Consider the following 109,566-nt stretch of genomic DNA (forward strand, 5'->3'; position numbering starts at 1 on the left):
AGATCGCCAGATGACCGGCTACGTCTACATGACCGCAAGCCAGAAAGGCGGCACGATCTATATCGGCGTCACCAACGACCTTGCTCGTCGGATGCCCGAGCACAAGACCGGCCAAGGCTCCAGCTTCGCCAGCCGTTACGGTGTGCAGCGTTTGGTCTGGTACGAGGAGTATTTCGACATCACCGACGCCATCCAGCGAGAGACGTCATTGAAGCGCTGGCCACGGCAGTGGAAGATTGAATTGATCGAGAAGACCAATCCGGAGTGGTTCGAGTTGTTTCGCGGGATTGGCTGGTGAACGTTCTGAACCGTCGCGCCGCTCAGGCGTCACGGCATGGATTCTAGGGTCTGCGCGCGTCGCTTCGCTCCTTGCTTCGCCCTAGAATGACGACCGAGCCCTCTGGCGTTTCTTCGCGCCCCCTCTGCCAGGCCGGCGTTCCGGGAAATCTCGCCCGGCGAGGTAAGCCCGCAATCACCCCAACAGCTTGCTCAGCTTGGCGCATTGCACGCGGATATCGGGAACGGCGTCGATCTCGAAGAAGGTGCCGCGCGTCAGCGGGCCGACGGCGAGCAGCTTCGACGACACCGTGCCGTCGGCTGCGATCAGTTCGCATTTGGCGGTGACGTCGAGGCCGAGGCGCAGCGGGTCGGTGCGCGCAAGGCCGCGTTCGACCAACGAGCGCACGACGCCGTTCGACGTCCTCGAGATGTCGCGGGCGATGCCCATGCAATCATAGATGCGCGCGACGTCGAGGGTTTCGATAGCCTGCGTGCCGCGCGGCTGGATTTTTACCACGAAGCCATCGTTCGGCTCGACGTCCACGACCCTGCCGGCGATGAGGCGCAGGCGACCCGACCCGACCGCCTCGGTGACGCGCTGATAGACTTCCGGCGCCATGCGGTGGCGGTGGATATCCCACCAGGCCTTGGTGTGCTCGACGAAGCGGCGTTTGGCCGATGACGGCCAGTTCTGCCAGATCGTCTGGTTGAAGGGCCGCAGGCCGTCGACGACGTCGCGCCAGTCGCCGCCAGCCTTCTGGTTGTCGCGGATCAGGTTGCGGAACCAGCCGACGAAATAGGAAAGCTGGGTGCCGAGCGGAATGTCGGCGATGTCGAGCTTGATCGGATTGCCCTTGCGGTGCGGCGAAGGCAGCAGGCCGCGCCGCGATACCGCGACGATCGCGCCGATATGGCCGCGCTGCTCCAGCGACAGGAAGGCGTCGACCATGCTCAAGCCCGTGCCGAGGAGCAGGACCGAAGCTTGCGGATCAAGCGCGGTGTCGCCCTCCGAACCCATGCGAATGGCCTGGCCCTGGAAGGCGCCCGGTTGTTCGTCGTGGCCGGTGGCAAGCACCGCCAGATGGCTGACGACGCTGGTGCCGTTGGCCAAAACCACCTCGACGCCCGCGGGTGTCGGCGAGATCGACAGGCTCTCCTCGCGGATCAGCCGCAGACGGCCCGTCTCGCGCTCGCGTTCCTCGAGGCCGTCGAGCAATTCCTGCAGATAGCGGGCATAGAGGCTGCGCGGCGCGTAGAACGGCCCCTGGTCGGGCTTGGCGAGGCCGCGCTCCAGCACCCAGCGCGCGAAATGGGTGGGGTCGTCGGCATAGGCGCTCATGCCGGAGGCGTTGACGTTGAGCACATGCGCCGAAAGCAGCGTCGAATAGGCCATGCCCTGGCCGAAATGCGGCCGCTTCTCGATCAGCGTGACGCGCAGGTCCGGATTGGGCGATTTCAGCAGATGCGCTGCCAGCACGACGCCGCTGGCGCCGCCGCCGACAATGATGATGGAGTTGCCGCGTCCAACCATGGTTGCGAGCCGGAACTTGACGAGCGATCAGCGCACGGCGACTGCCGCCGGTGGCCTCGGCAGCAGGCCACGAACGATCGCCGGAACGGTCTTCAGAAAGTTGCGCATCGTTCTCTCACTCCCAATGTTGATAAGATTACTATACTAAGCACTCCGCGCACGAAACCAGGGTTCCAATTCGACCGCGACCTGAAGCATGGGTTTACCGAGGTGGACGCCAGAGGGGATTTTTTGTTCGCTGAGACTGGTCGTGGGAGAGCCGCATCCGCGTGGTCCAAGGCGGAGCGACGCAAAGCGTCGCGCAGACCCTCCATGCCGTTACTTCCATGATAGGTACTACGGTGGAGAACTAAAACCCCAGCGCAACACCGATGGTTCTGCACGGTTGCGTCGCCTCGATGTCACGGCATGGATTCCAGGGTCTGCGCGCGTCGCTCCGCTCCTTGCTCCGCCCTGGAATGACGACAGCACCCCGCGACCGTTCTTTTGACCTGGCGATACTTTTCGGGCGCCGTCCGTCCAGCGGACGCGGCGCCCCTGTCTTCCGGTAAGAATGCGGCCGGTCAGATGCGCGAGCGGTTCGCCCAGCGGAGCCCGACGACGCCGATCAGCATGGTGACGAGCCCGATATAGAGCCATTGCGTCTGGCCGGTCATGAAGCTGCCCTTGATGAGGCCGAGGCCTTGCAGCGACCACAGCGCACCGATGCCAAGCACAATCAGCGCCAGCACAAACCTGATCAGTCGCATCGCCAGATCCCTCTCCGAAAGTCGATCCTGAACGGCAATAGGGACGCAACAAAAGACGCCGAGGAACCGGAGCAGTTCCGTTTCCCTGTACTTGAAATCTTGAGGACCGATCTTGCCCGGAACATCCTGGATATCGGTCCGATATTCATTGAGAATACGCCTGACCGGCGCCAGAAATATCATGACAAACTGTTTCGCGGCGACTCCAAACGTGTGCCGTCGCCATGGAACCGCCAGATCAATGCCGCATTTCCCGCCTCATTCGGCACATATCGGCGGGGTCTATCTCTAACGGAGCCCTCCCCAAAGCATGAAGAAAACCAACCAGACCGCGCTAGTCGCGGCAACGATCGCGGCTGGCCTGATGGCTGGCGCTTCCTCCGCCTCCTCCGCCGCCACGCAATGCGGCCGCGCTTCCTGGTATGCGCTGCACTCCAGGACCGCCTCGGGGGAACGCATGAACCCCTCGGCATTGACTGCCGCCCATCGCACCTTGCCCTTCGGTACCAGGCTCAGGGTCACCAACAAGGACAACGGCCGCAGCGTCGTCGTGCGCATCAACGATCGCGGCCCGTTCGTGAAGGGACGCGTGCTCGATCTCTCGCGCGGCGCCGCAGGCCAGCTTGGATTCATCGGTTCGGGCCACACCGCCGTCTGCATGGCGCGCGTCTGATACACTGCACAGAGATTTTGACCGGTCGGCGCTGTTTGCATTGGCATGCCTTGGAGATTAGCCGAAACGCCCATCGCGATCGTTGCGGCGGCCTCGACCAAATCCCGGCGTTTGCGCTGATTTCACGGAAATGAATCTTGCGCCAAAGACAAACGGCAACCTTTCAAAATCCCTGTATCGGGGAACCAGCCGTGGCACCATGATCGATGCGAGCCCTCAAGGATCGTGGCCGGTGTGTCCGGCATGAGGGGCCGGACACATTTGTTTCACACTTCTGCACCGCACATTGAGCCGGCTCGGCCGCTCACGCCCGGTTTTCAACAGGTTGAACCAAAGAACCATTCGTCAGACAAAATGACGTATTGCATCGCAACAATATCTGGTTAACCTCGCCACGAGACATTCAAGGCTCGGCGCTGTTCGTCGTCCTTTTGGTCGTCGGACGGCAGCGGGGTTCTCGATGTTCTACCAGCTTTACGAATTGAACCATGCGGCGCTGCAGCCCGCCCGCCTCTACGCCGACGCGGTGCGGCTGTTCTACTCCAACCCGCTCAATCCGATCTCCCACACCCCCTTCGGCCGCTCGGTCGCGGCGACAGCCGAGCTCTTCGAGCGCACCACCCGCCGCTACGGCAAGCCGCAATTCGGCCTGGACAAGACCGTGGTCGACTGGAAGAGCGTCGGCGTCACCGAAAAGACGGTCTGGTCGAAGCCGTTCTGCAAACTCACCCGTTTCGAGCGCGCGCTGCCAGCCGGCCGCAAGCCCGATCCGAAGCTTTTGATCGTGGCGCCGATGTCGGGCCACTACGCGACGCTGCTGCGCGGCACGGTCGAGGCGATGCTGCCCTATGCCGACGTGCATATCACCGACTGGGTGGATGCCCGCGTGGTGCCGGCGGCGCAGGGCAGCTTCGATCTCGACGACTATATCGACTACGTCATCGAGATGTTCCACGCGCTCGGCCCCGACACGCATGTGATGGCGGTATGCCAGCCTTCGGTGCCGGTGCTGGCGGCGGTGGCGCTGATGGAGAAGCGCGGCGATCCCTTCGTGCCCTCCACCATGACGCTGATGGGCGGCCCGGTCGACACGCGCCGCAACCCGACCGCGGTCAATCTTCTGGCCAAGGAAAAGGGCATCGACTGGTTCCGCGACAATGTGATCATGCAGGCGCCGTGGCCGGTGCCGGGCTTCGGCCGCGCGGTCTATCCCGGCTTCCTGCAGCTTTCGGGCTTCATGAGCATGAACCTCGACCGCCACATCATCGCCCACAAGGACTTCTTCATGCACCTTGTGAAGCATGACGGCGACAGCGCCGAAAAGCACCGCGACTTCTATGACGAGTATCTGGCGGTGATGGACCTGACGGCGGAATTCTACCTGCAGACGGTCAACACGGTGTTCGTGCGCCACGCCTTGCCGAAGGGCGAGATGACGCATCGCGGCGAGCCGGTCGATCCGAAGGCGATCCGCAATGTCGCGCTGCTGACCATCGAGGGCGAGAACGACGACATTTCCGGCCTCGGCCAGACCCAGGCCGCCCATGACCTCTGCGTCAACATCCCGGCCGACAGGAAAGCCCATTACATGCAGCCGGCGGTCGGCCATTACGGCGTCTTCAACGGCTCGCGCTTCCGCTCGGAAATCGTGCCGCGCATCGCCGACTTCATTTCCAGCTATGGCCGCCAGCACCGTGTATCGGTGAAGCCGAAACTGGTCCGTTCCGCCAAAAACTGACCCCTTCTCGGATCGTTTGAGAGCGGCCTTTGGTTCGACCGCCATCCCGGCCGGCGGCCGGCCATGCTGCGCCCGTGCCCCTGTTGCGAAAGTGCCGCTATGGGATCGCGCGGGTAACCATGCCGTCAAACTAAGCCGTTGTCTCTAATTGACACGGACTGTAAATGGCCTTTAACGTTTCGTTAATAAAGAACAGGGCGGCGGGGGCAATGACTTCCTCAGCGATGACGCGGATTCTGCGTTTGTGTGCAGTCGCAGGACTGGCGATCTCTGCGCATTGGGCAGTGCCCGCCTGGGCGGCTGGCGCGATGGCCACGGGCGGCCTGACCTCGCAGCCGATCGGCCACTATGATTTCTGCAAATCGCAGCCGAGCGAATGCAACATCCGTCCGGTCAATCTCGAGCCGGCCAAGATGACGGACGGTCTGTGGCGCAGGCTGACCGGCGTGAGCGCCAAGGTCAACGCCGCCGTCAAGCCGTTGAGCGATCTCGACCACTACGGCAAGGACGAAGTCTGGGCCTATCCGGACGACGGCTATGGCGACTGCGAGGACTATGTGCTGGAGAAGCGCCGCGAGCTCTACCGGATGGGCATGTCGCTGGCCGATCTTTTGATCACCGTCGTGCGCAAGCCGGACGGCGAAGGCCATTCCGTGCTTACGGTGCGCACCGACAAGGGCGACTATGTCCTCGACAATCTGACCGACAAGATCAAAGCCTGGGACGCGACCGGCTACCGCTTCCTCAAGCGGCAGGCGATCGACAACACCGGACGCTGGGTCTCGATCCGCGACGGCCAGGCGGTGCTGGTCGGTTCGGTCCAGTAGGCAGAGCTGGGCGAACCTTAAAGCGCGTCGCGATGAAACGGATTCAGGCGACGCGCTTTAAGCCTTTGTTTTGATGCATGTCGTCGTCCCAAAACCGCTGCGCACTTTTGGGCGACATGCATTAGCTTCGTCATCCTATGGCGGAGCAAGGAGCGAAGCGACGCGCACAGACCATAGGATCTATGCCGTTACGTCAAAGCGCCCGCCCAACGGTGCAGAATTCTGCTCGGATGGATACTTCGCGAAGGTCACGGAATGGATCCTCGGGTCTGCGCGTCCGCTTCGCTCCCGCTCCGCCCGTGGATGACGAAGTGATGAGGCCCTCCGAAAATTTTCACGCACAACTCCATGAACCGTTTCCGTCCGGCCAGCGACACACAGCCGTGGACGACAAACCCAACCATGGAGACTTCAAATGACTGCTTTCCTGCGAAACACGCTGCTTGCCGCCGTCGCGATGTCGGCCCTGACCGGATCGGCCCTTGCGGACCAGACCGACACAAGCTGCGCCAAGACCAACCTTCACGATCTGTGGGCCGGTCGTTGCTGCAGCTATAGCTCCGCGAACTGCCTGGGCGGCGGTGGCCGCGACCATCAGGGCAATGGCGGCCGGGGCAGCACCAACGGCGCCGGCGCCGGCAAGTTCTGATTCTCAAGAGTAACAGATCGCGAGGGCTGCCTGCGGCGTGGTACGCGCGAGCCTCGGCCCTCGCGGCTTCGTCATCCTATGGCGGAGCAAGGAGCAAAGCGACGCAGCGCAGACCATAGGATCCATTCCGTGACCTATAAGCGTCACCGCGGTGCAGAACTCCCTCTGTTCTGCACCGCCTTTGCCCTTCGCGCGAGGTCACGGAATGGATCCTCGGGTCTACGCGTCCGCTTCGCTCCCGCTCCGCCCGTGGATGACGAAGGCACAGGGCGGTTTCGGCTAATGCATGTCGCCCAAAAGTGCGCAGCGGTGCGCGTCGCCTGAATCCGTTTCATCGCGACGCGCTTTAGCCGCACCCGTTTCATTCGGGCAAACTATCTCCTCAGTGCAGCCCGGACCGCCGCAGTGATCTTCTTTAGCTCCGCCTCATCGAGCCTTTCGATGCTTTCCGCCAAAAGGTTGGCCAGCTCGGTTGCCGCTGGCGACAGGCCCGACGTGTCGATCCTGACCCTTGGATGCGAGTTCTCGGCGAGGCGGGCGAGGTCCTCGGCATCGTCCCAGATGATGTTGAAATAGCCGATGATCTTCTGGATCAGCGTCCAGGTCGGCGCGCCGCGGCGGCCGTGCTCGAGCGCCGACAGATAGGCGGCGCTGACGCCGATGGCCTCAGCCATCGCCTTCTGGCTAACGCCGCGCTCGGCGCGCAGCGCCCTGAGCTTCTCGCCGAACGGGGTCACTGGTGCCTCCTCGCGGCTGGCTGGCTCATGACCGTATCCGCCTCAGCCGCACATAGAGCGCGCCCGAGCCGCCATGGTTGCGCGCGGCGTGATCGTGGCTCGAGACCAGATGCCGGAAGGCCGGCGTTGCCAGCCAGCCCGGCACGGCGCGGCGCAGGATGCCGTCGCCGCCCGAGGACGAGCCCTTGCCGGTGATGATCAGCACATAGCGGACGCCGCCGGCGTGTGCCCGATGCAGGAAGGTGAGCAGCAGCGAATAGGCCTCGTCCTGCGTCATGCCGTGCAGGTCGACGCGGCCTTCGAGCGGCAGCCGGCCTTTTTTCAGTTTGTGCAATGTCTGGTCGTCGAGCGTATGCGCGACATGCTGCGGCTTGGGTTTTGCGACAGCGGCCGGAACGCCGTTGACCGGGGCGGCGGCCGGCGTCGGCTTGGGTTCGATGACGTCGGGAATCTCGACGGCGGTCTTGCCCTTCAGGGGCCGGGCCGAACGCGCCACCAGGTTCCACAGAATGCGGTCGTCGTCGCTGAGATGATCGCCGCCGCGGCTCACCGGCGCTCTCCATCGATCAGCGCGCGCGGCACCAGCGCATAGAAGTCGGCGGCGTTGCGGACCACCCCGGCGATTTCGCCCGCGGCGTCGCCGGAGCCCGCGAAGAGATCTCCGCGGGCGGGGCCGGTGATGGCCGAGCCGGTGTCCTGCGCGATCATCAGCCGCCGGAACGGTTTTTCGTCGAAGGCGGTGAGCGTCGGCGCGTCGACATAGAAAGGCGTGCCGAAAGTATGCAGCAGACGGTCGACCGCAACCGAGCGTCCCGGCGTCAGCGGCACCTTGGCGGCGGCGATCGGACCGAGCGCAGCATCGTCGACCCCCGCTTCGCGAAAGAAGATGTAGGAGCGGTTCCGCCAGAGGATCTCATCGACGCGATCCGGGTGCGCCTTAAACCAGGCGCGGATCGACTGCATCGTCACCTTTTCCAGCGGGATTTCGCCGAGATCGCTCAGGGTTTTGCCGGGGCCGGTGAAACGCTGGCCCGACTTCGCGGCATAGGTGACGCGGATCAGCCTGCCGTCGGTCATCTTCAGCCGCGCCGCGCCCTGCACATGGATGAAGAAGGCATCAACCTTTTCAGCCAGCCAGGCGATTTCCAGGTTTCTGCCGGCGAGCGCGCCGCGCTCGATCGCGCCGCGGTCGAAATATTCGACGGGACCGTCATCCGTGCGGCGGGCAAAGGCCAGATAGGCGTCCATTCCCGCCGGCCGGTTGTCGTCGTCGATGTCGATCAGGTCGGCGGGGCGGGAAAGCAGCGGCACGACGAACCGCTCCGTCCTGACCGGCGAGGCTTCTACCTCCGGTTCGTAAAATCCGGTCACGAGACCGGAGCCATCTTCCGCCTTCACCAGCATGGGGACGAAATGCCGTTCGAAGAAGGATCGCGCCTCGGACCGATTCGGCGCCGAAACGGCCCGGGCCTCGGCATAGGCCCCGGCAAAAGCATTGAAATCGACGCCGAGCGAACCGGTGCGATAGGCTTTCACCGGTGCATGGAAGGCCGAGCGGCGGAAAGCCGTGAAGGCGTCGAGGTGGTGATCCTCACCCCAACCGGGCAAGTCGCCGAAGTTTTTTGCGCTGAATACGGAAGAAAGCGGCACGACAGGGCCCCGCCGCCTGACATCAATCTTCTTCTTCGGTGGCGACGAGCTTCCAGTTCGGATCGCGCGAGCGGGTGTCGCGGGCGAAGGTCCAGACATCCTTGACCTCTGCCACGGTTTCCGGATCGCCGTCGATGACGGCGCCGGCCTTGTCGCGGGTCGCCGAGATCAGCTCGGAGACGACGCGCAGCGTGATATGCGCCTCCGAGCCCTTCATTTCGGCGGCAACGATGTCGGCCTTGTCGATGCCGACGAAGGAGGACTGGATCTTTTCCGATTTCGCCTCGCGTTCACCGATCGCCGCGACGAAGCCGTCGTAGACTTCGCGCGAAAGCAGGTTCTTCAGCGCCTTACGGTCGCCGTCGGCATAGGCCATGACGATCATCTCGTAGGCCATCTTGGCGCCGTCGACGAAGCCTTTCGGCTCGAAGGACGCGTCATTGTCCTTGATCGTGCGCAAGCCCTTGTTGAGATCGGTGTCGGGCTTGGCGAAGGCGTCGATATCGGCATAGGCCTCGGGAGCGGTTTCACCCGGCGTGCGCTTGCGCGGCAGCGACACCACATTTTCGGTTTTCTGCGCCGCATCGGCCTCGCGCGTGCGGCTTGCCGAATAAGGATCGAAGGGCGGACGCTCGCTTCCGGTGCGACGTCCAAGCACGTTGCGCAGCTGGAAAAAGATCACAACCGCCGCAATCAAGAAGAAAATCGTGCCGAAGTCGAAGAAACCCATATTTTCCGCCAACCCGATCCCTGCCTTGCCGGACCGGCATAGCCTTACCAAGGCCGCGGTCGCATAGCGTTCAACACTCAAAGCATATAGAACGGCAGGCGCAATCATTCAAATCAAAGGCAGCCATACCTATCTAAAGGCCCCAAGGCCAGCGGCGATTGTCCGCGAGCGCCGCAAAAGAAGAAAGCGATCGGTCAAGAACTTGCGCATTTCGTTCATCCCGCTGTTCCTGCTCCTGCTGCCGCTTCTGGAGATCGCCGGCTTCGTCGTCGTCGGCCGCGAAATCGGGGCTTTGGCGACGGTCGGGCTGGTCATCCTTTCCAGCGTTGCCGGCAGCCTGCTTCTGCGGCATCAGGGATTTGGCGTCATGACGCGCGTGCGGGCGGAAATGGATGCCGGGCATGATCCCAGCCGCCAGCTCGCGCATGGCGCGATGATCGTTCTGGCGGCGATCCTGCTGATCATCCCGGGCTTCATCACCGATATCTTCGCCCTTCTTCTCTTGTTGCCGCCGGTGCGCGACTTCGCCTGGCGGCTGCTCAAGAGCCGCATCGTCATGGCGACCAGCTTCAGCAGCGGCTTTTCGGCCCGCCGGCGCGACAATGTCATCGACCTCGACGACAGCGACTTTTCGCGCGACGACTATCCGAACCGCCCGGACCACAACTCACCGTGGCGGCGGCTGAAAAACGACTAGGCCCGGACAGGGATTTTGACCGGTCGGCTCTGGCAGATGGCATGCCTTGGAGATTGGCCGAAACACCCACCCCATCGTCATTCTAAGGCGGAGCAGGAGCGAAGCTCCGTCGCGAAGACCCTAGAATCCATGCCGTTACCTTCGCCAAGGAGTGCAACGGAGCAGAATTCTGCACTGAGGCGGCGCTTCGAAGTCACGGCATGGATTCTATGGTCTGCGCCGCGTCGCTTCGCTCCTTGCTCCGCCATAGAATGACGAGGTTGGGGCGGCTTCGACCAATCCCCGGCGTTTGCGCCGACTTCACGGACACGAACGGAAAAACCTTACACCTAGACAAACGGCAACCAAAATCCCTGCGTCGGAAACCAGTCCCGGACCTGTTGCCCGACAGAGGCGGCAAAACTTGTTTTGTCCGGCCGACCATGGTAGCGAACCCGCGATTTCAATCCGGTCAGCAATGCTGCCCAGGCAAAAGGACCAAAGGCTCATGGCCAGCAACGATGACGCCGCGATCGGCGCCGCCAACGGCAACGGCACCCAGAACCAGCCCTCGCTCAATGTGCTTGCCCAGTATGTGAAGGACCTGTCCTTCGAAAGCCCCGGCGCGCCGAATTCGCTGCGCGGCCGCGACAAGGCCCCCGGCATCGCCATCAACGTCAACGTCAACGCCAACCCGCTTTCGGACAAGCAGTTCGACGTCAATCTGACCTTGAACGCCAAGGCTTCGTTCGACCAGGAAGTGCTGTTCAATGTCGAGCTGGTCTATGGCGGCGTGTTCGCCATCGGCGGCTTCCCGCAGGAGCACATGCTGCCGCTGCTGTTCATCGAATGCCCGCGGCTTTTGTTCCCGTTCGCGCGCCAGATCATCGCCGATGCCACCCGCAATGGCGGCTTCCCGCCGCTGATGCTCGACCCGATCGATTTCGCGCAGATGTTCCAGCAGCGCGTCGCCGAGGACCAGGCGGCGAGCAAGGTCCAGGTGAGCTGAGAGGCGCACCGTTTCGCATTCAAAGCCCGGCTTCGGCCGGGCTTTTTGTTGATCAGGCTCAGTGAGCAGTCGCCAACCTTCGTGATTGGCCGTGGCCATGTTCCCGGTCGTCATTCTAGGGCGGAGCAAGGAGCGAAGCGACGCGCGCAGACCCTAGAATCCATGCCGTGATGCTAAGGCGTTGCAACGGTTACAGAATTTTGCACCGTTGCACTCTGTGGCAGAAATACTCGGGTCAAGCCCGAGTATGACGACGTCACAGGGGTTTCGGCCAATCTCTAATGTCGGCGCTGGCAGCGCTCCGCTCAACCTGCAGCCGCCACCTTCAGCCATAGCGCCTTTTCGCCGAGCGTCGAGACAAGCCCGGCATGGGCCGCGCGATCCACTTCGGTCAGCCTTGGCGGCAGGGCGATCGGCCTGGCGCCGATCGAGATGTCGATATCGGCCACCTCGCCGGCGCCGTTCATCCGCACAGCCACGGCCTCCAGCACCAGCGCCGCCTGCTTGCCGCCGATGAGCTCGATATAGACCTCGGCCAGCAATTCGGAGTCGAGCAGCGCGCCGTGCTTGGTGCGGCGGGTGTTGTCGATGCCGTAGCGCCGGCAGAGCGCATCCAGCGAGTTCGGGCCCATCGGATGCTTGCGGCGCGCCAAAGCGAGCGTGTCGACGACGCGGCCCGGATCGATGGCCGCTTGTTCGAGCCGGCTGAATTCGAGGTTGAGGAAGCCGATGTCGAATGTGGCGTTGTGGGCGATCAGCCTGGCGCCGTCGGTAAAGGCCAGCCACTCCGCGGCGACTTCGGCGAAGGTCGGCTTGCCGACCAGGTCGGCGGCGCTGATGCCGTGCACGGCCTGCGCCTCGGCATGAATCGCGCGCCCTTGCGGATTGATGAATTTGTGGAAGGTGCGGCCGGTCGGGAAGCGGTTGATGAGCTCGACGCCGCCGAGCTCGATGATGCGGTCGTCGCGCAAATCGAGGCCGGTGGTTTCCGTATCGAAGATGATCTCACGCATGCGAATCAGTCCGCTCCAAGGAGCAGAATCACAAACCAGAACAAAATGGCAATGGGGACTGCTGACAGCGGGCGTCAGGAAGCGTCCCTGCCAGACTTATCCCCGTCAATTCTTATCCATCGTCAATTCGCTGACGATCGCTGAGACCGCCTGGCGCGCAGCGTCAAAACCCTGCCCGGTGTCGATGATGAAATCGGCCTGGCGGCGCTTTTCGGCATCGGGCACCTGCCTGGCGAGGATCGACAAAAACCTCTCCTCGCTCATGCCCGGCCTGGCGAGCACGCGCGCGCGCTGGATTTCGGGCGGCGCGGTGACGACCACCACCTTGTCGACGCGATTGCGGCCGCCGGTTTCGAACAAGAGCGGAATGTCGAGCACGGCGATCGGTGCCCCGGCGGCGCGATGCTTCCCCAGAAATGCGTCGGCATCGGCGCGCACCAGCGGATGCACGATCGCTTCCAGTTTCTTCAGCGCGGCGGGATCGGCGAGCACTTGGCCGGCGAGCTTCACCCGATCGACGACACCCGCCAGCGTCATGCCCGGAAAGGCCGCCTCGACCAGGGGTGCTGCCTTGCCGGCATAAAGGCGATGCACGGCTTCGTCGGAATCATGCACCGGCACGCCGGCCTCGGCGAACATTTTGGCCGTGGCGGATTTGCCCATGCCGATCGATCCGGTGAGGCCGAGCACGATCATGCCGTCAATGGCCCTCGATGTCGGCGACGATCATGCGCCGCAGTTCGGGCGTGACCTCCGGCTTTTTGCCGAACCAGCGTTCGAAGCCGGGCACCGCCTGATGCAGCAGCATGCCGAGCCCGTCGACCGTCTTCAAGCCGCGCGCCCTGGCGGCGGCAAGCAAAGGCGTTTCCAGCGGCACATAGACGATGTCGGTGACGATGGCGTGGTCCGGCAAGCCGCCCGGATCGGCAGCGAGCGTTGCATCGCCATGCATGCCGATGGAGGTGGTGTTGACGAGCAGGCCGGCATCGGCAAGCAGCTCGCCGACCGCGCCATGCGCCGAAACCCCGGCGCCGAAACGGTCGGCAAGTTCGCGCGCTCTCGGCAGTGTGCGGTTGACGATGCGGATATCCTTCACGCCGCGCTGCTTCAGCGCGTGGATGACGGCGCGGGAAGCGCCGCCCGCGCCCAGCACCACGGCCGGACCGTTCGCCGCCCAGCCCGGCGCATATTGGTCGAGATTACCGGCGAAGCCGATCCAATCCGAATTGCCGCCCCAAAGCACGCCGTCTTCCAGCCAGAGCGTGTTGACCGCGCCGATGATTTCGGCAGCCTCGTCGCGACGGTCGACCAGAGCGAAGGCCGTCTCCTTGTGCGGGATGGTGACGTTGCCGCCACGAAGGCCGCTTTTGTCGAGCGATCCCAGGAACGCGGCAAGGTCTTCCGGCCGCACGTCGATCGCCTGGTAGGTGCCGTCGATACCGTATTTCGCCAGCCAATGGCCGTGGATCTTCGGCGAGCGCGAATGCGCGATCGGATGTCCGGTGACAAAGGCCTTTTTCTCAGCCATCGATCGCTCCCAAAGCGCGCAGCTCCTTGAGCACCGGCAGCAGCGGCAGGCCGACAATGGTGAAATAGTCGCCCTCTATTCTGTCGAAGAGCTGGATGCCCTCGCCCTCGATCTGATAGGCGCCGACGCTGGACAGCGCCTTGGCGCCGACACGGGCCAGATGCCGGCCGATGAAGGCGGGGTCGAGCTTGCGCATGGTGAGACTGGCGATGCCGACATGGCGCCACAGGACCTCGCCATTGCGGCAAAGCACGGCGGCGCTGTTCAATTGATGCGTCTTGCCTGAGAGCGCGAGCAGGTGCTTCCGCGCGCCTTCCATGTCGGCGGGCTTGTGAAAAATCTCGTCGCCCAGCGACAGCGTCTGGTCGCAGCCGAGCACCAGGCCGCCGGGCTTGCGCTCGCTGACCTCTGTCGCCTTGGCCTCGGCCAGGATCGATGCGACATCCTCCGGCGAGACGCCCTTCAGCGGAGCCTCGAGCGAGCGCTCGTCGACATCGGCCGGCACCGCCTCGATGTCGAGGCCGGCATTGACGAGCATCGCCTTGCGGTACGGGCTGCCCGAAGCGATGATGATTTTCTCGGCCATGATGTTTCGCCATCGCGTCCCGGTTGATCGGGGCAACGGGTTATCTGTTCTTGCTGCGCAGGGCAACGATGGCGGCGGCCGTTTCCTCGATGGAGCGGCGGCTGACGTCGATCATCGGCCAGCCGTGCCTGGTGCAGAGCTGGCGCGCATAGGCGAGCTCCTCGTTGATCGCGGCACGGTCGACATAGTCGTTGGACGCAAAGGTGCTGGTGTTGCCGAGGATGCGGTTCTGCCGGACATGGGAGATGCGCTCGGCCGTGGCGATGAGGCCGACGACCAAAGGCGTCCTGGCGGCGATCAGGCTTTCCGGTAGCGGCACGCCAAGCACGATCGGGATGTTGGCGGTCTTGTGTCCTCGGTTGGCGAGATAGATGCTGGTCGGCGTTTTCGAGGTGCGCGAGATGCCGACCAGGACGATATCGGCATCGTCCATATTGGCCGGCAGCTGGCCGTCATCATGCTCCATGGTGAAGTTCAACGCATCGATGCGGCGGAAATATTCGGCATCGAGCACGTGCTGGGCGCCGACGCGGCGGCCGGCGGGCGTGCCGAGATAGGACTGGAAGACGGTCAGCACCGGCTCCAGCACCGAGACGCAAGGCAGGCCCATGGCGGCGCAGCGCTCATCGATGCTGCGCGCGAGCTTCTGGTCGACCACGGTGTAGAGAATGATGCCGGGCTCCTCGTCAATGTCCTCGAAGACCTTGGCGACCTGCTTTTCCGTCCGGATCAGCGGATAGATGTGCTCGATGGCGCGGGCATCCTTGTACTGGGCGGATGCCGCGCGGCCGGCCGCCAGCAGCGTCTCGCCGGTGGCGTCGGAGATCAGGTGCAGATGGAAGAAGCTCTGAGGTTTGTTCACAGGGGGTGGGTCCAGGCTGTGGGCAATTGTGGACAAGGCCGGACGGAAAGGCCTTGCTGAAGAAAGCGAGTGTATCAGATGGCTCCTTGTCCACAATTCGCGGCGCTGTAGGCTTTGTCGCGGCGCTGGGGACAAAACCGGGGATCAACTTTTCTTGGCCGATTTCATCCACAGCCCGAGACTTGGTACGAGAAGGCCAAGCTTTTGACTCAAAAGCCTGAATCCGGTTCTTCCCCAGATTGCTCCAAATTGCGAAAGCGAGCGCGCGACAATATGCTGACTGGCCTTTTCGAGCAGCAGGCTGGACAGGTCGCAACCACCACAACCAACAGACTCTTAGAATCAGAAGACTCTTTTAAAATAGATATTGATTTAAGAGACAGCGCATGACCCCGAACCGGAGGTTCGGAAAGGATCATGCGCCAGATGAGTGCTACAGCGTCCCTTGCGCGTCTGAGGACGCGCGGCGCTGTAGAGAGGGCGAGCGCGGGATGGCTGGGAAACGGATCATGCTGGACGTCCTCAAGGGCGAGACGGTTTCACCGCCGCCGCTCTGGATGATGCGTCAGGCAGGCCGCTATCTTCCCGAGTATCGGGAGACGCGGAGGCGGGCCGGATCCTTCCTCGATCTCTGCTACGATCCGGACCTTGCCGTCGAAGTGACGCTGCAGCCGATCGAACGCTTCGGCTTCGACGCTTCGATCCTGTTCTCCGACATTCTCGTCGTGCCCAATGCCTTGGGGCGCGATGTCCGTTTCGAAGAGGGTCGCGGGCCGATTCTGAAGCCGATCACGGCGTCTGAGATTGCGGCGCTGAACGGCGACATGTTTCACGTGAATCTCGAACCGGTCTACGAGACCGTGCGCCGGCTGCGCGCGAAACTGCCTGGCGAGACGACGCTGATCGGCTTCTGCGGCGCGCCCTGGACGGTGGCGACCTATATGATTGCCGGCCACGGCACCCCGGACCAGGGACCGGCGCGGCTTTTCGCCTATCGCGAGCCCCGGGCCTTCGCGAAGCTTTTGAAGATATTGGCCGATCATTCGGCCGCTCATCTCATTCGCCAGATCGAGGCGGGCGCCGATGTGGTGCAGATTTTCGATTCATGGTCGGGCGTGTTGGATGAACCTTCTTTCGAGGCCTTCTGCGTCGAGCCGGTGGCCGCGATCGTCCGGCAGGTGAAGGCGGTTCACCCCGATGTGCCGGTGATCGGTTTTCCGAAGGGTGCCGGCGAACGCTATCGCGATTACAGAAGAAAGACCGGCATTACCGGTCTCGGTCTCGACTGGACCGTGCCGCTGTCGATGGCCAAGGAGTTGCAGCGCGAAGGCGCGGTGCAAGGCAATCTCGATCCGCTGCGCCTGGTCGCCGGCGGCACGGCGCTAGCCGATGGCGTCGGTTCCATTCTAAGGACTTTGGGTGGTGGGCCGCTGATCTTCAATCTCGGCCACGGCATCACGCCGGAAACGCCGGTGGCGCATGTCGAGGCGATGGTGAAAATGGTGAGGAGCCACCGATGAACAAAGCAAGCAATGAGAACAGCACCGGCCAGGCGATGAAGCGCATGGCGGTCGGCATTGCCGTTCTCATCGCGGCGACCGCCTTGCTCTATTTTGCCGCGCCCGACAGCTTCTATCCCTGGGCCAAGGCCATCCATGTGATCGCGGTCATCTCGTGGATGGCCGGCATGCTCTATCTGCCGCGGCTTTTCGTCTATCACGTCGATGCCGAGAAGGGCTCGGTGCAGTCCGAGACCTTCAAGGTGATGGAGCGCCGGCTGCTGCGGGGTATCATCAATCCGGCGATGATCGTGACCTGGGTGTTCGGGCTTTGGCTGGCCTGGAAAGGTTTTGGATTCCAGGGCGGCTGGCTGCACGCCAAGATCGCGCTGGTGCTCATATTGTCGGGTCTGCATGGCTATCTCGCCGGCGCGGTGCGCAAATTCGCCGAGGACAAGAACGAAAAACCGGCGAGGCACTGGCGGATCGTCAATGAGATCCCCACATTGCTGATGATCGTCATCGTCATCCTGGTCGTCGTGAAGCCGTTCTAGGCTTCCTCCGATCCAGCCCAGAAGCCTAGCAAAAGGCGGCTTGCTCTTTCAGTCGAGCGACGATACAAGACGGGTCTTCCTTCCCGTCATGCGCCGCCCCTTTTACTCGCTTTCGGCCGCGCCCGGCATTTATCGCATCCAGCCGATTTTCCCCCCCAAAGCCTACCCAGAGTCTATCTAATGCAAGAAATGAAACTCACAGAGTTCAAGAACAAGAAGCCACCAGAGCTGATCGCTTATGCCGAATCGCTCGAGGTGGAGAACGCCAGCGTCATGCGCAAGCAGGAGCTGATGTTCGCAATCCTGAAGAAGCTCGCCGCCCAGGACATCGAGATCATCGGCGAGGGCGTCGTCGAGGTGCTGCAGGACGGTTTCGGCTTCCTGCGCTCGGCCAACGCCAACTACCTGCCCGGTCCTGACGATATCTATATTTCGCCGTCGCAAATCCGGCGCTTTTCGCTCAAGACCGGCGATACGGTCGAAGGACCGATCCGCAGCCCGAAAGAGGGCGAGCGCTATTTCGCGCTGCTCAAGGTCAACACCATCAATTTCGACGATCCGGAAAAGATCCGGCACAAGATCCACTTCGACAATCTGACGCCGCTTTATCCGACCAAGCGGCTGAAGATGGAGGTCGACAATCCGACCAGCAAAGACATCTCGCCGCGCGTGATCGACCTTGTGGCGCCGATCGGCAAGGGACAGCGCGCGTTGATCAACGCGCAGCCGCGTACCGGCAAGACGGTTCTCATGCAGAACATCGCCCACTCGATCACCGCCAACCATCCGGAATGCTATCTGATCGTGCTTCTGATCGACGAGCGGCCGGAGGAAGTGACCGATATGCAGCGCTCGGTGAAGGGCGAGGTGATCTCCTCGACCTTCGACGAGCCGGCCGTGCGCCACGTTCAGGTCGCCGAAATGGTGATCGAGAAGGCCAAGCGCCTGGTCGAACACGGCCGCGACGTGGTCATTCTTCTGGATTCGATCACCCGCCTCGGCCGCGCCTACAACACCGTCGTGCCGTCATCCGGCAAGGTGCTGACCGGCGGTGTCGACGCCAACGCGCTGCAGCGCCCGAAGCGCTTCTTCGGTGCCGCCCGCAACATCGAGGAAGGCGGCTCGCTCACCATCATCGCTACCGCGCTGATCGATACCGGCAGCCGCATGGACGAAGTGATCTTCGAGGAGTTCAAGGGTACCGGCAACTGCGAAATCCAGCTCGACCGCAAGGTGGCCGACAAGCGCATCTACCCGGCGATGGACATCCTCAAGTCCGGTACCCGCAAGGAAGACCTTCTGGTGCCGCGCGCGGACCTGCAGAAGATCTTCGTGCTGCGCCGCATCCTGGCGCCGATGGGCACGACCGATGCGATCGAGTTCCTCATCGACAAGCTCAAGCAGACCAAGAGCAACGCCGACTTCTTCGATTCGATGAATACGTGATTGGGCAGCGCTTCCCCTTCTCCCCTTGTGGGAGAAGGTGTCGCCGCAGGCGACGGATGGGGTGCTCCAGCGGAGTGAGACGTTCGCTTTCGCTGGAACACCCTCATCCGTCTCGACGCTGCGCGCCGATCCACCTTCTCCCACAAGGGAAGAAGGAAGAAAGGCGCTATCGCCGCAACAGCTTCTCCAACTCTCCGGCATCCGTCACCACCGGCAGGCACACCTGCCCGCTGCAGAACCAGGCGCCGGGCTTGTCCGTCGGCGGCAGCACGCCGCCCGGCAGAAGCGGGCGGTTCGCTTCCAAACCGATTGGCACGACGATGTCGACCCGGCGCGGATCGGGATTTCGATTCGCGACCGGAACGAGGCTTGAAGAATCTGGCTTATCTATAATGACGAGCTTCAGCGGCTCGAGCGCCAGCGCGCAGGCGTCGACGATGCCGGCTTGGCCATAGGCCTGCTGCGCGGCGCGGCCCATGGCATGCTCGGCGGTTGTCCAGGCTTTTTCCCAGAGATCGAGATCGCCGGTCAGCGACGACAGCCGCACCAGCGCCTCGACGATCTGGCTGGTGGCCGAGGGGATCGCCTCGTCGACATCGCCGCGGATGCGGATCGGAACGTCGCCGCTGTCCGATGCCGTCAGCCAGTAGCCGGTCTTTTCGCTGTCCAGGTGCCAACGGTCGAGCTCGCCGATGAACTGCCTGGCGTGATCGAAGTAGGCCGGATCGCCGGTCGCTTCGAACAGCGCGATCGCGGCGTTGGTCATGGCGGCATAGTCGCTCGACAGCGCCGGGAACAGCTTCTTCGCGCCAAGCATGGAGTGCGGCAGGCGCCCGTCCTGGCTGGCCTCGACAATATGGGCGAAGGCTGTTGCCGCGGCATCGACCCAGTCGCGCCGTCCAAGGGAACGGCCCGCTTCCGCGAGTGCCGCGATCATCAAGCCATTCCAGTCGGTAAGCGCCTTGCCGTCACGGCCGGGTCTGACGCGCCGTTCGCGGGCAGCCAGAAGTTTTGCTTTCAGCGGCGCGAGCCGGGCATGGTCGGCGACGCCTTGGCGTTGCTGCGCCTCGCTCTGGCGGATGATCGGCTTGCCTTCCCAGCCGTGCGGGGCGGCGAGATCGAAAAACCGGAAAAAGACTGCGGCATCGTCGCCAAGCGCGGTTTCGACCTCGTCTCGGCTCCACGTGTAAAAAAGCCCCTCCTCACCCTCGCTGTCGGCATCGAGGCTGGCGGCGAAGGCGCCGCCTTCGACCAGCATCTCGCGCAGCAGCCAATCGACGGTTTCTTCGATTCGTAGCCGGAACAACTCATTGCCCGTCGCCGCATAGGCCCAGTTGCACAGGCGGATCAGCTGGGCGTTGTCGTAGAGCATCTTCTCGAAATGCGGCACCAGCCATTCGGCGTCGGTGGAATAGCGGCTGAGGCCGCCGCCGACATGATCGTAGATGCCGCCGGCGAGCATTTTTTCCAGGCTGGTGAGCACGGCGTCGCGATGCGCGGTCTGGCCGTCGCGCAGCCAGGACAACCACAGGGCGTGCATGAAGGGCGCATTGGGAAATTTCGGCGCGCCGCTTAGGCCGCCGAGATCGCGGTCGATCATGCCGTCGATGCGTCCGGCAAGCTCGGCCAAACTGTCGCGGTCGAGCACCGCCTTGCCCTGTGCGCCGGCAAGCCTCTGCTCGACATGGGCGGTCAGCCCATCGGCGCTTTCGGCGAGGCTTTGCTGCTTCTCCCTCCAGGCCTTGTCGACCGCTTCAAGCACCTGGATGAAGCCGGGCCTTCCGTAACGCGCCTCGCGCGGGAAATAGGTGCCGCCCCAGAACGGCTTGCCGTCGGGCGTCAGGAACATGGTCAGCGGCCAGCCGCCCTGCTCGCCCATGGCATGGAGTGCCGCCATATAGATCTGGTCGATGTCCGGGCGCTCCTCGCGATCGACCTTGATATTCACGAAGAGCCGGTTCATGACGGCGGCAACGGCGTCGTTCTCGAAGCTCTCATGCGCCATGACATGGCACCAGTGACAGGCGGCGTAGCCGATGGAGAGCAGGATCGGCCGCTTGAGTTCCCTGGCTTCGGCAAGGGCCGCGGGCGACCAGCCCCGCCAGTGCACTGGATTGTCGCTATGCTGCTGCAGGTAGGGGCTGGCCTCTTCGGCAAGCAGGTTTTTCGCGGGCAAGGTCACGATGGGCGGCTCGGCATGTGCGGTTTGATACAGCAAAGGCTAGAGCATGATGCCGAAAAGTGTGAAGCGGTTTTCGGGCGACATCATGCTCTACTTTATTTGATTTAGGCGGTTCGGCAGGTCCGGCAAATGGTTTCCTCAATGACTTCGACGGATTCGATCGTGGCGCTGTCGAGCGGCAGGCTCCCTGCCGGCATTGCCGTCATCCGCATGTCCGGCCCCCAGACTCGATTCGTTGTCGAAACGATTGCCGGATCGGTTAAGGACCGGTTTACCACGTTGCGGACGCTCAAGGCTCCGGACGGGTCGACTATCGACCACGGTCTCGTCCTGCTCTTTCCCGGTCCCGGCAGTTTCACCGGCGAGGACGTTGCCGAGTTCCATGTCCACGGCAGCCGTGCCGTCGCGGCCAAGGTGTTGGAGACGATCACCGGTTTTGACGGCGTCAGGCATGCCGAGCCCGGCGAGTTCACCCGGCGCGCCTTTCTCAACGGCAAGCTCGACCTTGTCGAGACCGAGGCGCTGGCGGATCTCGTCAATGCCGAGACGGAAGCGCAGCGCCGCTTTGCCGTGCGCAATGCGGAGGGCGCGCAGAGCGAGCTCTATTCAAGTTGGCGGCGCCGGCTCATCCATGCGCGAGCCATGATCGAAGCGGAGATCGACTTCGCCGATGAGGACGATGTGCCAGGCTCCGTTTCGGATGCGGTTTGGTCCGACGTCGTTGCGATGATCGCCGAGATTGAGCGCCATCTCGAAGGGTTCAAGGCCGCCGAGATCATTCGCGACGGTTTTGAGGTGGTTATCCTCGGCGCACCGAATGCCGGCAAGTCCAGCCTGTTCAACGCATTGGCCAGACGCGAAGCGGCGATCGTCACCGACGAACCGGGCACGACGCGCGATCTGCTCGAGGTCGTCATGGATCTCGATGGGCTGAAGGTGCGGATGACCGATACCGCCGGGCTGCGTGAAGCCGAGGGCAAGGTCGAGTCTATCGGTATCGAGCGCGCGCGGGCCAAGGCAAGGGCGGCGGACCTGGTCCTGCTGCTGGAGGATATGATCGACCCGGTCCCTGTAGGTGATGCGCCGAGCGCGGCCCCGCGACTGAGGATCGGGACGAAATCGGATATCGCCGGCGCGGGTGCCGGCGATGGCTACGACCTGGTGGTCTCTTCCAAAGCGGGCACCGGGTTGGAGCGCCTCCTTGATGAGATTGCGGCTCGCGCCGCCGCGGTGATTGGGAGTGGGGGAGACGTCCTCCCGTCGAGGCTGCGCCACGTCGACCTCCTTAACGAGGCGGCCGATTTCCTGCGGGCTTCGCTGTCGGGACTGAGCCAGGAACTGCGCGCGGAGGAGCTGCGGCTGGCGGCGGATCGTCTCGGCCGGATCATTGGGGCAGTCGATGTCGAGGATTTGCTCGACGTCATCTTTTCGCAGTTCTGCATTGGTAAGTGATTCACGTGAAACAGGAAGCGGATTCCGGCCGGGCGAATGATTCACGTGAAACAATCCGTGAGGCGCTGCGAACCGTGTTTCACGTGAAACGAATCCTGCCTTCGTCCTTGACAGCACGGGGCAGCGGGGACATGTGTCGGTCAATCTCTGAAACCGGATCCTCGAAATGACCAATCACTATGATGTGGTGGTGGTGGGCGGCGGCCATGCCGGATGCGAGGCGGCAAGCGCCGCCGCGCGCGCCGGCGCCAGGACGGCGCTGGTGACGCTGCGCTTCGACACGATCGGCGTGATGTCCTGCAATCCTGCGATCGGCGGTCTCGGCAAGGGGCACCTCGTGCGCGAGATCGACGCCATGGACGGACTGATGGGCCGCATCGCCGATGCCGCAGGCATCCAGTTTCGTCTGCTCAACCGCCGCAAGGGTCCGGCCGTGCGCGGCCCGCGCACCCAGGCCGACCGCAAGCTCTATCGGCTTGCCATGCAGGCGGCGATCAGCGAGCAGGCTAATCTCGACGTGGTCGAGGGCGAGGTTCTGGATCTCGAAATCGAAGACGGGCGCGTGGCGGCGGTGCTGGTTTCGGGCGACCGGCGGCTGGCCTGCGGCGCCGTGGTGCTGACCACCGGCACTTTCCTGCGTGGGCTGATCCATATCGGTGAAAAGAAGATCGTCGCCGGCCGCATGAACGAGCAGGCAAGCCTTGGGCTGTCGGCGACCATGAGCCGTGCCGGCTTCAAGCTCGGGCGCCTGAAGACGGGCACCCCCCCTCGCCTCGATGGCCGGACTATCGACTGGGCGTCGCTGGAAAGCCAGGCAGCGGATGAAGATCCGGTGCCGTTCTCGCTGCTGACCGACCGCATCGACAATCCGCAAATCCATTGCGGCATCACGCGGACCATGCCGGCGACACATGATTTGATCCGCGCCAATCTCGGCCGCTCGGCCATGTATTCCGGTTCGATCGAAGGCGTGGGGCCGCGTTACTGTCCTTCGATCGAGGACAAGATCGTCAAGTTCGGCGACCGCGAGGGCCATCAGATCTTCCTCGAGCCGGAAGGCCTCGACGACGATACCGTCTATCCGAACGGCATCTCGACCTCGCTGCCCGAAGATGTCCAGCTCGATATGCTGAAGACCATTCCTGGACTGGAAAAGGCGACGATGCTGCAGCCGGGCTACGCCATCGAATACGACCACATCGATCCGCGCGAGCTCAAGACGACGCTGGAGACCAAGCGCGTCGCCGGGCTGTTCCTTGCCGGCCAGATCAACGGCACGACCGGTTACGAAGAGGCCGGCGCCCAAGGCCTTCTCGCCGGCATCAACGCGGCGCGCAGGGCTTCCGCCGGCGAGCCTGTCGTGCTCAGCCGCACCGAAGCCTATATCGGCGTGATGGTCGACGACCTGACCAGCCGGGGCATCGCCGAGCCCTATCGCATGTTTACGTCCCGCGCGGAGTTCCGGCTTTCGCTGCGCGCCGACAATGCCGATGAGCGCCTGACGCCGCTGGCCGCCAAGCTCGGCATCGCGTCTTCGGAGCGGTTGCAGCGCTTTGGCGAGATGGCGCGGAAACTCGACCATGCCCGCGCGCTGGCAAAATCGGTGACCTTGACGCCGAACGAAGCGGCCCGGCATGGGCTGGAGATCAACAAGGACGGCGTGCGCCGCTCGGCCTACGAGCTTTTGGCTCATCCGGGCGTCGACATGACCTGGCTGACCAGCGTCGAGCCACGCTTTGCCGAGCTAGACGCCAAGACAGCGGAGCGGCTTGAAACGGAGGCGAAATATTCCGTCTATCTCGATCGGCAGCAGGCCGACGTCGCTCAGATCAGGCATGAGGAATCGCGGCTCATTCCCGCGACCGTCGACTTCTCGGATGTCCCGGGACTGTCGAACGAGCTGAAGCAGAAGATGAGGACGCGCCAGCCGCGGTCGATCGCCGACGCCCAGCGCATGGAAGGCATGACGCCTGCGGCGCTTGCTATCATCATCGCGCATGTCCGCAACGCCGAACTTGCCGCGCGAAGGGACGTGGCGTGAGCGCCTGGGAAGATCTGCAGAAAGCGGCGGGTCCCGTTTCACGTGAAACATTCGAGCGGCTCCAAGCCTTCGAACAGCTGTTCCTGAAATGGAACCGCAGCATCAATCTGGCGGCGCCGTCTACGCTGGACGATGTCTGGCGCCGCCACATCCTGGATAGCGCCCAACTCGCCCGAATCGCGCCCAACGCAACGCGTTGGGTCGACCTCGGTTCGGGCGGCGGTTTTCCCGGATTGGTCCTCGGCTTCCTGCTTAGCGAGCGCCCGGGCGCGTCGATCGATCTGGTCGAAAGCAACCGCAAGAAAGCCTCGTTCCTGCAATCCGTCATCGGCCAGTTCGACCTGCCGGCGCGCGTCGTGGCCAAGCGCATCGACGACAGCTATGCGCTTGTTTCCGCACCGGAAATCGTTACAGCCAGGGCGCTCGCGGCGCTGCCTGATTTGCTCGATCTATCGGCGCCCTGGCTAGCGAAAGGCGCGCGCGCGCTTTTCCACAAAGGTCGGGATTACCGCACCGAAGTGGAAGAAAGCACTCTCTGCTGGGCCTTCGATCTGGTAGAACATCCCAGCATGACCGACGCCCACGGCGTCATCCTGGAAATCAGCGACTTGCGCCTGGCGAAACCGCAATGAATCACTGGCATAAACCCATGAAAACTGGACCGCGTATCATCACAGTTGCCAACCAGAAGGGCGGCGTCGGCAAGACGACCACGGCCATCAACCTTGCCACGGCGCTGGCCGCCATCGGCGAGCGCGTGCTGATCGTCGACCTCGACCCGCAGGGCAACGCCAGCACCGGCCTCGGCATCGACCGCAAGGATCGCACCACCTCGTCGTACGATGTTCTGACGGGCGAGTTGGAGTTGGAGGCCGCCGCGGTGCCGACCGCGGTGCCGGGCCTATCGATCATTCCCTCGACGCTCGACCTGCTCGGCATCGAGATGGAGATCGCTTCGGCGCCCGACCGGGTGCTGAAGTTGCGCAACGCGCTGCGCGCCGCCGCCGAGCGGGCGGCGCCGTTCGGCTATGTGTTGATCGACTGCCCGCCCTCGCTCAACCTTTTGACTTTGAATTCAATGGCGGCGGCCGATTCCGTTCTCGTGCCGCTGCAATGCGAGTTTTTCGCGCTGGAAGGCCTCAGCCAGTTGCTCGAAACCGTCGAGCAGGTGCGCCGGACGATCAATCCGGATCTCACCATCCAGGGTATCGTGCTGACCATGTATGACGGGCGCAACAACCTCGCCAACCAGGTGGTGCAGGATGTGCGCACCCATATGGGTGACAAGGTCTACGAGACGATCATTCCGCGCAATGTGCGGGTTTCCGAAGCGCCGTCCTACGGCAAGCCGGCAATCCTTTACGATCTCAAATGCTCCGGCAGCCAGGCCTATCTGCAGCTCGCCTCCGAAGTGATCCGCCGCGAGCGCAAGCTGCGCGCCGCCTGAGTCGCGGGCAATCCGCCAGCTTTGGTTAACTAGCCGATTCGATACCGAAACGATCTGGACAAACTAATGAGCGAAGACCAATCAAGAAAAAGACTGGGCCGCGGCCTCGCGGCGCTGATCGGTGAAATCGACCGTCCGGCGGCGCCCGAAAAGCCGAGCGCGGCGGTGGCGGCCGACGGCAAGGTGCCGATCGAGTTCGTCAGGCCTAACCCGAAGAACCCGCGCCGTCATTTCGGCGATGCCGAGCTCACCGACCTTGCCCAGTCGATCCGCGAGCATGGCGTGGTGCAGCCGGTGGTGGCGCGCCCCTCGCCTTCGCAGCCCGGCCGCTACGAGATCATCGCCGGCGAGCGGCGCTGGCGGGCGGCGCAGCGCGCTGGCCTGACCGAGATCCCGGTCATCGTGCGCGACGTCAACGACCGCACCGCGCTGGAACTGGCGATCATCGAAAACGTGCAGCGCGCCGACCTCAATCCGGTCGAGGAGGCGCAAGGCTACCAGCAGCTGATAGACGAGCACGGCTACACGCAGGCCGATCTCGGGCAGGTGATCGGCAAGAGCCGCAGCCACGTCGCCAACACGCTGCGGCTGCTGAAGCTGCCCCATGTTATCCACGACATGCTGGTCGACGGCGATCTGTCCGCCGGTCATGCCCGCACGCTGGTCACCGCCGAAGACCCGGCCGGGCTCGCCAAGCGCATCGTCAAGGAAGGGCTTTCGGTGCGCCAGGCCGAGGCGCTGGCGCAGATGCCCGCCGGCCCGACGCCAGCCAAGGCGAAGTCCGCGACGAGCGCGCCGGAGAAGGATCCGGATACGCTGGCGCTGGAAAAGCTGGTGACCGACACAATCGGCATGATCGTTAGCATCGAGCACAAGGGCAAAGGCGGCACCCTCAAGGTCAATTATCGCTCGCTGGAGCAGCTGGATGAACTGTGCCGGCGGCTGAAGGACGAGCGGTAGGCGGCTGGGATGTAACGGCGTTTAGCGGAACATAAGGTTCTGGTTTAAGGTTGGATACGCCTGATATATCGGTGATAAACATCAAAAGGGCTGGCGATGCGCCGGCCTTTTTGTTTGCGGTGGTGATTGGCGAAAGCCGAGGTGCCAGCTGATCTCCCCTCGTGTGCGGGGAAATGTCCGGCAGGACAGAGGGCGCGCTGTCCTATCCTTCGTCATTCTAGAGTCTGCGCGCTTCGCTTCGCTTCGCTTCTTGCTTCGCCCTAGTCGCAGCTTCACAGCGACAACCCTCTGTCCCCTTTGGCGACTTCTCCAGGGGCTCGCGCCGCCATACTCGATTGCCCTGACCAGCCGTGGCGCCGGCCTGTGCCACGGCACTATCCGCCGGCGTCGGAGCCTGCGGCTTGACAGTGCAGGGCAACGGCGTACCCTATATTAGGTATAACTTAAATTATGCCCTGGGCGTGCCGGTCAGTCGCGGTGAGGGCTATCTGCCGTTCCCACACTGTTCGCGAATGGCACCGCCTCGCCTAACGACATGCCGACGCGCCTGACGCAAATGGGAGGTGCAAGTGGCAGTCAGTTGGCAATTGTCTGGAAGTTACTTCGAAAACTGCAATTGCGATGTCGTGTGTCCTTGCCTGTTGTCCACCAACGCGCAACTGACATCGAGGCCGACGAGAGGCTTTTGCGACGTCGGCTTGGTCTTTCATATCGACAAGGGCAGTTACGGCGACGTTCCATTGGATGGGCTCAGCGTCGCAATGGTTGCGCACACACCGGGTCCGATGGCGGAAGGCAACTGGACGGCTGCCGCCTATATCGACGAACAGGCTGATGACAGGCAAACAGAGGCGCTGGGCGCGATCTTCACCGGCGCCGCGGGCGGTCCGATGGCTGCCTTCGCGCCGATGATCAGCACCAATCTCGGAGCCAGGAAGGTGCCGATCAAATACCAAATCAACGGCAAAAAGCGGTCGGCGGAGATTGCGGGCGTGATGCAGTTGGCGGTCGAACCGCTGCCGACAATGCGCGAGGATGGGCAGATGTGGGCGGCCACCGGCCATCCCGTCAATCCCGACTGGCTCGGTCTGGCGATGGGGGTAGAAGGCAGCACGTTCAACGACCATGGCATGAATTGGGATAATTCCCGCCGAAACGGCCACTACGCCCCGATCAACTGGTCCGGCCAGCACTAATGCATGTCGCCCGAAACTGCGCGGCGGTTTCGGGATAACGACATGCATTAAAGCAAAGATGTCGAATCGACCTGAAATCTGAATCCGGCTCTGAATCAAAGAGATAGAGCATGATGTCGTCCGAAAGCCGCTTCACACTTTTCGGCATCATGCTTTAGTCCTTGCCCCGCACAATCGGAACGGGCTCGCCGATGATGCTGACGTTGCAGCGAAACATTATCCTCGCGCTGCTGATCGCGGCCGCCGCGGTGGCGTGGATCCCGCTTGTCCGGCAGCAGACCGGCATAGGCGCGGATATGCGCATGGGCATGTACTCACCCACCATGGGTATGGGGGCGACGCTGTTTCTTGCCGTCTGGATGATCATGATGGTCGCCATGATGTTTCCGACAGCTGCGCCCATGATCCTGACTTTCACCAAGTCCAGAGCGGCAAAAGGGGCCGCGGCGAGACCTTTATCTCGACCTGGGTGTTCGTGTCCGGGTACATGCTGATCTGGGGGGTGACGGGCGTTCTCGCCTTTGCCGGCGCGGCAGGGGCGGAGATGCTTGCCGGGCGTGTGGGATTGTCCACGGCGACGGCCGCGCGCATCGGCGGCGCGCTGCTGATGGTTGGGGGCGCTTACCAACTCTCCCCGCTGAAAGATCTGTGCCTGGCCAAGTGCCGTACGCCGATCGGTTTCATCCTGACCTCATGGCGCGATGGTCATTGGGGCGCGGCCTGGATGGGCCTGCAGCATGGATCTCTTTGCCTGGGCTGCTGCTGGCTTTTGTTTCTCGCCCTTTTTCCTCTCGGGATCATGAACGTCGCCGCAATGGCGGTAGTCACCTTGCTGATCTTTGCTGAAAAGACTCTCCCGTCAGGAAAAGCGATAGCAAGGGCGTCGGGTGTCGCCCTGCTCCTTTATGGCGCGGCGGTGCTGGTCTTTCCACAGGCGCTACCGACCTTCCAGCCGGCGGACGGAATGATAATGAATTGACCAATAAAGCGCGTCGCGATGAAACGCTCTAGAAGGCAGCTACCGCTGCCCCAGCCTCGCGCTCTCAATCGCAATGCCGAGCAGCGCCTGTCTTGCCAGCGCCTCGGACAAGTCCGGCCGTTTACGTGTCTGCAGCACCGCTGCCTGCAGGCGGTTCAGCGCGCGACTGAGCGCCTCGACATTCCAGCGCTCGAGCGCCTTTTCCACCAGCTTGCGGCGCGAGAAGAAAACCGGCGGGCGGGCGCCGGCGACGACGGAGGCGGCGTTGCGGCCGCCGGTTTCCATCTGGCCGCGCATCACCTGCATCGCCTGCAATTGCCGCATTGCCGAGGACAGCACCAGAAACGGGTGGCCGCCGGACTGGCAGTGGCGGTTGAAGGCGAGGTCGAAGTCGCCGACCTTGCCGTCCAGCATGGCGTCGACCGCGGCGTCGAAGGAGGCCCCGGAGACATCGCCGGACAGCGCGTTGACATCGTCGACGCCGATCTCCTTGCGGCCGTGAGCATAAAGAACCAGCTTCTCGATCTCGCCGCGCGAGGCGAGCCGGTCGCCGCCGAGATTGCGGCGCAGCGCCTGCCTGGCGTCGAGCGCCATCGACATGCCGGCCTTGCGCAGCTCGTCGTCGATCACCGTATCGAGGTCGCGGGCCTCGTCGGCATAGCAGGGCAAGGCCATGGCATTGCCGGCCGCCTCGACGATGGCCCGCAAGCCGGTGCCCTTCCTCAGGTCGCCGGCTTCGATCAGGATAATCGCATCCTGCGCTGGTTCGGTCGTCAGCGCCTTGATGTCGTCGGCCAGCGCCTTCTGGCCGCTGGCATTGCGCACCCAAAGCAGCCGCCGGTCGGAAAACATCGGCACGGTGCGCGCCTCGTCGAGCAGCCGGCCCTGGTCGCGGTCGACCTCCGCGCCGTCCAGCTTGACGACCGAGAACGGGTCGTCGAGCGGCAGGCCGGTTTTCGTGGCGAAGGTCTTGGCCCGCTCGGCGACGAGGCCGCGATCGGGACCGTAAAGCAGGACGATTGCCGTGGCCGGATCCGGCCTCGCGAGCCACGAATCGACCTCGTATCCTTTCTTCTGTGCCATGCGGGTGAGTTAGCATGAGGCGGGGTGGGGGAACCAGCGTCCTCTCCTTCTCCCACAAGAGGAGAACGGAGAGGGGGCGGCGCCCGCTCTGTACAACCGGAGCCGCAAGAAGTACGAACGCCCAAATACCGTTTGGCTTGGCGCAGTGCCGGCCTTGTGCTCCACGACGAGCCAGAACCCCGAATTCCGAAAGAAGACGATGTCCAGTTTCGAAACGATTGTTCCTGCGCTGGCAGAGGCGCTGGAAAAGCGCGGTTATGCAGCGCTGACGCCGGTGCAGAAGGCGGTGCTGGGACCGGAGCTCGGCGAAGCCGACGCGCTGGTTTCGGCGCAGACCGGATCCGGCAAGACCGTCGCCTTCGGCCTTGCCGTGGCGCCGACCCTGCTTGGCGGCGCGGCGCGTTTTGCCGATGCCGGCGCCCCGCTGGGACTGGTCGTGGCGCCGACGCGCGAGCTGGCGCTGCAGGTGCGGCGCGAGCTGGAATGGCTCTACGAACTGACCGGCGCCCAGATAGCCTCCTGCGTCGGCGGCATGGACATGCGCAGCGAGCGGCGCGCGCTGGAACGCGGCGCCCATATCGTCGTCGGCACGCCCGGCCGGCTGCGCGACCACATCACGCGCGGCGCGCTCGACATGTCCGCGCTGAAAGCGGTAGTGCTCGACGAGGCCGACGAGATGCTCGATCTCGGCTTTCGCGAGGATCTCGAATTCATCCTCGACGCCGCCCCCGCCGGGCGCCGCACGCTGATGTTTTCCGCCACCGTGCCGCGCTCGATCGCCACGCTGGCCAAAAGCTACCAGCGCGACGCCGTGCGCATCTCGGCCGGCGGCGAGGAGAAGCAGCATCTCGACATCGAATACCGGGCGCTTTCCGTCGCCCAGGCCGATCGCGAGAATGCCATCATCAACGTGCTGCGCTACTACGAGGCGGGGAACGCACTGGTGTTCTGCAACACCCGCGCCGCCGTCAACCATCTGACCGCGCGCTTCAACAACCGCAATTTCTCCGTCGTCGCGCTGTCCGGCGAGCTTAGCCAGAATGAGCGCAGCCATGCGCTGCAGGCGATGCGCGACGGCCGCGCCAAAGTTTGCATCGCCACCGACGTGGCGGCGCGCGGCATCGACCTCCCCAATCTCGAGCTGGTCATCCATGCCGACCTGCCGACCAATCCGGAGACGCTGCTGCACCGCAGCGGCCGCACCGGCCGTGCCGGGCGCAAGGGCGTCAGCGCGCTCATCGTGCCCAACAATGCCCGTCGGCGCACCGAGCGGCTGCTGCACAATGCCGGCCTGGCCGCGACATGGGCGAGTCCGCCCTCGGCCGACGATGTTTTGCGCCGCGACGATGAGCGCATCCTTGCCGATCCGGCCTTCAGCGAACCGGTGAAGGACGAGGAGCGCGGCTTCGTCGGCACGCTGCTCGAGCAGCACGGCGCCGAACTGGTGGCGGCGGCTTTCGTGCGGCTGTGCCGCTTCAGCCGCTCGGCGCCCGAAGACCTGCTCGACGTCGCGCCCTTCGCCCCTTCAGGCGACAGGCCCGCCCGCCGTGACGAGGCGCCCGCCCGCCGCGACGAGTTCGGCGACAGCGTCTGGTTCTCGCTGTCGGTCGGCCGGCGGCAGAATGCCGAGCCGCGCTGGCTGATCCCGATGCTGTGCCGCACCGCCGGCATGTCCAAGCGCGAGATCGGCGCCATCAAGATGCAGCCGGAAGAGACCTTCGTGCAGATCGCCGCCGACTGGGCCGACCGGTTCCTCGCGGCGATCGGCCCCGACCGCAAGCTGCAGGGCAACATCGCGGTCAAGCGGATCGACGGCACGCCGGATCTGTCGCGAGCCGGCTACCAGCCACAGAGGCCGGACAAGAAGCCGCATCGCGGCAAGGGCGCTTTTGACCAGGGTGCGCCCGGATTCGAGAAGCGGGCGCCAGGCGAGCGTCCGCCTGCCGGGGCGCCGGAGTCAAAACCCTGGGCAAAAAAGCCCGGCAAAGCGAAATTCGACAAGCCAAAGTTCGACCGGCCGAAATCCGACCAGCCGGCAAAGCGCAAGATGCAGAAGAAGCGGCCAGCGTAGGATCGCGACGGAAGCCGACCCGTGGCGAAACGCCTGCATTCTCTTTCGGTGGCAAATCGCAACCTTGGAGATTGGCCGAAGCGCCCGAACTTCGTCATCCACGGGCGAAGCGGACGCGTAGACCCGAGGATCCATTCCGTGACCTCGCGCGAAGAGTAGAGGCGGTGCGGTACAAGGGCCGTTCTGGATCGCTGCAACGCTCATAGGTCACGGAATGGATTCTATGGTCTGCGCTGCGTCGCTTCGCTCCTTGCTCCGCCATAGAATGACGAAGGCGTTGGTGCTGCCGGCTCGAGCGCGTCGCGCTGACCGGCTGGCTTGCCTTGCTTTGCTACACCCCGGCTCCGGCGCAGATACCGGCCGACGTCAGGTTCTGGCGATCTTGTTCAGCGCCGCTTTCGGCAGCCGCAGAAAAAGCTTTTGGCCATGGCGCTCGGCGCCGAGCCGACTGTAGAAGCGCAGCGCCCCTTCGTTCCAGTCCTCAGTGGTGAAGTCGATGCGACCGATGCCCTTGCGAAGGCAATGATCGGCGAGAAAGCCGACCAATGCGCGGCCGACGCCCTTGTCACGGGCGCTGTCGCGCACGAACAGATCCTTCAAAAACATCAGCCTTTCGAGATCGATGCCTGGGTGCGCAATTGCCACCGAGGCGAGGCCGGCCACCTCGTCATCCACGAAGGCCAAAGCGAAATGCGGATGGGCCGGGCTCTCATCGCCGAGCCATTGCCGCGCGGTGGCCGCAGCGAGGCTGTGATCGAGCGGCGCCTGCCGGTAATGCGCCGCCATCTCGCAAAGCATCGTGGCGAGCGCTTCGGCGTCGTCGACCCTCGCCCAGCGAACGTCGACGGTCATACGATCAGCCAAGAAACTTCGCGATGATAGCGTCGCCCATTTCGGTGGTGCCGACTTCCTTCATACCCGCCGAGAAGATGTCCTTCGTGCGCAGGCCGTCGTCGAGCACGGCGGCGATTGCAGCTTCGAGCTTATCGGCTTCGGCCACCATGCCGAAGGAATAGCGCAGGCACATGGCGAAGGAGGCGATCATGGCGATCGGGTTGGCGATGCCCTTGCCGGCGATGTCGGGCGCCGAGCCGTGCACCGGCTCGTAGAGCGCCTTGCGCTTCTTGGTCTTGACGTCAGGCGCGCCGAGCGAGGCCGACGGCAGCATGCCGATCGAGCCCGTGAGCATGGCGGCGATATCGGACAGCATGTCGCCGAACAGATTGTCGGTGACGATGACGTCGAACTGCTTCGGCCAGCGCACCAGCTGCATGCCGCCGGCATCGGCCAGCATATGGTCGAGTTTGACGTCTGAGTAGCGCGCCTGGTGCGTCTGGCTGACCACCTCGTTCCACAGCACGCCCGACTTCATGACGTTGCGCTTTTCCATCGAGGTGACGTGGTTCTTGCGCGTCCGCGCCAGCTCGAAGGCGACGCCTGAAATGCGCTCGATCTCAAACGTGTCGTAGACCTGCGTGTCGATGCCGCGCTTCTGGCCGTTGCCGAGATCGATGATCTGCTTCGGCTCGCCGAAATAGACGCCGCCGGTGAGCTCGCGCACGATCAATATATCGAGGCCCTCGACCACGTCCTGCTTGAGCGACGAGGACGCGGCCAAAGCCGGATAACAGATCGCCGGACGCAGATTGGCGAACAGCTCCATGTCCTTGCGAAGACGCAGCAGGCCGGCCTCGGGGCGGACCTCGTAAGGCACCTTGTCCCATTTCGGCCCGCCGACGGCGCCGAACAGCACCGCATCGGCCATCATCGCCTTTGCCATGTCGGCATCGGAAATCGCCGCGCCATGCGCATCGTAGGCGCAGCCGCCGACCAGCCCCTCCTCGGCGGTAAAGCCGCTGCCGAGCTTATCGTTCATGGCCGCAATCAGTTTCTTCACCTCGGCCATGGCCTCGGGGCCGATGCCGTCGCCGGCGAGCAGGAAGAGATTTTTCGAAGCCATGGAGAACCGTCCGGAAAGAATGAGTTTCTATTTGCACAGCGTCCCTTGCGCGCCGAAGAGGCGCGCGGCGCTGTGCGGCCGGCGCCTTGCTAAACGCCAGACGCTTGCGGCGCAAGGGGATGAAGACTCCGCTCCGCCCCTTGACCCCTTGCCGGCCTTGCAGAACTTGGGTTCCTCGCCCCCGCCAGAGGCGGGGGAGAGGTGGCCGCGAAGCGGTCGGAGAGGGGGCTCTCATAGGGCGCTCCCCCTCTCCGTCTCGGCTACGCCGAGCCACCTCTCCCCCACTTCGTGGGGGCGAGGAACCCAAGCTGGAACAGCGCCGCGCTGCCCTTCCGCAAAGCGCATGACAAGCTCTCACCGATGCGACAGAATATTGACCAGCCTGCCGAACGGGTCGCGCACATAGAAGCGCCGCACGCCCCAGGGCTCGTCGGCCGGACCGTATTCGATGGCGAAGCCGGCGGCCTTCATGGCGTCGAGCGACGCGTCCACATCGTCGACCTCGATCGAAAGGTCCGGCACCGGCGTATCCGATCCGCCTTGCGCCATGAAGCTGATCTGGACTGCCATTGTCTGTTGCGAGCCGTAAGTGGCGATCCAGCCCATATCCATGAGGAGATCGAGACCGAGGACATCCTGATAGAAGCGCTTTGCCGCCGCAATGTCGCGCGTTTCGGTATTGGCGACGATGCGCAGGACTTTCACCAGGTGCCGCTCCTTGGCTATGCCTGCCGTTGTCTCAGCCGCTTCGCCCTTTGGGCGACAGGCATCAAGCCGTGCGCCGCAGTGCCGTCACTTCGATCTCGATCTTCATTTCCGGCTTGTTGAGCTGGCACACGATCATCGTCGCCGCCGGGCGGATGTCGCCGAACGCCTCGCCGAGGATCGGGAAGACCACGTCAACAAAAGCCTGGTCGGTGATGTAGTAATGCGCCCGCACCACATCGGCCATGTCGAAGCCGCTATCGCGCAATGCCTTGGCAATGGTGGCGAGGCAGTTGCGCGTCTGCGCCTCGACCATGTCGGGCATGGTCATGGTGGCATAGTCGTAGCCGGTCGTGCCGGAGACGAAGCACCAGCCGCCCTGCACCACCGCGCGCGAATAGCCGGCGGTCTTTTCGAACGGCGAACCGGTGGAGATGAGCTTGCGCATGGGGGCCTCGCGTTGGGTTTGTCGGCATTGCATCTAGCAGCCGAAGCGGCATCGGTCGTGGGCCAAGCGAAGCGGGCCATTGTCACGACGGCAGACGCAAGCCTCGGAGATTGGCCGCAGCCATCCCTCCCATCGTCATTCCAGGGCGGAGCAAGGAGCGAAGCGACGCGCGCAGACCCTGGAATCCATGCCGTTACGCCGAGGCGTTGCGGCGGCGCAGAATTCTGCGCTGTCCCACTCCACGGCAACGGTCACGGCATGGATCCTCGGGTCTGCGCTCCGCTACGCGTCGCTCCGCCCGTGGATGACGAAGCCGCGCGGGTCGCGAAGCCGTGCGCTAATTCCCCGACCCTTGCGCGTCGTCATATGCCTTCTTGATATCGGCCGGCCAATCCTTCACCGGGGGCCAGGCTTGCGGCTCGCCATTGTCGCCGCGGCGGGCGAAGTAGACCTTGTGCTTGGCCGGATCGACCGCCATGAAGCCGTCATTGCCGCCGCAATCATGCGGCACGCAGCCGGTGGCGTAGAAGGCGCCCGATGCCGTCTTTTCGGTGCCGCCGCCGACCAGGAGGCTGGTCGTCATGTCGGACATGTCCTTGCCGAGCAGCGCCTCGCCCGCCTTGTAGACGGCCTCGTTGTGGAAGGCGTCGATGATGTTATCGAATTTCGACGGATCGACATCCTTCCAGTCGGTGCCGGGTTCCGGTGTGTAGGTCAGGTTGCCGGACGTCGTCAGCCCTTCCGTGGGCGACCATTGCAGCGTCGGCCTCGTCTCTCCCGGCAGCAGATAGGGCACGAAATAGATGGCGCCGTCGGAGACGGCTGCCGGCGGCGCGCCACATTCGTCCTGCTCGACCGTGGTGGTCTGGATCTCGCCGTCCTTCGGCTTCCAGACGATGACCTTGGCCGGGCCGCATTGATTGCCGCCGTCACCGACATCGACCAGCGCGACGTTGACGTCGCCGATCTTGACGATCTTGTCGAAAAAGACGTCGTAGTTGCTGGCCAGCTGCTTGCCGTCATAGGACAGCACCTTCTCGCCGTCCTGCTCCGGCTGCGTAATGGTGAGCTGCCCGCCCTCGAACGGTATCGGCGCCTGCTTATCATCGTCCGACGCGGCCTGGTCGTTGCCTGATCCCTGGTCCGTCGCGCCTTGATCGGCGGCCGGCTGGTCGGACGCAGCGGGCGCCGGCTGCGCGGCCGGTGCGGTGGTCTGCGCATTGGCGCCGACCGCGACGAGAAGAATAGCCGCCGAGGCGCAGGCCAGAAGCGAGCGTGTCATGACTGTCCCTCCATTCAGCCGCGAGCACAGCCGGCAAGGGGCGGGCCTGTCGATTTGAAGCCGTACCGCTCAGTCTCTCAGGCCCAGGGGCGCAGCTCGGCGTTCTTCTTCTCGAAGGACGCGATGGCGCCGGCCTTCTCCATGGTCAGCCCGATATCGTCGAGGCCGTTGAGCAGGCAATGGCGCTTGAAGTCGTCGAGGTCGAACGCGACCACGCCGCCATCCGGCCCGCGGATTTCCTTGGCCTCGAGATCGATCGACAGCGTCGCGTTCGAACCGCGCGAGGCATCGTCCATCAGCTTGTCCAGATCTTCGGGGCTGACGGTGATCGGCAGGATGCCGTTCTTGAAGCAGTTGTTGTAGAAAATGTCGGCGAACGAGGTCGAGATCACGCAGCGTATGCCGAAATCGAGCAGCGCCCAGGGCGCGTGCTCGCGGCTCGAGCCGCAGCCGAAATTGTCGCCGGCGACCAGGATCTGCGCCTTGCGATAGGCCGGCTTGTTGAGCACGAAATCCGGATTCTCCGAACCGTCCTCGTTGTAGCGCATCTCTGCGAACAGGCCGCTGCCAAGCCCGGTGCGCTTGATCGTCTTCAGATAATCCTTCGGGATGATCATGTCGGTGTCGACATTGACGATCGGCATCGGCGCGGCGACGCCGGTGAGCTTGGTGAATTTGTCCATGGTCCTTGCCCGTCTTGATTGCTGGGGGCACGGTTTACACAAAGCGCCGGGCAAATGAAAGGCACGTGTTGGCGGTTCGGATTGGACCATCGACCACAACATCGACACCACCCGCTTTCAAAACGCCGGCCTATCTGGCACCTTGGCGGCATGGTCTCCAAGGTTCTCTACGCCAGCGAGCCCACACTCGAAGTCGCCGAATTCCGTCGCGTGCTGGTGGAATCCGGCCTTGGCGAGACGCGTCCCATCGATGACGAAGCCCGGCTCAAGACGATGCTCGGCAATGCCAATCTGGTACTGACGGCGCGGCTCGATATCGAGGGCAAGCCGCTGATCGGCATCGCGCGCGGCATCACCGACTTCTCGTGGGTCTGCTACATCTCCGAACTCGCCGTCGCGGCGTCCGCGCAAGGGCTGGGCGTCGGCAAGGGCCTGATGGAGGAAGCGCGGCGTCAGCTCGGGCCTTCGGTAGCCATCAGCCTGATCTCCGTGCCCGTTGCCGTCGGCTTCTACGAGCGCATCGGCATGGCGCGCATGACCGACGCCTTCTGGTTCTCCCGCAAGCGCTGACTTCCCCAGCCGGCTCATAGGCTGCAGGCGACAATTTCTTCTGGCTCGCCGCTTGACATGCAACCAAATGGTTGCATATTAGGCCATGAGCATGGATGCTGTCTTTCGCGCCTTGGCCGACCCGACCCGCCGGCTGCTGCTGGACAGTCTCCATGCCCGGAACGGGCAGACGCTGAACGCGCTGTGCGAACACATGGATATGACGCGGCAGGCGGTGACCAAGCACCTGGCGATCCTCGAGGAGGCGAACCTCGTCACCACCATGCGTCGCGGCCGGGAGAAGGAGCACTACCTCAACCCCGTTCCGATCAACGAAATCGCCGAGCGCTGGATCGGCAAGTTCGAGCGCCATCGGCTGACTGCATTGAGCGACCTGAAGCAACGTCTTGAAAGGGAAGAGCCGTGAGCGAGAACAGCTTCGTCTATGTCACCTATATCCGCACAACGCCCGAGAAGCTCTGGCAAGCGCTGACCGATCCGGAATTCAACCGGCAGTTCTTCCTCTGCTCGCATCAGGAGAGCGACTGGAAGGTCGGCTCCAGCTGGAAGCTGATTTTTCCTGATGGCCGTGTCGCGGACTCGGGCGAGATCCTGGAAATCGACCCACCCAAGCGCCTTGTCATCAAATGGCGCAATGAATGGATGCCCGAGGTGAAGGAGGACGGCTACACACGCTGCACCTTCGCCATCGAGCAGGACGGCGAGTTGACGAAACTCGCCGTCACTCACGAAGCGGACGGCCCGCACAAGCTGATCCCCAACGTCTCCAAGGGTTGGCCACTGGTGCTGGCGAGCCTCAAGAGCCTGCTCGAGACCGGCAAGGGTTTCGAGCGCCCGCCGTCGAAGGGTTGATGGTCGTTTCGGAGTCGAAACAATCTGGAGGAGGTCGCGATGATGCTCCGGCATTCCTGGCCGCATGCCATGGCGAATGGCGAGACTGCTATGGCCCTTGCCGAGGTCCCTGCCCGTCCAGAGCAGGTCTTCGCCGCACTGGTCACAAATGAAGTCGAACGCTGGTGGGGCTCGTCCGACACTTACCTTATGACCGATTGGGCGGCCGATCTTCGCGCCGGCGGCCGCTGGAATGTCCTTGTGAGAACGACGGATGGCCGCAGCCTGCCTGCGAGCGGGATCTTCCTCGAAATAGAGGCGCCGCGCCGGATCGTGCACACGCGAAGATACGACTGGGACCACCCGACGCTCGGCCGGCGTGAGACGACCGTCGCCTATCTCCTGGAATCAGTCGCCGGCGGCACAAGATTTACCATCTGCCATGGCGGTTTCGGCGGCCTTGCCGAAGCCGCGGCCGAACATGCCGACGGCTGGGCACGCGTGCTCGGCTGGTTGCAACGCTATTTCGGCGCGGGTAACCCGGTCTGGACTCAGCAGGAAACCAGGCGATCCTCGATCCCGCCGAGGTAGGTTTTCCATATGTGGTCCGACAGCTGGCGACGATAGTCCGGATTTGTCGCGAGCGAGCGGTAGGAGGCGCCGCCGACATGAAAAAGGGCTTCGTCGAGCATGTCAAAGTCGGCGATTTTCCCCTCGACGTTCACCGCGACGGATTTTGAGTGGGCCATCTCGAAGTCGGCTGCAGGGTGCTTCGAATACAATGCCGGCCAGTTGCCGCCGCCAGTATCCATTCCAATATCGAGCCGATTTCTGAAGTCAAGCTTCGCATACTCGACAGTAGGGAAATTGTAGAAGCAGAGGCCGGCCCAGTAATACCAGCCGGGCTCGTCTTCGACAGTCTGGTATAGATAGCTGGACTGGGCATGCAGCGACAACCCATAACCGATCTTGCGTCCGACGCGTTGCGCGATATCGATCGGTCTGACCGGGAAGCAATCGTGATCGATGAACCCGAACATGTCGGGTTTGAGGTGCTTGACGATGTTGTGGAAGACCCAGGTCTGGGAGATGCCGTGTGATCTGGAAGGATTCGTTTCGAAATTTCTGGGCAGCCGGAAATACGCGACCCCGCGCCGCGCGCAGACCGCTTCGATCGAAGCTTGCGCATCTTGCTTCGACGAATTGTCGATCACCACAAGCTTGGTCCCGGTTGGGAATATCTGCCAAGCCTTGGTGAGCACGTCTATGATCCAAGGGATATTGAATGCGATTGTGAAGCAATAATTCCGCTCGGGTTTCTCGCTTAGACCGCGGGCGAATGCATGGCCTTTTGACGCGGCGCTTCCCAGGAACTGGCGGTACAGGATCTCGTGGCGGAGTCCCAACAGCAGTTGGACTCCCCTTGTGCGCCGAAAAAATTCGACAGCCTTTCCAGACACTGTTTGCCCCACGCGCCCAACAGGGCCGACAGTTACATGACAAAGCCGGCATGAGGCAACGACATTCGTCGACAGAACCGGATATTGCCGGCCGGGCCGGGCTTTCCGCTCAAATGACGTTCAATTCCCTGAACGCCCTACCCTCCGCCACGCGCTCGTACCCGAACGCCGTGCAGTCGATCGTCCGGTAGCCGCCATGCACGATGAGCTCGGCGAGCGACTTGCCGACCGCGGGCGCCTGCTGCAGGCCGTGGCCGGAAAAGCCGTTGGCGAAGAGGAAGTTTTCCACCTCCGGATGCGGCCCGATCACCGCGTTCTGGTCGAGCGTGTTGTAGTCGTAATGCCCGACCCAGGCGCGGGTCGGCTTGATCGCCTCGAAGGCCGGGATGCGGGTGGCTAAAATCGGCCAGATCACCTCTTCGAACAGCGGCCACTCGACCTCGAAATCATTTGGATCGGGTGCATGATCGCCGCCCTCCGGCTCGGCGCCGCCGGTGATATAGACCGAGCCCTCCGGCCGTACATAGATGCCGGAAGGATCGACCAGCAGCGGCATGTCGGCATATTTTTCGCGCGCCTCGAAGACGAAGACGTTGCGCTTGCGCGGCTCGACCGGCAGCGCCAGGCCGGCAAAAGCCGCGACCTTGCCGGCGTTCGGCCCGGCGGCGTTGACGACGATGCCGGTAGCAAGCGTCTCGCCATTGTCGAGCGAGACGCTGGTGACACGGCCACCGTCGCGCGCGATGCCGGAGACCGACGCCGTGATGAAATCGATGTTCTTGTCGCGCAGCGCCTTGCGGAACAGCGTCAGCATGGCATGCGCGTCGAACCAGCCCTCGCCGCTGCGGCCAAAGGCGCCGGCGGAAATGCCTTCGGCCGACAGCCACGGGAAGCGCTTGGTGAGTTGGTCGGCGTCCTCCAGCACGATGTCAGCGCCCTCGGCGACCTGCGTCTCGTGATTGGCCTTGAGGATCGGCAGACCGGCCTCGCCGGCAAGGATCAGATAGCCGCCCTCGCGAAAGCCGATATCGGCGTCGGCGCCAAAGGTCTCCTTCAGCCGCCGGAACAGTTTCAGCGTGAACTGCGACAGACGGATGTTTTCAGGGATCGAGAATTGCTGGCGGATCGAGGCGCACGACAAGGTCGTCGCCGCGTGGGAAAATTGCGGATCGCGTTCGATCAGCGCGATGGAACCCGTAAAACCTTCCTCGCGCAAATAATAGGCGACGGAGGACCCGAGGATGGCTCCTCCGATGATGACGATGTCGTAGCGCATTTTTTCTCCGATCAGAGCAATTCCAGGAAAAGTGTGTAACGGTTGGGCTCGGCGCCGTCGCCTTCCGTCCGGAATTGCGTAGAAACAAATACTTAGAGCGGTTCAACTCTTCCGTGGCTGAACCGCTCCAGGCCGCCGCGCCTTCACGCAACCGGCAAGTCGATCTCGAAGCGCGTGCCGCGTTCGGAGTCAACCAGCCCGATCGTGCCATCATGCGCTTTCAGGAGGGCCAGCACGATGCCGAGCCCCATGCCGGTGCCGCCGGTCTCGCGCCGCGTGGTGAAGAACGGCTCGAAGATTTTGGTTCGATTTGCGGTTGAGATGCCGTCGCCGTCGTCGCCGACATGGACCAGTACGCGCCCGCCAGCAGTCGAAGCATCGATCGCCACCTGTCGAGCGCCGTGCCTTGCCGAATTGTCGATCAGGTTGGCGAGCACGATCGCCAGGTTCTCGGCCGAAATGCCGAGGCCGATATCGCCGCCGGCGTCGATACGCGCCTCAAGCCTGGTGTCGATCGGCAGAAGCGCCAATGCAGCGCCAAGCGTCGTGTTTTCGCCGCTGGGCGCCAGGTTTTCGGCGCGTGCCAGGTCGAGCAGCCGGCGCACCAGGAGATTGAGCCGCCCGGCATCGGTGACGATGTTGTTGGAGAAGCGTCGCCGCTCGGTCTCGTCCATCGCCCCGCCGGAATCCCGAAGCAACTCCGCCGCGCCCTGGATCGCCGTCAGTGGCGATTTCAGTTCATGCGAGACATGGGTGGCGAAGGTCTGGATGCTGTCGGAGCGCGCCTGCAACTTGGTCGCCATGTCGAGAAAGGCCGCCGACAGCGCCGCCATCTCGCGCGTGCCGTGATGGTCGAGCGGCCTGATCGCGTCGCGGTCGCCGGCGGCGATGCGTTTGGTGCGGTCGATCAGCGCATAGATCGGCCGGCTGACGGTGCGGATGAACACCAGCGCGATCAACAGCGTACCGCCGAGAATCGCGATCGCCGCCAACGTCACCTTGCCGCGCTCGCCATAGAGATGCTTGACGATGTTGTTGGGCGTTCGCGACAGATAGACGACGCCGGCGATCCGGCCGGCGACCTCGACCGGCATGGCGACGAAGACGCGCACCCTGGTGCCGCGGCTCACCGAATAAAGCGGTGGCGGCGGCTGGTCGGGGATCCTTAACCGGAGCTCGCTGGCATAGACGCCCGAAAGCGCGGTCCGCACCTCCTCGACCTGGCCAAGCGAAAGGCCCATCTCGTCGCCACCGGCAATCACCACGCCACGCGGATCGAGCAGGCGGAAGCCGGCAAGGGTCGTTTTCTGCGTCTCGTCCAGAATGCCGTCGAGCCGCGCGCCGATGGCCGCGAAGGCGGGATCGGCGGTGGCCGGAACCGCCGCCGGCCGCATCGGCATGACGTCATCCGAAGCGAGATCGAGGCGTGGCTCGATCGGCTCATAGGGATAATTATTGTCCCTCGCGGGATCGACCGAGATCGGCGAACCCAGCTTTTCCGGGGGAATGCCGGCGGCGCGCAGCTCCTGGGCATAGACGGCCGCGACGACCGCCCCTTGCGCGATGAGCTCGCCCTCGGTCTGGCGGATCAGCTGGTTCTCATAGAGCCGGAAGAAGAACAGCCCGACCAGCGGCAGCGCCATCACCACGATCAGGATGGCGAAGACGACGGTGGCGAGCCGCGGCCGCCACCTTTCCTTGCTCAACCACCGCATCGGCCGAGCCGGAAGCCGACGCCATGCACCGTCGCGATCGCGTCGGCGCAGCCGATCGCCGCCAGCTTGGCTCGCACGTTGCGGATATGGCTGTCGACCGTGCGTTCCGAGACATGGATGTTCGAGGCATAGGCATTGGCCATCACCGCGTCGCGGCCGAGCACATGCTGCGGGCGGGCCAGAAAACCTTTGAGGATCGCGAACTCGATCGCCGTCAGGGTGAGCGGCTTGCCGTCGAAGCTCGCCGCATGGCTTGCCGGGGCGAGCATAAGCTTGCCATGCGCGAACTGCCGGTCGTCGGCTTCTTCCTCCGCGGCTGCCGGACGCGCGCGGCGCAGGATGACGTTGACGCGGGCGACCAGCTCGCGCGGGCTGAACGGCTTTGTCACATAGTCGTCGCCCCCCATTTCAAGGCCCAGCACGCGGTCGATTTCCTCGTCGCGCGCCGACAGGAACAGCACCGGCACGTCGGAGCGCTGCCGGAGCCGGCGGCAGACCTCCAGCCCGTCCATTTCCGGCATGCCGATGTCGAGCACGATGAGGTCGGGCGCGCGGCGCTCGACCGCCTGCAGCGCGGCCGCGCCATCGGCCACGCCAAGCGTCTTCATGCCGGCCTTTTCCAGCGCGAAGCAGATGATCTCGCGGATATGCGGGTCGTCGTCGGCGACGAGGATGTTGTGCGGCATGGAATCAGCGGCCCGGCGCGTGAGGTTCGGTGACGGCAGGATTAGAGCAATTCCAGGAAAAGTGCGAAATGGTTTTCCGCCCGGCGCTGCATCAGGAGGCGCTGCATCAGGACAAGGAGATGAAGCGACGAACCGCTCGGGCCTGTGCCGAGCGCACGGCGAAGTTGACAAAGAGCGTCATCGCCGAGCCTTCCTCGGAGTGTTCGTCCCGACCATGTGGCGCGATCTTGGGGCGAAAGGCAGGACGTCTGCCTCACGGCACGGCCCTGGCGGCTCGACCAGCCACCAGCCGTCGTTGCATAGCCGACGTGGCAGAGACCAGCGGGGTTTGTGATCTGTTCGCATGCCGCCTCTTTCGCCGGCCGGCGCGGAAAGCGCGCGGCGGATTGGAGGAGGTTTTCCGCAATGATTTGCAGTTTTCGTGCAGGTTGCTCTTCCAGGGTCATGCGCTCCGAGGTCATTTCCGAACGCCGGCGCCGCCCCTCACCTGCCTGCCGGCATCCTTTCCCCGTATAGTGACGGGGAGAGGGGCGCCGTCGCCGGCGGTTTCGCCAATCGCCAGCATTGCAGGATGAGAGCCGAGGTCGCCGCCAGCCCTTTCTCCCCGTCACTATACGGGGAGAAATGCCCGGCAGGGCAATGAGGGGCAGCGCCAACCTTAAAGGTCAGCGGGCGTTACTTGCCTCGCCCGCCATCACCCGGCATAGATCGGCCATGACCGTTGAGACCTATCGCCCGCGCCGCTCGGTGCTCTACGTGCCCGCCTCGAACGACAAGGCGCTCGCCAAGATCGCCTCGCTTGCCTGCGACGCCGTCGTCATCGACCTCGAAGACGGCGTCCTGCCCGCCGACAAGGCAGCGGCGCGCGACAAGATTGCCGGCATCCTCGCCGGTCCCGAACGGCGCTGCGAGATGGTGGTGCGCATCAATCCTTTAGCCAGCGAATGGGGCGCCGACGATCTTCTGGCGGTAGCCAGGGCCGGGCCCGACGGTATTCTTCTGCCCAAGATCGGCACGCCGCGCGATATCCTCGAGGCGGGCGACCTGCTCGACGACAATTTCGCGCCGGACAGCGTGAAACTATGGGCAATGGTCGAGACGCCCAAGGCGCTGCTCAACATCGGCGCTATTGCCGAGCTCGGCCGCGATCCGGCTTCGCGCCTGGCTTGTTTCGTCGCCGGAACGAATGACCTGGTGAAGAGCACCGGTGTTCTGGCAACGCCCGACCGGCGCTATCTGATGCCCTGGCTGATGCAGCTGGTGCTCGCCGCCCGCGCCGGCGGCCTCGACGTCATCGACGGTGTCGCCAATGATTTTCGCGATCTCGATGCCCTGGCACGGGAGTGCGCCGAGGCCGCCGCCATGGGCTTTGACGGCAAGTCGCTGATCCACCCCAACCAGATCGAGCCGGCGAACCGCGCCTTTTCGCCGTCGCCCGAGAGGCTGGCCACGGCCCGCGCCATCAGGGATGCGTTCGCGCGGCCCGAAAATGCCGGCAAGGGCGTGATTGCGATGGACGGCCGGATGGTCGAGCGGCTGCATCTGGCCGAGGCGGAGAAACTTCTGGCGAAGGCCGCCGTTGTTCGCGCATGATGCGCAAGGCGGGATAGAAACGATTTTTCAGGACCGTGAGCGGCTTTCCGCCCAGTCACGACAGGATAGGCTCAATGAAACTCTACCGCTTCCTCACCGGCCCGGACGACGCCACCTTCTGCCACAAGGTGACGGCGGCGCTGAACAAAGGCTGGCACCTGTTCGGCTCGCCGACCTATGGCTTTGATCAGGAGGCGAAATCGATGCGCTGCGGCCAGGCCATGGTGAAGGACGTCGAGGGCCAGGAATACATGCCGGATACAAAGCTCAGCGACTGGTAGATACAGCGGATCTCCTCCGCAAAGGGCAGGGCAATCGCATAATAAAGGCGCGCGGCAGCGTTCCCTCCCCCTTGTGGGGAGGGTTAGGGTGGGGGTCCTTCTTCGCAAGACTCATATGCGATTGCCCTGCTCTTGTGGGGGGAGATGCCCGGTCCACCTTCCGTAGCTGCAGCTGGTGCGAAGGACAGGCAGGGTAGAGGGGCGTGAAGGAACGGGGCGTCCGCCTAGAGCGATGTGACGCTCAACCCGGCGCCACCTGCTCGGCGGCTTCCTCGATCCGCTCCATGTCGTCGTCCGACAGGCCGAAATGATGGCCGATCTCGTGGATCAGCACATGGGTGACGATGTCGCTCATCGTTTCTTCGTTCTCGGCCCAATAGTCGAGTATGGCGCGGCGGTAGAGCGTGATGCGGTTCGGGCCTTCGCCGGTCTGCGGATTCCAACGCTCGGCGATGCCGCGCCCCTCGAACAGGCCGAGCAGGTCGAACGGGGTCTCCAGCGACAGGTCGTCCATGATCTCGTCGGTCGGAAAATCGGCGATCTGGATGATGATCTCGCCGGTGAGCTTGCGAAACTCTTCCGGCAGATGGGCGTAGGTCTCCAGCGCCAGAAGCTCCAGCTCGTCGATCGACGGCGAGAGCTGGTCGTGCCAGGTGCGTGTCTTGTAGATACGGGCCATGGGGTTTCCTTTGATCCCGGCATATAGGCTTTCGCGCCGATTGAGGCAAATGAGCCGGCTGGTGTGCGCTTTCACGATAAAAGACGAAGGAATAAATTCCTTGTGACTCCGCTTGACTCTTTCGGGCGCCTCTGGAATCTATAGGAACATAACAGGAACAATTGCTGCCGGAAGTGAACGTCATGGCGATGAGCGCCGTGGCGCGGGACACTGTTTTTGCCCTGCGCCGCCAGATCGCGAAGATTGAAGGAACGCTGCCCGAGCGCCTGGAAGCCCCGGCGCCCGGCGCGCTTACCAATGCTGCCGGTTCGGATATGACGCTTGTCCGGCGCGGCCTCGCCGTGGCTTCGGCGGACGCCTTCCTGCACACCGGCATCGAGCGCCTCGACACCGCCCTTGGCGGCGGCCTGCCCAGGGCGGCGCTCAGCGAGATCCATGGCCTGGAGACCCGCGATGCCGGGGCTGTCGCCGGCTTCGCGCTGTCGCTTACGAGCCTGATCCTCAAGGAAAGCCAAGGCCTGCCGATCCTTTGGGTCGGCACCGCGGAAATTTTTCACGAAGCCGGCCTTCCTTATGCCAGGGGTCTTCATGCCCTGTTCGGCATCGAGCCGGAGCAATTGCTGTTTTCCGAGGCGCCGAAGCTGCTCGACGCGCTGTGGATCGCCGAGGAAGCCGCCCGCATGACGGCCTTCGCCGCGGTCATCCTCGAGGTCCGCGGCAGTCCGCAGCGGCTCGACCTCACCGCCACGCGCCGGCTGCATGCCCGTGCCCAGAATGCCGGCCGTCCGGTGCTTTTGCTGCGCCAGGCCGGCGCGGCCGACCCCACCGCAGCGCCCGTGCGCCTCATCGTTTCGGCCGCGCCCGCGGCGAGCCGCGAAACGGTCGCCGGGCCGCTCGCCGGCTCGATCGGCCGCCCCGCCTTCAAAGTCGATATCGGCAAGAGCCGCACGGCCCTGCCCGGACAATTCACACTGGAGTGGAATCCCGATGAGCACGCTTTTGCAGAAAAAACAGAGAATTCTGTCGCTGTGGTTCCCGCATCTGGCCGCCGAGCGGATCCTGCGCCAGCGTCTGGGGCGGTCCTGGCGTTCCCGTCCGTCGGCTCACCTGCCACTGGTGATCAGCCATCGCGACAACAACACCCAGCGCATCGCAGCCCTCGACGAGCGGGCTGAGGCGCTCAGGCTGAAGCGCGGCATGGGCATTGCCGACGCGCGCGCCATGCATCCTTCGATCGATGTGGTCGAGGCCGACGCGGAAGCCGACCGCCGCCTGCTCGAAGGCCTCGCCGACTGGTGCGACCGTTACACGCCGCTGGTGGCGATCGACGCCGAGGACGGGCTGTTCCTCGACGTCACCGGCTGCACGCATCTGTTCGGCGGCGAGCGCGCCATGCAGGACGAGATCCTCGCCCGCTTCTTCCAGCAGGGTTTCGATGTCCGTGCCGGCCTCGCCTCGACGCCGGGCGCCGCCTGGGCGGCGGCACGCTTCCATGGCGACCGTATCGTTGCCGGCGGCGAGGAGGAGGCGCTTCTGGCACCGCTTCCATTGTCGGCGCTGCGCATCGCCCCGGAGACCCGCGCCAGCCTGGAGAGCGTCGGCCTGCGCACCGCCGGCGCGGTGATGGCGGCACCGCGCGCGCCGCTCGCCCGCCGCTTCGGCGCCATTTTGCTTTTGCGCCTCGATCAGGCGCTCGGCCGCCTCGACGAGGCCGTGTCGCCGCGCCTTCCCGTCGCGCCGCTCTCGGTCGAGCGTCACCTTGCCGAGCCGGTCATGCTCACCGACGATATCGAGCGGCTGGTGAGCCGGCTTGCCGTCGCCTTGAAGACCGACCTCGAACGCCGCGGCGAGGGCGCAAGGACGCTGGCGCTGCTTCTCTTCCGCGTCGACGGCGCCATCAGCCGCATCGCGGTCGGCACCTCGCGCCCGATGCGCGAGCCGCGGCTGATCCAAAAACTGTTCCATGAGCGGCTCACCGCGTTGGAGCAGAACATCGATGCCGGCTTCGGCTTCGACCTCGTGCGGCTGTCCGTGCTGTCGGTCGCCGCCTTCGACTTGGCTCAGGGCGACCTCACCGGCGAGACGGACGATGATGACGCCGATATCGCTTTGTTCGCCGACCGCGTCCGCGCCCGCCTCGGCGAGGCCGCCGTGCTGAAGCCAGTGGTGGTCGAAAGCCATCTGCCGGAACGGGCCGTCAAAACTGTGCCTTTCGCCGAAGTGCCGCAAAGGCGCGCGCCGTCGAAACAATCCGACCGGACCGCTCCGCCGATGACCATCTATCCGCCGGAGCGGCCGGTGCGGCTGTTCCGCTCACCCGAGCCGATCGAGGTGCCGGCGACCGAAATCCCCGAGGGGCCGCCGATGAATTTCCGCTGGCGGCGCGCGCTTTACCGCGTCGCCCGCGCCGAAGGGCCGGAACGCATCGCCGCCGAATGGTGGCGCCAGCTGCCCGGCGCGGAAGAGGCGCCGACCCGCGACTATTACCGTATCGAGGACAGCGTGGGGCGCCGCTACTGGCTCTACCGCCAGGGCCTCTACAGCAGCGCCTCGCAGGCCGCGCCGCCGCGCTGGTTCATGCACGGGGTGTTCGCATGAACGCGCTGACCGCCATCCCCTATGCCGAGTTCGGCATCCGGTCGAACTTCTCCTTCCTGCGCGGCGCCTCGAAGCCCGAGGAGCTGGTGGTCACGGCGAAATTCTACGGCTTTGCCTCGATCGGCCTTGCCGACAGGAACACGGTCGCCGGCGTCGTGCGCGCCTGGCAACAGGCCAAGGTCGAAAAGATGGCCTACCATCCCGGCTGCCGCCTGGTTTTTGGCGACGGCACGCCGGACATTCTCGCCTACCCGCGCGACCGCCAGGGCTGGGGGCATCTCTGCCGCATGCTGACGCAGGCCAACCTGCGCGACGAGAACGAAAAAGGCGCGACGCTGCTCGAATGGAGCGACCTGCTCGAATGGGGCGATCTGATGTCGCTGGCGGTGCTGCCCGATCTGTCCGGTGGCGCTGAAGACAGCCTGTCGCTTATTAGCCGGCTTAAAGACCGCTTCGGCCCGGCACTCCGGCTGGCCGTGGCGCCGGATTATGGCGGCAACGATCGCTTCCGCATCGAGCAGGCGGCGGCGATGGCCGAGCATGCCCGCGTCCCGCTGATGGCGACCAACGACGTGCTCTATCATGCCGCCGAGCGCCGGCCGCTGCAGGACGTGCTGACCGCAATCCGCCTCAACACGCCGGTTTCCGAGGTCGGGCTGGAGCTGACGGCCAATGCCGAGCGCCATTTGAAACCGCCGCTGGAGATGGCGCGGCTTTTCCGCCGGCATCCCGAGGCGCTGGCCGAGACGCTGCGCTTTGCCGGCGAACTCACCTTCGCGCTCAGCGACCTCGAATACAATTATCCCGACGAGCCGACCGTATCCGGCCTTGGGCCGCAGGCCGAGCTGGAACGCCTGGCGCGCGAAGGCGCGGCCGTGCGCTATCCGGCCGGCGTCCCCGACCATGTCACGCAGCGGATCGACAGCGAGCTCGTTCTGATCGAGCGCCTGAACTATGCCCGCTATTTCCTGACCGTCCATGACATCGTCAAATTCGCCCGCAGCCAAGGCATCCTTTGCCAGGGCCGCGGTTCGGCCGCCAATTCGATCATCTGCTTCTGCATCGGCATCACCGAGGTCGGCCCCGAGCGCATCGACACCTTGTTCGAACGTTTCATTTCGGAGGAACGCAACGAGCCGCCCGACATCGACGTCGACTTCGAGCATGAGCGGCGCGACGAGGTCATCGCCTATATCTATGAGAAATACAGCGCCAAGCGCACCGCTCTGGCCGCCGCCGTCATCAGCTATCGCGGCCGCTCCGCCTTGCGCGAGGTGGCCAAGGCCATGGGCCTGTCGGAGGATGTCCGCAGCGCGCTGTCGAGCACCATCTGGGGCTGGTCGACCTCGGAACTCGGCGAAAGGGAAGCCAATGCCGGCGGCCTCGACCGCACCGATCCGCTGTCGCGGCAGGTGCTTGAGCGCGCCAACGAGATCATGGGCTTCCCCCGCCATCTTTCCCAGCATGTCGGCGGCTTCGTCATCACCCGCGACCGGCTCGACGAGGTCGTGCCCATCGTCAAGACGGCGATGGAGGAGCGCAAGATGGTCGAGTGGGACAAGGACGACCTCGACGCGGTGAAGATCCTCAAGGTGGACGTGCTGGCGCTCGGCATGCTGACCTGCCTGAAGCGCGCTTTCGATCTGCTCGAGACCCACTATCGCGCGAGGGACGATTATGGCCGGCCGCTAACGCTGGCGACGATCCGTGAAGCCGATACGCGCGTCTACGACATGATCTGCCGGGCCGACACGCTCGGCGTCTTCCAGATCGAGTCGCGCGCCCAGATGTCGATGCTGCCGCGCCTCAAGCCACGCACCTTCTACGATCTCGTCATCGAGGTGGCGATCGTGAGGCCCGGCCCGATCCAGGGCGACATGGTGCATCCCTATCTGCGTCGACGGCAAGGTAAGGAAAAGGCCGAATACCCCAAGCCTGAGTTGGAAGAGATTCTCGGCAAGACGCTCGGCGTGCCTTTGTTCCAGGAGCAGGCGATGAAGATCGCCATCGTCGCCGGCGGCTTCAAGCCTGGTGAAGCCGACGAGTTGCGCCGGGCCATGGCGACCTTCAAACGCACCGGCACGATCGGCAATTATGAAACGCGAATGGTCGAGGGGATGGTCAAGAAGGGCTATCCGAGAGAGTTCGCCGAGCGCTGCTTCAAGCAGATCGAAGGCTTTGGCGAATATGGCTTTCCCGAAAGCCATGCCGCGTCCTTCGCGTTGCTGGTCTATGCCTCCTGCTGGTTCAAGACCTTCTATCCCGACGTGTTTTGCGCCGCGATCCTCAACGCGCAGCCGATGGGTTTCTACCAGCCGGCTCAGCTCGTGCGCGACGCGCGCGACCACGGTGTCGAGGTGCGTGAGGTCGACATCAACCATTCCATCTGGGACTGCACGCTGGAAGGAACCGCCTTCGATCCGTCCCGCATCCTCGAACGCCACGCCTCGATGCGCGGCGTCATCGAGACGGCTCATGCCGTGCGGCTCGGCTTCCGCCAGATCAAGGGTCTGTCCGAAGAGCGCATGGATGCCGTCGTCGCCCGGCGCGGCGATGGTTATCGGTCGGTCAGGGATGTCTGGCTGCGTTCGGGCCTCGATGTCGGCGAGATCGAAAAGCTGGCGCAGGCCGACGCTTTCCGCTCGATCGGCCTCGACCGCCGCGCCGCGCTCTGGGAAGTGCGCGCGCTCGACGGCAAAAGCGCCGCCGAGAAACTGCCGCTGTTCGACCAGCCGTCACTGGGTGGTCTGCGCGAGCTGGAGCCGGAAACGAAGCTGCCGAAGATGCCGCTCGGCGAGCATGTCGTTCACGACTACCGTTCGCTCGGCCTGTCGCTGAAGGAGCATCCCGTCGCCTTCCTGCGTGAACGGCTCACCCGTGCCGGCATCACCCCCAATGCCCGCCTGCCGTCGGTGCGCGACGGCCTCCGCGTCTCCGTCGCCGGGCTGGTGCTGGTGCGTCAGCGGCCGGGCAAGGGCAATGCGATCTTCCTTACGCTGGAGGATGAGAAGTCGATCGCCAACGTCATCATCTGGCCGCGCGTCTTCGACCGCTTCCGCTCCATCGTCATGGGCGCGCGCTTCATCCGCGTCACCGGGAAATTGCAGCATGAATCGGACGTCATCCACATCGTCGCCGACAGGATCGAGGACCTGACCTCCTGGCTGAGCGTGCTGCTGCATGAAGCACCCGTCATCGAGCATCGTCCCGCTGAGCCTTCGGATTGGCCAGGGCCACCAAATGGTGGCCTGCCGGCCCGCCAGGACAGCACCGCGCTGTCGGAAACCGCACAGCAAGTCATGCCGAGGGGACGGAATTTTCAGTAGAACGACTGCGGGTGCCGCCACCCTGCCGAAACCTTGATGTCGGCGGGACAGCGCCCCCCTCTGGCCTACCGGCCATCTCCCCCACAAGGGGGAGATCAGACGTCACGGCGGCTTTCGCCAATCTCCAACATTGCAGCAATGTCGCAGCGACTGAAGATGTCCGGCTGGACAGAGGGGGGCGTGAAGGATCGCCAACAGACGACTTCATTCATACCGATAACTTGTCGATTCACGAAGGTCCGCTGAGCCGCGGCGGCGGTGCCGGCAAGACATCCTCGGCCGAAATCGTGCGCGCCTCCGACGGCAGCATGATCGGGATGCCGTCGCGCACCGGATAGGCGAGCTTGGCCACGCGCGAGACCAGCTCGCCGCGCTCGGGGTCCCAGGTCAGCGGCCCCTTGGTCAGCGGGCAGGCAAGCAGCTCCAGAAGCTTCGGATCAACGGCGGCTTTGCGCCCATCGCGTCCGTCCGCCATGTCAGTCTCCCTTACTCCGGTCGTCCTATTGCAGACTTGACCCAAACGCGTCGTCCTCGCGCGCCAGCGTCATTTCAGTAATCGCGATCAGCGTCTCGGCGCGCGTCTTCAGGTCCGGCGCTTCCAGCAGCGCCTGCTTCTCGGCCGGTCCGTAGGGCGCCATCATCGACAGCGCGTTGACCAGCATGCCGTTTTCGGCGCGGCTGACGCTCTCCCAGTCCGCCTCGAGGTCGTTGGCCTGCAGATAGGCGCGAAAAGCCTTGAGCAGCGCCGGCCGGTCGACCTCGGCGCCGGCCGGGTCTTCCTCGAGGTCGGCGAGAAACGGCGCGATCCTGCACTGCCGGAACGGCGCCTTTGCCGTGAGTTCCTGCCCTATGCGAAACCGGCACACGCCCTGCAGCGAGATCAGGTAACGGCCGTCGCCCGTTTCGGCGAGCGAGATGATGCGCCCGGCGCAGCCGACATTGCACAGCTCCGGCTCGCCATCGTCCCGCAATGCGCCGTCGAGGCTGGGCTGGATCATGCCGATCAGCCGCGAGCCGGCCATCGCCTGGTCGATCATCTGCAGGTAGCGCGGCTCGAAGATGTTGAGCGGCATGCGGCCGCCCGGCAGGAGCAGTGATCCGGCAAGCGGGAACACCGGGATCGCCGGGGGCAAATCCTTGGCAAGCCGATAGAGTGCGTTACCGACCCGCACCGCAACCCTCCCAAAGCAACGCCGGCAAGCGCATCAACCTGCAATCTCCTCTCGCACCGGCAAACTCCTCTTGAGCGGGCAGCGGACCGCCAGCTTGCCCTTATCTGGCGCTGGAGCCCCGCTGCTCAAGCCCGCCGGCCACGACAGCCGGCAAAAAAATTCAGAGCAATTCCAGGAAAAGTGCTTAGCGGTCAGGTTCGGCGACTTCGCCGTAGCCTTCCGTCCGGAACTGCGCAAAAACAAAACTCAGAGCGGTTCGGCGATTGTGTGAAACGCTGAACCGCTCTACGAGAACAGCAGCGACGAAAGCTTGCGCCGCGCGTCAAGCGTCGCCTCGTCGGTCATTCCCCAGGCCTCGAACAGCTTCAACAGCTGCGCCTTGGCGCCGTCGTCGTTCCAGGTCCGGTCGGCCTTGACGATGGCCAGCAGATTGTCGGCGGCAGCATTCCGCTCGCCGCGCGCATTCTGGATCATCGCCAGATCGAAGCGCGCCTGATGGTCGGCCGGATTGGCGGCGAGCCGGCGCTCGAACTCGGCCGGATTGCCCAGCCCCGCCGCTTCCGCCGCAAGCGCCATCTTGGCGCGCAGCGCGGCCAGCGCCGGCGCGTCCTTCTTGTCCTCGGGCGCCCGGGCCAGAACAGCCTCGGCGCCTTCGGCGTCCCCGGCATCGAACAGGATCTCGCCGAGGCCCGCGACCGCCTCGATCGTCTCCGGCGCCTGCTCCAGGATCGCGTCGTAGATGTCGGCCGCGGTCTGGACGTCGCCGGACGTGCGCGCCTCGGCCGCCGCGGCAAGCGCATCCGCGATCTGTGGCGCGCCGCCACCCTTGCCGCCGACCTTCTGGATGAACTGGGCGATCTGGCTTTCGGGAACAGCGCCCATGAAGCCGTCGACCGGCTGGCCGTCCTTGAAGGCGATGACCGCGGGAATCGACTGGATGCCGAGCTGGCCGGCGATCGAGGGATGGTCGTCGATGTTCATCTTGACCAGCTTGACTGTGCCGCCGGCGGCCTGCACCGCCTTTTCGAGCTGCGGCGTCAGCTGCTTGCACGGCCCGCACCATGGCGCCCAGAAGTCGACCAGCACCGGCTGGCGGCGCGATTCCTGGATGACGTCGGCGGCAAAGCTGGCGGTCGTGGTGTCCTTGATCAGGTCGGCGGCCGCGGGCGCGTCGCCAAGCGAAACCTTGGCGCGGTCGCCGCCGCCATATTGCACCGTCTGGGCGTACTGGCCGCCATTGCCGCCAAACGCGCCGCTATACGGATTGTTGTCGCTCATCGTATCGCCCTTTCGGTCGCGCCCTCGGGCGTCGGCGCCCGGCGCGTCGTTGTCGGATTCGGTTTCGCCTTCCATGTGGCGATCAAGCCGAGACTTTCAAGATAACAGGATCGTGGCCGGTTGCCTCGACGAATCTGATCAGATCGGGGGCGGCGATCGAGGTCGTCGCCTCATTGGTCAGCGGATGGCCGTTGATGACGTCGTGGCTCATCAACTCCTGGTCGAGCACCGCCTTGACCTTTCCTCCCGTGTCGTTGATCAGGCCGAAAACGGTGACCGCCCCGGGGATGACGCCGAGCAGTTCCATCAGCATCTCGGGCTTGCCGAAGGACACCCGGCTGGCGGCGCCGATCAGGTGGTGGATCTGCTTCAGGTCGACCACGGCCTCCTCGCCGACGGTGACGAGGAAATAATTGTCCTTCTTGTCCTTGAGGAACAGGTTCTTGGTGTGGCCGCCATGAATTTCGCCGCGCAGGGCCTGGGAATCGGCCACCGTGAACAGCGGCGCGTGGCGCACCGTCGAGACGGCAATGCCGAGATCGGCGAAAAAGGCGTTGAGCTCGGCTTCGGTCTTCGGCATCGGTCCTCACGTCGTCCAACAGGGCTGATGCCGTTTACGGCCAACGATGCCTCCAGGGCAAGGCCGCCTTGGGCCGGACAGCTTAATCCGGATACCGGAGAAAACGCTGGTCACACGCGGAGCCGGCTCCAAAAGACCGTCATTTCCCTGTTGCAATCGCCGCGCTCTTCGGCCATATAGGCCCGGCTTGCGGCCCAAGGCCGCGCGAGCGGGTGTAGCTCAGGGGTAGAGCACAACCTTGCCAAGGTTGGGGTCGAGCGTTCGAATCGCTTCACCCGCTCCAGTTCCCTCCAGGGATCAAGCGCTTGTGAAATGGGCCGGTTTATCCGGCCTTTTTCATGTGTTCGGCCAGCGCGTATCAGAGAACGCGATACGCCGTCTCAGTCCGGTTCGGCTTTCATTACAATTGCGAGCACCGGCGCCATTTCCAAATCCTTGTATTTGAAGTGTGCGGCACTGCCCTGTTGCTGCATCAATTCGACAGTTGATGGGGCTACTCAATGGGCTGCAGTGCCGGCGGGTCGAACGAGAAAGGGAAAAGGCCGGCTTTAAGGCTCGCCCTCGGGTCGGCGCGCGGCCTCGATCCAACGTCCGATCACATTGGGTAACATTTGCGTTCCACCTCCATTTCAATGCCGGGATGACCGCTATATCCCGCCTTGGGCCGAGAACCGCCGGCGATGAATTACACCGCGACACGACGCGACCTGACGGCCCGTTCCGGAAAAGCGATTCCATCGCTTCTCCATTCATTGCAAGGAGAGTCATCATGCGCTCTTTCACAGCAAAAACCATCGTTGCCGCTTCGATCCTCGCGGCCATACCGCTTTCGAGCGCCTATGCGGTGCACCGCCACCACAGGGCACCGGTCGACACCATGACCACGGGATCGGTGCCGGCGAACCCGGAAGCGAGAGCGGCGATGCAGCAGTTGCAGGGCGTAAAACAGGGTATCCGTGAAGCTAGGCAGGTCGGCAAGATCACGCAGGACCAGGCCCGTGACCTTATGCAGCAGGCGGATACCATCCAACGCACCGCGCTGACTTCCGGAGACCGTTCGGCGCTGGGCCAGATCAACAGGCTGGATCAGCGGCTTCAGAGAGCCACCGGCCAGGGAACCTATATCGGTAGCGGCGGCGACGGCGGCTACTATCCGAACGGCTGACGAATATTCGTTCTTCATAAAGCGGCCGCCGGTGCGATCAGACCTACCTGAGCCCCACCGGCGGCCGGAAATCATCCGGCCCCCATGCATGTCGCCCAAAAGTGCGCAGCGGTTTTGGGATAACGACATGCATCAAAACAAAGACTTAAAGCGCGTCGCCTGAATCCGTTTCATCGCGACGCGCCCTAGCGGCCAAGCCCGACCAGCCGGGCCGAGCGGGCAAGCCCTTCGAGGGCGCGCTTGGCCATGCCTCTTGCCGGTCCTTCCACCGGCGCTACGGCGAGGCTGCGCCGCTTTTCCTGCGCAAAGCCTTCGAGCTCGCTGAAGAAGCCGGCATCATGGAAGCGGAATGCTTCCACCGTGCGAAACGCTTTCACACCGGCCTTTGCCGTCCACTTTTCGCCTTCCTGCCTGGTGACGGCAACGTGGGTTTGGCCCTGTATGACCCGCGCCAGCCGCTCTTGATCCGGCTTCGTGCCCGGCGCGAAGAACCGCACGGCTGCGCCGAAGGCGCGGTGCGGATCCGTCACCAGATCCTCGTAGCCCACCAGGAGGCGCTCGAAACTGGCCGGATTGTCCACCCACTTGGCCATGAACGCAGCCCAGCCCTCGGCCCGGATGCGCGCGAACTGTTGGAAGCTTTCCTTCGTGTCTGCTCCGCCGTCCAGCAGATACAGCTCGAAGTCCGAGATCGTCGCCGGGGTGAGCGATCGGTACTGGATCAGATAGGGCACGTCCGGCAAGATCGGAACGGACAGGTCGAAGTCGTGGTTCTTTGTAAAGTTCATGCCCGGGCGCGTGCACGGCGCGCTGCCGCAGCAGGCTGGATCCTTCGGGTAGAACAGGCAGTATTTGAAGTCGCCGCCGAAATAGGCGAGCGCAAGACGATGCATCAGATGATGCCCACTCCGCGGCCAGCTCATGCCGGCGACGTATCTGACTTTCACGCGACTCGAGCCCCTGTTGTCACGCTTTTGTGATACACTTTCCATAGTCGGCGGAATGCCCGGGGTCCAGCGCCTGCGGGCCATCGCCCACAGCCTTGATGTGTCGTGGTCTTCACAGGACGGCGCGGAGGCTCCGCGAGATTTTATCGATCAGCTGGAACAATCGGCCCTCGGCGGAGATTTGGCTGCGCTGAACTGGAGCAATTCCAGGGAAAGTGCGAGCGGTTTCCCGTCCGGAATTGCGTTAAAACAAGGAGATGGAGCGGTCCGCCGGTTCCGTGAAACGGTGAACCGCTCAATGCATGTTGCCCAAAAGTGCGCAGCGGTTTTGGGATAACGACATGCATCAAAACAAAAACTTAAAGCGCGCCGCCTGAATCCGTTTCATCGCGACGTGCTTTTAGGAGCGCCGATGAGGTTCGCAGCGATGCAGGATCCATGTGACGACTGGCTCGTTTGTGATCTGGTTTACGATCTCCCGGCGGAGATAGGAGGATGGCTTCTGATCGGGCTGACGCGAGGCGAAGCCGAGCAACTCGCCGACCAGGCTAATGCAGGAATTATCGAGCAGGTTACCTCGTCAGCCCCATTCGCCAGCGTCGCCTGACGACGCGAACAATTCCAGGAAAAGTGCGCAGCGGTTGGGTTCGGCGACTTCGCCGTAGCCTTCCGTCCATAATTGGATCGCCTCACCCGCTCCAGTTTCCCTTTCGGGATCGATGTTCGAAAAAGCCGCGGTTCTCCGCGGCTTTTCGTGTTTCGGGCGGGAGGGGACCGCAGCCGACAAAAAAAGGTCGAGAGCCGCGTCGCATCCATGGGCCGATTTGCTCCGGCCTTCGGTTGAGGTCGTAGCGAACCTGTGACCCGGCGACGACCTGGTATGTGCAATCCCGCCGCTTAATGCCCGTCGCCTAGTGATTGTGGGACTGCTGGAAGCCGGCGACGTCATACTGCGATACGCTCTTCGGATTCTTCGAGTTCTGCGGCTGCTCGCCTGCGTAATGTGTTCCCGCGTTGCCATCCGGGTTGAACGCCGAACCCGGAGCAGAGGCGGCGTGGCCCGGCGTGGCGTCCCCTGTCTCGGGGGTCCCGATGGTTTGGCTCGGCTGACCTTTCGTGCCGGTTACGGAGTGGACATCGGTGGCCAGGGCCATGCCGGTGGAGGCTATGAACAAGCCGGCCACTATTGGCGTGAGGAGATGTTTCATCGTGTACTCCTAAAAGCATTGGGTTCAGGAGGGCGCTCGGGTCTTTGGAGCACCCGGCGAGTCGGACATCGTGCTGCTACAAACGCTTTTCGTCGGCCGATCGTCCTGAGCCTCACGAAGCTGTGATGTCACCGAGGCTGACCGGCCTGCCAGGCTGATTGTGCGACTACCCCAGCCGCGCCCTTGTCGTCCGCGGCGTCGCCAGCAGCAAGCTCGTCTCGCTGCCCGTTATCCCCGGGATCAGCCTTATTCGCCGCAGCACCGCGTCGAAGTCGGTGAGCGTGGCGGTGCCGAGCTCGACCACCAGGTCCCAGCGGCCGTTGGTGGTGTGGATGGTCGAGACCTCGGCGAGACCGCCGAGCGCTTTGACGACGCGGTCGGCGGCATGGCCCTCGATCTCGATCGTCATCACGCCGCGTATCTTCTGATCGACCGCGTCGGCGCGCAGCACCACCGTGTAGCCGATGATCTCGCCGGATTTCTCCAGCCGCTCCATGCGCGACCTTACCGTGGCGCGCGACACGCCGAGGTCGATGGCGAGATCGGATACGCTGCGCCGCGCATTATGCCTCAACAGCGTCACCAGCTTCTCGTCAAGAGTGTCCATTCCTGTCCATTTCGATCAAATCATCTGCCCATTATGATAGATCAGCCTTCTCGAAATGCCAATTTTCGCTGTTCAAACCGCCAGCTGCCGATGAGCCAATCCCTCGATATTCACTAGGGCCAAAGAATCATGCGCTGCAGGATCGTCGGCGCGCCGGTACAGGACGGCGCGGGCAGGATGGGATGTGAAATGGGGCCGAGCGCGCTGCGCACGGCGGGGCTGGTCTCGGTGCTGGCCGAGCTCGGCCACGAGGTCGAGGACTGGGGCGCGGTCGAGAAGGCCGTGGCGCGCCCGGTGGCCCATGGCAACCTCGCGCTAAAGGCGCTGCCGGAGATTTCCGCCTGGACCGCCGTGATCGCCGAGACCGCCTATGCGGCTTCGCGCGACGCCATGCCGATCTTCCTTGGCGGCGACCACTCGATCTCCGCCGGAACCGTCTCCGGCGTGGCGCGCCGCGCCGCCGAGCGCGGCCGGCCGCTTTTCGTGCTGTGGCTCGACGCGCATCCCGATTTCCACACGCTCGACACCACCACCAGCGGCAATCTGCATGGCGTGCCGCTCGCCTATGCCAGCGGGCAGGCGGGTTTCAAGGGCTATTTCCCGGATCTGCCTGAAGCCGTCGACCCGGCCCGCATCTGCGCCATCGGCCTGCGCAGCGTCGATCCGGCCGAGCGCCGTGCGATCACTGAAGCCGACGTCACCGTGCACGACATGCGCGCCATCGACGAACACGGCATCGCGCCGCTGCTGCGCGCCTTCCTGGCCCGCGTCGAGAAGGAGAACGGGCTCTTACATGTCAGCCTCGACGTCGATTTCCTCGACCCTTCGATCGCCCCTGCCGTCGGCACCACCGTGCCCGGCGGCGCCACCTTCCGCGAGGCGCATCTGGTGATGGAGATGCTGTCCGATAGCGGCCTGGTCTCCAGCCTCGACCTCGTCGAGCTGAACCCGTTCCTCGACGAGCGCGGCCGCACCGCGACCCTGATGGTCGACCTCACCGCCAGCCTGATGGGCCGCCGCATCATGGACCGTCCGACCCGCAGCCATTCCGGGAGCCTCTGACCATGACCCAGCCTTCGCGCCTTGCCATCGTCCCTTTCGTCAGCGTCGACCGGATGATGAAGCTGGTGCTCGCCATCGGCGTCGAGCGCTTCCTCACCGAGCTCGCCGCCTATATCGAGGAGGATTTCCGCCGCTGGGAGCTGTTCGACAAGACGCCGCGCATCGCCTCGCACAGCCATGACGGCGTCATCGAGCTGATGCCGACCAGCGACGGCCGGCTCTACGGCTTCAAATATGTGAACGGCCATCCGAAGAACATGCGCGAGGGCCGCCAGACGGTCACCGCCTTCGGCGTGCTGGCCGATGTCGGCTCCGGCTATCCGATGCTGTTGACCGAAATGACGATCCTGACGGCACTGCGCACCGCGGCCACGTCCGCGCTCGTGGCCAAATACCTGGCGCCCAAGGGCTCGCGCGCCATGGCCATCATCGGCAACGGCGCCCAGTCCGAATTCCAGGCCATCGCCTTCAAGGCGCTCATCGGCATCGACCGGCTGCGGCTCTACGACATCGACCGCTCCGCCTCGGAGAAATGCGCCCGCAATCTCGCGGCCAAGGGGTTCGACATCACCATCTGCTCGACCGGACAGGATGCCGTGGAAGGCGTCGACATCATCACCACGGTGACCGCCGACAAGCAGTACGCAACCATCCTCACCGACAACATGGTCGGCTCCGGCGTTCACATCAACGCCGTCGGCGGCGACTGCCCCGGCAAGACGGAGCTGCATCGCGACATCCTGCTGCGCTCCGACATCTTCGTCGAGTTCCCGCCGCAGACGCGCACCGAAGGCGAGATCCAGCAGCTTGACGCCGACCATCCGGTGACCGAACTGTGGCAGGTGATGACCGGCCAGGCGCCTGGCCGCAGGGCGCCGGAACAGATCACGCTGTTCGATTCCGTCGGCTTCGCCACCGAGGATTTTTCGGCGCTGCGCTATGTCCGCGACCAGCTTCAGGCCACCGGCCTTTATGAGGAGCTCGACCTGCTCGCCGACCCCGACGAGCCGCGCGACCTGTTCGGCATGCTGCTCAGGGCCGCCATGCAGCCGGCTGCCTAGAGCGTTTCACCGTTTCACGGGAAACGGCGAACCGCTCTATCTCCTTGTTTTTACGCAATTCCGGACGGAAGGCTACGGCGAAGTCGCCGAGTCCAACCGCTCACACTTTTCCTGGAATTGCTCTAAGCAATTCCAGGAAAAGCTGGCCGCCCGGGATCGGCATGCGGACATCGGTCCTATAGGGGACTGGCCGCCGACCGGATTCGCCAGGCTGCCGATGCAATGCCGAATTCGCGCTTGAACGCCCGGTTGAACGCGGCCTCGGATTCGTAGCCTGCCTGAAACCCGATCCGGGCGACGGTTTCGTGCGAGCCGCGCAGCTGCTGCGCGGCAAAACGCAGGCGCTGCCTGCCGAAATAGCGCATGGGAGGCTCGCCCATGATGCGTGCGAACCGTTCGGCAAATGCCGAGCGCGAAAGGCCGAGCTGACTCGCCAGCTCATCGACCGTCCAGTGATGGTCCCTTTTGGCGTGAAGCAGATTGACGGCCTCTCCGATCACGGGATCGGCGAATCCGGCAAGCCAGCCGCGTTCATGCGGCTGTATCGATTCGATATAGCGGCGGACCGCCTCGATGAACAAGCATTCGGCGAGCTGAGCGAGCAGCGGCAGCGAGCCTTTCCGCCCGGCCGCCATTTCCCGCGCGGCAAACCGAAGCGATGTCTCGATCCAGTCGGCGGAATCTGCTTCCGAAACCGCAAGCTTGAGCAGGCTCGGCAAGGCTTTGATCACCGGATCGTTCGGGGCATCGGTACCGAGGAAGCCGCACATGATGTGCGTGCGTTCGCCGCCGCCGCCATAGGTGATCCGCCTATGCTGCCGTTCGCGGGAGGCTCGACGAGCCCCTTGGCATTGACCGCCTCGACGTTCAGATCGCTGCCAAGCCGATGCCCGTCATTGGCGGGAAAGACGATGATCTCTCCGGCTTTGACCGCAACCGGTTCCTCGTTGGCAATCTGCAGGAACACGCACCCTTCCTTGACGTAGTGATAGGCGATCACATGGGCCGGCAAGGGCATCTGCAGCAGGCCGACTTCGTTCGGCCCGATTGCCGTCGCGGTGACGCACCAGGGTGCGCTGAATTCGCAATCGAGGAAGATGCCGCCTGAGAGGCGCAGCGTCCGCAAGACATCCAACAATACGTTCACCGCCAGCCTCCCCAAAAGGATCGAGCAAGAGGATCGAGCAACGAATTCGGCGTTGCGGTCATTACCCGCCGGCGCCTCGGCCAGTATTATGAAAACTAACATTTTTTCCCGCCATGCGCAGCCTGTTGATGGTGGGAAATAGCCGCCGGCTTTGCGGCCTGCCCGTCGGGCCCGCCGCTTGGGAGCAAGGAGCGCAAATCATGGCACAGTCCACACGCAACCTCGTGGTGGTTGTCACGCAGGGAGCCGATCACGAATTGTCTTCCGTCGCCTTCACCATTGCCAACGGCGGCATAACCGCCGGCCTCAAGGTCTCGGTATTCCTGACCAGCGCCGCCGTCGACCTAGTCCGCAAGCGGGCCGTCGAAAATCTGGTGGTGCATCCGCTTGAGCCCCTGGCCGCGCTGATCAAGGATTTTCTGGCCCGCGGCGGCAATCTGTGGGCCTGCACACCTTGCGTGAAGGCAAGAGGCTACACACAGGATGATCTCGTCGCCGGTGTCGAGATCACCGGCGCCAGCAAGATGCACGAACTCATCAAGGATGGAGCGGCAACACTCAGCTTCTGAGGCTACCGCGTCAGCGTCGTCGGGAGGTCCATCATGACTACATTGGCTGCATTCGATCCGAGCGAGCTGGAAGCCAAGGTCAAGGCAATGTACCGCAGCGTCGCGGAAAACCCGCGCGGCGAATTCCATTTCGAGATGGGGCGGGCTCTGGCGGAACGCATCGGTTATCCGCCCGCTGATCTCGACCGCATTCCGGCCGAGGCAATCGAATCTTTCGCCGGGGTTGGCTACCACTTCGATCTTGCCGATCCGAGACCCGGCGAGACCGTTGTCGACCTCGGCAGCGGATCCGGCATGGATACGTTCGTTGCAGCGCTCAAGGTAGGGCCGCATGGCACCGTGGTCGGGATCGACATGACGGATGAGCAGCGCTCGAAGGCGGAGCGGCTGCGCGACCGCGGCGGCTTCAACAACGTGACTTATGTAAAGGGCTACATCGAAAACGTGCCCCTGCCTGACGCTTCGGCCGACATCGTCATCAGCAACGGGGTGATCAACCTGGCGACGGACAAGAGCGCCGTTTTTCGCGAGGCGTCACGCCTGCTCAAATCCAGGGGCCGATTGGCAATTTCCGACATCGTCACCGAAGTGCAGCTGCCCGAGACGATTTTCTGCAACTCGACTCTCTGGGCGGCCTGCATCGGCGGCGCTGCGCAGCAGGATAGCTACTGTTCGCAGATTGCGGCGTCCGGATTGAGTATCGCAAAGGTTCAGGAGAACCCGGCCTACCAGTTCATTTCCGACAACGCCCGCAACGCTAGCAGGAAGTTCGGTGTGAAGAGCATCTCGCTCCTCGCCCTCAAACCGTGAGTGGAGCCGTGGCTCAGGATCGGGGTGCGCAGCTTTCCCGCTCGACCAGACGCGGCGCCAGCACCTCGCGGCGCGAAGGCGCTTCCGGCTCGCCAAGGCGCTCGAGCAGCAGGCTCACCGCGCGCGTGCCGATCTTTTCCACCGGCTGCGCGATCGTCGTCAGCGGCGGCCAGGTCGTGATGGCATAGGGGATGTCGTCGAAGCCGACCATCGAGATGTCGTCGGGAACCCGCAATCCGCGCGTGCGCAACGCGGTGATCGCGCCCATGGCCATCAAATCGTTGCAGGCGAACACCGCCGTGATGTCCGGCGCCTGCGCCATCAGCTGTTCCATCGCCAGCCGGCCGCCGGCGAAATGATAGTCGGAATCGACGATCGATGACGCCGGCAGCTCGATGCCTGCCTCGCCAAGCGCGCGGACAAAACCGCGCAGGCGGGCCGGGCTGGAGCTCGAATCGCGCGGGCCGCCGATGACGCCGATCTTTCGATGCCCGAGCCCGACCAGATATTTGCCGGCGAGATAGCCGCCATGGTCATGGTCGACCAGCACCGAATCGACATTGACCGACTGGATCTCGCGGTCGAGCAGCACCGCCGGCATATTGGGCAAGAGGCGGGCGAAGACCCGCGCATGGTCGGACGAGCCGGCGAAGATCAGCCCGTCGATCTGCTTGGCCATCAGCACCGAGAGATAGCGCTCCTCCTTCTCGGCATTGCCGTCGGAGTTGCAAAGAATCACCGTGTAACCGGAAACGAAGCCGGCATCCTCGATCTGCCGGGCGACGCTGGCGAAGAACGGGTTGGAGTTGTCGGGCAGAAGCAGGCCGATGGTCTTGGTTTCGCCGCGCCGCAGGCTCCTCGCCACCGAGTTCGGGCTGTAGCGGAGCGCCGTGATCGCGACGCGCACGCGCTCGGCCGTCTCCGGCTCGACATGGCGCGTATGGTTCATCACATGCGAAACGGTTGCGACGGACACCCCCGCATAGCGCGCGACATCGGCAATCGTCGTCATGGCCCTGGTCCCCGACTGCTCCTACATTTTCCTCGCAACTCCGGGCGTTCTCCCGGAATGCTCAGCGAATCTTCCGCAACAGCCTCTCCCGGTACGCGTCTAGGATGACCGCGAGCACGATGACAAGGCCGATTACGATGGGTTTGAAATTGTCGCCGACGCCGAGCAGCTGCAATCCGGTGGAGAGCACCTGCAGGATACAGGCGCCGACCAGCGTGCCGATGATCGAGCCCTTGCCGCCGCTGAGGCTGGTGCCGCCGATGATGACGGCGGCAATGGCGTTGAGTTCGTAGCCGACGCCGGCGATCGGGCTGCCGATGTTGAGGCGCAAGAGGTAGACCATGGCAGCGATGCCGGCGGTGAGCCCGCTGATGGTGAAAGCGGCGACCTTGTAGAAGTCCGGATTGTGGCCCGACAGCCGCACTGCCTCGTCATTGGTGCCGACGGCGAAGATCATGCGGCCGAAGACGGTGAAGCGCAGCACGAACCAGCCGGCCGCGATCACCAGCACCGCGACCAGGAAGATCGACGGCAGGAAGCCGCCGATGATCAGATTGCCGAAATCGACGAAATTCTGCGGCAGGCCGGTGATGGTCGAATTGTCGCTGACGACGCGGGCCGCGCCCGCGGCCATGTTGAGCATGCCGAGCGTGACGATGAAGGACGGGATCTTCCAGCGCGTCGAAATCCAGCCATTGAGGAAGCCGCAGGCAGCGCCCGTCGCCATGCATGCGAGCAGCGCCAGCGTGATCGCGACGGCCGGCGACAGGCTCTCATTGATCATGACCGTCGCGCCGACCACGGTGCACAGCGCCAGCACCGAGCCGACCGAAAGATCGATGCCGCCGGTCAGGATGACGAAGGTCATGCCGGCCGCCAGCACCGTGTTGATGGCGATCTGCACGAAGATCTTCAGCGCATTTCCCGAGGTGGCGAAGTAGGGCGCGCTGGCCGAGAAGAACAGCGTGATCAGCACCAGTGCCAGAAGCACGCCGGCATCGCGCACCAGAAAGCGCAGGAACTTTGCTCTTCCGGGAGAAACAGGCGCCGCCACGGTTGCTTCGGACGTCTCGCTCATGGTCGCACATACTCCTGATAGGCGAGCGACAGGATGCGCTCCTGGTCGAATTCGGATCGCGACACCTCGCCGACGATCTTGTTCCTGGAAAAGACGATGATGCGATGGCACATGCCCATCAGCTCGGGCAGGTCGGACGACACCATGATGATGCCCTTTTGCGCCGCCGCCAGCATCCACAAGAGTTGGTAGATCTCGCGCCGCGCGCCGATGTCGACGCCGCGCGTCGGCTCGTCGAGGATCAGCGTCGAGGTGCCGCGGAACAGCCACTTGGCCAAAACCACCTTCTGCTGGTTGCCGCCGGAAAGATTGCGCACCGCCTGCTCGATCGAGCTCGCCTTGACGCGCAGCTGGCCGACGAGATCGTTTGCTGCCGCGCTCTCGGCGCGGCGGTTGAGCAGCCCTTTGCGCGAGACCTTGCCGAGGTCGGTGATGGTGATGTTCTTGTCCACCGGCATGTCGAGCAGCAGGCCCTGCCCCTTGCGGTCCTCGGTGAGGAGGCTCAAGCCATGCCGCACCGCGTCCTTGGGCGCGGCGATCGCCACCGGCTTGCCGTCGATCTCGACGACGCCGTCGAGCTTGGGATCGGCGCCGAACAGTGCCCGCATCGCCTCGGTGCGGCCGCTGCCGACCAGGCCGGCGACGCCGAGGATCTCGCCATGGCGGACGGCGAAGGAAATTTCCGGCGTTGCGGCATCGCGCTTCAGATTGGCGACGCTGAGCGCGACCTTGCCCGGCACGATCGCGGCATCGAAACCATATTCGTCGGCGATGTCGCGGCCGATCATCATGCGCACCAGGTCGGGCACGGCGAGGCCGTGGAGATCGCGGGTCGCGACCAGCCGGCCGTTGCGCAAGACGGTCACCCGGTCGCCGATCTCGAACACCTCGTGCAGCCGGTGCGAGATGTAGATGATGGTGACGCCCCTGGCCTTCAGCCGCTTGATGATGGAAAACAGCCGCTCGATCTCCGGCGGCGTCAGCGTCGCCGTCGGCTCGTCCAGCACCAGGAGCTTGCCGTCGTAGCTCAGCGCCTTGGCGATCTCGACCAGCTGCATCTGCGCCACGCCGAGCGCCTCGACCCGCGTCCTCGGATCGATGTCGAGGCCGACTTCCTTAAGCAGCGCCAAGGCGCGGCTGTTGAGCGCCTTGCGGTCGACGATGCCGAAAGCGCGGCGCGGCAGGCTTTCCAGCATCAGGTTCTCGGCGATGCTGAGATAAGGCAAAAGGTTCAATTCCTGATGCACGATGCGGATGCCGCTCTGCTGCGCATCATGCGGCGTCCTGGGCTGGTATGGCTGGCCGTTGAAAGCGATCGTGCCTGAGTCCGGCTGGTAGATACCGGCGAGCAACTTGATCAGCGTCGACTTGCCGGCGCCGTTCTCGCCCAGGATGATGTGGGTCTCGCCGCGCGCGATCGACAGCGACACGCCGCTCAGCGCGACGGCACCGGGAAAGATCTTTCCGACCCCTTCAAGGGAAAGAATTGCATTGTCCATTTGAGCGGGATCCTGAACTGCGCTCTTCGGCTCGAGGGCGGTACGAGCGCGCCGTCATCGCCGCCGGCACTTGCCGGCGGCGACGGTGAGACAAGCGGAACGCCGTAGGGAGTGCCGGCGCCCTGGCTCGCCTCAGGCGGTGATCAGCTTGACGTCGGTCTTGACCCAGCCGGAGAATTTCTCGCCGGCAAGCTCGCGCAGCCCGTAGTCGATGCCCATCGCCGCCATCTTCGCGCCGTACTGCTCGACGGTGGCGAGCATCTTGCCTCCCTTGAGCAACGGACCGACGGCCGGGATGTTGTCGAAGCCGACGACCTTGATCTGCCCCGACTTGCCGGCCGCGTCGATCGCCTTGACGACGCCGAGCGCCATCGAATCGTTGGCCGCCATCACGCCCTGGATGTCCGGATGCTGAGTGAGGAAGTTGGTCATCAGCGTGTTGGCCTCCTCTGTCTCCCAGTGCGCGGTCTTGGAGTCGAGCAGCTTCAGCTTGTACTCCTTTATCGAATCGTCGAAGCCGAGCTTGCGCTGCTTGGCGTTGTCGGCCTCGGGATTGCCCTCGAGGATGACGACCTTGCCGCCCTTGCCCAGCACCTTGCCGAGCGCGTCGCCGGCAAGCTTGGCGCCGGCCCGGTTGTCCGGACCGAAGAAGGCGAGGTCGATGCCGGCCTTCTTCTTGGCTTTTTCGTCGAGCGCGACATCGATGTTGATGACCTTGATGCCGGCCTTCAGCGCCTTGGCGATCGGCGTGACCATGGCCTTCGAATCGGCCGGCGCCACGACGATGATGTTGTAGTTCTGGGTGATGAAGTTCTCGATCGCGTCGACCTGCGCGGCGAAGTCGCGCTCGTCCTTCATGCCGACGGCGGCGAAATCGAACTTGTCCTTGTTCTTGGCCGCATAGTCCTCCGCGCCCGCCTGCATCTGCTTGAAGAACTCGTTGGCCAGCGACTTCATGACCAGGCCGACCTTCGGCTTGTCGGCGGCGAGAACCGGGCCGAGCGGCAAAGCGAGCGCGCCGGCGGCCAGCGCGCTGGTCTTCAGGAATTGGCGACGCGAGAACTGGCCCAGATCGAGGCCGTGCGTATTCGAAATCTTGCTCATGCTTTCCTCCACTTGATTAGGCAGTAATCGGTTGCGTAACCGATTACGTGACAAAGTAGAGCGCGGATTTGCCAGGTGTCAATATCGCGATCGGGGTTGCCGAGGCCACCGGCGCCGAAACTGCCAATCTCCCCCACAAGGGACCCGCGAGGGGGAGATTGCGCGCTCGGTCATCTTCGCCAATCGCCGAGAGGGCTAGCTCGGCGCGGAACCACCCTCAACGCCAGCCCAGCGCCGGCGCGACGTGCTTCAGGATCGCTTCGATGACATGGGCGTTGTAGTCGACGCCGAGCTGGTTGGGCACGGTGAGCAGCAGCGTGTCGGCCTCGGCGATCGCCTCGTCTTCCTTGAGCTGTTCCACCAGTTTGTCCGGCTCGGCGGCATAGGTGCGGCCGAACACGGCGCGCTTTTCCGGCTCGATATAGCCGAAGTGGTCCTGGCCCTCGCTGCCGCCGAAATAGGCGCGGTCCATGTCGTTGACGAGCGCAAAGATGCTGCGGCTGACCGAGACACGCGGCTCCCTGGCGTGGCCGGCTTCCTTCCAGGCGGCGCGGTAGGCTCTTATTTGCTCGGCCTGCTGGATGTGCAGCGGCTGGCCGCCCTCGTCGAATTTCAGCGTCGAGCTCTGCAGGTTCATGCCGAGCTTGGCCGCCCATACGGCGGTGGCGTTGGTGGCCGCGCCCCACCAGATGCGTTCGCGCAAGCCGGCCGAGAACGGCTCGAGCCTGAGCAGGCCGGGCGGATTGGGAAACATCGGCCGCGGGTTGGGCTGCGCAAAACCTTCGCCGCGCAACAGGTCGAGGAAGATCTCGGCGTGTCGGCGCGCCATGTCGGCGTCGCTCTTGCCCTCTTCCGGCACGTAGCCGAAATGGCGCCAGCCATCGATCACCTGCTCGGGCGAACCGCGGCTGATTCCCAACTGCAAACGCCCGCCGGCGATCAGGTCGGCCGCACCCGCGTCCTCGGCCATGTAGAGCGGGTTCTCGTAGCGCATGTCGATGACGGCGGTGCCGAGCTCGATGCTCTTGGTCCTGGCGCCGGCCGCGGCCAGCAGCGGGAAGGGCGAGGCGAGCTGCCTGGCAAAGTGGTGGACGCGGTAATAGGCGCCGTCGGCGCCGAGCTCCTCGGCCGCGACCGCGAGGTCGATCGACTGCAAGAGCGCGTCGGCGCCCGAGCGGGTGCCCGATTGCGGCGAGGGCGACCAGTGCCCGAACGACAGAAACCCGATCTTCTTCATGTGCTCCGTTCCAGCTCGTCGCGGTCCATTGAACCGCTCGAAATTCTTCTGTTGCTGCAGATAGCCGGAGCTGTGCAGCGATTCAACGGACACCGAACGGATACAGACCGTCAATCGGCGCGGGATCCGGACACCCTTGGTATCGAGACGTTCGCCGAGATGCCCGGCTGTCGCGATTGCGAAGCTCGCCACTGTCATATGGCTGTAATGAACATTTCGGATCGTCCATGCCGTAGCGATTGCTACGATCTTCCCTGGCGAATGGCCGACCATCATGACATCCGACGATCCCGAAGACAGGCAAAGCGCTTTCGACGATCGCGTCGAGACGGCGCTGGAAACCCTGCCGCCGGCCGAGCAGCGCATGGCGCGTTTCTTCGTCGGCCAGAAGCAGGCGGTGCTGCTTGGGTCGGCGGCCGAGATCGCCGCCCTTGCCGGCACCAGCGATGCGACCGTGGTGCGCACCGCTCGCTCGCTCGGCTTCGAAAGCCTGTCGGCGCTGCGCCAGGTGCTGCTGGCGGACCTGACCGGCACGGCCTCGCCGGGCAGGCGGCTTGCCCGCACCTTGCAAGAGACAGGCGGCGACAGCGCCTCGGCGCTGCGCCATGTCGTCGGCCTGCATGAAAGCGCGCTCGAAGCGCTGAAGCGGCCCGAGATGGAAGCGGCCTTCGCCCGCGCCGTCGATATACTGGCGGCGGCCCGCCGCCGTCACGTCTTCGGCATCGGCCCGTCGGGCGCCATGGCCGAATACGCGGCCCTGCAATTCAACAGGATCGGCTTGCCGAGCAGCGCGCTCTCGGTTTCCGGCGTCTCTCTGGCCGACCGCCTGCTGTGGCTGGGGAGCGGCGATGCCGTGTTGATGATGGCCTACGCTCCGCTTTACCGCGAGGTCGAGATCGTCCTCGACCAGGCCGGCCTGCATGAGGTGCCGGTGGTGCTGATCAGCGACAATCTCGGGCCGCTGGTGTCCGACAGGATAGCGGCGACGCTGCCGGTGCCCCGCGGCAAGGCCGACCATCTCGCCACCCATGGCGGCACCATGGTGCTCATCGAGGCAATGATCATCGCCCTGGCGGCCAAGGTCGGCGAGACCGCGTTCGACAGCCTGGACCGGCTGAGCGGCCTGCGCGGCGCGATCGACAAGGCATGGATAAAGCGTGGGACACGCAAGAAGTCGATGCTGCTGACATAAAAGTGTCAGCTAAATTGTTATAATATAGAATTGGCATTACTTTGCCTAATCGAACAACAGGAGAGCGAGATGAAAATAAAGACAACGCTTGGACTTGCGTTGAGTTTGACGGCTCTGTCCATCGCCGCGCCGGCTTGCGCCGCCGACCTGGTGCTCTACGACGCGCTCGATTTCGCCGCTCCGGTCGCCAAGGCCTTCCAGGCCAAGACCGGTCTGACCGTCGACGTCGTCGAGCCCGGCAGCACCGGCGAGACGCTGGGCAAGATCGCCGCCGAGGGCGGCAATCCGCAATTCGACATCGTCTGGATCGACGGCTCCGCCGTGATGGAGCGCATGGCGGCCGACCATGTGCTGCAGCCGGTCCCGGCCGCGGCCTTTGACAAGATCGCCTGGACCGACCTCGGCAAGTCGCTGATCCCGCAAAGCCACGCTTTCCTGCCGACCGGCACCAGCACGACCGCGATCGAGGTCAACACCAAGAAGGTCAAGGCCGACAAGATGCCGAAATCCTGGGCCGACCTGCAGGGCTTCGCCGGCAGCGTCGCCGCCAAGGACCCGAACCTTTCCGGCCCGGCCTATCAGTGGCTTGCCGGCTTCTTCCAAACCAATGGCGTCGATGCCGGCAAGGAACTGCTCGCCAGGACGCTGACCAACAAGTCGCTCTCTGGGCTCTCCAGCGGCGGCAAGGTCAACAAGGCCGTGCTCACCGGCGACGCCTCGGTCGGCATCAACCAGGACAGCGCCATCTTCTCCAAGATCGCCGCCGGCGAGCCGGTCGTCGCCGTCTATCCGAGCGAAGGCTCGGTCTCGCTGCCGCAGGGCCTCGGCATCAGCGCCAAGACCCAGCATATGGATGCAGCGCGCAAGTTCATCGAATTCGTTACCAGCGCCGATGGCCAGGCCGCGATGCAGAACGGCGACGACACCGACTTCTTCTACATTCCGATCGTCAAGGGCGTGAACCCCAAGCCCGGCCGCCAGACCAACATCGCCTACACGCATCTCGATGACACCGTGGCTTCCACGCACGAAACGGAATGGAAGCAGTGGTACAAGGACAAGTTCGTCCAGTGACCGGACAATGACGATGGTGCGCACTCCCGATGCCGCGGCGCTCGCCGGCGGCATCGGCGCGAGCGGGTGGGCGGGCAGGCGCCTGCCCGCGCTGGCTCGCCTGGGCGGGCCGGCGGCGGTCCATGCCGTCTTCGCGCTGCTGATCGGCCTGCCGCTCGCGCTCGTGCTGCTGCAGGCCGTCATGCCGGGGCTGTTCGCTGTCGACGGCGCGCAAGGCCTCTTCAGCGCCGAACCGCTCATCCGCGTCTTCTCCTCTCCCTCCGTCGCCGCCTCGATCCTGCATTCGCTCGAGCTCGGCCTGCTCGCGGCCTTCACCACGACGGTACTCGGCGGCGCCTTCGCCCTGCTGGTGCGGCGCTGCGACATCCCGCTTCGCGGCGCCATGTCGCTGGTGCCCTGGCTTGTGTTCCTGACGCCGTCCTATCTGAAGGCGCTGGCCTGGGTGCTGCTGATGTCGTCCGGCGGCTATCTGGCGCAGCTCGGCCTGTTGCCACCGTCGCTCGGTGCGTCCTTCTTCGGACTGGCCGGCCTGGTCTTCGTGCATACGCTGAGCCTCTTCCCGCTTGCGGCATTCATCATCGGCAGCGCGCTGGCGGGACTTGGCAGCGAGCTGGAGGACGCGGCGCGCCTGTCGGGCGCCGGACCGCTGCGGATCTGGCTGCGCGTCAACGGTCCATTGCTGGCGCCGGCGATCGTGCTGAGCTTCATCGCCACCTTCGCCGAGGTGCTGTCCGATTTCGGCCTGGCCTCGACCATCGCCAGGATGTCGAGCTTCGGCGTGCTGACCTATGGCATCTATGCCGCGGCAAGCGACTATCCGGTCGACTTCCCCGCCGCCGGCGCGCAGGCGCTCGTGCTGCTGGCGCTGGTTGTGCTCGTCGTCGTGGCCGACAGGCTGCTGCGCCGCCGCGCCGATCCGCACCTGATTTCCGGACGGGCCAGGCCGGCCCGGCACTATCAGCTCGGCGCGTGGCGCTGGCTCGTTCTGGCGATGGCGGTGCTGGTCGCCTTCCTGGCGCTGATTTTGCCGCTCGGCGCGATCGCGGTGAGGGCGCTCACCAGCACGCTCGGCCACGGTCTGGCGCCGGACAATTTCACTTTGGCCAATCTCCGCGCGGCGCTCAGCTTGAACACAGCCGCCAATGACGGGCTAATGCGCAGCCTTTTTTATGCCGGCTTTACAGCCGTCATCGCCAGCACGCTGGCTCTGCTGCTTTCCGCCCAGCTCGATCGTTCGAGCGCCGTCATGCGCACCGCTGTGCTTGGCCTGTCGCTCGGCGCGGTCGCGATACCTGGCATCGTGCTCGGCTTCGGCTACATCCTGGTCTGGAATCGGCTGCCCGGCTTCCGCGACTGGCCGTTCCCGCATTATGGCGATGGCTCGCTGCTGGTAATGGGCTATGTCGCGGCGGCGCTGCCCTATTGCCTGGTGGTCATCCTCTCGGCCATCGGCCAATTGGCGCCGAGCCTGACCGACGCCGCGCGCCTCTCCGGCGTCGGAGCGGGCCGGCGTCTCCTGTCGGTGACCTTGCCGCTGATCCTGCTCAGCGTCGTCACGGCCTTTCTGCTCACCTTCATCCGCACCGTGTTCGAATTGCCGATGTCGCAGATGCTGATCCCGCAAAGCGGTCCGCCGGCGCCGACCCTGATCTTGAAACTGTTCAGCCACGATCGCGACGGGCTGGCCTGCGCGATCGCGCTTGCCGCCATGACCGTTGCCGGCGGCGCGGCGGCGTTGATCTGGTATCCGCTCAGGCGCTTCGTCACCTTCGGCCTGCCGCAAGGCATCGCAGCCGCGTCGGGAGAGCCGTCATGACCGCCTCGCTCCATTGCGCCGGCATCTCAAAGTCGCTCGGTGGTCGCGCCGTGCTCAGCAATCTCGATCTCGCTATCAAGGCCGGCGAGGTCGTCTCGCTGCTCGGCCCGAGCGGGTCAGGCAAGACCACGCTGCTGCGCGGCATCGCCGGACTGATCGACCCCGACAGGGGCACAATCACGCTGGGCGACCGTGTCGTCTGGAGCGAAAGATCCTTCCTTCCGGTGGAAAAGCGCCGGATCGGCATGGTGTTCCAGGACTACGCGCTGTGGCCGCATATGACGGTGGCGGGCAATCTGTCGTTCGGGCTGCGCGCGCAGCGCCTCGCCGAACCCGAGATCGCCGCTCGCGTCGGCCATGCGCTGGAGGTCACGCGGCTCGCGCTTTATCGCGACCGCTACCCGTCGGAGCTGTCGGGCGGGCAGCAGCAGCGTGTCGCCATCGCCCGCTGCCTTGCGGCGCGGCCGGCCTTGATGCTGTTCGACGAGCCGCTCAGCAATCTCGACGCGGCACTGCGCGAGGACATGCGCATCGAGATGATGGAGCTGGTGCGGCGCGAGGCCGCGACCGTGATCTACGTGACGCATGACCAGGCCGAAGCCATGGCCGTTTCGGATCGCATCGCCGTGATGCGCGACGGCCGCATCGCCCAGTTCGACACGCCGCGGGCAATCTACGAGGCGCCGGCGGATTCCTTCGTCGCCGGCTTCATCGGCGGCTTTTCGGTGGTGCCCGGCACCGTGCGCGACGGGCTGTTCAGCGTGCAGGGCGTCGCCGCCGACAGCTTGCGAACGCCCGGCGCCAAACCCGGCGACGGCATGCTGGTGGTGCGGCCGGAGGATGCGCGGCCGGCCGAGGCGCATCCCGGAAACCGGCTGCAGGGCAAAGTGCTGTCGAGCGCCTTCCAGGGCCGTTGCTGGCGGCTGGCGGTGGAGCTTGGCCCGCAACGTGTCCGCCTCGACTGGCCGGAAGCGCCGCCGGTCGGCTCGTCGCTGGCGTTCTCGCTGCCGCCGGAGCGCTGTATCGTTCTCGCCAACTGATGATTCCCGAACTATAGGATGCCTGCATGCATGGCCTGACACCCATACTTTCCACCGTGACGGCCTCTTTCCTGGCGTCCTTCGTCGAAGTCGTCGAAGCCTTTACCATCGTGCTTGCCGTCGGCGTGACGCGAAGCTGGCGGCCGGCGCTGACCGGTGCTGCCCTGGCGCTCATCCTGCTTGCGGCGCTGGTGCTTATTTTCGGGCCGCTGCTGGCGCTCGTCCCGATCACCGTCCTGCAATTCGCGGTCGGCGTGCTCTTGATCCTGTTCGGCATGCGCTGGCTGAGGAAAGCGATCCTGCGGAGCGTCGGCGTAATCGCGCTGCATGACGAGGAGCAGGCCTTTTCCAAGGAGACAGAAGCCTTGCGGCGGCAGGCCAACGACCGCCGCGCCGACTATCTGGCGGCCGTCGCGTCGTTCAAGGCGGTGCTGCTCGAAGGTGTCGAAGTGGTGTTCATCGTCATTGCCGTCGGCGCCGCGCACGGGCAGACGCTCTATGCCGGCCTCGGCGCGCTGGCCGCCTTCGTGCTGGTGATGCTGATCGGCCTTGCGGTGCATCGTCCTTTGGCGCGCGTGCCCGAGAATTCGCTTAAATTCGTCGTCGGGCTGATGCTGACCAGCTTCGGCGTGTTCTGGACCGGCGAAGGCCTCGGCGCCGCGTGGCCGGGCGAGGACCTCGCCTTGCTCGCCATTTTCGCCATCATTGCCGCGGCGTCCTTCGCCATCGTGCGCTGGCTGCGCAGCACTTACCCGGCAGCCGCCGAAGGAGTTGCCCGATGACCGTGATCCGTCTTGTCTTCAAGGAGCTCGTCGGCATGTTCGTCGACGACGGCAGTCTTGCGCTGCTGGCGCTGATCCTGATCGCGCTGGTCACCGCGGCGGTAAAGCTGATGGCGCTGCCGCCGCTCATCGGCGGCTTCCTGCTTCTGGTCGGCTGCCTGGCAATTCTTCTGGACAGCGCGCGCCGCGCCGCGCGCGGGAGAGCGCGCTGATCAGCGTTCATTTTCCGTGAAATCAGCGCAAACGCTGGAGATTGACGGAAACCCCTCAACTTCGTCATCCACGGGCGGAGCGACGCGAAGCGGAGCGCAGACCATAGGATGACGATCGCGATGGGCGTTTCGGCCAAATCTCCAACGCATGCCGCCTGCCAAGGCAAACATAGCCGGCCGGTCGAAATTCTGTGCTGGGGAAACTAGTAGACGGTGAAAAGCGTCGGCAGATCGCCGCTGAGGCGGAAATACTCGACCGCCTCGATGACCGGAAACAGCGCCAGGAAATAGAGTCCGTCGCGGAACGTTCTCCGCAGCGCGCTCGTCGAGAACAGCCAATGGTCCTCGTCGCGGTAAAGCAGCGGGTTCGGCCAGAAGCGCGGCGTGCGTTCGGCATAGGCCGCATGGACGGCGCCGAACTTGCCGGCGAGGTATTCGGCCTCCTTGCGCGCCGTGAACCGGAAGACGAGGAAGCTTGCCAGGCCGAGCATCGTGGCCGCCAGCACCGAGCCGAACATCAGCCCGATACCGGCCGCGCCGACGGTCGAGAAGAAATAGAGCGGGTTCTGAGTCATCGAGAATGGGCCGCACACGACCAGCTCGTCATTCTTCCTGCCGCCGACGAAGAGGATGCTCCACAGCCGGCCAAGGAAGCAGGCCAGCACCATCACAAACCCGAGCGCCTCGACGACTTCGTGCCCGCCTGACCCCTCGGCCAGCGCCGGCTTGCTGAACAGGAGCAGTATGACGGCGAGCACCGCGGCCACCTGCACGACGATCAGGCGCTTGTGCTGGTCGAACGCTTTCGGCGCCGATTTGAGGGATGCGTAAGCCATTCTTTTATCACCGCTCCGGCGCCGACAGGGGACGCCGAGCCTCTCCTAGCTCTTCCGCCGCGGGATGACGAGGCCCGGAGGATGATTTTGGCCAATCTTACAAATTTGTAAGCCCGCGGACAGGCTGCAGTGAATTCGCCTGCCTAGCCTGACGATCGCCGCGCCGAATTTGAGGCGGCTCGAAAAGGCGCCGAACCCCGGCCCTCAACGTCAGGATAAAATCATGAACAAATTTGCCGTTGCTTTCGCTTTTGCCGCCACCGCGATCACCATCCCCTTGGCATCGGCCGTTGCCGCCCCGACGCCTTGCGAGACCGCGCTGAAGGACCTGCGCGCCGCCGAAGCCAAAGCGACGCTCAACGATGCCGATAAGAACAAGGTTTCCGAACTGGAGACGAAGGGCATCGAGCGCTGCAACGCCGACGACGACAAGCGCGCCGACGACTTGTTCGCCCAGGCCACGAAGATCCTCGGCAAGTAAATCACCCCAAAAAATCCAAAGACAGGATACCGCCATGACCTCGCTAGCCATTGGACGAGCTGAGCCCACGTTGAATCGGGTCCCGGAAGTCACCCTCGATTTCTGGCTGATCAAGGTCATGGCGGTGACCATGGGCGAGACGGCGGCCGACTATCTGGCCGTCAATCTGGGCCTCGGCCTCACCGTCACATCCTTGATCATGGGCGGCATCCTCATCGTCACGCTTATCCTGCAATTCGCGCAGAACCGCTACGTGCCCTGGGCCTACTGGCTCGCCGTCGTCCTGATCAGCATTGTCGGTACTTTGGTCACCGACAACCTCGTCGACAATTTCGGTGTGCGGCTGGAGACGACGACGATGGTTTTCTCGGTCGTGCTGGCACTGACTTTCGTGGCCTGGTACGCGAGCGAAAAGACGCTCTCGATCCACACCATCTTCACCACCAGGCGCGAGATCTTCTACTGGCTGGCGATCCTCTTCACCTTCTCGCTCGGCACGGCCGCCGGCGATCTGGTCGCCGAGCGCTTCGACATGGGTTATCTCGCCACCGGCCTTATCTTCGGCGGCGTGATCGCGGCGATCGCCTTCGCCTGGTTCTTCCTCGGCCTCAACGGCATCCTCGCCTTCTGGCTCGCCTATATCCTGACCCGGCCGCTCGGCGCCTCCTTCGGCGACCTGCTCTCGCAACCGGTCGAATATGGCGGCATGGGCTTCGGCACCACCGTCACCAGCCTGGCTTTCCTCGGCTGCATCGTGGCCATCGTCCTTTACATGACGCTGAAGCGAATGATCGACGAGGACGAACAGGCCCTGCTCGACTAATGCATGTCGCCCAAAAGTGCGCAGCGGTTTTGGGATAACGACATGCATCAAAACAAAGACTAAAAGCGCGTCGCCTGAATCCGTTTTTCGGGCGACATCATGCTCTATCTCGCCTCTCGCAAAAAAGTGTAACGGTTTTCCGTTCGGAAATGCGTAAAAACAAAGAGATAATGCATGTCGCCCAAAAGTGCGCAGCGGTTTTGGGATAACGACATGCATCAAAACAAAGACTTAAAGCGCGTCGACTGAATCCGTTTCATCGCGACGCGCTTTAGGCAACCAGCCAAGAAAAAGCCGCAGCCGGCGCTACCATGCCGGCGAGGCCGAGGCGGCAAGGACGGCACGGGGCGATGCGACTTCTGCTTGTTGAAGACGATCCGAGAACCGCCGACTATATCGTCCGCGGGCTGACCGAGGCCGGCCATGTCTGCGACCTGCTGCGCGACGGCCATGACGGCCTCTTCGCCGCGACCCGCGACGCCTACGACGTGATCGTGGCCGACCGCATGGTTCCCGGCCTCGACGGCCTGTCGATGATCAAGGCGGTGCGCGCCGCCGGTATCCGCACGCCGGCTATTTTCCTGACCTCGATCGGCGGCGTCGACGACCGCGTCGAGGGCCTGGAAGCCGGCGGCGACGACTATCTGGTCAAGCCCTTCGCCTTTTCCGAGTTGCTTGCCCGCATCCATGCGCTCGGCCGCCGGCCGGCGGCGCAGGAGCAGAAGACGGCGCTGCGCGTCGCCGACCTCGAGATGGACCTGATCCAGCGCCGCGTGACCAGGCAGGGCCAGCCGATCGACCTGCAGCCGCGCGAGTTCAGCCTGCTCGAAGTGCTGATGCGCGGCGAAGGCCGCGTCATCACCCGCACCATGCTTCTTGAGCGCGTCTGGGATTTTCATTTCGACCCCAAGACCAGCGTCGTCGAGACGCATATCAGCCGGCTGAGGGCCAAGGTCGACAGGCCGTTCGACGTGCCGCTGATCCACACCGTGCGCAACACCGGCTACAGCCTGCATGTTCCGGCCTGATCATCCGCCCGCACTTGCGGGACAGCCAACGGCAATCGCCATCGCATGAGCGGGACGCGTCTCAGCCTCGCGCGCAGCACGCCGTTCCGGCTGGCCCTGACCTTTGCTTTCCTGTTCGTGCTTGCCTTCATCCTCTCCGGCGCGATCGTTTATCAGCTGATGAGCGACGACCTCTCGAGGCGGCTGGATGAATCGATCAAGGAAACCTATTCGGTCGTCGCCGTGACCTATGCGGAGAGCGACCGGGAAGACCTGATCTCCACCGTCAACGACCATGCCCAGCTCAATGCGGACAAGGAGCAGCTTTTCTCGCTGACGGATCAGAACGGCAACCGCCTGGCCGGCAATTTCACCGCCTCCGATCTTCCCGACGGCTTTTCGATGTTTGCCGTCAGGCTGCCCGGCGTGCCGCCCGACACCATGTACCGCGCCTATACGGGCGAGGTCGGCGACAAGAATCTGACGGTAGCCTTCTCGATGTCGGACACGGAGGAGCTGGAGAACATCGTGCTGATGAGCTTCGGCTGGGGCACGCTCTTCATCACCGGCCTCGCGGTCGCCGGTGGCGCGCTGCTCGCCTCGCGCGTCCAGCGGCGTTTGGATGGCATCGCCAGCACCATGGTCGACGTCTCGCATGGGCGGCTCGATGCGCGCATCCCGCTGATCGGCAATGGCGACGACATCGACGCCGTCTCCGGCCAGGTGAATGCCGCGCTCGAGCGCCTGTCGGCCCTGGTCGACGGCATGCGCGAAGTGAGCGCCAACATCGCGCATGACCTCAAGACGCCGCTCAACCGGCTGCAGATGATCCTGGAATCCGCCGCCGACAAGACGGTGTCGGGCGAGGATGTCTCCGGCGAGTTGACCGACGCACGCGCCGAAAGCCAGCAGATCAACAGCACCTTCGACGCCTTGCTTCGCATTGCCCAGATCGAAGCCGGCGCCCGCAGGGCGCGCTTCGTCGATCTCGATGTCGGCCCGGTGGTCGAGACCATCGGCGAAGTCTACGCCGATGTCGCCGAGGATGACGGCAAGTCGCTGTCCACAAAGGTCGTTCCGGATACGAAATGGTATATTCACGGTGATCGGGACCTGCTGATGCAGATGCTCGCCAATCTGGTCGAGAACGCGCTCAGGCATTGCCCGCCTGGCACCGCGATCGAGCTCTCGGTGACGTCGGGAGGCAGCCACGTCCTCATTCATGTCAGCGACAACGGCCCGGGCATCCCCGCCGAGGAGCGCGAAAACGTGTTCCGCCGGCTCTACCGGCTGGACACGAGCCGAACGACGCCGGGCAGCGGCCTGGGCTTGAGCCTCGTCAAGGCGGTGGCCGACCTGCATGGCGCCGCCATCGTGCTGGAGGATCGCAATCCCGGCCTGGGCGTGACCGTCAGCTTTCCGGCCCTGAAGCCGGCCTGAACGGGTTCACGTCGCGGTTGATGATTACCGCGCGGCGCCCGCGCGGCGGAAATCGGAAGGCGACATGCCGGCGAGCTTGCGGAACGACTTGTTGAAGGCGCTGAGCGAGCCGAAACCCGATTCCATGGCGACCCTCAGCACATTGGCATCCTGATGCATCAAGAGCGCCTGCGCGTAGCTCAGCCGCAGCAGATTGACATATTCGTTCAGCGTCATGCCGGTCGATTTCTTGAACAGGCTCATGGCGTATTTGGGGTGGATGTCGGCGGCCGAGGCGATGGTCACGCAGTCGATGTCGTAGAGGAAATTCTCGGCGATAAAGTCGCACATGCGCCCGACATTGCGCGAGGATTGCTGGTCGAAGGGATTGCCTGCCCCTTGCCCGGCCGCGCTTCCCGGCACCAGGCGGTAAGGCTCGAAGCGCACCCGCTCGAGCCGAAGCAGCAGCTCGTTGACCGCATGCTCGGCCTTCGCCGCGTCGCCCGAGCGCGCATACTCGTTCCAGCGCTTGAAATTGTCGTTGTCCGACTGGTCGGTCGCGTTGGTCACCAGGGTCGCGCCGGTCATCAGCCGGTGGCGTATGTCGGCCGGCAGGTGCAGGCGGAAGAAATGTACCAGCGGCAGATGCGCTCCGGCGTAGACGGCGTCGTCGGAGAGGTCGTCCATCTGGTGCGGCAGGCCGCCCCAGAACAGGCACATCTCACCGGCCGATAGCGAAATCTCGTGATCGTTCATCTTGTAGTGCACGCTGCCGCGAACGATGAAATTCACCTCGACCTGGGCATGCCAGTGCGGCTTGAGCATAACCAGTGGTTGTGTGTGGAACATCTGCAGCTTTAGCGGCATGCCTTCCACGCTGCTGGCGCCAGGCTGGTAGAACGGCCTTTCCGGCATCTTACTTTCCGCCAATTTTCTTTTCCCTTTGTCGGGGACAAGCCTTCCGCGCCGCATAGTCTAGTCACGCTCACAGTGAGAGAGCAAACGAAATGGGAGGATTTCAATGCGCACTACACTGACCTGCGCCGCGCTTTTGCTTGCCCTGGGCTCCGGCCCGGCCCTGGCGCAGTCCGGCGAGATCACCATCTGGAGCTGGAACATCGCGGCTTCGTCGCTGAAGTCGACGGTCGAGGGCTTCAACAAGAAATATCCCGACATCAAGGTCACGGTTCAGGACCTCGGCAACCAGCCGACCTATGACAAATCGATCGCCGGCTGCGCCGCCGGCGGCGTCGGCCTGCCCGATATCGTCTCGATCGAGAACGGCGAGGCGGAAAACTACTGGAGCCAGTTCCCCGACTGCTTCGTCGACCTGCACACGCTGGGCTATACCGCCGAGGACCAGAAGAAATTCCCCGATTTCAAGCGCACCGAGCTCGAAGTCGGCGACAAGGCCTATGCGATGCCCTGGGATTCGGGCCCGGTTGCCGTCTTCTACCGCCGCGACTTCTACGAGAAGGCCGGCGTCGACCCGGCCTCGATCAAGACCTGGGACGATTTCATCGCCGCCGGCAAGAAGATCCAGGCCGCCAATCCGGGCGTGACCATGACCAATGCCGATTTCAACGGCGACACCGAATTCTTCCGCATGATCTCCAACGAGCAGGGCTGCGCCTATTTCGCCGAGGATGGCCAGTCTATCACCGTGGCCGAGCCGAAATGCGTCGACGCGCTGACCAAGGTCAAGGAGATGAAGGACGCCGGCATCGTGTCGTCGGCGGACTGGTCGACCAAGATCACCAACAACACCGCCGGCACCGTCGCCACCCAGGTCTATGGCGGCTGGTATGAGGGCACGATCCGCACCGAATCGGCCGGGGAAAGCGGCAAATGGGGCGTCTACCTGATGCCGAGCCTCACCGCCGACGGCCCGCGCGCCGCCAATCTCGGCGGCTCCTCCCTGGCCATCACCTCGGCCTCGAAGAACAAGGAAGCGGCCTACGCCTATCTCAAATACACGCTGGAGACGAATGAGGGCCAGATCACCATGCTGAAGGATTTCGGCCTGGTGCCGTCGCTGATCTCGGCGCTCGACGATCCTTACGTCGCGCAAGGCCAGCCCTATTGGGGCAACCAGGCGGTCTGGAAGGATATCCTGACCACGCTGCCCAAGGTGGTGCCGAGCCGCGGCACGCAATTCCAGAGCGATGCCGAGATCATCCTGCGCGCCGTGCAGACCAAATATCTGGCCAATGGCTATCCCGACGCCAAGGCGGCGCTCGACGACGCCGCCAAGCAGATCGCCGCAGCGACCGGCCTGCCCGTGAAGTAGCGTTACTCTCCTTCTCCCCTTGTGGGAGAAGGTGGATTGGGGCGCAGCGCCAAGACGGATGAGGGGTGTTCCAGCGGAGTGAGACGTTGGTTTTCCCTGGAACACCCCTCATCCGGCCGCTTCGCGGCCACCTTCTCCCACAAGGGGAGAAGGCAAGACAGGACAGCGCCGAGATCGACAATTGGCGCTGCCCCTGGCAGGCCGGCCAAAAAATCCGAAGGCGAAAGGAAGGAGGGAGAAAACGATGCGCCACCAGAACGCCACCGCGTATCGCTTCCTCACGCCTTACCTCCTGATCTTCGCCATCTTCTGGATCTGGCCGATCATCAGCTCATTCCTGATCTCCTTCCAGGCGACGCGCACCGTGCCATGGCGCTTCGCGCCGACCTTCAACTGGGGTCGCCTGATCGGCGACCCCGCCTTCTACAACGCGCTCAAGAACACGCTGCTGATCCTCGTCATCCAGGTGCCGGTGATGATCTCGCTGGCCATCGTCATGGCGGTGCTTCTGAACTCGCCGCTGCTGAAAGCCCGCGGCCTCTACCGCTTCGCCTTCTTCGCCCCGGTCGTGGTCGGCGAGGTCGCCTATTCGGCGGTGTTCCGGCTGATGTTCAGCCTCGATTTCGGCATCATCAACAAGCTCTTGAACAGCGTCGGCCTGCCCAAGGTCGACTGGTTTTCCAACGTCACGCCGGCGATGGCGCTGATCATGATCGCGGTGACCTGGCGCTGGGCCGGCTACAACGCCATCATCATCCTTGCCGGCCTGCAGTCCATACCGGAGGACGTCTACGAAGCGGCGACGCTCGACCGTGTGAGCAAGGTGAAGCAGTTCTTCCACATCACCTTGCCGCTGCTGAAGCCGGTCATCGTCTTTTGCGCCGTGCTGTCGATCATCGGCACAATGCAGCTCTTCACCGAGCCGTTCCTGATCACCGAGCGCGGCGGGCCGGGCGGCGGAACCGAGACGCTTGGGCTGCTGCTCTACCGCCAGGGCTTCCGCTCGCTCAATTTCGGCTACGCCTCGGCCGTCGCCTACACCATGGCGGGGCTCGCCATCGCCATCACCCTGGTGCAGCTCTGGCTGACAAGAGAGCCGAAATGACGGGGGAGCCGAAATGACCTCGCGTTCCCAAGCCAGGCTCGGGCGCAGCATTGCGCTGCATCTTTTCCTGACGCCGCTGGCCCTGATCTGGCTGTTCCCGCTGTGGATGATGGTGGTGTTTTCCACCATGCCCGACAACGGCATCTTCAGCCCCGGCATCGAGCTTCTGCCGCATGGCGGGTTCCTCGACAATGTCAATAATCTGCAGCGCGACACCAACTTCGTCGGCGCCATCGGCATCTCGGTCTCGGTGGCGGTGACCTACACCGTCCTTTCCGTCCTGCTCACCTCGATGGCCGGCTGGGCGCTGGCGCGCTACGAATTCCATGGCAAGGGCGCGGTCGTGGCGATCATCTTCGGCACCATCACGCTTCCCTATGCGGTGGTTTTGATTCCGCAATTCATCATGGTGGCGCGCGACTTCGCTTTAGCCAACACCTGGATCGCGCTGATCGTGCCGCCGCTGTTCAATTCGCTGGGCGTTCTCTTTATGCGCCAGGCTTTCTCGATGATGCCGGCCGAGCTGTTCGACGCCGCGCGCGTCGAGGGCGTCAAGGAATGGCGCATCTTCCTGTTCGTGGCGCTGCCGCTGGCCCGGCCGATGCTGGCGGCCCTGGCCATCATCCTCTTCCTCGCCTCATGGAACAACTATCTCTGGCCGCTTTTGATCAACAGCCAGCCCGGCGCCATGACGGCGCCGGTGGCGCTCGGCACGCTGATCGGGCTGACCAAGGTGTCGTGGGGAGGCATCATGGCCGGCGCCGTGATGCTGACGGTGCCCATGCTCATCGTCTTTGTGCTCTTGCAGCGCCATTTCATCGCCGGCATCGCCGCCGGCGCCGTCAAATAGAAAGGACACGATGGCCGCCGTCACGCTCACCAATGTCGTCAAGCGCTTCGGCCTCTTCGAGGTCGTCCATGGCGCCAACATCGACATCGCCGACGGCGAGTTCGTCGTCTTCGTCGGTCCGTCCGGCTGCGGCAAGTCCACCTTGCTCCGGATGGTCGCCGGGCTGGAGGATATCAGCGGCGGCGATATCGCCATCGGCGGCAAGGTGATGAACGATGTCGAGCCGGCCGACCGCGGCATCGCCATGGTGTTCCAGTCCTACGCGCTCTATCCGCACATGACCGTGGAGCAGAACCTCTCCTTCGGACTGCGCATGAACGGCAACCCGAAGGCCGACACCGAGCGCCGGGTGAAACGCGCCGCCGAGATCCTGCGCATCGACGAATTGATACAGCGGCGGCCGAAGCAATTGTCCGGCGGCCAGCGCCAGCGCGTCGCCATCGGCCGGGCCATCGTGCGCGAGCCGCAGGTGTTCCTGTTCGACGAGCCGCTCTCGAACCTCGATGCGGAGCTCAGAGTCCAGATGCGGGTCGAGATCTCGCGCCTGCACAAGGAGCTCGGCGTCACCATGATCTATGTGACGCACGACCAGACCGAAGCGATGACGCTGGCCGACCGCATCGTCGTGCTGAAGGCCGGCAATGTCGAGCAGATCGGCGCGCCGCTCGACCTCTACGACGACCCGGCCAACCGTTTCGTAGCCGGCTTCATCGGCTCGCCGAAAATGAATTTTCTCAAGGCGAGGGTCGTCGAGACATCCAACAGCGCCGCGACCATCGAGCTCGTCAATCACGGCAGCGTGCGGCTGCGCAAACCGCTTTCCGAAGCTTTTCCCGCCATTGGCGCCGAGGTCGTACTCGGTGTCAGGCCGGAACATTTCTTCGAGGCCGGCGAAGGCGGTTGCGACATTCCGGTCAAGGCCGACGTCGCCGAACATCTCGGCTCGGTGAGCTACGTCTACGCCAACGCCGGACCCGAGGAGCTGATCGTCGAGCGCGAGGCCTCGCGGCAGCGCGCCAGCGGCGACCATTTCACCGTTTCGATCAAGGCGGACCGTTCGCTGCTCTTCGACAAGGCAGGCGCGCGGATTCGCTGATTTTTCTTTCGCCTATCGCGCGGCGGGGCGGCGACCCATGGAGAATTTCGACATGACATCCAAGCAAAAAATCCGCTGGGGCATTCTCGGACCCGGCAGCATCGCGAAATCCTTTGCCGGCGGCGTGGCGCAGTCGCGCACCGGCGAACTGGCGGCGCTCGGCGCCCGCAACCCCGCCAAGCCGGGCCTTGCCGAGACTTTCCCGGGCGCGCGCATCCTCGACGGCTATGACGCGTTGCTAGCCGACAGCGACGTCGACGCCGTCTACATATCCATCCCGCATCCCGGCCATGCCGAATGGGCGATCAAGGCCGCCGAGGCCGGCAAGCACGTGCTGTGCGAGAAGCCGCTGGCGCTGACCGCCTTCGAGGCCGACGCCGTGATGCATGCGGCGCGCAAGGCCGGCACGTTCCTCGGCGAGGCCTTCATGTACCGGCTGCACCCGCAGACGCTGCAACTGGTCGAGCTGATCAAGTCGGGCGCCATCGGCGATGTTCGCATGATCAAGTCGAGCTTCGGCTTCGCCATGCCGGGCTTCATGCCCGACCACCGGCTCTATGCAAACGACATGGCCGGCGGCGGCATACTCGATGTCGGCGGCTACCCCGTGTCGATGGCGCGGTTGATCGCGGGCGCCGCGGTTGGGCAGCCTTTCCTGGAGCCCGACAAGGTGGTGGGTGCTGCCCATCTCGGCCAGTCGGGCGTCGACGAATGGGCCTCGGCGCTGCTGCACTTCGCCAATGGCATTGTCGCCGAGGTTTCCTGCAGCATCTCGCTCAACCAGGACAATGTCCTGCGCATTCTCGGCACCGAGGGTCAAATCGAAGTGCCGGACTTCTGGTTCGCCGGTGGCAACCGCGATGTCGGACCGGGCCGGATCGAAATGATCCGGTCCGGGGCCGCTCGCGAGGTGATCAGCCTCAACGAGACCCGCCACCTCTATTCCTTCGAGGTCGACGCCGCCGGCGAGGCGATCCTGGCCGGACGGCAGGAATTCGCCTGGCCAGGCATGGGCTGGGCCGACAGCCTTGGCACGCTGCGCGTGCTCGACAAATGGCGCGCCGCTGTCGGCCTCGAATATGAGATCGAGAAGCCGGCAAAACGCGTCAACACGATTTCCGGCCGGCCGCTCCGCTCCGGCGGCACCGCCATCGGCAAGCGCGCTATCCCTGGTCTGCCGCGCCAGGCCTCGCTTCTGGCGCTCGGCTTCGAGGACTTCCGCACCTTCTCCTCGGGATCGATCCTGCTCGACGCCTATTTCGAGGCCGGCGGCAATCTGTTCGACACCGGCTTTGTCTACGGCTCGGGCTACACCGAAGCGCTGCTCGGCCAATGGCTGGCCAATCGCGGCGTGCGCGAGCAATCGGTGATCATCGCCAAGGGCGCGCATTCGCCGCTCTGCTATCCCGACGTGATCGGCAGGCAGCTCGCCCAGTCGCTCGACCGGCTGCGGACCGACCATGTCGACATCTACTTCATGCACCGCGACAATCCGGACGTGCCGGTCGGCGAATTCGTCGATGCCATGGACCGGGAGGCAAAAGCTGGCCGCATTCGCGGCCTGTTCGGCGGCTCCAACTGGACGATGGAACGCATGGACGCGGCCATTGCCTATGCCGAGAAGAACGGCAAGCAGAAGCCGGGCGCGCTCTCCAACAATTTCTCGCTGGCCGAGATGCTGGAGCCGATCTGGGCGGGCTGCGTCACCGCGTCCACCGATGCCTGGAAGGCCTGGCTGGCGGCAAGGCAGATGCCGAACTTCGCCTGGTCGAGCCAGGGTCGCGGTTTCTTCACCGAACGCGCCGGGCGCGACCGGACCGACAATGAGGAGCTGGTGCGGGTCTGGTATTCGGAAAAGAATTTCGGCCGCCGCGACCGCGCCATCGAGCTGGCGAGGAAGCTAGGCAAGAGCCCGATCCATGTCGCGCTGGCTTACGTGCTGGCGCAGCCCTTCCCGTCCATGCCGCTGATTGGCCCGCGCACGCTGGACGAGCTGGAGGACAGTCTCAAGGCGTTGGATATTTCGCTGACGCCGGACGATGTGGCGTGGCTGGATGAGGGGCCGGAGAGAAGGAGGGCGTAGAGGTCTACATTCGAGATTGGCGAACCCGCTGTGAAGGCCAATCTCCCCCCCTTGCGGGGGAGATGCCTGGCAAGGCAGAGGGGGGTGCTGTCCCGCCGGCCTCTTCAATTAGCTTCAGGGTGAGGCAGCACACGAACTGGCCAAGTCGGCGTTCCTTCACACCCCCCTCTGGCCTGCCGGCCATCTCCCCCGCAAGGGGGGAGATCAGCAGTTCCGCCGTCCCGCTACCGATCCACCCTTGTCGACAAGATAATCGACGACGACGTCCGCTCCACGCCGTCCATCGCCCCGATCCGGTCCAGCAGCGCGTCGAGATCCCTGATCGACGGCGCGTCGACGATGACGATCATGTCGAAGTTGCCACTGACCGAATGCAGCGTCCTCACCGGCGGCAGAGCCTGCAGCGCGCGCACCACCTTGTCGGCGAGCTTCGGCGTGACGGTGAGCAGCACATGCGCCCGGACCAGACCCTGCTCATAATCGGGCGCCAGTCGCACGCCATAGCCGACAATGATGCCGCGCTGTTCCAGCCGTTCGATCCGGCTCTGCACCGTGGTGCGCGACACGCCGAGCTGCCGCGCCAGCTCGGCCGTCGAGGCGCGGGCGTTGGCGCGCAGCAGGGAAAGCAGGGCTTGTTCGGCTTCCGTGAGCATTTCGACGAAACCCTCCGGCAAATTGCTTAAAGTTCAGCTTCATATTGCCAGATTCCACGCTTCCTTTCGACAGGCAAGCTGCGATGATTCCGCCAAACTCGAATTGGCCCAAATCAGGATCGGCAAGGGGTATTGATCATGAAGAACATCGTTGTCGTCGGCGCCGGCAAGATCGGCTCGACCATTGCCGAGATGCTCAGCGCCACGGGCGACTATCACGTCACGCTGGTCGACCGCTCGGCCGCCCAGCTTGCCGGTGCCGAATTGCCGGCCGGCGTCGCGAGGCAGGAGCTCGACATCGCCGCCGCTGGCGAGCTTGAGAAAGTGCTTGCCGGCAAGTTCGCCGTGCTGAGCGCCGCGCCCTTCCACCTCACCACCCGCATCGCCGAGGCCGCCGCCACCACCGGCGTGCACTATCTCGACCTCACCGAGGACGTCGTCTCGACCCGCCGGGTGAAGGAGCTGGCGCGTGACGCCAAAGGCGCCTTCATTCCGCAATGCGGCCTGGCGCCGGGCTTCATCTCGATCGTCGCCAACGACCTCGCCAGCCGCTTCGACACGCTGGAAAGCGTGCGCATGCGCGTCGGCGCGCTGCCGCAATATCCGTCCAACGCGCTGAACTACAACCTGACTTGGAGCACCGACGGCGTCATCAACGAATATTGCGAGCCCTGCGAGGCGATCGTCGAGGGCGAGCTTATCGAAGTTCCGCCGCTGGAGGAGCGCGAGGAATTCTCGCTCGACGGCGTCACCTATGAGGCCTTCAACACCTCCGGCGGTCTCGGCACGCTGGCCGAGACGCTGAAGGGCAAGGTGCGCACGCTGAACTACCGCACCATCCGCTATCCCGGCCACGCCGCGATCATGAAGGCGCTGCTCAACGACCTCGGCCTGCGCCACCGCCGCGACGTGCTGAAGGACATCTTTGAGAGCGCGCTGCCGGCGACGCTGCAGGATGTGGTCATCGTCTTCGTCACGGTGTCGGGCCGCAAGAACGGTCGCCTGCTGCAGGAAACCTACGCCAACAAGATCTATTCCAGGCGCGTCGGCAATTTGGTGCGCAGCGCCATCCAGATCACCACCGCGTCCGGCATCTGCGCCGTGCTCGACATGCTGGCCGACGGCAGCCTGCCCGCCAAGGGCTTCATCAAGCAGGAAGACATCGCGCTCGACGCTTTCCTCGCCAACCGCTTCGGCCGCGCCTACGCGCAGCACGAGATGGTAAGCCGGCTGGCGAGCTGAGCGGCACCCTCTCCCTTCTCCTCTTGTGGGAGAAGGTGGATCGGCGCGAAGCGCCGAGACGGATGAGGGGTGTTCCAGGAAACACCAGCATCTCAATCCGCTGGAACACCCCTCATCCGTCGCCTTCGGCGACACCTTCTCCCACAGGGGGAGAAGGGAGAACTCCGACCTGCAGCGCGTCTGCTATTTGCGCAATTTCAGCGGACGCCCGGAGAGAAACCGCACGAAATTGCCTGCGGTTCGCGAGGCGATGCCAGTGCTCCGATTGGCTTGCGGCGGCTTCTGCTGCCGCACAAGCTCGCGTGGCTCGGCGACGGACCGCCCGACTGTGAAGGATGGTTCCGCAACCGGCTTTCCCCTGAGGACGTTGGCCGCGTTGTTGTCATGGACGACGATGCACCATTGGGCGTCCCTCGACGGCGCGATGATGGTGTTGTAACGCGCAGCCATCTTCTGGTGATGGTCACTGTAGACGCCTTTCATTGCAGGCGATCTTTTCTCGACCAAAGTGCCGAAGGCCGACATGGCATACTCGTGATCGGTGTAACGGCCGGTTGCCGTGTCGAAATTCTGGCCGTGCGGAAAAGTAATGTAGAGAGGTTGCTCGTCGACCGCCCCCTTTTCTATCTCTCTGCGTGCCAGGTGATCGATACGCTCCACGAAGGTCGGTGCAAGCGCGTCGTCGCTGTCGAGCCGCGTGAGGGACACGAACCCTGCATCCGTGTCGTCCTGGACAAAGGCATTGAACCGGGCGCCATGGTCGTGACCGGCCTCGACCAGGACCGGCCTGACCTCGATGCCCTTCACGCAATTGCAGACAGCCCGGACATAGTTTTCGTGCGTGTCAGCATCCAGCGCGATAAGGACGGTAAAGTCCCGCAGCGACTGGGCCTCCAGGGAGGCCGCGCAATAATTGTCAAATAGCCTTAGACGCTCGACCAGCCAAACAGGGTCGAGGTTGACCGGTCCTTTGCCGTTCCACTGGCTTGGCTTGAAGCCGGCGGCGGTATTGTAGCGAATCGTAATGTATTTTTTCAAATCCATACTGCGGAAAGACATCAATCCGAACCGTCGCGCAATTGGATTCCAGAGCAATTCCAGGAAAAGTGTGAAACCGTTTCCGTTCGGAATTGCGTTAAATATGCAGCGCGTGGCCGAGCGCCTTCAGCGCCGCTTCTTGGAATCCTTCCCCTTGCGTCGGGTGCGCATGGATGGTGCCCGCGATATCCTCCAGCCGCGCGCCCATCTCGAGCGCCAGGCCGAAGGCCGCCGAGAGTTCCGAAACGCCCTGCCCGACCGCCTGGATGCCCAGCACCAGATGGTTGTCCGCGCGGGCGACGACACGGACAAAGCCATCCTCGCTTTGCTTCGTCATGGCGCGGCCGTTGGCAGCGAACGGAAACTGGCCGATCTTGATCTCGCCGGCGAGCGCCTTCGCCTCCTCCGGCGACAGGCCGGCGGTGACCAGCTCCGGATCGGTGAAGCAGATCGCGGGAATAGCGCGCTTGTCCCAGCTTCTTTTGTGGCCGGCGACGATCTCGGCCACCATCTCGCCCTGCGCCATCGCCCGGTGCGCCAGCATCGGCTCGCCGGTGACGTCGCCGATCGCAAAGACGCCGCGCATCGAGGTGCGGCACTGGTCGTCGATGCGGATGAACTTTCCCGCCCTGTCGAGGTCGATCTGCTCGAGCCCCCAGCCCTCGGTCAGCGGCTTGCGGCCGACAGTCACCAGGATCTTGTCGGCGTCGACCTTGGCGCTCTTGCCGTCCGAAGTCTCGACCAGCAGCGCATCGCCCTTGGTCGCCTGGGTCGACAGTCCCTTGGCTTTGGCGCCGAGCATCACTTCGACGCCGAGTTCGCCAAGCCGCTTGAGCACCGGCCTCGTCAGCTCGGCATCATATTGCGCGAGCACGCGCGGCAAGGCTTCGACCACGGTGACCTTGGAACCCATCTTGGCAAAGGCCATGCCAAGCTCGAGCCCGATATAGCCGCCGCCGACGACCGCGAGCTTCTTCGGCACGTCGCTGAGCGCCAGCGCCTCGGTCGATGAGATGACCGGACCGCCGAAGGGCAGGAACGGCAGTTCGACCGGCGCCGAGCCGGTGGCGATGACGACCGTCTCGGCGCGGATGACCTGCGTGCCGGTCTCGGTCTCCACCTCGACCGTCTTGCCGTCCCGGAACGTCGCCCAGCCTTGCACGGTCTTGACCTTGGCCTTTTTGAGCAGCCCGGCGACGCCGCTGTTCAGCCGGCTAACGATACCGTCCTTCCAGCCGACCGTCCGCGCCAGATCGAGCGTCGGCGCGCTGACCTCGATGCCGAGCGGGCTCATGCCGCCTGCCATATGCGCGATCTTCTCGAACTCCTCCGCGGCGTGGATCAGCGCCTTGGACGGGACGCAGCCGACATTGAGGCAGGTGCCGCCCGGCTTGCCCGCCTCGACGATCACAGTGTCGACGCCGAGCTGGCCGGCGCGGATGGCGCAGACATAACCGCCAGGCCCGGCGCCGATGACGAGCAGCTTGCAGGAGATCTCTTTCATGGGCTTACGTTCTTCTTGATGGCGAATGCCGCGGCGCGCCTTCTCCTTCTCCCCTTGTGGGAGAAGGCGGATCGGCGCGCCAGCGCCGAGACGGATGAGGGGAGTTCCAGCGGAGTGAGACGCCGGCGTTCCCTGGAGCACCCCGCGCCTTCGGCGACACCTTCTCCCACAAGGGGAGAAGGGGGAGCCCACATCCCGGCGCCGCACCGTTCGACATCGACCCCCTCCCCTCAATCCACGAAAATCAGCGCCGGCGTCTCCAGCAACGCCTTGATGCGCTGCACGAACACCGCGGCGTCCCAGCCGTCGATGACGCGATGGTCGAAGCTGGACGACAGGTTCATCATCTTGCGCGGGATGAACTGCGTGCCGTCCCACACCGGCCGCACCATCATCTTGTTGACGCCGACGATCGCCACTTCCGGATAGTTGATGACCGGCGTGGTGGCCACGCCGCCCATGGCGCCGAGCGAGGTGATGGTGATGGTCGAGCCGGACAGCTCCTCGCGGCTCGCCGTGCCGGACTTGGCCGCATCGGCGAGACGGTTGACCTCGGCGGCGCATTCCCACAGGTCGCGTGCCTCGGCATGCTTGACCACCGGCACCACCAGCCCGTTCGGCGTCTGCGCGGCGATGCCGATATGGACGCCTTCATGCTGGTGGATGACGCCGGCATCGTCGTCGAACAGCGCGTTGAGGTTGGGCTGGTCGGCGATCGCCTTCACCATCGCGCGCATCAGGAAGGGCAGCAGCGTCAGCTTGGGCCTCTCGGTTCCCTTGGCGGCCCGCTTGTCCTTGTTGAGCGCGGCGCGCAGTTCTTCCAGCGCCGTGACGTCGATTTCCTCGACATAGGTGATATGCGGGATGCGCGATTTGGCCAGCGACATCTTTTCCGCGATCTTGCGCCTGAGGCCGACGACCTTGATGTCCTCGACGCCGTCCTTCCGGGCAAGCCCGGCCGCGCGGGCCAGCTGCGGACCGCGGGCGACGAAGGCATCGATATCCTCATGACCGATGCGCCCGGCCGGACCGCTGCCCGCGACCTGGCGCAGATCGATGCCGGCTTCCCTGGCGCGCAGCCGAACCGCGGGCGAGGCCAGCGGCTTCTCGCCTTCCACACGCGGCGCGCCGGAGGCCGGCGCCGAACCAGCAGACGCCGGAGCACTACCCCCACCCCTAACCCCTCCCCGCAAGGGGGAGGGGGATTGCGTCGCCGCTGCAGGCGCACCCTTGGCCAAAGGAGCCTTCCTGGATGAACCCGCACCAACCGGTTTGGCATCGGCTTTGGCGGCCTGGGCTCCTCCCCCTCCCCCTTGTGGGGAGGGGTTAGGGGTGGGGGTAGGCGCCGCCGTGACCACTGACAGTTTCGCGTCTTCCGCAACATTGCCTTCGCCGGCCACCTTCAGCCGCACGATCGGCGAGCCGATCGCCACCGTGTCGCCGATCTCGGCGCCCAGCCAAAGGATCTCGCCATCGACCGGCGAGGGGATTTCGACGGTTGCCTTGTCGGTCATGACGGCGGCGAGAACCATGTCCTCGCGCACAAGGTCGCCGACCTTGACGTGCCATTCGACGAGCTCGGCCTCGGCGACGCCTTCGCCGACATCGGGCAGCTTGATGACGTGCTCGCCCATGTCAGGCCTCCATGGTTTCAATCAAGGCGCGTCCGACCCGTGCCGGGCCGGGGAAATAGTCCCATTCCTGCGCATGCGGGTAGGGCGTGTCCCAGCCGGCCACCCGCGCCACCGGCGCTTCCAGATGGTAGAAGCAGTTCTCCTGCACCAGCGAGACCAGCTCGGCGCCGAAGCCGGAGGTGAGCGTCGCTTCATGCACGACCACGCAGCGCCCGGTCTTCTTCACCGAGGCGACGATTGCGTCGAGGTCGAGCGGCAAAAGCGTTCTCAGATCGATGATCTCGGCATCGATGCCGGTCTCCTTGGCCGCGGCCTGCGCGACATAGACCATTGTGCCATAGGCGAGCACGGTGACCGCCGAACCTTGCCGGCGGATCGCCGCCTTGCCGAGCGGGATCGTGTAGTGGCCGTCGGCGACCTCGCCGAGCTCGTGCTTCGACCAGGGCGTTACCGGCCGGTCGTGATGGCCATCGAAGGGACCGTTGTAGAGCCGCTTCGGCTCGAGGAAGATCACCGGGTCCGGATCCTCGATCGCCGCGATCAGCAGCCCCTTAGCGTCATGTGGATTGGACGGCACCACCGTCTTCAGGCCTGACACGTGCGTGAACAGCGCTTCCGGGCTCTGGCTGTGCGTCTGGCCGCCGAAAATGCCGCCGCCGGTCGGCATCCGCACCACGATCGGGCAGGTGAAATCGCCGTTCGAACGGTAGCGCAGCCGCGCCGCCTCCTGCGTCAGCTGGTCGTAGGCCGGGTACATGTAGTCGGCAAACTGGATCTCGACGCAGGGTTTTAGTCCGTACGCCGCCATGCCGATTGCCGAGCCGACAATACCGGATTCGTTGATCGGCGCGTCGAAGCAGCGGCTCCTGCCATATTTGGCCTGCAGGCCTTGCGTGGCGCGGAAGACGCCGCCGAAGAACCCGACATCCTCGCCATAGACGATGACTTGGCTGTCGCGCCCCATCGACACATCGAGCGCGTCGCGGATCGCCTCGATCATGGTCTTCCTGGGCATGGTCAGACCCCCGCCTGTTGGCGCTGGCGCCTCAGATGCGGAGGCATCTCCTCGTAGAGCCCTTCGAACATGTCGCGGGTCGACGGCTTGCCGCCGGCATGCAGCGTGCCGTGGCCCTCGGCCTCCTTCTGCGCGGCGATCACCGTTTCGAGGATCTCGGCTTCCGCCTGGGTGTGGCGCTCTTCCGACCAGGCGCCTTTGTGGATGAGGTGGTTCTTCAGCCGGATGACCGGGTCGCCGAGCGGCCAGGCATCCGACTCGGCCTTCGGCCGGTAGGCCGACGGGTCGTCCGAGCTCGAATGCGCGCCGGCGCGGTAGGTGACATATTCGACCAGCGTCGGCCCGAGATTCTTCCGCGCCCGTTCGGCCGCCCACTTGGCAACCGCATGGACCGCGAGATAGTCGTTGCCGTCGACGCGCAGCGCCGGAATGCCGAAGCCCAACCCTCGCGCCGCAAAAGTGCCGGAGCCGCCGCGCGCAATGCCCTGGAAGGTCGAGATCGCCCACTGGTTGTTGACGACGTTGAGGATGACCGGCGCCTTGTAGGTCGAGGCAAACACCAGCGCCGAGTGAAAATCCGACTCCGCCGTCGAGCCGTCGCCTATCCAGCCGGCGGCAATGCGCGTGTCGTTGGAGATCGCCGAGGCCATCGCCCAGCCGACCGCCTGGATGTACTGCGTCGCCAGATTGCCGGAGATCGAGAAGAAGCCGTGCTCCTTCGACGAATACATGATCGGCAGCTGCCGCCCCTTCAGCGGATCGGCCTCGTTGGAGTAGATCTGGTTCATCATCGTGACCATCGGATAGCCGTCGGCGATCAGAAGGCCGGCTTGCCGGTAGGTCGGGAAATTCATGTCGCCGGCCTGGAGCGCCTTGCGGAAGGCGCAGCTCACCGCCTCTTCGCCCAGATGCTGCATGTAGAACGACGTCTTGCCCTGGCGCTGCGCCATCTGCATGCGCGCGTCGAAGGTCCTGAGCGTCATCATGTGGCGCAGGCCTTCGAGAAGCTCTTCGTCGGTGAGCAGCCCGGCCCATGGACCGACGGCTTCGCCGGCGCGGTTCAGCACCCGGATGATGGAGAAGGCCATGTCGCGGATAATTTGCGGATCGACGTCGATCTCCGGGCGCGGCACGGAGCCCGCCTTGGGGATGGTCACATTCGAGAAGTCGGGCGTGCCGCCGGGCCGAACCTCGGGCTCGGGCACGTGAAAGCGCAATAGTCCAGCATCGGCCATGACCTTACGTCCTCCAATGTTGCCGGTGCGATATTTGCACATCCGCACCGCCACACCAGTGCCAATTCGCCGGGTCTGGGCACGGCCTTCCTCCCGGTCGTCGGTCTTGTCGAGCCGACGCGGCCCGCAAGCGCCAAGATGCAGATATGGCGGGGAAATTTCTTGTCGATGTTTTCGAGCCGCGCGCAATTTGGCGTAAGATTGCGCACGCTTTCCCGCCAGATAAGGCAATTAGCGGTGGCGAAGGCCTCGCCCGGTCTTCCCTTCTCCCACAAGGGGAGACGGCAAGCATGCGCCAATTGACTCTTTTGCCAAAGCGCGTAAAAGCCCGCGTCGAACGGGATCGTTTTTCGATGCGCGGCCTTTTGATGGCTCTTCTTGCATTCGATGCCCCCAGCCTCGATGCGAACCATTGGGCCGGGCGCTTTGGCGCATCCGTCCGTTCCAGCAAGATTCTGGGTTCCAATAAAACTGCGACCAAGAAAACCACTACCAAAACGGTGTGATTCCCTTGGCCTAACCACCCTCTCCCGGGTCCGGCCCGGGGGACGGAACCCGCATGAGGCCGGCGGGTTTCTCCAACAACCAAGCGGAGAGGGACAGGAGATATCGATGAGTTTCAAGGTTGCGGTAGTCGGCGCCACGGGCAATGTGGGCCGCGAAATGCTCAACATTCTGGACGAGCGCGGCTTTCCGGTGAGCGAGGTCGTGGCGCTGGCCTCGCGGCGCAGCCAGGGCACCGAAGTATCGTTCGGCGACCGCACGCTGAAGGTCAGGACGCTCGATCAGCACGACTTCTCCGACACCGACATCTGCGTCATGTCGGCCGGCGGCAATGTCTCGAAGGAATGGTCGCCGAAGATCGGCAAGCAGGGCTGCGTGGTCATCGATAATTCGTCGGCCTTCCGCTACGACCAGGACGTGCCGCTGATCGTGCCGGAAGTGAACCCCGACGCGATCTCGCTGTTCACACGCAAGAACATCATCGCCAACCCGAACTGCTCGACGGCGCAGCTCGTCGTGGCGCTGAAGCCGCTGCATGACGCCGCCACCATCAAGCGTGTCGTCGTCGCCACCTACCAGTCTGTGTCCGGCGCCGGCAAGGAAGGCATGGACGAGCTGTTCACGCAGACGCGCGCGGTGTTCGTCGCCGACGGCGTCGACGTCAAGAAGTTCACCAAGCGCATCGCCTTCAACGTCATCCCGCATATCGACGTCTTCCTCGACGACGGTTTCACCAAGGAAGAGTGGAAGATGGTCGCCGAGACCAAGAAGATGCTCGATCCCAAGATCAAGCTGACGGCGACCTGCGTGCGCGTGCCGGTGTTCATCGGCCATTCGGAAGCGGTCAACATCGAGTTCGAGAAGCCGATAACCGCCGACGAGGCGCGCGACATCCTGCGCGAAGCGCCAGGCTGCCAGGTCCTGGACAAGCGCGAGGACGGCGGCTACATCACGCCGCTCGAATCGGCCGGCGAGGACGCCACCTTCATCTCGCGTATCCGTGAGGATTCGACGGTCGACAACGGTCTGTCGATGTGGGTCGTCTCCGACAATCTGCGCAAGGGCGCGGCGCTGAACGCCGTGCAGATCGCCGAGCTCCTGGTCGAGCGCGGCCTGATCCAGCCGAAGAAGAAAGCGGCTTAACTTTTCGCTCACAGGGTTCGGCCTGCGGCCGATTCCGTTTTCGCTTACGGGCCGCATCGCCGCTGCCGCGGCGGGCCCTCCGCGAGGGCGCCGGACGACCGGCGGCCCGAAGTCGCGGGCTCGGCCTTCGGCCGTAGGAGTTTCCTTCTCCCCGTTCAACGGGGAGAAGGTGCCCGAAGGGCGGATGAGGGGCAGCGCCGACCTATGAGCGACCGCACCAAAATTACCCTGCACCCAGCCACGGCTTCCGACGCCGCCGTCATCGCGAAGCTCATGCGCGCGTCGCTCCACGCGTTTGACTGGATGCCGCTGCTGCATACACCGGAGGAGGATCTGTTCTTCATCCGTGACATCCTCCTGCCCGGACAGCAGGTGACGGTCGCCGAAGCTGGCGGGCGCATCCTCGGCTTCATTGCTGTCGACGGCGATTGGGTCGAACAGCTTTATCTCGATCCGGCCTGGACGGGGCAACGCATCGGCGGCCGACTGCTTGCCGAGGCCACCGTCGGCATGCCTCGAGTCAAGCTCCATTGCTTCCAGGCCAATACCGCCGCGCGCCGGTTCTACGAACGTCACGGCTTTCGTGCCGGGGCCTTTGGCGACGGCTCGACCAACGAGGAAGGCCTGCCGGATATTCTTTACGTGCTCAGACGCTGAGCCAAGCCGAAGCTGTTCAATCGCGCGACACCGGACGACCCTGCCCTGCCACCCAAATGGTTCTGAAGCGTTCCGTTATCGACAGAAAAAAGCGCGGTGGGAGCAGACCGTATTCATAACGGTCGGTGGTGCCTGGAACTGGACGAAGGTCATATCCCGGCCACGCGAAGCGGTTGCCCTCGTGCAACATCACCCATGAGCGCTCGCCGTCGAGGCCAAGGTGGCGTTTGATCGCCGCCGGCAACTCGACCGCCAGGGAAACATCGTTCGGCGGCACGTGCGTGACAGGCACGACCGTTACAATAAGGCCATCGGCTTCCCGGTCGACGGCAAGCACCACCACACAAGGGCGATCCTTGCGTCCCTCCTCTTGTCCAGCCTGGCGCTCATGATGCCACAGATATGCGTAGGAAATGACTTGGCCGAGCTGCGGCTTGGGAAGCGGCATGCCTCACTTTTCATCCAGCAAGGCATTGAGGTGATCGTGTTCCGTTGACATGCGGCCGTTGGCGATCATCTCGATTTCGTCGTGCGTCAGATCCTTGGTCGCAAACGATTGCCGGACCAGATTCTTATAGCGCTGAAGCTCCTCATATTCGACGGTCGAAACAAAATAGCCGGTCGGCCGGCCATGGCTCATGACCGCCACAGGCTCCCGCTGCACGATTTCGCGATAGCGCCCGAAGTTTCGGGCGAATTCCGTAGCGGGGACCTCACGCATTGCAATTACTCCAAATTGCGTAATTTATGAAAATTACTCAATTTACGCGTTCCTGTCAAATTGCGGCGCCACTTTCCATCGCCAACTGCCGCAGAATGACGAGCGCTTCTTCGCATCGGTCGGCCGGGACGAAGAGATGATCATGGTAGAAGGCCGAGACCGGGTTGACGCCCATGCCTGTTGCCGCGAGCCGCGTCGTGATGGCGGCGAGGAAGCCGACGGCTTCGAGCGAGGAGTGGATGTCGAGCGTGATCATCCGGCAGCGGAACGTGTCGGCGAGGCCGGCGGCTTTCGCCCTGTCTTCAGGAACGATCAGCGTCAGGCCTTCGCCCTCGCGAAACTGCATCACGGGCTCAAGTCCTGCCGGGATCGGCATGTCCGGTGCCAGCGTGGCGAAGACATGGATTCCAGGGAGCAGTTGCGGCGTCATCGACGCGAGCAGTTTTTGCAGGTCGGTCTCACCAGTCATCTTGCCTCGTTTCTGCTCCATGCACTCTCTGAACCACGCCTTTGAAAGAAGCGTGCCGGACCCTGTAGGATCGCCACGTGGTTCTCCGTCCTTGGTTCGAAGCTGGCAAAAGCCAGTTCCTGAATCAACCGGAGGGAACACCCATGAGCATTTCCGAAGCCGCGCCTGCTTCAAAAGGCGCTTTGTGGACCGGGCGCGTGCTCAGCGCCGTCGTCGTCCTGTTCATGATCTTCGACGGCGTCATCAAGCTGCCGCCGCTCGATGTCGTCACCCGGGCGATGACCGACCTCGGCTGGCCGGCTGATGCCAATGTCGCGCGCCTGATCGGCGCGATCGGCCTGATCTCGACCGCGCTCTATGCCTTGCCGCGCGCCTCGGTGCTCGGCGCCATCCTGCTCACCGGCTATATGGGCGGTGCGATTTCGACCCATGTGCGGATCGGCAACCCGTTCTTCTCGCACACGCTGTTCGGCGTCTATCTCGGTGTCATCCTGTGGGGCGGGCTCTATCTGCGCGACCAAAGGGTGCGGGCGCTGATCCCGTTCAGCCGCTAAAGCGGTTATTTTTTACGCAATTCCAGACGGAAAACCGCTGCGCACTTTTCCCGGAATTGCTCTAAAGGAGGAGAAAAAGATGCTCACCACCATTGTCATCATCCTGGTCGTCATCATTGCCGCCGTGCTGATATACGCGGCGACTCGATCGAACGATTTCGTCGTCGCCCGTTCCGCCGGGATCAAGGCGCCTGCCGAAGTGATCTTCCCGCTGATCAACGACTTCAGGCGCTGGCCCGAATGGTCGCCCTTCGAAAAACTCGACCCGGAGATGAAGCGCACGCTTTCCGGCGCCGAGAGCGGCAAGGGTGCCACCTAAAGCGCGTCGCGATGAAACGGATTCAGTCGACGCGCTTTAAGTCTTTGTTTTGATGCATGTCATTTTCCCAAAACCGCTGCGCACTTTTGGGCGACATGCATTATGCCTGGGAACGCAATTCCAAGGCCGGCAAGGGCCGCATGGAGATCACCGGTTCGGCGCCGTCTTCGCTGGTGTCGCTGAAGCTCGACTTCGAGAAGCCGTTCCGGGCCAACAACACCGTCGACTTTTCGCTCTCGCCGTCAGGCGACGGCACCACGGTCACCTGGGCCATGCGCGGCGCCAGGCCCTTCGTCGCCAAGCTGATGGGCTTGTTCATGAATTTCGATACGCTGATCGGCAAGGATTTCGAGGCCGGGCTCGACAATCTCAAACGCGCCACCGAACGATAGAAAAGCTCATTCTTTCAATGAGATCGTGAGATGCCAGCGCAATCCGCGCCGGCGCTCCAATCGCCAATCTCCATCCTCTTGGGGATCAAATTAGCCGTCTGTGAGTTTAGACCATGGCGGCGAGGACGGCGATCCGCGTGAGAGAGGAACAACGATGAAGAAAGCAATTATCATCCTGGTGCTGACCATGGCACTCGGCGCCTGCTCGCAAACGGAAAAAGGCGCGGCGATCGGCGGCCTCGGCGGCGCGGCGGTCGGCGCGGCGGTCGCCGGCAATCCGACGCAAGGGGCTATCGTCGGCGGTGCCGTCGGCGCTGTCGCCGGCGCGCTGATCGGCCATGCCAGCGAAAGCGGCCAGTGCCGCTATCGCGACCGTTACGGCCGCGTTTATGTGGCGCGCTGTCCGTCCGGCTACTGAGGCATCACACAGACCAAAGAAAACGGCGGGCACTTGCCCGCCGTTTTTGTAAGCGAAGAAGGATCGCGATTACTCGGCGGTGGCGGCTTCCGCCTCGGCCGGCGCGGCGGTCGCCGCGGCAGCGGCAGCGGCTGCATCTTCCTGGGCCTTCTTCAAAAGGGCGGCGCGTTCCTGCGCCTTCTTGCCGGGCAGCGCCTTGTTCGGGTTCGAGCGGGCTTCGCGCTTGGCAAGGCCGGCCTCGTCGAGGAAGCGCAGCACGCGGTCGGTCGGCTGGGCGCCGTGCGACAGCCAGTGCTTGACGCGGTCGGCGTCGACCTTGATGCGCTCGCCGTCCTTCGGCAGCAGCGGGTTCCACGAGCCCAGCGACTCGATGAAACGGCCGTCGCGCGGCGAACGGGCGTCGGCAACGACGACGTGATAGTAAGGACGCTTCTTCGAACCCGCACGGGCCAGTCTGATCTTCAGTGCCATTGTTTTCTCCTAAAAGCTCTGATTTCGTTTGATGTGGTTGCGGCTGAGTCCTTTGTTTTGTGCATGTCGTTATCCCAAAACCGCGAAGCACTTTTGGGCGGCATGCACAGGTCAGCCGGCTTTTGCAGCGCCGTTGGAAGCGGCGATCTGTTCGTGATGACGGATCACTTCGCGAACGACGAAGTTGAGGAATTTTTCCGCGAAATCGGGGTCGAGATGCGCGTCGTTCGCCAACTGGCGAAGACGGGCGATCTGCTGCTGCTCGCGTGCCGGATCGGCCGGCGGCAGGCCGTGCTCGGCCTTCAGAACGCCGACCGCCTTGGTGCAACGGAAGCGTTCGGCCAGCATATGGATGAGGGCGGCGTCGATGTTGTCGATCGAAGCGCGGTAGCCAGCCAGGATGGCGCGTGCGTCGGCCATGTCTTTCTCCTCGTTCATCGCCCCCTCACCTCTTCGTGCCCATTATTTCTTCTTCCCGAGGCCGGGCAGCCCGCCGCCGCCCAAGCCCGGCAGCCCACCAGGAAGCTTCATGCCGCCGGGCAGGCCGGGGAGGCCACCGCCGCCGGGCATGCCGCCCGGCATGCCCTTGCCGAGGCCTGCGGCCTGCTTCTGCAAGGCTTCGAGCTGCTTGGAATCCATCTTCGACAGATCGGGCATGCCGCCCATTCCACCGCCCGGCATCATGCCGCCAAGGCCCATTTTCGAGGCAAGGCCGCCCATCATGCCGCGCATCAGGCCGCCGCCTTTGCCCTTGCCGCCCATCGCCTTCATCATGTCGGCCATGCCGCGATGCATCTTCAACAGCTTGTTGATCTCGGCCGCGTCGGTGCCGGAGCCGGCGGCGATGCGCTTCTTGCGCGAGTGCTTGAGCATGTCGGGATTGGCGCGCTCGGCCTTGGTCATCGAGGAGATGATGGCGAGCTGGCGGCCGAACATCTTGTCGTCGAGGCCGGCGGCGGCGAGCTGGTCCTTCATCTTGCCCATGCCGGGCATCATGCCCATGATGCCGCCCATGCCGCCCATCTTCGACATCTGCTGAAGCTGCTGGGCGAGGTCGTTCAGGTCGAACTTGCCCGACTGCATCTTCCTGGCCATCGCCGCCGCCTGCTCGGCGTCGATGTTTTCTGCCGCCTTCTCGACGAGCGAGACGATGTCGCCCATGCCGAGGATACGGTCGGCGATGCGCTTGGGGTGGAATTCCTCCAGCCCGTCCATCTTTTCGCCGGTGCCGATGAGCTTGATCGGCTTGCCGGTGACGGCGCGCATCGAAAGCGCGGCGCCGCCGCGGCCATCGCCGTCCATCCTGGTCAGCACTAGGCCAGTGATGCCGACGCGCTCGTCGAAGCTCTTGGCAAGGTTCACGGCATCCTGGCCGGTGAGCGAATCGGCGACCAGCAGGATCTCGTGCGGCGACGACACCTTCTTGATGTCGGCCATCTCGACCATCAGCGGCTCGTCGATATGAGTGCGGCCGGCGGTGTCGAGGATGACGACGTCGTGGCCGCCGAGCCTGGCCGCCTGCACGGCGCGCTTGGCGATGTCGACCGGGTTCTGGCCAGCGATGATCGGCAGCGTCGCGACCTTGGTCTGCTCGCCGAGCTGGCGCAGCTGCTCCTGCGCGGCGGGACGCCGCGTGTCGAGCGAGGCCATCAGGACCTTTTTGTTCTGCCGCTCGGTCAGCCGCTTGGCGATCTTGGCCGAGGTCGTGGTCTTGCCGGAGCCCTGCAGGCCGACCATCATCACGACGACGGGCGCCGGCGCGTTGAGGTCGACGGCGACGCCCTCGGCGCCCAGCATGTCGACCAGCTCGTCATGGACGATCTTGACGACCATCTGTCCGGGCTTGATCGACTTGAGCACCGCCGCGCCGACCGCCTTCTCGCGCACCTTGTCGGTGAAGGAACGCACCACCTCCAGCGCGACGTCGGCCTCGAGCAGCGCACGGCGCACCTCGCGCAGTGCCGCCGAGACATCCGCCTCGGACAGCGCGCCGCGGCCCGTCAGGCCATTCAGGATGGAGCCAAGACGCTCCTGGAGGGATTCAAACATTCTTCTTCCTTTTCCCTGGCACCTTGTGGATGCCCGAGAGGTAGTGCGTTCGCGCCGGGTCGCCAAGCAAAAGCGCAAAGCCAAAAAGCACCCGGGGGCGCATCGCGCTGCCGGGTGTTGGCCTCCGGGATCTCTTTACAGCACTTGGCCTCAAAAAGGCTTCGGCGTCCTGGTCGGCTTTCGCGAAAGAAAACTCGTCGCGGAATTCAGCGGCTCTAGACAGGAAATTGGCCGTGGAGTCAAGGCTCGGGCTCAATCCGGGTCAGAACGCCGCGATTTGCGGCGACTCACCGCGGGCTTTGGCTGTTCGCCCCGACCCTCAGCGGCGAGCGCCGGTGCAAAAGCAGCAGCATCGTCAAAAGCGTACTGGCGATGCCGATCGCGGCGATGAGAACGGCATCCAGATCGGTCCAGCCGGGGCCTTCGAGGGGCTTGGCGTTGAGCAAGGCGAAGGAATTGTAGCCCTGCTGGTGCGAGATCAGCAGGAAGCCGGTCAGGTTGTTGCCGAGATGGGCGCCGAAACCGGCGCCGAGATTGCCGGTGACATAGACCAGCAGCGTGAGCAGCAAGGCAAAGGTGCCGATCGAGACCAGGACGCAGGCATTGATGGCAAGCGTCGAGGCCGAATTCCAGTGCAGCGACGTGAACAGCAGTCCCGGCAGCGCCGCCCAGATCAGCGGGTTCCTGAAGCGGTAGGCCAAGCCACGCAGGAGATAGCCGCGAAACAGCATTTCTTCCGACGAAGTCTGCAGGGAGGCGAGCAGCGCGATCGGGACGAGGAAGAGCAACCAGGACGACAACGCTATCGGTCCGCGCGCGATCTCCGGCTGCAGCCAATAGAGCAGGACCTCGGAGAAGAGCGAGGTGATCAGGACCGCGACCAGGCCTTTGAGGAAATCGCCGCCCGCGATGCGGCGGCTGACGCCGAAAAGGGCCGCGAGCGGCTCGCCATGCACGAAGCGCATCGCCACCCACAGGCCGATCCAGATGCCGGCAAACGAGGTCAGCGCGCTCAGAATGCCGATCGGCGATGCCAGGAAATCCTGCATGTAGCGCCCGGTCGACGGACCAGGGAGGCGCCAGACGATATAGGCATAGGTGCCGGCAAACAGCACCAATGCCGTCGCGGCCATCCAGAACGCAACGACGATTGCCGTTCCGAACACCAGGCGCAGCAAATTGGTCTTTTCGTTCGGCGAGCGGCGGTAGCGCTCGAAGGCGGCATTTTCGATCGTCACGCGGGCTCCCCTGCCGAACGCTGTCGGGTCGCATGATCTATGGGATCGGCGGTTACCGTGCAATCGTCTTGGGCGGCGACTACCCAGTTTACCGCGGTCGGATGACTAGCCGGAACGCCTGTCGTGGTCGTCATCCTATGGCGGATCAAGGAGCGAAGCGACGCGGCGCAGACCATAGGATCCATGCCGTTACATCTGAGCGATGCTAACGGGTCCAGAATTCTGCTCCGCGGCACCCTTCGGCCGAGGTCACGGCATGGATTCCAGGGTCTTCGCGACGGAGCTTCGCTCCTGCTTCGCCCTGGAATGACGAAGTTGGAAAGCTTCGGCCAACCTCGAACGTTTGCGATGATGGAGTGTTGAGCAAATGCAATACTGAGCCGTCAGCGCGCAAACGAAGCGGCCGCCATTGCTGGCGGCCGCTCTTTCTCACAGAATCGAACGCGATCAGCGCATCACGTAGACGATGCGCCGCGTGCCCGGATCGACCAGCGCCGGCTGGTTGTTCACATAGACATAGCGATAGTTGTAATTCGGGATTTCGCGCAGCTCGACCGTGTCGGGCAACGTGGCGCCCGTCACCACCTCGCCATCGAGATAGACCGGATCGACCCGGTGCGTGGTGACATAGGTGCCCACCTCGGCCGGCGGCCTGACGATCGGCTCGATGGCGTCGTCGCCGGAAACGATGGCGCCGGTGTAAGTGTCCGTGGTGTAGACATCATCGGTCGGCGGCGCCACGACGGCGATGCCGGCATCGGCCGGCCGGCGCGTCACGACGACGCGGCTGCCGCCGAAATCGCCGGTCACATAATCGGAATAGACCCAACCCTTGCCGCCGGCTTCGGCGATCGTGCACCATTTGCTGCCTTCGATGCAGCCAACGAGAGTGGCCGACTGGCCGGCCGCCAGCACGCCGATGACCGGGTATTGTGGACCGGGGCCGGCGCGGACATTCAAGTCGGCCACGGCCGAGACGGGGGTATCGGCGAAAGCGGCGCCCGATATGGCGAGCAGCGCACCGGCAAGCGCCGGAAACAATACGCGTTTCATGGTTTTCGCTCCGTTTTTCAACGCTCCCTCGGGCTCGGAAACGAAACAGAAGCTCATGCGTTCCGGCTAAGGTGCTTTTCGCCCGCTCACGAATTGTTCCGGGCTTTTTTCGGCGCGCCGGTCAAAAGGTCGTGTACGAAGGTCAATTTCCGCGCCGTCACCTCGGAAATCACGAAGGGGTAGAGGTCCGGCAGACCCATGCAGCGGTTGATCGAATTGGAGGCCTCCGACAGCACCAGCCAGCGGGCGAGGATCTTTTCGAATGCTTCCGACGGCGGATCGGGATCGGCGGGCGCTGGCTGCAAAAGTCCACCGGTGTCGCCGGGCGGCAGAGCATCCGCGTCCACGGTTTCCAGCCGCCCGAGCGGGAAATTCAGCGCATGCACCATTTCCAGCGTGTCGGTGATGTGGAGATGATGCGCGAAGGTCTCAGCCCAGTCCTCCCATGGGTGGGAGGTCGCATAGGCCGAGATGTGGCGCTGCTGCCAGTCCGGCGGCGCGGCATTGATGTAATAGGCCTTCAGCGCCCGCTCGTAATCGGCCTGTTCGTCACCGAAGAGGGCCCGGAAAGCGGCGAGCCGTTCCGGATCGTCGCGGATCAACCGGTCCCAGTAATAGTGGCCGAGCTCATGGCGAAAATGGCCAAGCAAGGTGCGATAGTTCTCACCCATCTCGACACGTCGCCGCTCGCGCTCGGCGGAATCGGCTTCGGCGACGTTGAGCGTGATCAGGCCGTTGTCATGACCCGTCAAGATGCGTTCACCGCCCGGACCGGCGCCGATCGGGTCGGCGAGAAAGTCGAAGGCCAGACCAATCTCGTCGCCCGGATCGGCCTTGGGCACAACCGGAAGGCCGAAGGCGAGCAGGGAGTAGACGGCGCGTTTCTTCGCCGCTTCGACCCGAATCCAGCGCCGGCGGTTGCCATCGACCGACAGGTCCGGGATCAGCTGGTTGAGCATGCAGCCGCGGCAGAAGGTGTGATCCGGCTCGGCGCGCCAGTTGCAGGCGCATTCGTCGGCGTTGCCGCATTGGAAAACGCCATCGGCGCCTGAGAGCAGGAAACGCGCCTCGTCCGGGTCATAGAGCACCAGGCTGGAACAGTTCAGGCATTGGGCGTTCTCAAAGTAGAGACGATGGCCGCAATGGGGGCAGTCGAACAGTTTCATCTGCGATCAACCCATAGGGAGAGACTTGAAGGAAAGCCGGTGCAAACGTCCGCCGGCTCCCAAGTGTTCCGATGCTATTTCGTCGCAAGCTGGGTGATGACCTGGCGCCCGAGAGTCCGGCGCCGCCGCAAGTCCGGGTAAGCGGGCCGGCAAAGAAAATCTTCTCCGTCACCGGCTGCATCGGCGTCGCGCGCGCCTCCGAACGGCCGGGGCGCGGCCGCCGATGCGGTCCATGAGGAAGGAAAGTCCGGCCGTTCGAAGCGTCTTTGCCGCGGCAAGCCCGCGGAACCGGCGCCAATGATCACGGCATCAACGTCCTTCATGAGGCAAGCCCGCCACACCTGATGCCTGATCGTAGGCAGATTGCCCTTCTTTCGCCAGTGTCGGGTGCCACGTCCCCCGCGAGGGCGGTGACAACCCGGCGTTTCGCTGGCAAATTCGCAACCGGGACGTGATTCAAGGCAACCAGGAGAACAACATGGCATTTTTTGCCAAAAGAAGGATATTCGTGGCCGCCGCGGCGGTGGTGGCGATGCTTGGCCTGGCGACAGGCGCCGAGGCAGCCGCCAGCTGTGGCAAGAACGGCGCCGGCTTCGATGCCTGGAAGCAGGACTTTGCCGCCGAGGCCAAGGCCAATGGGGTCGGCCAGAAGGGACTGTCGGCGCTGGCCGGGGCGACCTACGCGACAAGGACGATCTCTGCCGACCGCGCGCTTCACAAAGCTTTCAGCGGCTCGGTCGAAGCGTTCATGAAGCGCCGCGGCGCCTCCGCGATCATCTCCAGAGGCCGCGCGCTGAAGAAGGCGAATGCGGCGATGTTCGCCAATATCGAGCGGACCTATGGCGTGCCGCCCGGGGTGCTGCTCGCCATCTGGGGGATGGAGACCGGCTTCGGCGCTTCCATGGGCAACCAGAACACGGTCTCGGCCATCCTGACGCTCGCCTATGACTGCCGCCGCCCGGATTATTTCACCCCGCATGCCATCGCGGCGCTCAAGCTGGTCGATCGCGGCGCGCTCAGCGCCTCATCGGTCGGCGCCATGCATGGCGAGATCGGCCACACCCAGTTCCTGCCCGGAAACGTGCTGAAATATGGCGTCGGCAGCGGCAATCTGCGCGACCGCAACACCGCGCTCGCCTCGACCGCCAACTACCTGAAAGGGCATGGCTGGCATGCCGGCGCGAGCTATGAGGCCAATATGGGCGCGATCGCCGGCTGGAATTCGGCAAGCGTCTATCAGCAGGCCATCGCCAACATCGCCGAGGCGATCGACGCGGACTGATCGAAAATTTAGCGAAAGCCGGGGTGACAGCTGATCTCCCCCCTTGCGGGGGAGATGTCCGGCAGGACAGAGGCTGTCCCTCCAGCCTGTCCAGCAAATCGTCACAACTTTCACGCTGAGGCGCAGCGGCAAATCAGAGAGGCCGGCGATCCTTCACACCCCCCTCTGCCCTGCCGGGCATCTCCCCCGCAAGGGGGGAGATTAGCGCTTCAGCGGCGGTTTCTCGCGGCAAGCGTCCTCAGTCGCAGCCCGTTGAGCTTGATAAAACCTTCGGCGTCCTTCTGATCGTAGGCGCCGCGGTCGTCCTCGAAGGTGACGAGCGCGTCCGAATAAAGCGTCTTCCTCGACTTGCGGCCGGTGACGATGACATTGCCCTTGTAGAGCTTCAGCCGCACCGTGCCTTCGACATCTTCCTGGCTCCTGTCGATCATCGCCTGCAGCATGACGCGCTCCGGCGAGAACCAGAAGCCGTTGTAGATGAGCTCGGCGTAGCGCGGCATGAACTCGTCCTTGAGGTGGGCGGCACCCCGGTCGAGCGTGATCGATTCGATGGCGCGATGAGCGGCGATCAGGATGGTGCCGCCGGGCGTCTCATAGACGCCGCGCGATTTCATGCCGACGAAACGGTTCTCGACAAGGTCGAGGCGTCCGATGCCGTTGTCGCGGCCGAGGTCGTTCAGCGCCGCCAGCATGGTGGCCGGCGACAGTTTCTTGCCGTTGAGCGCGATCGGATCGCCCTTCAGGAACTCGATCTCGATCTCGGTGACGACATCGGGCGCATCCATCGGCGAAACGGTGCGCTGGTGGACGAATTCCGGCGGCTCGCTCCACGGATCCTCCAGCACCTTGCCCTCCGAGGAGGAGTGCAGCAGGTTGGCGTCGACCGAGAACGGCGCTTCGCCGCGCTTGTCCTTGGCGACGGGGATC

General features: G+C 64.1%; 114 protein-coding genes, 1 tRNA gene and 1 pseudogene (1 of these 116 only partly in view). 59 read left to right on the forward strand and 57 right to left on the reverse strand.

What is annotated here, in order from left to right:
* The first annotated feature begins 10 nt into the window (after positions 1–10).
* A complete protein-coding gene (locus RFM68_RS22105) occupies positions 11–298 on the forward strand; it encodes a GIY-YIG nuclease family protein (RefSeq protein ID WP_320235313.1) in 288 nt (95 codons plus the stop codon).
* A 174-nt stretch (positions 299–472) separates the two neighbouring features.
* On the opposite strand, the gene RFM68_RS22110 is transcribed toward RFM68_RS22105, so the two are convergent.
* On the reverse strand, positions 473–1,810 hold the full coding sequence (locus RFM68_RS22110; protein WP_320235137.1) for an FAD/NAD(P)-binding protein: 1,338 nt from the start codon (positions 1,808–1,810) through the stop codon (positions 473–475).
* 563 nt (positions 1,811–2,373) lie between these two features.
* On the reverse strand, positions 2,374–2,559 hold the full coding sequence (locus RFM68_RS22115; RefSeq protein WP_320235138.1) for a hypothetical protein: 186 nt from the start codon (positions 2,557–2,559) through the stop codon (positions 2,374–2,376).
* A 310-nt stretch (positions 2,560–2,869) separates the two neighbouring features.
* Here RFM68_RS22115 and RFM68_RS22120 point away from each other — a divergent pair, with 310 nt between their 5' ends.
* The 4 genes from RFM68_RS22120 (at position 2,870) to RFM68_RS22135 (ending at position 6,446) form a co-directional block, all read left to right on the forward strand.
* Positions 2,870–3,232, forward strand: a complete 363-nt coding sequence (locus RFM68_RS22120; protein ID WP_320235139.1) for a septal ring lytic transglycosylase RlpA family protein — start codon at positions 2,870–2,872, stop codon at positions 3,230–3,232.
* A gap of 460 nt (positions 3,233–3,692) precedes the next feature.
* Positions 3,693–4,970, forward strand: coding sequence for a polyhydroxyalkanoate depolymerase (locus RFM68_RS22125; protein WP_320235141.1), 1,278 nt, complete (start codon positions 3,693–3,695; stop codon positions 4,968–4,970).
* A gap of 209 nt (positions 4,971–5,179) precedes the next feature.
* Positions 5,180–5,797, forward strand: coding sequence for a transglutaminase-like cysteine peptidase (locus tag RFM68_RS22130; protein ID WP_320235142.1), 618 nt, complete (start codon positions 5,180–5,182; stop codon positions 5,795–5,797).
* A gap of 415 nt (positions 5,798–6,212) precedes the next feature.
* On the forward strand, positions 6,213–6,446 hold the full coding sequence (locus RFM68_RS22135) for a hypothetical protein (RefSeq protein ID WP_320235143.1): 234 nt from the start codon (positions 6,213–6,215) through the stop codon (positions 6,444–6,446).
* Between the two features lie 374 nt (positions 6,447–6,820).
* On the opposite strand, the gene RFM68_RS22140 is transcribed toward RFM68_RS22135, so the two are convergent.
* Genes RFM68_RS22140 through RFM68_RS22155 form a run of 4 tightly spaced genes read right to left on the reverse strand, consistent with a single transcriptional unit; the run spans position 6,821 to position 9,563 of the window.
* The gene (locus RFM68_RS22140) at positions 6,821–7,183 is read right to left on the reverse strand and encodes a helix-turn-helix domain-containing protein (RefSeq protein WP_320235144.1); all 363 of its coding nucleotides are present in this window, start codon (positions 7,181–7,183) and stop codon (positions 6,821–6,823) included.
* 25 nt (positions 7,184–7,208) lie between these two features.
* Positions 7,209–7,733, reverse strand: coding sequence for a Smr/MutS family protein (locus tag RFM68_RS22145; RefSeq protein ID WP_320235145.1), 525 nt, complete (start codon positions 7,731–7,733; stop codon positions 7,209–7,211).
* Positions 7,730–8,833, reverse strand: a complete 1,104-nt coding sequence (gene mltA, locus RFM68_RS22150) for a murein transglycosylase A (RefSeq protein WP_320235146.1) — start codon at positions 8,831–8,833, stop codon at positions 7,730–7,732. Before mltA ends, RFM68_RS22145 begins: the two co-directional genes overlap by 4 nt.
* Before the next feature lie 22 nt (positions 8,834–8,855).
* On the reverse strand, positions 8,856–9,563 hold the full coding sequence (locus RFM68_RS22155) for a Tim44/TimA family putative adaptor protein (protein ID WP_320235147.1): 708 nt from the start codon (positions 9,561–9,563) through the stop codon (positions 8,856–8,858).
* A gap of 202 nt (positions 9,564–9,765) precedes the next feature.
* On the opposite strand from RFM68_RS22155, the gene RFM68_RS22160 reads away from it, so the two are divergent.
* A complete protein-coding gene (locus tag RFM68_RS22160; RefSeq protein ID WP_320235148.1) occupies positions 9,766–10,260 on the forward strand; it encodes an FxsA family protein in 495 nt (164 codons plus the stop codon).
* 487 nt (positions 10,261–10,747) lie between these two features.
* Complete coding sequence (secB, locus tag RFM68_RS22165; RefSeq protein WP_320235149.1) at positions 10,748–11,248, forward strand: protein-export chaperone SecB; 501 nt, start codon at positions 10,748–10,750, stop codon at positions 11,246–11,248.
* A gap of 305 nt (positions 11,249–11,553) precedes the next feature.
* Here secB and dnaQ read toward each other — a convergent pair whose 3' ends face one another.
* The 5 genes from dnaQ to RFM68_RS22190 form a co-directional block, all read right to left on the reverse strand.
* Positions 11,554–12,261, reverse strand: a complete 708-nt coding sequence (gene dnaQ / locus RFM68_RS22170; protein WP_320235150.1) for a DNA polymerase III subunit epsilon — start codon at positions 12,259–12,261, stop codon at positions 11,554–11,556.
* Positions 12,262–12,366: 105 nt separating this feature from the next.
* Positions 12,367–12,957, reverse strand: coding sequence for a dephospho-CoA kinase (gene coaE, locus RFM68_RS22175; protein ID WP_320235151.1), 591 nt, complete (start codon positions 12,955–12,957; stop codon positions 12,367–12,369).
* A 4-nt stretch (positions 12,958–12,961) separates the two neighbouring features.
* Positions 12,962–13,789 (reverse strand): shikimate dehydrogenase, encoded by an 828-nt coding sequence (locus tag RFM68_RS22180; protein ID WP_320235152.1) that lies wholly within the window; start codon positions 13,787–13,789, stop codon positions 12,962–12,964.
* The gene (locus RFM68_RS22185; RefSeq protein WP_320235153.1) at positions 13,782–14,375 is read right to left on the reverse strand and encodes a Maf-like protein; all 594 of its coding nucleotides are present in this window, start codon (positions 14,373–14,375) and stop codon (positions 13,782–13,784) included. Before RFM68_RS22185 ends, RFM68_RS22180 begins: the two co-directional genes overlap by 8 nt.
* 40 nt (positions 14,376–14,415) lie before the next feature.
* Positions 14,416–15,237 (reverse strand): pyruvate, water dikinase regulatory protein, encoded by an 822-nt coding sequence (locus tag RFM68_RS22190; protein WP_320235154.1) that lies wholly within the window; start codon positions 15,235–15,237, stop codon positions 14,416–14,418.
* A gap of 491 nt (positions 15,238–15,728) precedes the next feature.
* Between RFM68_RS22190 and hemE the strand changes: the two genes are divergently transcribed.
* The 3 genes from hemE to rho all read left to right on the forward strand — a co-directional run bounded on the left by hemE (position 15,729) and on the right by rho (position 18,736).
* Positions 15,729–16,757, forward strand: coding sequence for a uroporphyrinogen decarboxylase (gene hemE, locus RFM68_RS22195; protein WP_320235155.1), 1,029 nt, complete (start codon positions 15,729–15,731; stop codon positions 16,755–16,757).
* Positions 16,754–17,290 (forward strand): protoporphyrinogen oxidase HemJ, encoded by a 537-nt coding sequence (gene hemJ / locus RFM68_RS22200; RefSeq protein WP_320235156.1) that lies wholly within the window; start codon positions 16,754–16,756, stop codon positions 17,288–17,290. Before hemE ends, hemJ begins: the two co-directional genes overlap by 4 nt.
* Positions 17,291–17,470: 180 nt before the next feature.
* Positions 17,471–18,736, forward strand: a complete 1,266-nt coding sequence (gene rho / locus RFM68_RS22205; RefSeq protein ID WP_320235157.1) for a transcription termination factor Rho — start codon at positions 17,471–17,473, stop codon at positions 18,734–18,736.
* Positions 18,737–18,902: 166 nt separating this feature from the next.
* On the opposite strand, the gene RFM68_RS22210 is transcribed toward rho, so the two are convergent.
* Positions 18,903–20,918: a thioredoxin domain-containing protein gene (locus tag RFM68_RS22210; RefSeq protein ID WP_320235158.1), complete on the reverse strand. Its 2,016-nt coding sequence runs from the start codon at positions 20,916–20,918 to the stop codon at positions 18,903–18,905.
* 141 nt (positions 20,919–21,059) lie between these two features.
* On the opposite strand from RFM68_RS22210, the gene mnmE reads away from it, so the two are divergent.
* The 8 genes from mnmE (at position 21,060) to RFM68_RS22250 (ending at position 28,993) form a co-directional block, all read left to right on the forward strand.
* Positions 21,060–22,370, forward strand: coding sequence for a tRNA uridine-5-carboxymethylaminomethyl(34) synthesis GTPase MnmE (mnmE, locus tag RFM68_RS22215; protein WP_320235159.1), 1,311 nt, complete (start codon positions 21,060–21,062; stop codon positions 22,368–22,370).
* A gap of 166 nt (positions 22,371–22,536) precedes the next feature.
* Positions 22,537–24,411 carry a tRNA uridine-5-carboxymethylaminomethyl(34) synthesis enzyme MnmG gene (gene mnmG / locus RFM68_RS22220; protein WP_320235160.1) on the forward strand — a complete coding sequence of 625 codons (1,875 nt, stop codon included), beginning with the start codon at positions 22,537–22,539 and terminating at the stop codon, positions 24,409–24,411.
* Complete coding sequence (rsmG, locus tag RFM68_RS22225; protein ID WP_320235161.1) at positions 24,408–25,043, forward strand: 16S rRNA (guanine(527)-N(7))-methyltransferase RsmG; 636 nt, start codon at positions 24,408–24,410, stop codon at positions 25,041–25,043. The genes mnmG and rsmG overlap by 4 nt, the downstream gene beginning before the upstream one ends.
* A gap of 17 nt (positions 25,044–25,060) precedes the next feature.
* Complete coding sequence (locus tag RFM68_RS22230) at positions 25,061–25,858, forward strand: ParA family protein (RefSeq protein ID WP_320235162.1); 798 nt, start codon at positions 25,061–25,063, stop codon at positions 25,856–25,858.
* 66 nt (positions 25,859–25,924) lie between these two features.
* Positions 25,925–26,818, forward strand: a complete 894-nt coding sequence (locus RFM68_RS22235; protein WP_320235163.1) for a ParB/RepB/Spo0J family partition protein — start codon at positions 25,925–25,927, stop codon at positions 26,816–26,818.
* Between the two features lie 563 nt (positions 26,819–27,381).
* Entirely contained in the window at positions 27,382–28,014 is a 633-nt protein-coding gene (locus RFM68_RS22240; protein WP_320235164.1) for a DUF1326 domain-containing protein, read from the forward strand.
* Between the two features lie 191 nt (positions 28,015–28,205).
* Positions 28,206–28,508 (forward strand): copper chaperone, encoded by a 303-nt coding sequence (locus RFM68_RS22245; protein WP_320235165.1) that lies wholly within the window; start codon positions 28,206–28,208, stop codon positions 28,506–28,508.
* A complete protein-coding gene (locus RFM68_RS22250) occupies positions 28,490–28,993 on the forward strand; it encodes a DUF2182 domain-containing protein (RefSeq protein WP_320235166.1) in 504 nt (167 codons plus the stop codon). The genes RFM68_RS22245 and RFM68_RS22250 overlap by 19 nt, the downstream gene beginning before the upstream one ends.
* 39 nt (positions 28,994–29,032) lie before the next feature.
* On the opposite strand, the gene holA is transcribed toward RFM68_RS22250, so the two are convergent.
* Positions 29,033–30,076, reverse strand: a complete 1,044-nt coding sequence (gene holA, locus RFM68_RS22255; protein ID WP_320235167.1) for a DNA polymerase III subunit delta — start codon at positions 30,074–30,076, stop codon at positions 29,033–29,035.
* 199 nt (positions 30,077–30,275) lie between these two features.
* Here holA and RFM68_RS22260 point away from each other — a divergent pair, with 199 nt between their 5' ends.
* Positions 30,276–32,147, forward strand: a complete 1,872-nt coding sequence (locus tag RFM68_RS22260; protein ID WP_320235168.1) for a DEAD/DEAH box helicase — start codon at positions 30,276–30,278, stop codon at positions 32,145–32,147.
* 366 nt (positions 32,148–32,513) lie between these two features.
* Here RFM68_RS22260 and RFM68_RS22265 read toward each other — a convergent pair whose 3' ends face one another.
* The 6 genes from RFM68_RS22265 to leuD form a co-directional block, all read right to left on the reverse strand.
* On the reverse strand, positions 32,514–32,999 hold the full coding sequence (locus tag RFM68_RS22265) for a GNAT family N-acetyltransferase (protein WP_320235169.1): 486 nt from the start codon (positions 32,997–32,999) through the stop codon (positions 32,514–32,516).
* A gap of 4 nt (positions 33,000–33,003) precedes the next feature.
* Positions 33,004–34,107: a 3-isopropylmalate dehydrogenase gene (leuB, locus tag RFM68_RS22270; RefSeq protein WP_320235170.1), complete on the reverse strand. Its 1,104-nt coding sequence runs from the start codon at positions 34,105–34,107 to the stop codon at positions 33,004–33,006.
* Between the two features lie 354 nt (positions 34,108–34,461).
* Positions 34,462–34,812 carry a VOC family protein gene (locus RFM68_RS22275; protein WP_320235171.1) on the reverse strand — a complete coding sequence of 117 codons (351 nt, stop codon included), beginning with the start codon at positions 34,810–34,812 and terminating at the stop codon, positions 34,462–34,464.
* Between the two features lie 64 nt (positions 34,813–34,876).
* Positions 34,877–35,260, reverse strand: a complete 384-nt coding sequence (locus RFM68_RS22280) for a RidA family protein (protein WP_320235172.1) — start codon at positions 35,258–35,260, stop codon at positions 34,877–34,879.
* Positions 35,261–35,597: 337 nt separating this feature from the next.
* Positions 35,598–36,542 (reverse strand): Ivy family c-type lysozyme inhibitor, encoded by a 945-nt coding sequence (locus RFM68_RS22285; RefSeq protein ID WP_320235173.1) that lies wholly within the window; start codon positions 36,540–36,542, stop codon positions 35,598–35,600.
* Between the two features lie 77 nt (positions 36,543–36,619).
* On the reverse strand, positions 36,620–37,225 hold the full coding sequence (gene leuD, locus RFM68_RS22290; RefSeq protein ID WP_320235174.1) for a 3-isopropylmalate dehydratase small subunit: 606 nt from the start codon (positions 37,223–37,225) through the stop codon (positions 36,620–36,622).
* A gap of 150 nt (positions 37,226–37,375) precedes the next feature.
* Here leuD and RFM68_RS22295 point away from each other — a divergent pair, with 150 nt between their 5' ends.
* From RFM68_RS22295 to RFM68_RS22310, 4 genes are all read left to right on the forward strand, one after another.
* Entirely contained in the window at positions 37,376–37,795 is a 420-nt protein-coding gene (locus RFM68_RS22295) for a GNAT family N-acetyltransferase (protein ID WP_320235175.1), read from the forward strand.
* 91 nt (positions 37,796–37,886) lie between these two features.
* A complete protein-coding gene (locus tag RFM68_RS22300) occupies positions 37,887–38,201 on the forward strand; it encodes an ArsR/SmtB family transcription factor (RefSeq protein ID WP_320235176.1) in 315 nt (104 codons plus the stop codon).
* Entirely contained in the window at positions 38,198–38,647 is a 450-nt protein-coding gene (locus tag RFM68_RS22305) for an SRPBCC family protein (protein ID WP_320235177.1), read from the forward strand. The genes RFM68_RS22300 and RFM68_RS22305 overlap by 4 nt, the downstream gene beginning before the upstream one ends.
* Positions 38,648–38,686: 39 nt before the next feature.
* Entirely contained in the window at positions 38,687–39,217 is a 531-nt protein-coding gene (locus tag RFM68_RS22310; RefSeq protein ID WP_320235178.1) for an SRPBCC family protein, read from the forward strand.
* On the opposite strand, the gene RFM68_RS22315 is transcribed toward RFM68_RS22310, so the two are convergent.
* The 5 genes from RFM68_RS22315 to RFM68_RS22335 form a co-directional block, all read right to left on the reverse strand.
* A complete protein-coding gene (locus RFM68_RS22315; protein WP_320235179.1) occupies positions 39,178–39,888 on the reverse strand; it encodes a hypothetical protein in 711 nt (236 codons plus the stop codon). The genes RFM68_RS22310 and RFM68_RS22315 overlap by 40 nt on opposite strands.
* Positions 39,889–40,195: 307 nt before the next feature.
* Positions 40,196–41,362 carry an NAD(P)/FAD-dependent oxidoreductase gene (locus RFM68_RS22320; RefSeq protein ID WP_320235180.1) on the reverse strand — a complete coding sequence of 389 codons (1,167 nt, stop codon included), beginning with the start codon at positions 41,360–41,362 and terminating at the stop codon, positions 40,196–40,198.
* Positions 41,363–41,505: 143 nt separating this feature from the next.
* On the reverse strand, positions 41,506–43,005 hold the full coding sequence (locus RFM68_RS22325) for an ATP-binding protein (protein ID WP_430694909.1): 1,500 nt from the start codon (positions 43,003–43,005) through the stop codon (positions 41,506–41,508).
* 59 nt (positions 43,006–43,064) lie between these two features.
* On the reverse strand, positions 43,065–43,763 hold the full coding sequence (locus tag RFM68_RS22330; protein ID WP_320235182.1) for a response regulator transcription factor: 699 nt from the start codon (positions 43,761–43,763) through the stop codon (positions 43,065–43,067).
* Between the two features lie 41 nt (positions 43,764–43,804).
* A complete protein-coding gene (locus RFM68_RS22335) occupies positions 43,805–44,224 on the reverse strand; it encodes a hypothetical protein (RefSeq protein WP_320235183.1) in 420 nt (139 codons plus the stop codon).
* Positions 44,225–44,477: 253 nt separating this feature from the next.
* Here RFM68_RS22335 and RFM68_RS22340 point away from each other — a divergent pair, with 253 nt between their 5' ends.
* Positions 44,478–45,356, forward strand: a complete 879-nt coding sequence (locus RFM68_RS22340; RefSeq protein ID WP_320235184.1) for an HpcH/HpaI aldolase/citrate lyase family protein — start codon at positions 44,478–44,480, stop codon at positions 45,354–45,356.
* Positions 45,357–45,430: 74 nt separating this feature from the next.
* On the forward strand, positions 45,431–45,637 hold the full coding sequence (locus tag RFM68_RS22345; RefSeq protein ID WP_320235185.1) for a DUF1737 domain-containing protein: 207 nt from the start codon (positions 45,431–45,433) through the stop codon (positions 45,635–45,637).
* Positions 45,638–45,878: 241 nt separating this feature from the next.
* Here RFM68_RS22345 and RFM68_RS22350 read toward each other — a convergent pair whose 3' ends face one another.
* Positions 45,879–46,316 carry a metallopeptidase family protein gene (locus RFM68_RS22350; protein WP_320235186.1) on the reverse strand — a complete coding sequence of 146 codons (438 nt, stop codon included), beginning with the start codon at positions 46,314–46,316 and terminating at the stop codon, positions 45,879–45,881.
* Positions 46,317–46,498: 182 nt separating this feature from the next.
* Between RFM68_RS22350 and RFM68_RS22355 the strand changes: the two genes are divergently transcribed.
* The 3 genes from RFM68_RS22355 to RFM68_RS22365 are packed head-to-tail and all read left to right on the forward strand — an operon-like array spanning position 46,499 to position 52,240.
* The gene (locus RFM68_RS22355) at positions 46,499–47,491 is read left to right on the forward strand and encodes an ImuA family protein (RefSeq protein ID WP_320235187.1); all 993 of its coding nucleotides are present in this window, start codon (positions 46,499–46,501) and stop codon (positions 47,489–47,491) included.
* Positions 47,433–48,914 (forward strand): DUF6504 family protein, encoded by a 1,482-nt coding sequence (locus RFM68_RS22360; protein WP_320235314.1) that lies wholly within the window; start codon positions 47,433–47,435, stop codon positions 48,912–48,914. The genes RFM68_RS22355 and RFM68_RS22360 overlap by 59 nt, the downstream gene beginning before the upstream one ends.
* On the forward strand, positions 48,911–52,240 hold the full coding sequence (locus RFM68_RS22365; protein ID WP_320235188.1) for an error-prone DNA polymerase: 3,330 nt from the start codon (positions 48,911–48,913) through the stop codon (positions 52,238–52,240). The genes RFM68_RS22360 and RFM68_RS22365 overlap by 4 nt, the downstream gene beginning before the upstream one ends.
* Positions 52,241–52,469: 229 nt before the next feature.
* Here RFM68_RS22365 and RFM68_RS22370 read toward each other — a convergent pair whose 3' ends face one another.
* The 4 genes from RFM68_RS22370 to RFM68_RS22385 all read right to left on the reverse strand — a co-directional run bounded on the left by RFM68_RS22370 (position 52,470) and on the right by RFM68_RS22385 (position 55,270).
* Positions 52,470–52,715, reverse strand: a complete 246-nt coding sequence (locus tag RFM68_RS22370; protein WP_320235189.1) for a Trm112 family protein — start codon at positions 52,713–52,715, stop codon at positions 52,470–52,472.
* 25 nt (positions 52,716–52,740) lie between these two features.
* Entirely contained in the window at positions 52,741–53,412 is a 672-nt protein-coding gene (locus RFM68_RS22375) for an LON peptidase substrate-binding domain-containing protein (protein WP_320235190.1), read from the reverse strand.
* 285 nt (positions 53,413–53,697) lie between these two features.
* The gene (trxA, locus tag RFM68_RS22380; protein ID WP_320235315.1) at positions 53,698–54,690 is read right to left on the reverse strand and encodes a thioredoxin; all 993 of its coding nucleotides are present in this window, start codon (positions 54,688–54,690) and stop codon (positions 53,698–53,700) included.
* A gap of 82 nt (positions 54,691–54,772) precedes the next feature.
* Entirely contained in the window at positions 54,773–55,270 is a 498-nt protein-coding gene (locus RFM68_RS22385; RefSeq protein ID WP_320235191.1) for a prolyl-tRNA synthetase associated domain-containing protein, read from the reverse strand.
* Between the two features lie 208 nt (positions 55,271–55,478).
* Between RFM68_RS22385 and RFM68_RS22390 the strand changes: the two genes are divergently transcribed.
* Together RFM68_RS22390 and RFM68_RS22395 are read left to right on the forward strand one after the other, a co-directional pair.
* Positions 55,479–55,553 (forward strand) — tRNA-Gly (locus RFM68_RS22390).
* Between the two features lie 486 nt (positions 55,554–56,039).
* Positions 56,040–56,435 carry a hypothetical protein gene (locus RFM68_RS22395; RefSeq protein WP_320235192.1) on the forward strand — a complete coding sequence of 132 codons (396 nt, stop codon included), beginning with the start codon at positions 56,040–56,042 and terminating at the stop codon, positions 56,433–56,435.
* A 185-nt stretch (positions 56,436–56,620) separates the two neighbouring features.
* Here the strand turns inward: RFM68_RS22395 and RFM68_RS22400 are convergent, their stop codons facing one another.
* Complete coding sequence (locus RFM68_RS22400; RefSeq protein WP_320235193.1) at positions 56,621–57,466, reverse strand: hypothetical protein; 846 nt, start codon at positions 57,464–57,466, stop codon at positions 56,621–56,623.
* Between the two features lie 328 nt (positions 57,467–57,794).
* Between RFM68_RS22400 and RFM68_RS22405 the strand changes: the two genes are divergently transcribed.
* On the forward strand, positions 57,795–57,989 hold the full coding sequence (locus RFM68_RS22405) for a hypothetical protein (protein WP_320235194.1): 195 nt from the start codon (positions 57,795–57,797) through the stop codon (positions 57,987–57,989).
* 304 nt (positions 57,990–58,293) lie between these two features.
* Here RFM68_RS22405 and RFM68_RS22410 read toward each other — a convergent pair whose 3' ends face one another.
* Both RFM68_RS22410 and RFM68_RS22415 read right to left on the reverse strand, forming a co-directional pair.
* Positions 58,294–58,590, reverse strand: coding sequence for an adenylate cyclase (locus tag RFM68_RS22410; RefSeq protein ID WP_320235195.1), 297 nt, complete (start codon positions 58,588–58,590; stop codon positions 58,294–58,296).
* Positions 58,591–58,756: 166 nt separating this feature from the next.
* A complete protein-coding gene (locus RFM68_RS22415) occupies positions 58,757–59,197 on the reverse strand; it encodes an Lrp/AsnC family transcriptional regulator (protein WP_320235196.1) in 441 nt (146 codons plus the stop codon).
* Positions 59,198–59,326: 129 nt separating this feature from the next.
* On the opposite strand from RFM68_RS22415, the gene rocF reads away from it, so the two are divergent.
* Entirely contained in the window at positions 59,327–60,259 is a 933-nt protein-coding gene (gene rocF / locus RFM68_RS22420) for an arginase (RefSeq protein ID WP_320235197.1), read from the forward strand.
* A 2-nt stretch (positions 60,260–60,261) separates the two neighbouring features.
* A complete protein-coding gene (gene ocd / locus RFM68_RS22425; protein WP_320235198.1) occupies positions 60,262–61,320 on the forward strand; it encodes an ornithine cyclodeaminase in 1,059 nt (352 codons plus the stop codon).
* Positions 61,321–61,496: 176 nt separating this feature from the next.
* Here ocd and RFM68_RS22430 read toward each other — a convergent pair whose 3' ends face one another.
* Together RFM68_RS22430 and RFM68_RS22435 are read right to left on the reverse strand one after the other, a co-directional pair.
* A complete protein-coding gene (locus tag RFM68_RS22430; RefSeq protein WP_430694910.1) occupies positions 61,497–61,955 on the reverse strand; it encodes a helix-turn-helix transcriptional regulator in 459 nt (152 codons plus the stop codon).
* Positions 61,929–62,569: pseudogene (locus RFM68_RS22435) on the reverse strand (cupin domain-containing protein); the annotation flags it as partial. The pseudogene RFM68_RS22435 and the gene RFM68_RS22430, both read right to left, overlap by 27 nt.
* A 98-nt stretch (positions 62,570–62,667) precedes the next feature.
* Here RFM68_RS22435 and RFM68_RS22440 point away from each other — a divergent pair.
* Positions 62,668–63,036 carry a DsrE family protein gene (locus RFM68_RS22440; RefSeq protein ID WP_320235200.1) on the forward strand — a complete coding sequence of 123 codons (369 nt, stop codon included), beginning with the start codon at positions 62,668–62,670 and terminating at the stop codon, positions 63,034–63,036.
* An 87-nt stretch (positions 63,037–63,123) separates the two neighbouring features.
* Positions 63,124–63,846: a methyltransferase domain-containing protein gene (locus RFM68_RS22445; RefSeq protein ID WP_320235201.1), complete on the forward strand. Its 723-nt coding sequence runs from the start codon at positions 63,124–63,126 to the stop codon at positions 63,844–63,846.
* A gap of 13 nt (positions 63,847–63,859) precedes the next feature.
* Here the strand turns inward: RFM68_RS22445 and RFM68_RS22450 are convergent, their stop codons facing one another.
* The 5 genes from RFM68_RS22450 to RFM68_RS22470 form a co-directional block, all read right to left on the reverse strand.
* Positions 63,860–64,858: a LacI family DNA-binding transcriptional regulator gene (locus RFM68_RS22450; RefSeq protein WP_320235202.1), complete on the reverse strand. Its 999-nt coding sequence runs from the start codon at positions 64,856–64,858 to the stop codon at positions 63,860–63,862.
* Between the two features lie 61 nt (positions 64,859–64,919).
* Entirely contained in the window at positions 64,920–65,936 is a 1,017-nt protein-coding gene (locus RFM68_RS22455; RefSeq protein ID WP_320235203.1) for an ABC transporter permease, read from the reverse strand.
* The gene (locus RFM68_RS22460) at positions 65,933–67,435 is read right to left on the reverse strand and encodes a sugar ABC transporter ATP-binding protein (protein WP_320235204.1); all 1,503 of its coding nucleotides are present in this window, start codon (positions 67,433–67,435) and stop codon (positions 65,933–65,935) included. Before RFM68_RS22460 ends, RFM68_RS22455 begins: the two co-directional genes overlap by 4 nt.
* A gap of 132 nt (positions 67,436–67,567) precedes the next feature.
* On the reverse strand, positions 67,568–68,539 hold the full coding sequence (locus RFM68_RS22465; RefSeq protein ID WP_320235205.1) for a sugar ABC transporter substrate-binding protein: 972 nt from the start codon (positions 68,537–68,539) through the stop codon (positions 67,568–67,570).
* A gap of 217 nt (positions 68,540–68,756) precedes the next feature.
* Positions 68,757–69,776 (reverse strand): LLM class flavin-dependent oxidoreductase, encoded by a 1,020-nt coding sequence (locus tag RFM68_RS22470; RefSeq protein WP_320235206.1) that lies wholly within the window; start codon positions 69,774–69,776, stop codon positions 68,757–68,759.
* A gap of 274 nt (positions 69,777–70,050) precedes the next feature.
* Here RFM68_RS22470 and RFM68_RS22475 point away from each other — a divergent pair, with 274 nt between their 5' ends.
* From RFM68_RS22475 to RFM68_RS22500, 6 genes are all read left to right on the forward strand, one after another.
* Positions 70,051–70,968 (forward strand): MurR/RpiR family transcriptional regulator, encoded by a 918-nt coding sequence (locus RFM68_RS22475; protein ID WP_320235207.1) that lies wholly within the window; start codon positions 70,051–70,053, stop codon positions 70,966–70,968.
* A 69-nt stretch (positions 70,969–71,037) separates the two neighbouring features.
* Positions 71,038–72,042 (forward strand): ABC transporter substrate-binding protein, encoded by a 1,005-nt coding sequence (locus tag RFM68_RS22480; RefSeq protein WP_320235208.1) that lies wholly within the window; start codon positions 71,038–71,040, stop codon positions 72,040–72,042.
* Between the two features lie 13 nt (positions 72,043–72,055).
* Complete coding sequence (locus RFM68_RS22485) at positions 72,056–73,858, forward strand: ABC transporter permease (RefSeq protein ID WP_320235209.1); 1,803 nt, start codon at positions 72,056–72,058, stop codon at positions 73,856–73,858.
* Positions 73,855–74,898 (forward strand): ABC transporter ATP-binding protein, encoded by a 1,044-nt coding sequence (locus RFM68_RS22490; RefSeq protein ID WP_320235210.1) that lies wholly within the window; start codon positions 73,855–73,857, stop codon positions 74,896–74,898. The genes RFM68_RS22485 and RFM68_RS22490 overlap by 4 nt, the downstream gene beginning before the upstream one ends.
* A 26-nt stretch (positions 74,899–74,924) precedes the next feature.
* Complete coding sequence (locus RFM68_RS22495; protein ID WP_320235211.1) at positions 74,925–75,680, forward strand: COG4280 domain-containing protein; 756 nt, start codon at positions 74,925–74,927, stop codon at positions 75,678–75,680.
* A complete protein-coding gene (locus RFM68_RS22500; protein WP_320235212.1) occupies positions 75,677–75,892 on the forward strand; it encodes a hypothetical protein in 216 nt (71 codons plus the stop codon). The genes RFM68_RS22495 and RFM68_RS22500 overlap by 4 nt, the downstream gene beginning before the upstream one ends.
* A gap of 203 nt (positions 75,893–76,095) precedes the next feature.
* Here RFM68_RS22500 and RFM68_RS22505 read toward each other — a convergent pair whose 3' ends face one another.
* A complete protein-coding gene (locus tag RFM68_RS22505) occupies positions 76,096–76,728 on the reverse strand; it encodes a methyltransferase family protein (protein ID WP_320235213.1) in 633 nt (210 codons plus the stop codon).
* Between the two features lie 223 nt (positions 76,729–76,951).
* Between RFM68_RS22505 and RFM68_RS22510 the strand changes: the two genes are divergently transcribed.
* The 4 genes from RFM68_RS22510 to RFM68_RS22525 all read left to right on the forward strand — a co-directional run bounded on the left by RFM68_RS22510 (position 76,952) and on the right by RFM68_RS22525 (position 80,479).
* Entirely contained in the window at positions 76,952–77,209 is a 258-nt protein-coding gene (locus RFM68_RS22510) for a hypothetical protein (RefSeq protein WP_320235214.1), read from the forward strand.
* A gap of 34 nt (positions 77,210–77,243) precedes the next feature.
* The gene (locus RFM68_RS22515) at positions 77,244–78,032 is read left to right on the forward strand and encodes a COG4705 family protein (protein ID WP_320235215.1); all 789 of its coding nucleotides are present in this window, start codon (positions 77,244–77,246) and stop codon (positions 78,030–78,032) included.
* 350 nt (positions 78,033–78,382) lie between these two features.
* Complete coding sequence (locus RFM68_RS22520; RefSeq protein WP_320235216.1) at positions 78,383–79,060, forward strand: winged helix-turn-helix domain-containing protein; 678 nt, start codon at positions 78,383–78,385, stop codon at positions 79,058–79,060.
* Positions 79,061–79,105: 45 nt separating this feature from the next.
* A complete protein-coding gene (locus RFM68_RS22525) occupies positions 79,106–80,479 on the forward strand; it encodes a sensor histidine kinase (RefSeq protein ID WP_320235217.1) in 1,374 nt (457 codons plus the stop codon).
* Positions 80,480–80,503: 24 nt separating this feature from the next.
* On the opposite strand, the gene RFM68_RS22530 is transcribed toward RFM68_RS22525, so the two are convergent.
* A complete protein-coding gene (locus RFM68_RS22530; protein ID WP_320235317.1) occupies positions 80,504–81,373 on the reverse strand; it encodes a helix-turn-helix domain-containing protein in 870 nt (289 codons plus the stop codon).
* A gap of 106 nt (positions 81,374–81,479) precedes the next feature.
* Between RFM68_RS22530 and RFM68_RS22535 the strand changes: the two genes are divergently transcribed.
* From RFM68_RS22535 to RFM68_RS22555, 5 genes are all read left to right on the forward strand, one after another.
* Complete coding sequence (locus tag RFM68_RS22535) at positions 81,480–82,748, forward strand: ABC transporter substrate-binding protein (RefSeq protein WP_320235218.1); 1,269 nt, start codon at positions 81,480–81,482, stop codon at positions 82,746–82,748.
* 244 nt (positions 82,749–82,992) lie between these two features.
* Positions 82,993–83,853 (forward strand): carbohydrate ABC transporter permease, encoded by an 861-nt coding sequence (locus RFM68_RS22540; RefSeq protein WP_320235219.1) that lies wholly within the window; start codon positions 82,993–82,995, stop codon positions 83,851–83,853.
* Positions 83,854–83,866: 13 nt separating this feature from the next.
* Complete coding sequence (locus RFM68_RS22545) at positions 83,867–84,703, forward strand: carbohydrate ABC transporter permease (RefSeq protein WP_320235220.1); 837 nt, start codon at positions 83,867–83,869, stop codon at positions 84,701–84,703.
* 10 nt (positions 84,704–84,713) lie between these two features.
* Positions 84,714–85,799 (forward strand): ABC transporter ATP-binding protein, encoded by a 1,086-nt coding sequence (locus RFM68_RS22550; protein ID WP_320235221.1) that lies wholly within the window; start codon positions 84,714–84,716, stop codon positions 85,797–85,799.
* 52 nt (positions 85,800–85,851) lie between these two features.
* Positions 85,852–87,882, forward strand: a complete 2,031-nt coding sequence (locus RFM68_RS22555; RefSeq protein ID WP_320235222.1) for an aldo/keto reductase — start codon at positions 85,852–85,854, stop codon at positions 87,880–87,882.
* A gap of 224 nt (positions 87,883–88,106) precedes the next feature.
* On the opposite strand, the gene RFM68_RS22560 is transcribed toward RFM68_RS22555, so the two are convergent.
* Positions 88,107–88,535, reverse strand: a complete 429-nt coding sequence (locus RFM68_RS22560) for an Lrp/AsnC family transcriptional regulator (RefSeq protein WP_320235223.1) — start codon at positions 88,533–88,535, stop codon at positions 88,107–88,109.
* Positions 88,536–88,673: 138 nt separating this feature from the next.
* On the opposite strand from RFM68_RS22560, the gene RFM68_RS22565 reads away from it, so the two are divergent.
* Positions 88,674–89,777: a saccharopine dehydrogenase family protein gene (locus tag RFM68_RS22565; RefSeq protein WP_320235224.1), complete on the forward strand. Its 1,104-nt coding sequence runs from the start codon at positions 88,674–88,676 to the stop codon at positions 89,775–89,777.
* Between the two features lie 183 nt (positions 89,778–89,960).
* On the opposite strand, the gene RFM68_RS22570 is transcribed toward RFM68_RS22565, so the two are convergent.
* From RFM68_RS22570 to RFM68_RS22590, 5 genes are all read right to left on the reverse strand, one after another.
* The gene (locus RFM68_RS22570) at positions 89,961–90,836 is read right to left on the reverse strand and encodes a glycosyltransferase (RefSeq protein ID WP_320235225.1); all 876 of its coding nucleotides are present in this window, start codon (positions 90,834–90,836) and stop codon (positions 89,961–89,963) included.
* 76 nt (positions 90,837–90,912) lie between these two features.
* Positions 90,913–92,319, reverse strand: coding sequence for a dihydrolipoyl dehydrogenase (gene lpdA / locus RFM68_RS22575; protein WP_320235226.1), 1,407 nt, complete (start codon positions 92,317–92,319; stop codon positions 90,913–90,915).
* Between the two features lie 230 nt (positions 92,320–92,549).
* Positions 92,550–93,953, reverse strand: coding sequence for a dihydrolipoamide acetyltransferase family protein (locus RFM68_RS22580; RefSeq protein WP_320235227.1), 1,404 nt, complete (start codon positions 93,951–93,953; stop codon positions 92,550–92,552).
* Between the two features lies 1 nt (position 93,954).
* Complete coding sequence (locus RFM68_RS22585) at positions 93,955–94,968, reverse strand: alpha-ketoacid dehydrogenase subunit beta (RefSeq protein WP_320235228.1); 1,014 nt, start codon at positions 94,966–94,968, stop codon at positions 93,955–93,957.
* A 2-nt stretch (positions 94,969–94,970) separates the two neighbouring features.
* A complete protein-coding gene (locus tag RFM68_RS22590) occupies positions 94,971–96,203 on the reverse strand; it encodes a 3-methyl-2-oxobutanoate dehydrogenase (2-methylpropanoyl-transferring) subunit alpha (protein WP_320235229.1) in 1,233 nt (410 codons plus the stop codon).
* A 146-nt stretch (positions 96,204–96,349) separates the two neighbouring features.
* On the opposite strand from RFM68_RS22590, the gene RFM68_RS22595 reads away from it, so the two are divergent.
* The 3 genes from RFM68_RS22595 (at position 96,350) to RFM68_RS22605 (ending at position 98,507) form a co-directional block, all read left to right on the forward strand.
* Entirely contained in the window at positions 96,350–96,709 is a 360-nt protein-coding gene (locus RFM68_RS22595; RefSeq protein ID WP_320235230.1) for a hypothetical protein, read from the forward strand.
* A gap of 106 nt (positions 96,710–96,815) precedes the next feature.
* Positions 96,816–97,850, forward strand: a complete 1,035-nt coding sequence (locus RFM68_RS22600; protein WP_320235231.1) for an aspartate-semialdehyde dehydrogenase — start codon at positions 96,816–96,818, stop codon at positions 97,848–97,850.
* A gap of 204 nt (positions 97,851–98,054) precedes the next feature.
* Positions 98,055–98,507: a GNAT family N-acetyltransferase gene (locus RFM68_RS22605; protein ID WP_320235232.1), complete on the forward strand. Its 453-nt coding sequence runs from the start codon at positions 98,055–98,057 to the stop codon at positions 98,505–98,507.
* Between the two features lie 16 nt (positions 98,508–98,523).
* On the opposite strand, the gene RFM68_RS22610 is transcribed toward RFM68_RS22605, so the two are convergent.
* The 3 genes from RFM68_RS22610 to RFM68_RS22620 are packed head-to-tail and all read right to left on the reverse strand — an operon-like array spanning position 98,524 to position 99,697.
* The gene (locus RFM68_RS22610) at positions 98,524–98,955 is read right to left on the reverse strand and encodes a type II toxin-antitoxin system PemK/MazF family toxin (RefSeq protein ID WP_320235233.1); all 432 of its coding nucleotides are present in this window, start codon (positions 98,953–98,955) and stop codon (positions 98,524–98,526) included.
* 3 nt (positions 98,956–98,958) lie between these two features.
* Complete coding sequence (locus RFM68_RS22615; RefSeq protein ID WP_320235234.1) at positions 98,959–99,228, reverse strand: type II toxin-antitoxin system prevent-host-death family antitoxin; 270 nt, start codon at positions 99,226–99,228, stop codon at positions 98,959–98,961.
* A gap of 55 nt (positions 99,229–99,283) precedes the next feature.
* Positions 99,284–99,697 (reverse strand): ACT domain-containing protein, encoded by a 414-nt coding sequence (locus tag RFM68_RS22620; protein ID WP_320235235.1) that lies wholly within the window; start codon positions 99,695–99,697, stop codon positions 99,284–99,286.
* A gap of 143 nt (positions 99,698–99,840) precedes the next feature.
* Between RFM68_RS22620 and RFM68_RS22625 the strand changes: the two genes are divergently transcribed.
* The 4 genes from RFM68_RS22625 (at position 99,841) to RFM68_RS22640 (ending at position 101,380) form a co-directional block, all read left to right on the forward strand.
* Positions 99,841–100,251: a DoxX family protein gene (locus RFM68_RS22625; RefSeq protein ID WP_320235236.1), complete on the forward strand. Its 411-nt coding sequence runs from the start codon at positions 99,841–99,843 to the stop codon at positions 100,249–100,251.
* Positions 100,252–100,330: 79 nt separating this feature from the next.
* Positions 100,331–100,570, forward strand: coding sequence for an SRPBCC family protein (locus RFM68_RS22630; protein ID WP_320235237.1), 240 nt, complete (start codon positions 100,331–100,333; stop codon positions 100,568–100,570).
* 56 nt (positions 100,571–100,626) lie between these two features.
* The gene (locus tag RFM68_RS22635; protein ID WP_320235238.1) at positions 100,627–100,962 is read left to right on the forward strand and encodes an SRPBCC family protein; all 336 of its coding nucleotides are present in this window, start codon (positions 100,627–100,629) and stop codon (positions 100,960–100,962) included.
* 154 nt (positions 100,963–101,116) lie between these two features.
* On the forward strand, positions 101,117–101,380 hold the full coding sequence (locus RFM68_RS22640) for a YMGG-like glycine zipper-containing protein (protein ID WP_320235239.1): 264 nt from the start codon (positions 101,117–101,119) through the stop codon (positions 101,378–101,380).
* 69 nt (positions 101,381–101,449) lie between these two features.
* On the opposite strand, the gene rpsP is transcribed toward RFM68_RS22640, so the two are convergent.
* From rpsP to RFM68_RS22670, 6 genes are all read right to left on the reverse strand, one after another.
* A complete protein-coding gene (gene rpsP / locus RFM68_RS22645) occupies positions 101,450–101,851 on the reverse strand; it encodes a 30S ribosomal protein S16 (RefSeq protein WP_027169687.1) in 402 nt (133 codons plus the stop codon).
* Positions 101,852–101,962: 111 nt separating this feature from the next.
* A complete protein-coding gene (locus RFM68_RS22650) occupies positions 101,963–102,289 on the reverse strand; it encodes a chorismate mutase (RefSeq protein WP_320235240.1) in 327 nt (108 codons plus the stop codon).
* 24 nt (positions 102,290–102,313) lie between these two features.
* A complete protein-coding gene (gene ffh / locus RFM68_RS22655; RefSeq protein WP_320235241.1) occupies positions 102,314–103,900 on the reverse strand; it encodes a signal recognition particle protein in 1,587 nt (528 codons plus the stop codon).
* 287 nt (positions 103,901–104,187) lie between these two features.
* A complete protein-coding gene (locus tag RFM68_RS22660) occupies positions 104,188–105,138 on the reverse strand; it encodes a CPBP family intramembrane glutamic endopeptidase (RefSeq protein WP_320235242.1) in 951 nt (316 codons plus the stop codon).
* Between the two features lie 447 nt (positions 105,139–105,585).
* Positions 105,586–106,191: a DUF1236 domain-containing protein gene (locus RFM68_RS22665; RefSeq protein WP_320235243.1), complete on the reverse strand. Its 606-nt coding sequence runs from the start codon at positions 106,189–106,191 to the stop codon at positions 105,586–105,588.
* 86 nt (positions 106,192–106,277) lie between these two features.
* On the reverse strand, positions 106,278–107,357 hold the full coding sequence (locus RFM68_RS22670) for a zinc-binding metallopeptidase family protein (protein WP_320235244.1): 1,080 nt from the start codon (positions 107,355–107,357) through the stop codon (positions 106,278–106,280).
* A gap of 478 nt (positions 107,358–107,835) precedes the next feature.
* Between RFM68_RS22670 and RFM68_RS22675 the strand changes: the two genes are divergently transcribed.
* A complete protein-coding gene (locus RFM68_RS22675; protein ID WP_320235245.1) occupies positions 107,836–108,639 on the forward strand; it encodes a lytic murein transglycosylase in 804 nt (267 codons plus the stop codon).
* A gap of 209 nt (positions 108,640–108,848) precedes the next feature.
* Here the strand turns inward: RFM68_RS22675 and RFM68_RS22680 are convergent, their stop codons facing one another.
* Positions 108,849–109,566, reverse strand: partial view of an argininosuccinate synthase gene (locus tag RFM68_RS22680; protein WP_320235246.1) — the 3' portion only. Its footprint extends 503 nt past the window's final position; the window shows 718 of its 1,221 coding nt (coding positions 504–1,221); the start codon falls outside the window, past its right edge; the stop codon is at positions 108,849–108,851.

The sequence above is a fragment of the Mesorhizobium montanum genome, assembly GCF_033977145.1.
In the GTDB taxonomy this organism is placed as follows: Bacteria; Pseudomonadota; Alphaproteobacteria; order Rhizobiales; family Rhizobiaceae; genus Mesorhizobium; species Mesorhizobium montanum.

Bases quoted from the DNA above. Each gene is read 5' to 3' on its own strand.
- RFM68_RS22105 (WP_320235313.1), top strand. From the start codon at position 11: ATGACCGGCTACGTCTACATGACCGCAAGCCAGAAAGGCGGCACGATC.
- RFM68_RS22110 (WP_320235137.1), bottom strand. From the start codon at position 1,810: ATGGTTGGACGCGGCAACTCCATCATCATTGTCGGCGGCGGCGCCAGC.
- RFM68_RS22115 (WP_320235138.1), bottom strand. From the start codon at position 2,559: ATGCGACTGATCAGGTTTGTGCTGGCGCTGATTGTGCTTGGCATCGGT.
- RFM68_RS22120 (WP_320235139.1), top strand. From the start codon at position 2,870: ATGAAGAAAACCAACCAGACCGCGCTAGTCGCGGCAACGATCGCGGCT.
- RFM68_RS22125 (WP_320235141.1), top strand. From the start codon at position 3,693: ATGTTCTACCAGCTTTACGAATTGAACCATGCGGCGCTGCAGCCCGCC.
- RFM68_RS22130 (WP_320235142.1), top strand. From the start codon at position 5,180: ATGACTTCCTCAGCGATGACGCGGATTCTGCGTTTGTGTGCAGTCGCA.
- RFM68_RS22135 (WP_320235143.1), top strand. From the start codon at position 6,213: ATGACTGCTTTCCTGCGAAACACGCTGCTTGCCGCCGTCGCGATGTCG.
- RFM68_RS22155 (WP_320235147.1), bottom strand. From the start codon at position 9,563: ATGGGTTTCTTCGACTTCGGCACGATTTTCTTCTTGATTGCGGCGGTT.
- secB (WP_320235149.1), top strand. From the start codon at position 10,748: ATGGCCAGCAACGATGACGCCGCGATCGGCGCCGCCAACGGCAACGGC.
- dnaQ (WP_320235150.1), bottom strand. From the start codon at position 12,261: ATGCGTGAGATCATCTTCGATACGGAAACCACCGGCCTCGATTTGCGC.
- coaE (WP_320235151.1), bottom strand. From the start codon at position 12,957: ATGATCGTGCTCGGCCTCACCGGATCGATCGGCATGGGCAAATCCGCC.
- RFM68_RS22180 (WP_320235152.1), bottom strand. From the start codon at position 13,789: ATGGCTGAGAAAAAGGCCTTTGTCACCGGACATCCGATCGCGCATTCG.
- RFM68_RS22185 (WP_320235153.1), bottom strand. From the start codon at position 14,375: ATGGCCGAGAAAATCATCATCGCTTCGGGCAGCCCGTACCGCAAGGCG.
- hemE (WP_320235155.1), top strand. From the start codon at position 15,729: ATGGCTGGGAAACGGATCATGCTGGACGTCCTCAAGGGCGAGACGGTT.
- hemJ (WP_320235156.1), top strand. From the start codon at position 16,754: ATGAACAAAGCAAGCAATGAGAACAGCACCGGCCAGGCGATGAAGCGC.
- rho (WP_320235157.1), top strand. From the start codon at position 17,471: ATGCAAGAAATGAAACTCACAGAGTTCAAGAACAAGAAGCCACCAGAG.
- mnmE (WP_320235159.1), top strand. From the start codon at position 21,060: ATGACTTCGACGGATTCGATCGTGGCGCTGTCGAGCGGCAGGCTCCCT.
- mnmG (WP_320235160.1), top strand. From the start codon at position 22,537: ATGACCAATCACTATGATGTGGTGGTGGTGGGCGGCGGCCATGCCGGA.
- RFM68_RS22230 (WP_320235162.1), top strand. From the start codon at position 25,061: ATGAAAACTGGACCGCGTATCATCACAGTTGCCAACCAGAAGGGCGGC.
- RFM68_RS22235 (WP_320235163.1), top strand. From the start codon at position 25,925: ATGAGCGAAGACCAATCAAGAAAAAGACTGGGCCGCGGCCTCGCGGCG.
- RFM68_RS22245 (WP_320235165.1), top strand. From the start codon at position 28,206: ATGATGCTGACGTTGCAGCGAAACATTATCCTCGCGCTGCTGATCGCG.
- holA (WP_320235167.1), bottom strand. From the start codon at position 30,076: ATGGCACAGAAGAAAGGATACGAGGTCGATTCGTGGCTCGCGAGGCCG.
- RFM68_RS22260 (WP_320235168.1), top strand. From the start codon at position 30,276: ATGTCCAGTTTCGAAACGATTGTTCCTGCGCTGGCAGAGGCGCTGGAA.
- RFM68_RS22265 (WP_320235169.1), bottom strand. From the start codon at position 32,999: ATGACCGTCGACGTTCGCTGGGCGAGGGTCGACGACGCCGAAGCGCTC.
- leuB (WP_320235170.1), bottom strand. From the start codon at position 34,107: ATGGCTTCGAAAAATCTCTTCCTGCTCGCCGGCGACGGCATCGGCCCC.
- RFM68_RS22280 (WP_320235172.1), bottom strand. From the start codon at position 35,260: ATGCGCAAGCTCATCTCCACCGGTTCGCCGTTCGAAAAGACCGCCGGC.
- RFM68_RS22285 (WP_320235173.1), bottom strand. From the start codon at position 36,542: ATGACACGCTCGCTTCTGGCCTGCGCCTCGGCGGCTATTCTTCTCGTC.
- leuD (WP_320235174.1), bottom strand. From the start codon at position 37,225: ATGGACAAATTCACCAAGCTCACCGGCGTCGCCGCGCCGATGCCGATC.
- RFM68_RS22295 (WP_320235175.1), top strand. From the start codon at position 37,376: ATGGTCTCCAAGGTTCTCTACGCCAGCGAGCCCACACTCGAAGTCGCC.
- RFM68_RS22300 (WP_320235176.1), top strand. From the start codon at position 37,887: ATGGATGCTGTCTTTCGCGCCTTGGCCGACCCGACCCGCCGGCTGCTG.
- RFM68_RS22310 (WP_320235178.1), top strand. From the start codon at position 38,687: ATGATGCTCCGGCATTCCTGGCCGCATGCCATGGCGAATGGCGAGACT.
- RFM68_RS22320 (WP_320235180.1), bottom strand. From the start codon at position 41,362: ATGCGCTACGACATCGTCATCATCGGAGGAGCCATCCTCGGGTCCTCC.
- RFM68_RS22325 (WP_430694909.1), bottom strand. From the start codon at position 43,005: ATGGCGCTGCCGCTGGTCGGGCTGTTCTTCTTCCGGCTCTATGAGAAC.
- RFM68_RS22330 (WP_320235182.1), bottom strand. From the start codon at position 43,763: ATGCCGCACAACATCCTCGTCGCCGACGACGACCCGCATATCCGCGAG.
- RFM68_RS22335 (WP_320235183.1), bottom strand. From the start codon at position 44,224: ATGACCTCGGAGCGCATGACCCTGGAAGAGCAACCTGCACGAAAACTG.
- RFM68_RS22340 (WP_320235184.1), top strand. From the start codon at position 44,478: ATGACCGTTGAGACCTATCGCCCGCGCCGCTCGGTGCTCTACGTGCCC.
- RFM68_RS22345 (WP_320235185.1), top strand. From the start codon at position 45,431: ATGAAACTCTACCGCTTCCTCACCGGCCCGGACGACGCCACCTTCTGC.
- RFM68_RS22350 (WP_320235186.1), bottom strand. From the start codon at position 46,316: ATGGCCCGTATCTACAAGACACGCACCTGGCACGACCAGCTCTCGCCG.
- RFM68_RS22355 (WP_320235187.1), top strand. From the start codon at position 46,499: ATGGCGATGAGCGCCGTGGCGCGGGACACTGTTTTTGCCCTGCGCCGC.
- RFM68_RS22365 (WP_320235188.1), top strand. From the start codon at position 48,911: ATGAACGCGCTGACCGCCATCCCCTATGCCGAGTTCGGCATCCGGTCG.
- RFM68_RS22370 (WP_320235189.1), bottom strand. From the start codon at position 52,715: ATGGCGGACGGACGCGATGGGCGCAAAGCCGCCGTTGATCCGAAGCTT.
- trxA (WP_320235315.1), bottom strand. From the start codon at position 54,690: ATGAGCGACAACAATCCGTATAGCGGCGCGTTTGGCGGCAATGGCGGC.
- RFM68_RS22385 (WP_320235191.1), bottom strand. From the start codon at position 55,270: ATGCCGAAGACCGAAGCCGAGCTCAACGCCTTTTTCGCCGATCTCGGC.
- RFM68_RS22395 (WP_320235192.1), top strand. From the start codon at position 56,040: ATGCGCTCTTTCACAGCAAAAACCATCGTTGCCGCTTCGATCCTCGCG.
- RFM68_RS22400 (WP_320235193.1), bottom strand. From the start codon at position 57,466: ATGGCCCGCAGGCGCTGGACCCCGGGCATTCCGCCGACTATGGAAAGT.
- RFM68_RS22405 (WP_320235194.1), top strand. From the start codon at position 57,795: ATGAGGTTCGCAGCGATGCAGGATCCATGTGACGACTGGCTCGTTTGT.
- RFM68_RS22410 (WP_320235195.1), bottom strand. From the start codon at position 58,590: ATGAAACATCTCCTCACGCCAATAGTGGCCGGCTTGTTCATAGCCTCC.
- RFM68_RS22415 (WP_320235196.1), bottom strand. From the start codon at position 59,197: ATGGACACTCTTGACGAGAAGCTGGTGACGCTGTTGAGGCATAATGCG.
- rocF (WP_320235197.1), top strand. From the start codon at position 59,327: ATGCGCTGCAGGATCGTCGGCGCGCCGGTACAGGACGGCGCGGGCAGG.
- ocd (WP_320235198.1), top strand. From the start codon at position 60,262: ATGACCCAGCCTTCGCGCCTTGCCATCGTCCCTTTCGTCAGCGTCGAC.
- RFM68_RS22430 (WP_430694910.1), bottom strand. From the start codon at position 61,955: ATGGCGGCCGGGCGGAAAGGCTCGCTGCCGCTGCTCGCTCAGCTCGCC.
- RFM68_RS22440 (WP_320235200.1), top strand. From the start codon at position 62,668: ATGGCACAGTCCACACGCAACCTCGTGGTGGTTGTCACGCAGGGAGCC.
- RFM68_RS22445 (WP_320235201.1), top strand. From the start codon at position 63,124: ATGTACCGCAGCGTCGCGGAAAACCCGCGCGGCGAATTCCATTTCGAG.
- RFM68_RS22450 (WP_320235202.1), bottom strand. From the start codon at position 64,858: ATGACGACGATTGCCGATGTCGCGCGCTATGCGGGGGTGTCCGTCGCA.
- RFM68_RS22455 (WP_320235203.1), bottom strand. From the start codon at position 65,936: ATGAGCGAGACGTCCGAAGCAACCGTGGCGGCGCCTGTTTCTCCCGGA.
- RFM68_RS22460 (WP_320235204.1), bottom strand. From the start codon at position 67,435: ATGGACAATGCAATTCTTTCCCTTGAAGGGGTCGGAAAGATCTTTCCC.
- RFM68_RS22465 (WP_320235205.1), bottom strand. From the start codon at position 68,539: ATGAGCAAGATTTCGAATACGCACGGCCTCGATCTGGGCCAGTTCTCG.
- RFM68_RS22470 (WP_320235206.1), bottom strand. From the start codon at position 69,776: ATGAAGAAGATCGGGTTTCTGTCGTTCGGGCACTGGTCGCCCTCGCCG.
- RFM68_RS22475 (WP_320235207.1), top strand. From the start codon at position 70,051: ATGACATCCGACGATCCCGAAGACAGGCAAAGCGCTTTCGACGATCGC.
- RFM68_RS22480 (WP_320235208.1), top strand. From the start codon at position 71,038: ATGAAAATAAAGACAACGCTTGGACTTGCGTTGAGTTTGACGGCTCTG.
- RFM68_RS22485 (WP_320235209.1), top strand. From the start codon at position 72,056: ATGGTGCGCACTCCCGATGCCGCGGCGCTCGCCGGCGGCATCGGCGCG.
- RFM68_RS22490 (WP_320235210.1), top strand. From the start codon at position 73,855: ATGACCGCCTCGCTCCATTGCGCCGGCATCTCAAAGTCGCTCGGTGGT.
- RFM68_RS22495 (WP_320235211.1), top strand. From the start codon at position 74,925: ATGCATGGCCTGACACCCATACTTTCCACCGTGACGGCCTCTTTCCTG.
- RFM68_RS22500 (WP_320235212.1), top strand. From the start codon at position 75,677: ATGACCGTGATCCGTCTTGTCTTCAAGGAGCTCGTCGGCATGTTCGTC.
- RFM68_RS22505 (WP_320235213.1), bottom strand. From the start codon at position 76,728: ATGGCTTACGCATCCCTCAAATCGGCGCCGAAAGCGTTCGACCAGCAC.
- RFM68_RS22510 (WP_320235214.1), top strand. From the start codon at position 76,952: ATGAACAAATTTGCCGTTGCTTTCGCTTTTGCCGCCACCGCGATCACC.
- RFM68_RS22515 (WP_320235215.1), top strand. From the start codon at position 77,244: ATGACCTCGCTAGCCATTGGACGAGCTGAGCCCACGTTGAATCGGGTC.
- RFM68_RS22520 (WP_320235216.1), top strand. From the start codon at position 78,383: ATGCGACTTCTGCTTGTTGAAGACGATCCGAGAACCGCCGACTATATC.
- RFM68_RS22525 (WP_320235217.1), top strand. From the start codon at position 79,106: ATGAGCGGGACGCGTCTCAGCCTCGCGCGCAGCACGCCGTTCCGGCTG.
- RFM68_RS22530 (WP_320235317.1), bottom strand. From the start codon at position 81,373: ATGCCGGAAAGGCCGTTCTACCAGCCTGGCGCCAGCAGCGTGGAAGGC.
- RFM68_RS22535 (WP_320235218.1), top strand. From the start codon at position 81,480: ATGCGCACTACACTGACCTGCGCCGCGCTTTTGCTTGCCCTGGGCTCC.
- RFM68_RS22540 (WP_320235219.1), top strand. From the start codon at position 82,993: ATGCGCCACCAGAACGCCACCGCGTATCGCTTCCTCACGCCTTACCTC.
- RFM68_RS22545 (WP_320235220.1), top strand. From the start codon at position 83,867: ATGACCTCGCGTTCCCAAGCCAGGCTCGGGCGCAGCATTGCGCTGCAT.
- RFM68_RS22550 (WP_320235221.1), top strand. From the start codon at position 84,714: ATGGCCGCCGTCACGCTCACCAATGTCGTCAAGCGCTTCGGCCTCTTC.
- RFM68_RS22555 (WP_320235222.1), top strand. From the start codon at position 85,852: ATGACATCCAAGCAAAAAATCCGCTGGGGCATTCTCGGACCCGGCAGC.
- RFM68_RS22560 (WP_320235223.1), bottom strand. From the start codon at position 88,535: ATGCTCACGGAAGCCGAACAAGCCCTGCTTTCCCTGCTGCGCGCCAAC.
- RFM68_RS22565 (WP_320235224.1), top strand. From the start codon at position 88,674: ATGAAGAACATCGTTGTCGTCGGCGCCGGCAAGATCGGCTCGACCATT.
- RFM68_RS22570 (WP_320235225.1), bottom strand. From the start codon at position 90,836: ATGTCTTTCCGCAGTATGGATTTGAAAAAATACATTACGATTCGCTAC.
- lpdA (WP_320235226.1), bottom strand. From the start codon at position 92,319: ATGAAAGAGATCTCCTGCAAGCTGCTCGTCATCGGCGCCGGGCCTGGC.
- RFM68_RS22580 (WP_320235227.1), bottom strand. From the start codon at position 93,953: ATGGGCGAGCACGTCATCAAGCTGCCCGATGTCGGCGAAGGCGTCGCC.
- RFM68_RS22585 (WP_320235228.1), bottom strand. From the start codon at position 94,968: ATGCCCAGGAAGACCATGATCGAGGCGATCCGCGACGCGCTCGATGTG.
- RFM68_RS22590 (WP_320235229.1), bottom strand. From the start codon at position 96,203: ATGGCCGATGCTGGACTATTGCGCTTTCACGTGCCCGAGCCCGAGGTT.
- RFM68_RS22595 (WP_320235230.1), top strand. From the start codon at position 96,350: ATGGCGGGGAAATTTCTTGTCGATGTTTTCGAGCCGCGCGCAATTTGG.
- RFM68_RS22600 (WP_320235231.1), top strand. From the start codon at position 96,816: ATGAGTTTCAAGGTTGCGGTAGTCGGCGCCACGGGCAATGTGGGCCGC.
- RFM68_RS22605 (WP_320235232.1), top strand. From the start codon at position 98,055: ATGAGCGACCGCACCAAAATTACCCTGCACCCAGCCACGGCTTCCGAC.
- RFM68_RS22610 (WP_320235233.1), bottom strand. From the start codon at position 98,955: ATGCCGCTTCCCAAGCCGCAGCTCGGCCAAGTCATTTCCTACGCATAT.
- RFM68_RS22615 (WP_320235234.1), bottom strand. From the start codon at position 99,228: ATGCGTGAGGTCCCCGCTACGGAATTCGCCCGAAACTTCGGGCGCTAT.
- RFM68_RS22620 (WP_320235235.1), bottom strand. From the start codon at position 99,697: ATGACTGGTGAGACCGACCTGCAAAAACTGCTCGCGTCGATGACGCCG.
- RFM68_RS22625 (WP_320235236.1), top strand. From the start codon at position 99,841: ATGAGCATTTCCGAAGCCGCGCCTGCTTCAAAAGGCGCTTTGTGGACC.
- RFM68_RS22630 (WP_320235237.1), top strand. From the start codon at position 100,331: ATGCTCACCACCATTGTCATCATCCTGGTCGTCATCATTGCCGCCGTG.
- RFM68_RS22635 (WP_320235238.1), top strand. From the start codon at position 100,627: ATGTCATTTTCCCAAAACCGCTGCGCACTTTTGGGCGACATGCATTAT.
- RFM68_RS22640 (WP_320235239.1), top strand. From the start codon at position 101,117: ATGAAGAAAGCAATTATCATCCTGGTGCTGACCATGGCACTCGGCGCC.
- rpsP (WP_027169687.1), bottom strand. From the start codon at position 101,851: ATGGCACTGAAGATCAGACTGGCCCGTGCGGGTTCGAAGAAGCGTCCT.
- RFM68_RS22650 (WP_320235240.1), bottom strand. From the start codon at position 102,289: ATGAACGAGGAGAAAGACATGGCCGACGCACGCGCCATCCTGGCTGGC.
- ffh (WP_320235241.1), bottom strand. From the start codon at position 103,900: ATGTTTGAATCCCTCCAGGAGCGTCTTGGCTCCATCCTGAATGGCCTG.
- RFM68_RS22665 (WP_320235243.1), bottom strand. From the start codon at position 106,191: ATGAAACGCGTATTGTTTCCGGCGCTTGCCGGTGCGCTGCTCGCCATA.
- RFM68_RS22670 (WP_320235244.1), bottom strand. From the start codon at position 107,357: ATGAAACTGTTCGACTGCCCCCATTGCGGCCATCGTCTCTACTTTGAG.
- RFM68_RS22675 (WP_320235245.1), top strand. From the start codon at position 107,836: ATGGCATTTTTTGCCAAAAGAAGGATATTCGTGGCCGCCGCGGCGGTG.